This window comes from Mesorhizobium sp. B2-2-4 (assembly GCF_006442375.1).
In the GTDB taxonomy this organism is placed as follows: Bacteria; Pseudomonadota; Alphaproteobacteria; order Rhizobiales; family Rhizobiaceae; genus Mesorhizobium.
Window position 1 is genome coordinate 1 of sequence record NZ_VFWB01000014.1, and the last position, 112,557, is coordinate 112,557.

Genomic DNA, 112,557 nt, shown 5'->3' on the forward strand with positions numbered 1-112,557 from the left:
CCCAGCCTCCATCCGCTGGCGATAAAACCGGACAACTCACGTGCTACCTAATCCGGACAACTCATCTGCTTACGACACGGCTGCAGCGCAAGGCTGACAGCCCCTTCTATCCACGCTATATGCGCCGCAGCAAGCGAGGATGCGGCACAATGACGGGAACGAAACGATCAAGCGAGGGGCTCGACGCCCGCCGCCGCAAGCTCTTGTTTCGCTCCTGGCACCGCGGCATGCGCGAGATGGACCTTATCCTTGGCACCTTCGCCGATGCTGAGATCGGCGCCTTGACCGGCGATGAAATCGACCAATATGAAAAGCTCCTCGATATTCCCGACACCGAGTTCCTGCCCTTGATCACCGGCGAACGTCCTGTTCCCGCCGAAATTGATTGTGCGGTCCTGCAAAAAATCATGGCTTCACGCCGGACAATGACCTTTTGAAGAACGCTTCCATGAGCCTCATTCCCACCATCGGCTTGCCGAAAGGCCGTGCCGGCCAGTTCATCGTCGACGGCGTCGCCGACGGCTATGAAGCCTTCGCGCTGGTGCAGGCGGCGCGCGAGATCGCGCCCGACAAGCCGGTGCTGTTCGTGGCGCGCGACGGGCAGCGCCTGCCGGCAATCACAGAGGCGCTGGCCTTTGCCGCTCCCGGCCTGCCCGTGCTGGAACTGCCCGCCTGGGACTGCCTGCCTTATGACCGCGTCTCGCCCGGCTCGGATGCCGCCGCCCGGCGGCTCGACGCGCTCGCCGCCATGATCGCGCTGGCGAGGAAGCCGCATCGCGCCGTCATTCTCACCACCGCCAATGCGCTGCTCCAGCGCATTCCGCCCGCGGATCTCATCGAGGCGCAGACCTTTCACGCCAAACCTGGCAACCAGATCGATATGAACGCGCTGGTGTCGCGGCTGGAGACATCGGGCTTCGAGCGGGTGCCGACGGTGCGCGGCATCGGCGAGTTCGCCGTGCGCGGCGGCATCCTTGACCTGTTCGCGCCTGGCTGGACCGAGGCGCTGAGGCTGGATTTTTTCGGCGATACGCTGGAATCGATCCGCGTCTTCGACGTGGCCACGCAGCGCACCACCGGGCAGCGCAAGTCCATGGCGCTGCAGGCGATGAGCGAGGTGGCGCTGACGCCCGAGACGATCAGCCGCTTCCGCCGCGCCTATATCGAAGCCTTCGGCGCGCCGTCGCGCGACGATGGACTTTACGCCGCGGTCAGCGAAGGCCGGCGCTTCGCGGGCATGGAACATTGGCTGCCGTTCTTCTACGAGCGGCTGGAGACCGTGTTCGACTACCTGCCGGACACGCCTGTCGTTTTCGACCATCTTGCGCATGAGGCGCTTGCCGAACGCCACACTCTGATCCTCGATCATTACGAAGCGCGCAAGAAGCAGGCCGAAGGTGCGCTGAAGGACGCGGTGCCCTACAAGCCGGTGGCGCCGGACCTGCTTTACCTCTCGCCGGAAAATCTCGTCGCTTCTCTCGGACCGCGCGAAGCGATCGACTTCACCGCCTTCGACGCACCGGATGCGGGAGCAAGAAAGGTCTTCCACGCCGGCTCGCGCCATGGCCGCAGCTTCGCGGAAGAGCGCGCCGACCCCAACGTCAATGTCTTCGACGTCGTGGTGAAGCACATTGCCGACGAACGCGCGGCACGCCGCCGTGTCATCGTCGCCGGCTGGACGGAGGGCTCGCTCGACCGGCTCGGCCAGATTCTCACTGAACATCGTCTGGGCAATCTTGCGCCGGTGGCGACCTTGGCGGAGGCGGAGAAACTCGAGCCGGGGCAAGCGGCGTTGGCGGTGCTGCCGCTGGAATCCGGTTTCGAGACCGAAAGACTGGTCGTCGTCGCCGAGCAGGACATTTTGGGCGACCGGCTGATCCGGCGCTCCAAGCGCAAGAAGCGCGCGTCCGACTTCATTGCCGAAGCCTCGGCCCTGTCGGCTGGCGACATCGTCGTCCATGCCGACCACGGCATCGGCCGCTTCATCGGCCTGCGCACAATCGAAGCCGTCGGGGCGCCGCATGATTGCCTGGAAATCCACTATGCCGGCGACGACCGACTGTTCCTGCCGGTGGAAAACATCGAGCTCCTGTCGCGCTACGGCTCTGACACGGCCGAGGCGACGCTCGACAAACTCGGCGGCGGCGCCTGGCAATCGCGCAAGGCGCGGCTGAAGAAACGCCTGCTGGACATGGCCGGGCAGTTGATCCGCATCGCCGCCGAACGGCAGATGCGCGCTGCACCTCCGCTGGTGCCGGCGGAAGGCCTCTACGGCGAGTTCGCAGCGCGCTTCCCCTATGAGGAGACCGATGACCAGCAGACGGCGATCGATTCCGTCAGGGACGATCTGGCGGCCGGCAAGCCGATGGACCGGCTGATCTGCGGCGATGTCGGCTTCGGCAAGACGGAAGTGGCGCTGCGCGCCGCCTTCATCGCGGCGATGGAAGGTTTTCAGGTGGCAGTCGTCGTGCCGACGACCCTGTTGTCGCGCCAGCACTTCAAGACCTTCTCGCAGCGCTTTTCCGGCCTGCCGATCCGCGTCGGCCAGGCCTCACGGCTGGTCGGCGCAAAGGACCTGGCAGAGACCAAGAAGGGCATTGCCGAAGGGACGGTGGATATCGTGGTCGGCACCCACGCGCTGCTCGGCAGCGCGATCTCGTTCAAGAATCTCGGCCTGCTGATCATCGATGAAGAGCAGCATTTTGGCGTCAAGCACAAGGAACGGCTGAAGGACCTGAAGACCGACGTCCACGTGCTGACGCTGTCGGCGACGCCGATCCCGCGCACGCTGCAACTGGCGCTGACCGGCGTGCGCGAACTGTCGCTGATCGCCACGCCGCCGGTCGACCGCATGGCGGTGCGCACCTTCATCTCGCCCTTCGATCCGCTGGTCATTCGCGAGACGTTGTTGCGCGAGCGTTATCGCGGCGGCCATTCCTTCTATGTCGTGCCGCGCATCAGCGATCTGGCGGAAATCCATGATTTCCTGAACCAATCCGTGCCTGAACTGAAGGTGGCGGTGGCCCATGGCCAGATGCCGCCAGGCGAACTCGACGACATCATGAACGCCTTCTACGACGGCCAGTACGACGTTCTCTTGTCGACCACCATCGTCGAATCCGGCCTCGACATCCCGACCGCCAACACGCTGATCGTCCATCGCGCCGACATGTTCGGCCTGTCGCAGCTCTATCAGTTGCGCGGCCGTGTCGGGCGCTCGAAGGTGCGCGCCTACGCACTGTTCACACTGCCGGCCAACCGCAAGCTGACCGACACCGCCGAACGTCGACTGAAAGTGCTGCAGTCGCTCGACACGCTGGGCGCCGGCTTCCAGCTCGCCAGCCACGATCTCGATATCAGAGGCGCAGGCAATCTGCTCGGCGAAGAGCAGTCCGGCCACATCAAGGAAGTCGGCTTCGAGCTCTACCAGCAGATGCTGGAGGAGGCGGTCGCGGAGGTGAAGGATTCCGGCGAGGTGCTGGATGGCGGCTGGTCGCCGCAGATCGCCGTCGGCACGGCGGTGATGATCCCGGAGAGCTATGTGCCGGACCTGCAGCTCAGGCTGGCGCTCTATCGGCGCCTCGGCGACCTCGAGAGCACCGAGGAAATCGATGCTTTCGGCGCCGAGCTGATCGACCGTTTCGGCCCGCTGCCGGAGGAGGTGAAGCATCTGCTCAAGATCGTCTTCATCAAAGCCCTCTGCCGCAAGGCCAATGTCGAGAAGCTCGATGCCGGGCCGAAGGGCGTGGTCATCCATTTCCGCAAGCGCGAGTTTTCCAACCCGGTCGGACTGGTCAAATTTATCGGCGAGCAAGGCTCGCTGGCAAAGATCCGGCCGGACCAAAGCGTCGTCTTCACCCGCGACTGGCCAACGGCGGAAAAGCGTTTGGCGGGCTCGGCTGTCGTCATGACGCAACTGGCGCGGCTGGTAGAGAAGGCGGCGTAGCCAGCCCGGCCCATTCGCCAGCGCTGAAATTCCGGTCTAGAATAGGAAATCGGCTTCGTGTATGGAGCCGCCACCCCACATGGGGGCTGGAAATGGCGGGCGAGGTGCTTGCCGGAAAGAGCGTTGGGTGCAGCGATGACGAAATGGTCGCCGAATTCGTGGAGGGCAAAGCCGATCAAGCAGGTCCCTGCTTATCCGGACCTTGCCGCGCTGAAGAACACGGAGGCCCAGCTCGCCACCTTTCCGCCGCTGGTTTTTGCCGGCGAGGCGCGCAAGCTGAAGAAGCAACTGGCCAGCGTCGCTGCCGGCGAGGCGTTCCTGCTCCAGGGCGGCGACTGCGCCGAGAGCTTTGCCGAACATGGCGCGGACAACATCCGCGACTTCTTCCGCGTCTTCCTGCAAATGTCGGTGGTGCTGACCTTCGCCGGTGCGCAGCCGGTGGTGAAGATCGGCCGCGTTGCGGGCCAGTTCGCCAAGCCACGCTCGTCCGACAACGAGACCAAGGGCGAGGTGACGCTGCCGAGCTATCGCGGCGACATCATCAATGGCATCGAATTCGACCTCAAGTCGCGCATTCCCGATCCTGCCCGCCAGGAAATGGCGTACCGTCAGTCGGCGGCAACGCTCAATCTTTTGCGCGCCTTCGCGCAGGGCGGCTACGCCAGCCTGGAGAATGTGCATCGCTGGATGCTCGGCTTCGTCTCCGACAGCCCGCAGGCCGAAAAATACGAGTCGCTTGCCAACCGCATCACCGAGACGATGGATTTCATGCGCGCGGTCGGCATCACCTCCGAAACCAATTTCGCGCTGCGCGAGACTGATTTCTATACCAGCCACGAGGCGCTGCTGCTCGGCTATGAGGAAGCGCTGACGCGTGTCGATTCGACCTCCGGCGACTGGTACGCGACGTCTGGCCACATGATCTGGATCGGTGACCGCACCCGCCAGCCCGACCATGCGCATGTCGAATATTGCCGCGGCATCAAGAACCCGCTCGGCCTGAAATGCGGCCCGTCGCTGACGCCGGACGGCTTGCTGGAACTGATCGACCTGCTCAACCCCGAGAACGAGCCAGGCAGGCTGACGCTGATCGCGCGCTTCGGTTCCGACAAGGTCGCCGAGCATCTGCCGAAGCTGGTGCGGGCGGTGCAGAAGGAAGGCCGTAGCGTCGTCTGGTCGTCAGACCCGATGCATGGCAATACGATCGAAGCGGCCGGCTACAAGACGCGGCCGTTCGACCGCATCCTGAAGGAGGTGCAGACGTTCTTCGAGGTGCACCGCGCCGAAGGCACGCATCCGGGCGGCATCCATGTCGAGATGACCGGCAAGAACGTGACTGAATGCACCGGCGGCGCCCGCGCCATCACCGCCGAGGAATTGCAGGACCGCTATCACACCCATTGCGACCCGCGCCTCAATGCCGACCAGGCCATCGAACTGGCGTTCCTGGTGTCGGACCTGCTCAAGAAAAGCCACCCGGTGCAACACAAGCAGGTCGCCAACGGCTGACCCGTCCAAAGCAGCTCACAGGAAAAGCGCTTCCTGCCGAAAAATCAGTCTTGCTTGTAGAGCAGCCAGCTCTTGCCGGCGCGGCCCGCCATTGCCGAATGCCTGGTCACGCGGTTACGGCCGCTGACCTTTGAGCGGTAAAGCGCCCGGTCTGCCTTGCTGTAGAGGTCTTCAGGGCCCTCGGCTTCGGATGCCATGCAGATGCCCATCGAGACGGTGACGGTGCCGTAATTCATGCCGGTCTGGCTGCTGGTGAAAGGCGACTGCTCGATCAGCGCGCGAATGCGTTCGGCGATTTCGTAGGTGGCGTCCTCGCTTGCGCCCTCGACGATCAGCGCGAATTCCTCGCCGCCGGTGCGGGCGACGAACATGTCGGCGCGAATGCTGGTCTGGAATATATCGGCGATGATCTGGAGGATCTTGTCGCCGACGGGATGGCCGTACCTGTCGTTGATGTCCTTGAACCGATCGATATCGGCGAGGATCAATGCGTTGAACAGGATGCCTTTGTTGCTGTTGTAGATCCTGGTGATTTCCTTGTCGAAGGCGCGACGGTTCCAGATTTGCGTGAGGGGGTCGGTGTCGGCCAGGCGCTTGTATTCCTCGAGCTTCGACTTGACGCTTTCCAGTTCCGCGGTCTTGTCGCTGAGCGTCGAGGCAACCTGCCGGCCATGATCGATCGTCGAATTGGTGGCGACCGCCATGGCGTTGACGATCTTTTGCAGAACATCCGGCGACAGCAGGCTGTTTCTGCCGAGTCCGCTCGACGTTTCGTTGAGGATCCTGCCGTATTTCTCGATGTGGCTGCGCTCGCTCCTCAGCAGCGAAGCGATGTCCTCGAGTTCGTTGGCGATGACTTCCCTGGCATGCTCGACGATGCCGGAGCCATGGTTCTGGGCAAAGAAGGCGCGTCCGATCTGGTCGATGTCGTCCTGTGTCGGTCGGCCGCTCAGCGACACGACGGCAAGGCTGAGCTCGCGATTGGATCCGCTCAAGGCCTCGTAGAAGATCTCGTAGTTGCGTGGCAGGCCGAGCACGCCGAGCTGGCGCATTGTGGCGAGGACAGTGCTCGCAATATCGGTGCTTCGTTCGCTCTGGGCGGCTGCCGGCTGCATGTTCTGTTCACTCTTCCCCGGGAACACGCTGCGACATTCGCAGGCATCCAATGTCGCCGACCTGGGGAACGCTGGCCATTCCAGTCCATCTTGCGAAGAAGGCGCGTCCCCACTCACGACTTTCGCTTGCGAGGATCATAGATGCAGCAGCGCTAAAGTTTCCTTAATCCGCTGAATCCGGCCTGTTTTTCGCTGATTCCGGCTGGACAGGCCTTTCATCTGTGAACAAACAATTCCCGAGCGTGCCAAATGCATGTCGCATTTTCTTGCGCGCAGCCATCGAAAAGCTGGGATCCTCTCAGCAGCGATTTCTTTTGGGATGGTGCGATGAGTGAAAATCATACGGGATCGTGTCTATGCGGAGCGGTTCGCTTCAGGACACGAGGGCCGTTGCGCGGCGTCATCTATTGCCATTGCTCGCAATGTCGCAAGCAGAGTGGACATTTCTACGCCGCAACCAATGTCCCGGACGCCAATATCGATATCGACGGCGCCGACAACATCACCTGGTATGAGGCGTCCGCCTTCGCCGGGCGCGGTTTTTGCAAGACATGCGGATCGCTGCTTTTCTGGAAACCGCGGGACAACGCCTATGTTTCGGTTCTGGCGGGATCGTTCGATGAACCGACAGGCCTCGAGGGCCAATGCCACATTTTCGTGGGTGACAAGGGCGATTATTATTCGATCGACGACGCGCTGCCTCAATTCGAGAAGTCGACCCCATCGGTGAAGGTCGCCGACGAATGAATTTTGGGCGAGCCAGCTTATTCCATTGATCGGGCCATTGCTTTATCCCGTGCCGGTGATTCGCAAAGGGGTTTGGCATGCAGCGGCTGATCGACGCTTATTTCAACTCGCTGCGGGCGTTCCGCAAGCTGGCCGTAACTGAAAAAGCTTTCCAGCAGGAGCTGGCGCTGCTCGCCCTTGCCCTTCCGATCGGCTGGTTCGTTTCGGTGTCGTGGCGCGGCTACGCGCTGCTGATCGGCGCGGTGCTGCTCCTGATCATGGTCGAGGTGCTGAACACGGGCATCGAAGCGGCCTGCGATGCCTTTAGCCGCGAATTCAATGTCGACATCCAGCTGGCCAAAGACTGCGGTTCGCTGGCGGTACTGATCTCCGTGGCGCTCGTTGCCGGCGTCTGGGGCATCGCGATCATCGAGCGTATCGTCGGGCTGCCGATCTGAGCTTTCGACCGCCGGCCGACCATCAGTTTTCCCTGGCGCGTTCCTTTCGGGCGAAATGGCGGGCGATGAGCCAGGCGAGTACGGCCACGGCCAAGCCGATAGCCAGGCCCACCAATATCCGCTCATGGCGAAGCAGCGCCTGGCCGATGAAATGCTCGGCGCCCAACCCGAAGACATAGCCGATGGTGCTGAACAGCACCGCCCAGACTGCCGAGGAAATGGCGTTCAAGACGATGAAGCGGGGTGCGGCGATGTTCGACAGGCCGGCCGCGATGCCACCGACCAGGCGCATGCCATAGACGTAGCGGTTCGACAGCACGAAGATGTTGGGATGGGTGTTGAGCAGACGATAGGCGCGGCGGAAGCCGGGCCGCTTGCGCAACCCGACGACATAGCGATGGTCCGCGAAACTTCTCCCCAGGATGAAGAAGCAGGTGTCGCCGGCGAAGGCCCCAAGCGCTGCCACGACGACAGTCTGCCAGAGGACGAAGATATGCTGGTGGGCGAAGAAGCCGCCGAGTATGGCGGCACTCTCGCCCTCGGCGACACAGCCCAGAAAAACGGCGATCAGCCCGTATTGTTCGATGAAATGATGGATCGCGTCGCTCATGACGTCGATTGCTGCGACAGCCTGTCGTCGATCCGCTTGACCAGTGCGGCCAACCGCATGATCTCGTCGCGCATGCCGATGATCTGGCCGTGGCGCATTTCGTCCAGCTTTTCATGCAGCGCCATGATCTCGATCTCGGCCTTCAGATTGACCTCGTAGTCGTGGGCGGCATCGATGCGGTCGCGCTCGGTCTGGCGGTTCTGCGCCATCATGATCACCGGCGCCTGCAGCGCCGCGACCATGGACAGGACGAGATTGAGGAAGATGAACGGGTAGGGGTCGAAGGCGTCGCGCGCCAGAAGCCAGGCATTGGCTGATGTCCAGACGATCAGGAAGGCAATGAAGCCAAGGATGAACGACCAGGAACCGCCGATGCGGGCGATGCTATCGGCAAGGCGGTCGCCAAAGGTCTGGTGGAAGGCGACGGCCTTGTTGGTGTCCCTGGAGATCGTTGTGCGCTCGAGCGTCGACTGCAGCACCCGGTTCTCCAGGGCACTGAGACCGTCCGGCTTTCGTCTCAGCCAGCGGTTCGCCAGATCGTCGATTGTCTTGTTCATGGCCGTCTCCAAGGGCTTGGCTGGCGATAGAGGTAGAGGCTGCCGGGCCGCGCGGGAAGTGCTAGATTTGATGGGAACCGGAGGGACTTATGGTCGACTTCAAGAAAATTCGCGCTCGCGCCGCAAAGCGCAAGGGCGGCGAGGAGGAACTGGTCTCGCTGCTCGGGCCGATTCCCGACAACGCCGCCGTGGCCGACATCGGCGATGACCGTATCCTGTCGACGATGGCCGAGCGCGTCTTCGCCGCTGGTTTCGTCTGGCGCGTCATCGAGCAGAAATGGCCCGGATTCGAAGAGGCGTTCCTGCGCTTCGAGCCGAAGCGGTTGCTGTTCCAGCCTGACGATTTCTGGCATGAACTGGCATCCGACCAGCGCATCGTGCGCAATCCGCAGAAGATCAAATCCGTTCGCGACAACGCCGCCTTCGTCGAGCGCGTGTCAAAAGAGCATGGCGGCTTCGGCACATTCCTCGCCGAGTGGCCCGCCGACGACCAGGTCGGGCTGATGGCCTATCTCGGCAAGCATGGGAGCCGGCTCGGCGGCAATACCGGCCAGTATTTCCTGCGCTGGCTGGGTTGGGACGCCTTCGTCATTTCGGCCGACATGGCGGCCGCCCTTCGCGATGCCGGGCTTGATATCGCCGAAAGCCCGACGTCGAAGAAGGATCTCGACAAGATCCAGGCCCAGGTCAACCGTTGGGTTGCGGATACCGGCCTGCCGCGCCGGCACATTTCGCGCATCCTGGCGATGTCGATCGGGGAGAACCATTCGCCGCAGGCGCTGCGCGACTATATGGGCAACGACTGATGTCGAAATTGGCCCAAGCAAACGCCATTGCGGGGCGAATTTTGCCGCGCTAAGTCAGCAGCATGACCAAGAAGCCCGACATACTGCGCATCGCCGTTGCCCAGCTCAATCCGACAGTCGGCGACGTCGCCGGCAATCTCGCCAAGGCCCGCGAGGCGAGGGCGGATGCCGCGCGTCAAGGCGCCGATCTCGTGCTCTACACCGAGCTTTTCCTCGCCGGCTATCCGCCTGAGGATCTGGTGCTGAAGCCCGCCTTCCTGAAGGCCTGCGAGCGGGCCGCGCAGGAGATCGCCGCCGACACCGGCGATGGCGGTCCCGGCGTCATCATCGGCACGCCGCTGAAGCGCAAGACCGGCACCCACAACTCGATCGTCTTCGCCGATGGCGGCAAGATCATCACCGAGCGCTATAAGGTCGATCTGCCGAATTATGGCGAGTTCGACGAGAAGCGCGTCTTCCAGGCCGGACCGGAGATCCAGGGGCCCGTCAATTTCCGCGGCGTGCGTCTGGGAATCCCGATCTGCGAGGACATCTGGGGCGACATCGGCGTCTGCGAGACGCTGGCCGAGAGCGGCGCGGAAATCCTGCTGGTGCCGAACGGCTCGCCCTATTACCGCGCCAAGATCGATGTGCGCCACCAGGTCGTCATCCGCCAGGTTATCGAATGCGGGCTGCCGATGATCTATGCAAACCAGCTCGGCGGCCAGGACGAGCTGATCTTCGACGGCGCGTCGTTTGCCATAGGTGCCGACAAGCGGCTTGCTTTCCAGATGAGCCAGTTCGAGGAGGCGGTCGACATCACCACCTGGAGGAGACAAGGCGAAAACTGGGTCTGTTCGGAAGGACCGATGTCGAAGATCCCCGAACGGGAGGAGGCCGACTACCGCGCCTGCATGCTGGGCTTGCGCGACTACGTCAACAAGAACGGTTTCAAGAACGTCGTGCTCGGCCTGTCGGGCGGCATCGATTCGGCCATCTGCGCGGCCCTTGCCGTCGATGCGCTGGGCGAGGAGCGGCTGCGCGCGGTGATGATGCCTTACCGCTATACGTCGAAGGATTCGCTTAAGGATGCTGAAGACTGTGCCCGCGCACTCGGCTGCCGCTATGACATCGTGCCGATCTTCGAGCCGGTCGAAGGTTTCCTTCATGCGCTGACGCAGCTTTTCGAAGGCACCAAGGAAGGCATCACCGAGGAGAACTTGCAGAGCCGCGCGCGCGGCACCATCCTGATGGCGATTTCCAACAAATTCGGCTCGATGGTGGTTACGACAGGCAATAAGAGCGAGATGTCGGTCGGCTATGCCACGCTCTATGGCGACATGAATGGGGGCTTCAATCCGATCAAGGACCTGTACAAGATGCAGGTCTATGCACTGTCGCGCTGGCGCAACAGCCACGTGCCGCCGGGCGCGCTCGGACCGTCGGGCGAGGTGATCCCGAAGAACATCATCGACAAGGCGCCGTCGGCGGAACTGCGCGAGAACCAGACCGATCAGGATTCGCTGCCGCCCTATCCGGTGCTGGACGACATCCTCGAATGCCTGGTCGAGAACGAGATGGGCGTCGACGACATCGTCGCGCGCGGCCATGACCGGGCGACGGTGACGCGCATCGAGCACCTGCTCTACGTCGCCGAATACAAGCGCCGGCAGGCGGCGCCCGGCGTGAAGATCACCAGGAAGAATTTCGGCCGCGACCGTCGCTATCCCATCACCAACCGGTTCAGGGATCGCGGCTAGACACCGTACCGACCGAAAATTCGCGTCATGCCGCAGGCGAGGGGTAGCGATGCCCGAGTGTGAAATCAGCTTCGACCTGTCACGGATCGACTTCAGGGCGACATCCGACCTGTTGATGGCAAGCTATTGGGGCGGCGGGCGCAGTGACGAGACCCACCGCCGCGCCTTCGCGAATTCGCTCTGCGTCGGCGCTTATGTCGAAGGCAAACAGGTCGGCTTCGGCCGGGCGATCACCGACCGCACGGTGTTCGCCTATCTGGCCGATATCATCGTCTGGCCGCAGCATCGCGGGCAGGGCATCGGCTCGCGGCTGGTGCAGGCACTGATCGATCACCCCGAGCTCCGCACCGTTTCGCACTGGAGCCTATCGACCAGCGACGCGCATGGGGTTTATGAAAGACTGGGATTCAAGGCATCGACCGATGGCCGGTACATGCGCCTCGATCGTAAGCCGATCCGCTGACCAAGCGCCTTTGCCGTTGTTGCAAATTTATCCCAGTGCTTGGACCAGATGCCGTTTTTGGTGACCGCCAGCCTTGGCGATGCGATGAGGCATCTCTATAAGGGCCTCTCCGCGATTCCCTTTAGGGAGGACCGAATGCTAGGATTTGACATCGTTATGCGAGGCCGCGAAGCCTAGGTCCCGACCGGCGCGCCGCAGGGTTTTCACCCTCGGAACGGAGCCGGATCGAGAACAGGCCTTTGCCGATGCCGGTCGCCGCCTTCGGGCAAGTGGCCATTCATAACCGAACCTCCGCATTCCCGGGCATTGAGCCCCTTGCGCGGTTTTTTCAATTTTCGACCTTACCGGGATCGGGCTTTTTGCGCCCGAATGACATCATGGCTCGTTTTCGAATCGATTTGCGCGCAAGCGCCTTTCGCAGCGTTCTTGGCTTTACTTTCACCCACTGGCGGCGCCAGCCCTGGCGGCTTTCGCTGATCATGGCTGGTTTCTTGCTGTCGACGCTGGCCGATGTGCTGACGCCGCTCTATTCCGGCCGGCTGGTCGATGCCGTCGCCAGCAGCGCCGGCGCCGACGAGATCGCCTGGAATGCCGCGATGACCGCGTTTTCCATGCTGATGGCGTTGGCGCTGGCGGGTGTCGTCCTGCGCAATTTGGCCTTCATGGGGATCGTCGAACTGACGCTGAAGATGATGGCCGACATCGCCGCCGCCGCCTTCCACCGTGTCCAGCGCTTTTCCACCGACTGGCACGCCAACAGCTTCGCCGGATCGACCGTGCGCAAGGTGACGCGCGGCATGTGGGCGTTGGACCTGCTCAACGACACGATCCTGATCGCGCTGCTGCCGTCGATCGTCATGCTCGTCGGCTCGACGCTGCTGCTGGGCTGGTTCTGGCCGCTGATGGGAGCGGTTGTCGCCGCCGGCTCGGTGCTGTTCATCGCTGTCACGGCGATGCTGTCGCTTGGTTATGTCGCGCCGGCGGCCAGGCTCGCCAACACCTGGGACACGCGCCTTGGCGGCTCGCTGGCCGACGCGGTGAGCTGCAACGCCGTGGTCAAGGGGTTTGGCGCCGAGGAGCGCGAGGAGAACCGGCTTGCGAAGGTCGTCGCCAAATGGCGCGCCCGCACGCGGCGCACCTGGGTGCGCGGCACCATCAACGGTACCACGCAAGGGGTGCTGCTGCTGGTGATGAGAGCGGCGGTCATCGGCCTGGCGCTGATGCTGTGGTCGTGGGGGCAGGCAACGGCCGGCGACGTCGCCTTCGTGCTGACTTCTTTCTTCGTCCTGCAAGGCTATCTCAGGGATATCGGAACGCATATCCGCAACCTGCAGCGCTCGATCAACGACATGGAGGAACTGGTCGATTTCCAGTCCGAACCGCTCGGCATCGAGGATCGGCCCGGCGCCGGACCGATCCGCATCACGCAAGGGGGCATCGCCTTCGACGACGTCACCTTCCATTATGGCAGTCACCGTTCGCCGCTCTATCGCGATTTCTCGGTCGATATCGCGCCGGGCGAGCGGGTCGGGCTGGTCGGCCATTCCGGGTCGGGCAAGACGACTTTCGTCAAGCTGATCCAGAGGCTCTATGACGTGAACGCCGGCCGGATCCTGATCGACGGCCAGGACATTTCGGAGGTGACGCAGGCGTCGCTGCGCGCGCAGATCGCCATCGTGCAGCAGGAGCCGATCCTGTTCCACCGCTCGCTGGCCGAAAACATCGCCTATGCCCGGCCTGGCGCCACGCAGGCCGAGATCGAGCACGCCGCGAAGCTGGCGAGCGCGCACGACTTCATCGCCAACCTGCCGAAGGGCTACGGCACGCTCGTCGGCGAGCGCGGCGTGAAGCTGTCGGGCGGCGAGCGCCAGCGCGTGGCGATCGCGCGCGCGTTCCTCGCCGATGCGCGCATCCTGATCCTGGACGAGGCGACGTCGAGCCTCGATTCAGAATCGGAGGTGCTGATCCAGCAGGCGATGGAGCGGCTGATGGTCGGCCGCACCACGCTGGTCATCGCGCACCGGCTTTCGACGGTGCGGGCGCTCGACAGGCTGTTGGTCTTCGATCGCGGCAAGATCGCCGAGGAAGGCTCGCATGACGCGCTGATCCGGCTGCCGGGCGGCATCTACCGCCGCCTGTTCGAGCGCCAGGCGCTCGAATTGACCAAGGGACTTGTCACCTGATCGGGGATGGCCTCCGGCTCTGGCCCGGAGGCCATCCCATCAGGCGCCGGCGGCCTGACGGGCGGGCGGCGCGGGACATGCGATTGCTGGCGGAGCCGCGTTCGCCAAGTCTTTTCATTGCTTGCGCCATGTTCTATGTCTGCGACACGGCACGGGGGCGCGTCTTGTCAATCACAAAAGCATCCGGTACGCCCCGCTCATGACAGTTACCGTTCGTTTCGCCCCTTCGCCGACAGGCCGCATCCATATCGGCAATGCGCGCACCGCCCTGTTCAACTGGCTATTCGCCATGAACCATAAGGGGCGCTTCATCCAGCGCTTCGACGACACCGATGTCGCGCGCTCGAAGCAGGAATTTTCCGACGCCATCCTTTACGACCTGCATTGGCTTGGCATCTTTCCCGACACCACCGAATACCAGTCGCGTCGCTTCGAGATCTATGACGCGGCGGTCGAGCGGCTGAAGGCGGCGGGTGTTCTCTATGCCTGCTATGAAACGCCGGAGGAGCTCGACCTCAGGCGCAAGGTGCGCCGTACGCGCGGCTTGCCGCCGGTCTATGGCCGCGAGGCGCTGACGCTGACGTCGGAACAGATCGCCGAATATCAGGCCGATGGCCGCCGGCCGCACTGGCGCTTCCTGCTGCCCAATTTCACCGGCGATCCGCAGCAGCCGGAGCGCACCGAAATCCATTGGAACGACCTGGTGCGCGGGCAGGAAACCGTCGATCTCGCCTCGCTGTCGGACCCGGTGCTGGTGCGCGAGGACGGCACCTATCTCTATACGCTGCCATCCGTCGTCGACGATATCGAGATGGGCGTCAGCCATGTCATCCGCGGCGACGACCACGTCACCAACACCGGCGTGCAGATCGCGCTGTTCCGGGCGCTGGGTGCCGAGCCGCCGGAATTCGGCCACCACAATCTGCTGACCACCGTTTCGGGCGAGGGGCTGTCGAAGCGCACCGGCGCACTCTCCATCGAAAGCCTGCGCGAGGACGGCATCGAGCCGATGGCGGTCGCATCGCTGGCCGTGCTCGTCGGCACGTCGGAGAATGTCGCCGCCGCGCACGACCTGACCGAACTCGCCAGCCGTTTCGACCCGGCGGCGACCTCGAAGTCGGCGGCAAAGTTCGACCCGGACGAGCTTTTCGTGCTCAACCGGACGCTGCTGCACCAAATGCCGTTCTCCGAAGCGCAGAATCGGCTGGTGGTGCTCGGCATATCGGGCGAGCAGGCGGAACCGTTCTGGCTGGCTGTGCGCGGCAATCTCGACAGGCTGGCCGATGCTGTCGGCTGGTGGCGCATCCTGCGCGAAGGGCCGCAGGAGAAGCCGGAATTTTCCGACGCCGATCGAGATTTTCTTCACCAGGCCATCGATCTGCTGCCCGAGGAGCCTTGGAACGGGACCGTCTGGAAGGACTGGACGGCCAAGATCAGGGAAGCGACCGGCCGCAAGGGCAAGGCGCTGTTCATGCCGCTGAGGCTCGCCCTTACCGGACTGACTTCGGGACCGGAGCTTGCAGATCTATTGCCGCTGATGGGTCGGGAAGGAACGTTGGCCCGACGACCCTGACCTTCCGCTGTTCCGGCGGCAGCGTCGAGACCGGCGATGTGACCGGTTTGACCGCAAGCCGCTTGATGGCGTCGCGGTCCAGCCCGCCTGCGGCGTTTGCCAGCGTCTCGGGATCGGCACCTGGATCGGGTTTGGAGGCAGGCACCGGAATGAACGGGGCGCCCTCCGTTTGCGGCCGCGACTGTTGCTGGCTTGGCGGATTGCCGCCGATGATCTGGAAGTTCTGCGCGGCGTTGCAGCCGCAGGCCGGCGGCCGCGACAGGTTGGGCTGCTTGTAAAGATAGGCCGTCGGCAGTTCGCTGTAGGGTCGGCCGGTGACCGACGATGTCATGTCGGCTGAATCGTCGCCCATGCCGCGCGAATAGAAGACCTGGATCTCGGTGCCGGGACAGCTCGATTCGCAGTTCTTCTGGTCGCGCTCGAAATCGCCGACCGAGGCGGCATTCGACATCGGAAAGAAGTAGCCGTCGCAGGTGCGCACGCAGGTGGTACGGAACTCGCCGCCGACGCCCGGAAAATCCGGTATGCCGGACCGGCCCGGCACGCGGCGGATATTGCGCTCCTCGTCGGGATCGTCAGACTGGTCGAGCGTATCGAGCCGGCGTGTGTCGCCGCCGAACAGCTGGTCGAACAGATTGCCGTTGCCTTGTTCCCGTTTCGCTTCGCGCAAGAGTTCGCGGCGGGGCGCCACCGCGTCCTCGCGGCAGCCATTGGTGTCGAGCGCGGCCAGGATGCGTGCGCGATCGCGCCGCGAACCGCCGCCGGCGAGGCGGGCGCGCTTGGCCTGCAAGCTATCGAGATTGGCGTTCATGCGCTCGATGGTGGCGTTGAACCCAGCGCATTGGCTGACATTGCGGCTGAATAGAGAGAAGCCGCAGCCGGCGCTGCTGGACTGGCCGCGCGCCTTTGAAATCTGCTCGCGTTGCCGGTCGATCGCGGCGTCATATTTCCGGATCAGGGCCGGACCGCCACTGCCGCGCGAGGTCGCGGCAAGATCGGTCTCGAGCTGGCGGCAGACACGCGAGGCGGCCTGCGGCTCGGAGACGGCGGCGCCCGAAAGCAGCAGGCCAAGCAGCACGGCGAGATGCGCCTGCTTCCACCCTTTGCCCATCATCCGCCGAAACCCTGCTTGGTTGTTCGCCGCACGCTACGTGCTCGTGGTTAAACCGCAGTTTACCCCCGAATTGGTGTTCAGCCCAGATCGACGACAGCTTGCGCCTTGTGGGCGGCCTCGACCACCGCCAGCGCTGTCATGTTGACGACGCCGCGCGAAGTCACCGAGGGCGTCAGGATATGCGCCGGCTTGTCGGTGCCGAGCAGGATCGGGCCGACATGCAGGGCATCCATCATGGTCCTGAGCGCTGTCAGCGTGATGTTGGCGGAATCGAGGTTGGGGAACACCAGGAGATTGGCTTCGCCCTTCAGACGCGAATGCGGATAGACGCGCTGGCGCAGATGTTCCGACAGCGCGGAATCGGCATGCATCTCGCCGTCGCATTGCAGCTCGGGCGCGATGCGCGCCAGGATCGCCGCCGCCTGCCGCATCTTGAGCGCACTCGGCGAATCGCGCGAGCCGAAATCCGAATGCGACAGCAGCGCCGCCTTGGGCTCGATGCCGAAGCGCTGGATCTCCTCGGCCGCCAGCACGGTCATTTCGGCGATCTCGTCGGCGGTGGGGTCGACAGAAACATGGGTGTCGGTCAGGAAGATGATGCCGCGTTGCGAGATCAGCATGGACAGCGTCGACAGATCCCGGTCCTTGATGCCGGTTCGTGGCCCGATGATCAGCGTGACGTTGCGCAGGTGCCGCTCGAAACGCCCTTCGAGGCCGCAGACCATGGCGTCGGCGTCGCCGCGCTTCAATGCGAGGGCCGCGATCACCGTGTTGTCGGTGCGCACCATGGTGCGCGCGGCCTCCGTCGTCACGCCGCGCCGGCCGGCCAGCTCGATCAGGAGGTCGACGTAATGGCGGTAGCGCGGATCGTCCTCCGGGTTGATCAGGCCGAAGTCGACGCCGGGCTTGATGCGCAGTCCGTAGCGCTTCAATCGCACCTCGATGACGTGCGGACGGCCGATCAGGATCGGCTCGGCGATGCCTTCCTCCAAAACCACCTGCGCGGCGCGCAGCACGCGCTCGTCCTCGCCGTCGGCATAGATGACGCGCTTGGCGCTCGACGCCTTGGCCGACGAGAACACCGGCTTCATCACCAGGCCGGAGCGGAAGACGAAGCGGTTGAGCTTGTCGATATAGGCGGAGAAGTCGCTGATCGGCCTTGTCGCGACACCGGTGTCGCAGGCCGCCTTGGCGACGGCCGGGGCGATGCGCAGGATGAGCCGCGGATCGAAGGGCGAGGGGATCAGGAATTCGGGTCCGAACACCGGCGTCTCGCCGGAATAGGCGCGCGCGGCGACATCCGAAGGTTCTTCGCGGGCAAGGGCGGCGATGGCCCGCACCGCGGCCATCTTCATCTCCTCATTGATGGCGCTGGCGCCACAGTCCAGCGCGCCGCGGAAGATGTAAGGAAAACACAGTACGTTGTTGACCTGATTTGGAAAATCGGACCGGCCCGTGCAGATCATCGCGTCGGGGCGCGCCGCCCGCGCCACTTCCGGCATGATTTCCGGATTGGGATTGGCCAGCGCCAGGATCAATGGCTTCGGCGCCATGTGCTGGAGCAATTCCGGCTTCAGCACGCCGGCGGCCGAAAGCCCGAGGAACACGTCTGCGCCCGATATGACGTCGGCCAGCGTGCGCGCCTCCGTGTCCTTCACATAAGGGTCTTTCCAGCGGTCCATCTCATCCGTGCGCCCCTTATAGGCGACGCCGAAACGGTCGGTGACCCAGATGTTCTCGACCTTGGCGCCGAGCGAGACCAGCAGGTTGAGGCAGGCCAATGCCGCCGCACCCGCGCCCGAAGTGACGATCTTGATGTCGGCAATGGTTTTGCCGGCGAATTCCAGGCCGTTGAGCACTGCGGCGGCGACGATGATGGCGGTGCCGTGCTGGTCGTCATGGAAAACCGGTATGCCCATCCGGGCCTTCAGTCGCTCTTCGACCTCGAAGCATTCCGGCGCCTTGATGTCCTCGAGGTTGATGCCGCCGAATGTCGGTTCCAGCGCCGCCACCGTTTCGACCATGCGCTCGATCTCGGGCGCGTCGATCTCGATGTCGAAGACGTCGATGCCGGCGAATTTCTTGAACAGGACCGCCTTGCCTTCCATGACCGGCTTGGAAGCGAGCGGGCCGATATTGCCCAGGCCGAGCACGGCCGAGCCGTTGGAAACGACGCCGACCAGATTGGCGCGCGCCGTGTAGTCGGCCGCGGTCGCCGGATCGTCGCGGATTTCGAGGCAAGGGGCCGCCACGCCGGGCGAATAGGCGAGCGCCAGGTCGCGCTGGTTGCCAAGCGGCTTGGTGGCCTGGATTTCGAGCTTGCCCGGCGTCGGGTGCTTGTGGAAGTAGAGCGCGGCTTCGTCGAGGTCCGAACGTGCCGTTTTCTTGCTCTCGCCGTTCATTCCGGGCCTCCCTGCGATCCTGCGTGCCGCCTTCTTAGCATGCGGCCGAGATTTTTCGCGACGCCAAATGACGCAATCGCCATTCACATCGACGAAGCCGGGATAAGCGATCTATTTCAACGGTTTGAGCGGAATTTCTTCGGCGCCGGCGCTACCGGGTCTCAGAAGGCGCTGACATAGAGGCCGCCGTCCACCGGTATGTTCTGGCCGGTCAGGTAGCCGGCATGGACCGAGCACAGGAAGGCACAGATCTGGCCGAACTCCTCCGGCGTGCCGAGCCGCTTGGCCGGCACGTCGGCACTGATGCGCGCCTTGCGGGCGGCTGCCGCGGTCGGGTCTTCAACGCTGCCGGCCTCGTGCGGACCGCGCAGCCGGTCGGTATCCAGCTTGCCGGGCAGCAGGCTGTTGATGGTCACGTTGCGGTCGATCACCGTGCGCGCCACGCCGGCAAGAAAGGAGGTCAGGCCGGCGCGCGCGCCGGACGACAGATCAAGGCCGGGGATGGGGACATAGACCGATAGCGAAGTGATGTTGACGATGCGGCCAAAACCGCGCACGGCCATGCCGTCGATCACCGCCTGCACCAGCTCGATCGGCGTCACCATGTTCTGGGTCACGCCTTCGAGCATCTTGGCACGATCGAGCTCGCGGAAATCGCGCAGCGGCGGGCCGCCATTATTGTTGACCAGTATGTCGGGTTCGGGGCAAGCGGCGAGAAGCGCCTTCTGCACCTCGGGCTTCGATACATCGCCGACGACTTCCGTGACGGTCACGCCGTAACGCTCGCGCAGCTCCGCAGCGGTTTTGGCCACCAGCTCGGCGTTGCGCCCGTTGACGACGACGTCGCAACCAGCCTCGGCCAGCGCCATGGCGCAGCCTTTTCCGAGCCCCTTGCTCGAAGCGCAGACGATGGCCTTCTTTCCGCGGATGCCGAGATCCATGACGATTTCTCCTGTGATTCGCCGGCAGGCTAGCTCTTGGGCTGGACCAATCGCAACCGTCATACGGTTGTTGCATGAATCGGGGCATAGGCTCGCGAAAGCAACGGTGAATTCGCGATGTCCGGCCAAGAGCCCCGCACGTTCCGCAGCATGTTCATCTCCGACGTCCATCTCGGGTCGAAGGCGGCAAAGGCCGATTTCCTGATCGATTTCCTTAGACATCACGATGCCGACATCATTTATCTCGTCGGCGATATCGTCGATGGGTGGCGCCTGAGACGCAGCTGGCACTGGCCGCAGAGCCACAATGACGTCGTGCAGAAATTGCTGCGCAAGGCGCGCAAGGGCGCCACCATCACCTACATCGCCGGCAACCACGACGAATTCGCCCGCCAGTTCCAGGGCGTGCATTTCGGCGGCATCGTCGTCGCCGACCGCGCCATTCACGAAACCGCCGACGGCAGGCGGCTGCTCGTTATTCATGGCGACCAGTTCGACACGGTCGTGCACAATCAGCGCTGGCTCGCCTATCTCGGCGACCACGCCTACGACGCCGCCATGCAGGTCAACCGTGTGATCACCCGGCTGCGCCAGCTGCTCGGCCTGCCTTACTGGTCGTTTTCGTCCTGGGCCAAGGTCAAGGTCAAGAAGGCGGTGAACTTCATCGGCTCGTTCCAGATGGTGCTCAGCGACGAGGCGCGGCGCTCGCATGTCGACGGCGTCATATGCGGCCATATCCATCATGCCGCGATCGAAAGCTATGGCGACGTCCAGTACATCAACACCGGCGACTGGGTGGAAAGCTGCACGGCGGTGGTCGAACATTTCGACGGCCGGATGGAAATCCTGACCTGGGCGCATGTCTTGCCCGACGCGCCGGACGAACCCTTCATCCCGATGCTGATCGAGGACCGGGTGGTGCAGGCCGCCTGACTGCGGGTGCCAGGCACAGATTCCGGTGTTAATCGATTAGGCCAATCGGTTTCGTCCGGTTTTTCCTCATGTTAAGGGTCAATCCACACTGCTCGCCGTTCGTGGACGGCGGCGTTATTGGATCGATTCATGCCGCTGCCGCCGCTTTCACCCGAACAGCTCGTCAAGCCTCGCCATTTCGAACTGCGCATGAGCCTGATCTTCGCGACATTGTTCGTGTCGCAGGGCACGCATCTGCCTTACTTCCCGCTGTGGCTGCAGGCGAAAGGTTTTCACGCCGAGCAGATCGCCGTCATCCTGGCGGCTCCGATGTTCCTGCGCGTCGTGACGACGCCGCTGCTCACCGCGCTCGCGGACCGGGCGAGGGACCGCGCCGACGTCTATATCGCGCTCGTCGCGGCATCGATGATCATTTCCGCCGGCTATTTTCTGCCGGCCTCCTACGCCTTCGTGCTTGCGGTGTCGCTGGCGCTGACGATCGTATGGACGCCGCATTCGCCGATGGCCGATTCGCTCGCGCTTTCGGGCGTGCGCCGCTTCGGCTCCAACTACACCAGCATGCGTAAGTGGGGTTCGATCTCGTATCTCTGCGCCAACGTGGCCGGTGGTTTCATCCTGACCGCGGCAGGGGCGCAAGCCGTCCCGGCGATCATTTTCGCGGCACTGGGTGCCGCGCTCTTTGCCGCGCTGCTTGCGCCGCGTCTTGGCCGGCCGCGCCTTGCCTCACCGCTTTCGGCCGCGGAGATCCAGCACTCGGCACCAAGTCTCTTCAATGCCTATTTCGTCTATTTCACCCTGGGTGTCGGCATCCTCACCGCCAGCCACGCCTTCCTTTACGGCTTCGTGTCGATCTACTGGAAGTCGATCGGCATCGGCGACACCGTCGTCGGGCTTCTGTGGGCGTGGGGCGTGGTGGCCGAAGTCTGCATGTTCGTGTTTTTCAACCGCATATTCGCCTCCGTGTCGGTCGTCAGGGTGATGGTGATTGCCGGCATCGGCGCGGTCGTGCGCTGGATCGCCTTTCCGCTGATCTGGCCGCTTGGCCTCGGCGTCGCCGGGTTTTTCGGCGTCCAGACCCTGCATTCGGTGTCGGTGGCCATGGTGCTGATCGGCCTGCAGAAAATGATCGGCGAAACGGTCTCGGAAGAGCGCACCGGTGCCGCACAGGGCATCGCCTATTTCTTCAACGGCTTCTTCATGGCCGCCGTGACGCTCGCCTCCGGCCCGCTCTACGACCGTTTCGGGGTCGACGGCTTCCTGGCCATGATCCCGATCGCGATCATCGGCCTGGTGCTGGTCGGACTCGCGGCGCGCTCAGCCCCAAAGCGCCGGATCGGGCGGTGAAACCAAGGATCCCTCATAGGCGAGGCCGGGCACACGATCCCGCGCAAGCAGCAGCGGTCCGTCGAGGTCGACGAAATCGGCGTCCTGGGCGAGCAGCACCGCCGGCGCCATCGCCAGCGACGTGCCGACCATGCAGCCGACCATGACGCCGAAACCCAGTTCGCGGGCGCGGTCGCGCAGCACGAGCGCCGCCGTCAGCCCGCCCGACTTGTCGAGCTTGATGTTGACGGTATCGTAGAGACCGGCGAGCGCGGCCAGATCCCCCGCCTCATGGACGCTCTCGTCCGCGCAGATCGGCACCGGATGCGCGATGTGGCGCAGGATGCCGTCATGGCCCGCCGGCAGCGGCTGTTCGATAAGCGCGATGCCTTGCTCGGCGGCAAAGGCGAGGTTCGCGGCGATGGTGTCGTCGTTCCAGCCCTCGTTGGCGTCGAGGATGATGCGGCTGTCGGGCGCGGCCTGCCGGACGGCGCGGATGCGCGCAATGTCGTTGTCGCCGCCGATCTTGACCTTGAGCAGCGGGCGCGCCGCGTTGGCACGGGCCTGCGCCGCCATCGCCTCGGGTTCGCCCAGCGACAGCGTGTAGGCCGTCTCGAGCTGATGCAAAGGAGCCGGCCAGACCGCGTCAGCCACCGCCTTGCCGCTGATCTTGGCTTCCAGGTCCCACAAGGCGCAATCGATGGCGTTGCGCGCCGCGCCCGCCGGCATGGCGCCGAGCAGGGCTGTCCGGTCCATGCCAGCGGAGATTTGCCCGCGCATGGCCTCTATCGCGGCGCGAACCCCATCCATGGTCTCGCCATAGCGTTTGTACGGCACGCATTCGCCACGGCCCGTGTAATCGCCTTCGCTGATCGTGCAGGTGATCACTTCGGCTTCGGTCTTCGAACCACGCGAAATGGTGAAGGTGCCGGCGATTGGAAAACGCTCGGCCTCGACCGAAATGACACGCGCCATAATTTTCTGCTCCGGCTGTGCGAGAAGGGTCGTCGGCAAATCGACAAGGCCGGACCCGTCAGGCTAAACAGGACGCCATGTTGACCATCGGCAAGCGCGACGCAAGCGGCAAGACCGCCTCGGAGGCTGACCACGAACCGCGCGTGTCGGTCGGTGAGGAAGCAGGCGTTCTCGGCTGCGCCTTCTCGGGAATCTGGACGACGCGCACCGTGGCCGCGATCGACGCAGAGATGCGCAAAATCGAGAAACGGAGCGGTTTCAAGACCTTGGCGCTCGATCTTTCGCATATCGAGAAGATCGACACCGCCGGCGCGTGGCTGATCGACCGCCTGGTCAGCGCTTTCGAGAAGAAAGGTGTCGAGGTCAGGCTGCAGGGCCAGAGCGACGTCGCCTCGATCCTGCTCGGCGCGGTCGGCGATGCGGTGCGGCGCGAGCCCGAATCGGGGCCGGTCGGGCCGCCCAACATCGTCATTCGCGCGCTGGAGGCGGTTGGCCGCCGCGTCTACGAAATGCGCGACGATTTTCTCGCCTCGATGAACATACTGGGCGCCACGATCCGTGGCGCGCAGATGAAGCTCGGCCGCGGCCATGCCGTCAATCCGGCGGCGATCTTCAACCAGATCGACCGCATGGGCGTCGGAGCCATTCCGGTGGTGGTGCTGATGTCGGCGATCGTCGGCGCCATCGTTGCCCAGCAGGGCGCCTACCAGCTCAGCTATTTCGGCGCCGACATCTTCGTCGTCGACCTCGTCGGCGTGTTGATCCTGCGCGAACTCGGCGTGCTGATGACGGCAATCATGATCGCCGGCCGCTCGGGCAGCGCCATCACCGCCGAAATCGGCTCGATGAAGATGCGCGAGGAAGTGGATGCGCTGAAGGTCATCGGGCTTAACCCCATCGGCGTGCTGGTCTTTCCGCGCCTGGTGGCGCTGGTGATCGCCCTGCCTTGCCTGACCATCATCGCCAATTTTGCCGCACTCGGCGGCGGTATCCTCGCGGCTTGGCTCTATTCCGACATCGCACCCGCCGCCTTCATCGATCGGCTGCGCGTTGCCATCGACCTCAGCACCATTTTCGCCGGCCTGATCAAGGCGCCGTTCATGGCCATGATCATCGGCACCATCGCCTCGGTCGAGGGCATGAAGGTCGGCGGTAGCGCCGAATCGCTTGGTCAGCACGTGACCGCCTCGGTGGTGAAATCGATCTTCGTCGTCATCATCCTCGACGGGCTTTTCGCCATGTTCTATGCAGCGATCGAGTTCTGAAATGGCGATGGGAAACGGCATCGAGACCAGGGCCAAGGAGGGCGCGGATGACAGCGAGGTCGTGCTTTCGGCGCATGACATCACCGTTTCCTTCGGCGACAACCTGATCCTCGACAAACTGTCGCTCGATATCTGGCGCGGCGAGATCCTCGGTTTCGTCGGCGCTTCGGGCGCCGGCAAATCAGTTCTGCTGCGCACCATCCTTGGTTTGACGCGCAAGCAGTCCGGCACGATCAAGCTGTTCGGCGTGGATATCGAAAAGGCCGACGATGCCGAACGGCTGCGCATCGACATGCGCCTTGGGGTGCTGTTCCAGCACGGCGCGCTGTTCTCGGCGTTGACGGTGCTGGAAAACGTCCAGGTGCCGATGCGCGAATATCTCGACCTGCCGCGCAAGCTGATGGACGAACTGGCGATGCTCAAGGTCGAACTGGTCGGGCTGCCGCCGGACGCGGCGCAGAAATTCCCGTCCGAGCTGTCGGGCGGCATGATCAAGCGCGCGGCACTGGCTCGCGCGCTGGCGCTCGATCCCGACATCGTCTTCCTCGACGAGCCGACCTCGGGCCTCGATCCGATCAGCGCGGCGGAATTCGACGAGCTGGTGGTCAAGCTGCGCGATACGATGGACCTGACCGTCTACATGGTGACCCACGATCTCGACACGCTTTTCACCGCCTGCGACCGCGTCGCCGTGCTCGGCAAGAAGAAAGTGCTGGTCGAAGGCACCATAGACGACATGCTGAAGAGTGAAGAACCGTGGGTAAAATCGTATTTCCGCGGAAAACGAGCCCGGCAACTTGATCTTGCCGCGCGCGCATAGCCATAAGTGAAGCAATGGAAACCAGAGCCAACTACGTTATTGTCGGCATCTTCACGCTGGTGGCGATCCTGGCGGCGTTCGGCTTCGTCTATTGGACGGCGGCGATCGGCGACAAAGGCGAGACCACATTGTTGCGCGTGCGCATCCCTGGCTCGGCTTCCGGACTTGGCCGCGGCAGCTTCGTGCTGTTCAACGGCGTCAAGGTCGGCGACGTCAGGCGCGTCTATATCGATGTCGACAATCCGACGGTCGCAATCGCCGACACCGAGATCGACCGCATGACGCCGATCACCAAATCGACGCAGGCCGATATCGGCCTGGCCGGACTGACCGGACAGGCCAATATCGAACTCAAAGGGGCCGACCCCAAGGAAGTAAAACTTCTCGACCAGGCCGAAAAGGAAGGCAAGGTCGCCGAGATCGTGGCCAACCCGTCGGCGGTGACCAATCTTTTGCAGACGGCGCAGAACATCTTCACGCGCGCCGACACGGTGCTGACGCAGCTGGAGGGGTTCACCAAGGATGTGCGCGGGCCGCTGACGCAGACCGTGCAGAATGTGCAGACGTTCTCCGACGCGCTGGCCAGGAATTCCGACGGCGTCGACAAGTTCCTGTCCGCGGTCAGCGCGCTGTCCGATGAGCTGAAGGGCGTCTCGGGCAAGCTCGACGGCACGCTGAAGGCGGCCGAAGGGCTGCTCAATGCGGTCGACAAGGACAAGATCAAGAGCATCGTCGCCAATGTCGATACGGTGACCGGCAACCTCAAGGAAACGTCCAAACAGCTCGATGGCGTGATCAGGAATGTCGATACGGCCGTGGGATCGGTCAATGATTTCGCCAAGCAGACGCAAGGTACGCTGGCCAAGGTCGACGGCGTGCTCGACGGCATCGATCCGGCGCAAGTGCGCACGGCTCTGGCCAACATCCAGAAGGCAAGCGAAAGCGCCGACAAGGCGGCCTCGGACATCGCCAAGGTGACCGGCAAATTCGCGAACAGGGCGGACGACATAGACGAGACGATCAAGGATGCGAGGCAGCTCGCGCAGCGGCTCAACGACGCCTCGGTGCGCGTCGACGGCATCCTGGCCAAGGTCGACAAGCTGCTCGGCTCGGGCCAGGCGGACGGCGTGATGGCGGACGCCAGGGACACGCTGAGGTCGTTCAAGCAGGTTGCCGATACGCTGAATTCGCGGCTTGGCGTCATCACAGACAATATAGCCCGGTTTTCCGGCCAGGGCCTTTCGAATGTCGAGGCGCTGGTTCAGGACAGCCGCCGTTCGATCAGCCGCATCGAGGAGGCGGTTACCGACCTCAGCCGCAATCCGCAGCGCATCCTGTCGGGCGGCGAGGGCGAGGTTCGGCAGTATGATGGCAGGGCGCGGCGTTGACTTCGGTCTCGGCTCGCCCCAGAAACAGTGTCTGCATCCGCGGGTTGTTTTTACAATCCAGGGATAGTGAGGCCGGGGACAGCAGGGATCGCGCGTGAAGTCGACGATTGTGTTCAGATCGGGCGTGGCCTTGCTTACCTTGACCCTTGCCGGTTGTGCCGCGCTGCCGGGCGGCGGGCCTGCGCCGCTTGACACGTTCGAACTGTCGGCGCCGTCGGTCGAGGCGCATGGCCACAGCCGTCGCCAGATCCTGATCGCCCAGCCGTCCGCGCTCAAGGCGCTGGACAGCCAGAACATCGTCATAAAGCCGTCCCCACGCTCGATCCAGTACCTCAAGGGCGCGCAATGGGCGGACCGGCTGCCGCTGATCGTGCAGGCACGCCTGGCCGAGACGTTCCAGCGCTCGGGCAGCTTCGCCGGCGTGGGCAAGCCGGGCGAGGGGCTGGCGATCGACTACCAGGTCATCGTCGAGATCCGTTCGTTCGAAGTCCGTGTCGACGGCGGCGATCATGCCGAGGTCGACCTGTTCGTGCGCATCCTCAACGACCGCAACGGCGAGGTGCGTGCGTCCAAGAGCTTTACGGCGACCGCGCCCGTCTCGGGCAGCGGCAACCAAGGCTATGTCGGCGCGCTCGATGCTGCCTTCGGCGACGCGGCCAAACAGATCGTGCGCTGGACCGATTCGGCGATCTAAGCGGCGAGCCCGGGCGGGCGCCAGCCACCAGGCTACAAGCGGTCGAAGGCGTCCGGCCGCAGCTTTCCAGTCTTCATCAGGTGCTGCAGGGTGTAGGTTACGGACAGCGCGTCATCGAGCGCATCGTGTCCCTGCAATGGCGGGTGTTGAACGCCATAATAGTCGGCAAGCTTGTTGCTCGGCGTCCTTGCCAGGTCCTCGATCGGCATCCCGGCCGAGATCAGCAGCTTTACGGCATTGTCAAAACGGGCGGCCGGGATGGAAGCGGGGATGCCTGCGATATAGCAGCTGATGGCTATCATGTTCAGTTCGTCCTTGCCCCAGGACCAAAATCGCGCCCCATTGGAGAAACGATCGACGTCAACAAGGGCTTCTCCTAGCGCGACCCCCTCGATCTCCAGCTTTTCTTCTGTGATTCCAGTCAGTTTGGTGAAGAAAGGGTCGAGCGCGTATCTCCTGCCAAACCGGTCGATCGGTCTGACATAGGCCTTGTGAGTGCCCAGGACGGGAAAGGCGTCTTCGAGCCCAAGCCTGACCGCGCCGATCTGCGCGATGACCGGATCCGGATCGTGGGCCGCGCACCAGAATCTGCGTTGCGAGCCCTCAAGGCAAAGAAACTCGCAGTCGAATATGATCGCCGACTTCACAAGTCAGAGATCCAGTTCCGGATGCGACGTCCACCCTTCCAAGCCAAAAGGCGGGAGACAAGTCCCCCGCCTTTTTTTATTGGCTGTCTGCCGCTGCCTAGTGCAGGCGGCCGCTGGCGTGGGCCAGCATGGTGTAGACCTTGCCTGTATCCGAGGTCAGGTAGGTCTGCGCCATGATGTTGTCGCGGTCGTTGCGCGACACGTCCTTCAGCAGCTTCTCGAAATCATCGCAATAGCGGTCGACGGCGGCGCGGAACTCTGCCTCCGTCTGGTACTTGCGACGGATCTCGTCGAACGTCTGCTGCCCCTTCAGCGTATAGAGCCGCCGCGTGAACACGTCACGCTCGCCGCGCCGGTACCGATTCCACAGTTCGATCGACGCATCGTGATCGATGGCCCGTGCGATGTCGACGGACAGCGAGTTCAGTGATTCCACGACGTGAAGCGGCGAACGCTGGGCAGGGGCGGCGCGCGGTGCGTCGGCGGGTGTTGCCGGCTTGGCTTCGTCCTCGCGCGACGCCCCGCTCAGGAGATCGCGCACCCAGCCGCCCTGTTGCGTGCGGGCGCCGGCGTCGGGACGCTGGCGCGGCGCCGTGTCGGCGGGGCGCTCCAGGTCAAGCGTGCCGCGTAGCGCCGTGCCGCCCGACGGCGCCTGCGGCGCGCGAAGTTCCGGCTGTGGCACGGGAGCGCGGCGCGGCGGCTCTGCCGCGCGGGGCGCTGCCGGGGCTTGCGGCGCCGGGCGCAGATTGCGCGATTCCGAGGGCTCTCCACCACTGCGGCCGGACTTCGCAACGATGTCCGAAAGCTCCTTCAGGGCGTTGATCTGCTCGGAAACCGCGCGGCGGATGGCCGATGTCGATTCCTTGGCCTCTTCCGGCATCTCGATGACGCCTTTCTTGAGCTCGGCGCGGGTGAGGTCGAGCTCGCTCTTGATGGCGCCGGCGGTGCGGCGCATCTCCTCGGTCGCGTCGGAGAAGCGCTTGGTTGCCGAATCGACGACGTCGGTGATGGCGTTGCGGATCTTGTCGGCCGATTCCAGCGTCCTGCCTTCCGCATTTTGCAGCGTCTGGCCGACCAGATTCTCGAACGAGCGCATGACCCTTTCGAGATCCTCCGACTTCTTGACCAGGCCGACAGCGAGATCCTCGAGTGAAGACTGCCTTTCTAGCGTGTGTTCGAGGTTGCTCTGGGCCGAGCTCAGGAGGTCCGAAGCACCGGCGAGCAGGCGGCTGTGTTCATCGAACTTGGTGGCGATCGACGCGACCTCGCGCAAGGTCGACGACGACAGTTCCGTCAGCCTTGTCGTGTTCGAATCGACCAGCCTTGCCGAGCTGGCGAAGGTCTGCGCCGCTTTCTCGGTGGTTGCCGCGAAGCTTTGCGTGCTGCCGGTCAGGCGTTCGTCGACCTGACCGAGATTGGCCGCGGCCTGTTCGATCAGCTGACCGAGCTGCGCGCTCGACGTGGTCATTCGGCCGATCAGGTCGGCGACACTGTCGGATAGCGACGAGCGGGCACCTTCGACCGCCGAAAGGGTCTCGGCGGTGCGGCTGGCGAGCGCGTTGACGAGGGCTGCGTTTTCGCTGCGCAGCTTCTCGGCGGCACGTTCGGTGACCTCTTCCATGCTCTTTTGCAGTTCCGAGCCGCCCTGGGCGAAACGCTCGACCAGCGGCCGCGCGGTCTCGTCGAGGATCTTCGACATCTCCGCCGACCGTGCCGCGAGCATGGTGTTGAGCTCGCGGGTGTTGGCGCCGATCGTCTTGGCGGCGTCGTTGGTGCTCTGGCCGATATGCTGGCCGACCGCGGTGAAGGTCTCCGCGATGACATTGGCGCGCGACACGAGTTGCGCTTCGGCGCTCGACACCTGCTCGTTGAGCTTCTGGCCCATCGTCTCGGCGGTATGGGCTAGCCGGTTCTCGACGCTGGCGATCTGCTCTTCGACGCGGGCAGCAGCCGTTGCCGCGGTCGATGCGAGCCGCTCGTCGGCGCCGGCGAGCGCCTGCTCGATTTCACGGGCATGCGCGGCCAGTTCCTGGCCGGTCTGGCGCGCACGGTCGGCGACCCTCTGCTCCGTGCTGGTGAAGGCGCCAACGATGCTCTGCGCATGTTCGCCGATGGTCGAGGTGCTGGCGGCGATGCGGGAAACCAGTCGGTTGTCCGCATCATCGAAGATGCGGGCGATTTCGGAGGCGCGGCCTGACAGCGCTTCCGAACCTTCGGCGATGCGCGAGACCAGGTGCTGGTCGGCGGCGTCGAAGATGCGGCCGAGATCCGCTGCACGCGCGGCAAGAGCTTCGGCCGATTCGCCGATGCGCATGCCGAGCCGCTGATCGGCGCCTTCGAAATTGCGCAGGATATCGCCGGCGCGCGCGGCCAGCGACTGTGCCGTTTCGACGGCCCGGGCAACCAGCTTCTGGTCGGCCGCGTCGAAGGTGCCGGCAATCTCGCTCACCCGAGCCGCCAACTGGTCGGCGGTCTCCTGGGCGCGGGCGGCCAGCTTCTGGTCGGCCGCGTCGAACGTGCCGGCGATTTCGCTTGCACGGGCGGCAAGCTGATCGGCGGTTTCATGGGCTCGCGCCAGCAAGGAACTGGACGCATCGTCCGCGCGGGCAAGCAAGGCGCTCGACGTGTCTTCCGCACGGGCGTGGAGACGGCGATCCGCCTCCTCGAAGGTGCGGGCGATGTCTTCGGCCCGAGCCAGCAGGGCGGCCGAGGTCTGCTCGGCGCGCTCGGCGATCTTGCGATCCGCATCGGAGAAGGCCTGGCCCGCCTGCTCATGCAGGACGCTGGTGACTTCCAGGACCTTCTCGCGCAAGGCGCCGGCCACGAAGACGGCGCTCTTCTCGAGCACGTTGCGCACATTGTCGACGCCTGTCGACAGCGCACGCTCCATGGTGCCCGCACGCTCCTCGATGATGCCGGTCTGGCGACTGAACGCCTGCTCTATCTTGTCCACGTCGGCGGCGATCGCAGCGGAGATGTCGGTGCTCCTGGCCGCGATCTGGTCGATGTGACCCGACAGTGAACGATCGATATCCTTGCGGGTCTCGGCGAGCCTGCCGAGATCGTCTTCCAGCGCGCGGCTCAGCACGTCGCGGCCTTCGGCCAGCTTGCCGACATGTCCGGCGATGATGCCGTCGAGATCGCCACGGCTCTCCGACAGCCTCTGCAAATCGGCCTCCAGCGCGCGCTTGAGGATGTCGCGGCCTTCGGCCAGCTTCTCGACCTGGCCGGCGACAAGGCCGTCGATGCTCGAGCGGCTTTCGGCCAGCTTGGCGAGATCGTCCTCGAGTGCCTTCGACAGCACCGAACGCTCCTGGACAAGCCGCTCGGAGTGGCTATTGACCAGTCCGTTGACGTTTTCCAGATCGTCTTCGAGTGCCTTCGACAGCGCCGAACGATCCTGGACAAGCCTTTCGGAGTGGCTGTTGACGAGACTGTTGACGTTTTCGAGGTCGGCTTCGAGCGCCCGGGCGAATTGTCCCCGATCTTCGACCAGTTTCTGGGACTGATCGGCGACGGTGCTCTTGATCGTGTTGAGATCGGCTTCCAGCGCACGGCGCAGGATGTCGCGGCCTTCGGCCAGCTTCTCGACCTGGCCGGCCACCAGCCCGTCGATACTCGAACGGCTTTCGGCCAGCTTGGCGAGATCCTCCTCAAGCGCTTTCGACAAGGTCGAACGGTCCTGGACCAGCTTGTTCATGTGGTCGGCAATGACGCTGTTCACGTTCTGCAAGTCCGCCTCGAGAACCCGCGACAGCTGCCCGCGGTCCTCGGCCAGCCTCTCGGACTGGCTCGATATGACGCCCTTGATCGCGTTGAGGTCGGATTCCAGCGCCCGCCTGAGAATATCGCGGCCTTCGGCCAGTTTCTCGACCTGACCGGCGACCAGGCCGTCGATGCTCGAGCGGCTCTCGGCGAGCTTGGCAAGGTCGGCTTCAAGGGTCTGCGACAGCAGGCTGCGATCTTCGGCCAGGCGGCCCGAATGGTCTTCGATCAGCCCGCGTATGCTGGACAGATCGTCCTCCAGCGAACGGCCGAGCTGCGAGCGGTCTTCCGCCAGTTTGGCCGAATGCGCCTCGATGAGGTCCTTGATGCCGGCGATGTCGTTCTCCAGCGCCTTGGCGAGTATCGCGCGGCCCTCGGCGATCTTCTCGACCTGACCGGCGACAAGGCCATCAATGTCGGCGCGCGTGTCCACAAGCTTGCCGAGGTCGGTTTCGAGCGCGCGCGAGAGAATGTTGCGGCCCTCGGCCAGCTTGCCAACATGTCCAGCAACCATTTCGTCAATGATTGTACGGGCTTGAACAAGCTTTCCGGAGTCTTCGTTGAGAGCCTGGGAGAGCCGGTTGCGGCCTTCTTCCAGCCTTTCGAGGTGGCTGCCGAGCGAAGCGTCGATGGCAGCGCGCGATTCGTTGACCTTGCGCAGATCTTCTTCGAGAGCGCGCGCGATCAGGCTGCGGCCTTCGGCCAGCTTCTGCACCTGGTCGGTTACCGCAGCATCGATGCCGGCACGGCTCTCGGCGAACTTGGCCAGATCGGCCTGCATCGCGGCCGCCATGCGCTCGCGGCTCTCGGAAAGGCTGCGGCTGTGATTTTCGACCGCTTCCTCTATGCCCACGCGGGCATCGGCAAGCCGCTGGATATCGGCATCGAACGAGCGCGAGACGACGTGGCGCGCCGCTTCCATGCGCCCGGCGAAATCGCTGGCGCGCGCTTCGAGCATGGACGAGGTCGACGTGACGATATCGGCCATGTCGGCGCCGATCTGGGTCTTGCCCTGGTCGATCATCGCCGTCAGCGTGTCCTTGCTCTCGGCGAAGGTGTGGGCGATTTCGCGCGCGCGTTCGACCAGCGTTTCGTTGATCTGCCGGGCGCGGGCTTCGAGTGCTGCGTTGAGCTTCTGCGTGCCGGTATCGAGGGCCTCGGCGCGGGTCTGGAACTCGCTGATCAGCGCCTGGCCGCGCTCGGCGAGCGTGCGCTCGATGCCGTTGAGGCTGGCCTCGAATTCCGAATTGAGTGTGCGCGCGGCGCCACCAAGCAGCGACACCATGCCGTTGGTGCGATCGTCGAGCAGGTCGGTCAACGACCGGGTCAGGCCGTCTGTCGTGTCCGTCAGCTTGGCGATGCGCGTGTCGAGCAGGCTGGCGAAAGCCTCGCCGGAAGTCGAAAGCTTGTCGGTTATGGTGTCGAGCCGTCCTTCCACCGAATCGAAGATCGACAGCGAACTTTCGTTGATGCGGTCGATAAGCGTGTCGCCGGAATTGGTGATGGTCATCGACAGTTTGGTCGATGCATTGAGAATGCTGTCGCGGATGAGGTCGCTGGCAGCGCCGATTTCGTCCTTGAGGGTGTCGTGCGCGCCGGCGATCGAAGCGCGAACCCGCTCCGCATGGCTGACGACCGCCTCGCGCTCGCTGCCGAGCCCGTCGACGAGCGAGCGGATGCGGGTTTCGTTTTCCGAATAGGAGCGCTCGATCTGGTTGACCTCGCTGTGGACCAGCGTTTCCAGTTCGACGGCGCGGGCCAGCGTGCGTTCGATGCCTTCGCCCATGGCGGCCACCTCGCGGCGGACGGCCTGGCCGATCATCATGACGCGATCCTGGGCCATGTTTTCCGGCTCGGTAAGGCGGAAGGCCACTTCCGTCATCGACTGGGCGGCGATGCGCATGTCCTGCGCGCGGCGAATCATGGCGGCGAAGGCCCAGAACAGGATGACCGGCACGATGGCCGCGACAGCAAGGCCGATCAGTTCGGGACGGGCGAAGAACTGGTCGAGCGTGCGGATCCTCCAGATGCTCGGCCCGAAGAGGAGGTTGGCCAATCCGCCCGCGCCGGCGATCCAGGCCAGCGAAACGAAGGCGATAACCCAGTAGATCGTGTTCGAGGCGCGCCGGTTGAGGCTGTGCAGAAGCGTCTTGTAATCCTTCTGACGATCGTCATTGGCCGGCGAGAAGCCGGCGGGCTGACCGCCATTGCGTGTTTCGACGGGGCGCAGTTCGGCGGGTCTGGTCTTTGGCGCGGGATTCGCGGCCTGGGCTTGGTTGACGACGGGTGCCTGCGTCTGATTGCGTCCCTCGCGCGCCAATTCGTCGGCGGCCTGGGATATCTGCGCTTCCAGATCTTCCATCGAGGCCGCTATATCGAGGTCGCCGCTGCCGGTGTCGCCGCTGAGGTCGAGATCGAGTGCCTTCTCGAGTTCCCTGGCCACATCGTTGTCCAGAGATCTGGTCGTCGTTGTTTTCTTCGCCATGCCTTCGCTACCCTGTACTAGCTGCCGCGGGCTTATGATTTTGGTTGTCGCACCCACGCGCAGGAGGCTGAAAATGGACCCCTCGTATCGTAATGACACAGGGGGGTAAAGAAAACATGCATTCCGCGGGATACGTAAAACTTTAAATATAAGGTTAACGGAAGCGTGATTCCGGCGCCGCTTTCGCAACATTTTTTCCGGCCATCCATTAACCCGTTGTCCATTGGATTCGCCTAGTTTTTCAGGCGGCCGAAGAAGCGGAGTTCGAGTTCATGCGTGGCGAAAGCGGCATTGCCTTCTCAATGCCCGGGGGCGATGTATCGGGAACGAGGCGGTCCCGACCGATCGATTTGGCACACCTTGCGCGGCAGACGATGGGCGACCGCGGCCTCGAACAGGAGGTGCTGGCGCTCTTTGTACAACAGGCGCTGTCGGTGCGCGACAGGATAGTCGATGCGGACATCAAGGACCGGCTGCTCCTGGCGCACGGCCTGAAGGGTTCGGCGCGTGGTGTCGGGGCCTTTGCCATTGCCGATTGCGCCACCGAGATAGAACGGCAGCCGGAAGACAGCCAGACGCTTACGCGGCTCGGCAAACTGATCGACGAAGTGCGCGATTTCATCGCCGCCATCAACCGCTAGACCCGTTTGCGGAAAAACGTCACCGAGCGGCGCTTTCTCGCCGCAGTTGACTTGTGTGCCCGAGTGATTATCTCGGCGGAAACTCCCTCAGGTGACAAATGACCAAACTGACCTTCATTGCCCATGACGGCACACATTTCGACGTGGATGCCGAGAACGGCTCGACGGTCATGGAAAACGCCATCCGCAATGCCGTGCCGGGTATCGAAGCGGAGTGCGGCGGCGCCTGCGCCTGTGCAACCTGCCACGTCTATGTCGACGAGGCCTGGACGGCGGAAGTCGGCGAGCCGGAGGCAATGGAAGAGGACATGCTGGACTTCGCCTACGACGTCCAGCCGAATTCACGGCTATCGTGCCAGATCAAGGTGCGCGACGCGCTCGACGGACTGGTGGTTCGGGTGCCCGAGCGCCAAGGCTAAACGCCGATTTTGCCCGAGGCAATGAATCCGGGCAGGGGGTTTCCTTAGGGCCGGCTGTTGATAGCGCCTTAATGGAAATCCGCCTGTGCGGCGGGCCTCTGGCGCAACTCAGCACCATAGCTAAATATCTACCATAGTTGCGGGCACCCAGTCAAGAAAAAATTCCTATCGTGAGAAGCTGCCCTGCCATGAAAAGGTGGCGGGGCAGCCGGACTGGCAGTCGTCCATCCCTTGCAACCCGAGTTCGCAGCTCTGATTTTTGCGGCTGCCGCTTGGCAGCAAGCCGGAGGTCATGCAGTCTCACGCCAATCCAGCAGCGAGGCGCGCACCATGACCGGCATCACCAGGACAGACGTACTCATTGTCGGGGCAGGGCCGGTCGGCCTGTTCGCCGTGTTCGAGCTCGGCCTGTTTGACATGAAGTGCCACCTGATCGACATCCTCGACCGGCCCGGCGGCCAATGCGCGGAACTCTATCCGGAAAAGCCGATCTATGACATTCCCGGCTGGCCGTCGATCTCGGCGCAAGGGCTGGTCGACAAGCTGCTCGAGCAGATCGCGCCGTTCAAGCCTGATTTCACCTACAATCGCATGGTCTCCAGCCTGGAGAGGTTGGAGGACGGCGGCTTTCGCGTCACCACCGACGAGAACGAGGTGTTCGAGGCCAAGGTGGTGGTGATCGCCGCCGGCGGCGGCTCCTTCCAGCCGAAACGCCCGCCCATCCCGGGCATCGAACCCTATGAGGGCAAGAGCGTCTTCTATTCGGTGCGCCGGATGGAAGACTTTCGCGGCCACGACCTCGTTATCGTTGGCGGCGGCGATTCGGCGCTGGACTGGACGCTCAATTTGCAGCCGGTGGCAAAAAGCGTGACCCTGGTCCACCGGCGCCCGGAGTTCCGCGCCGCGCCCGACAGCGTCAACAAGATGTACGCCATGCAGGAGATGAAGCAGCTGGATTTCCAGGTCGGGCAAGTGACCGGCTTGACCGGCGCCGCCGGCCAACTGTCGTCCGCCCTGATCAAGGGGCCGGAGGGCGACATCGAAATTCCTTGCACGCGGATGCTGCCCTTCTTCGGTCTGACCATGAAGCTCGGACCGATCGCGGAATGGGGGATCAACCTTCACGAGAACCTGATTCCGGTCGACACCGAGAAGTTCCAGACGTCGGTCCCGGGCATCTTCGCGGTCGGCGACATCAATTGGTATCCCGGCAAGCTGAAGCTCATCCTGTCGGGCTTTCACGAGGTCGCGCTGATGGCCCAGGCCGCCAAGCGCATCGTGAGCCCGGGCGAACGCATCGTCTTCCAATACACGACCTCCTCCTCCAGCCTGCAGAAGAAGCTCGGTGTGGTGGATGCCTCCTGACGCGTATCGCTTCAGTCCGCCAGCACGGGGGCCTCGGGATGGCCGCGCAGCGGTTTTTCGGGCATCAGGCTGAGCGTCAGCAGCGCCATGACCAACATCACCACGGCGGCGATGAAGATCAGCCCGAAGGCGGCAGCTTCGGCACCGGCGCCGGTCGCCTGCGCGCCTTCGCCCGCCAGCGGCAGCCCGTTGCCCAGGGCGACCGCACCGAGGATAGCAACGCCGAGCGCGCTGCCCAGCGAGCGCAGGAACGTCAGAACGCCGGTGGCGACGCCAAGGTGCCTGGGGTCGACGGCGTTCTGGACAGACACCGTGGCCACCGGAAAGGTGGTTCCGCTGCCGAGCCCGACGCACGTCGTCAGGATCTCGACAACCAGCAGCGAAGCGTGCCCCGCCACCAGGCTGAGGACGCCGAGGCATAGAACGGCGAAGCCCAATCCGACCATGGCGATCCGCTTGTAATGGACGAAACGCGGAATGGTGCGCCCGCTGAATGTCGCGCCGGCCACCGTGCCAAGCATCAGCCCCAGGAGGGCGGTGCCGGATTCGCTCGCCGACAGGCCGATGACCGACTGGAGATAGACCGGCAGGTAGACAGACAGGCCGATATTGGCCGCCTGCAGAAGGAACATGGAGAGCGTGCCGGCAAGGACGATCGGGTTGCTCAGTACCTCGAGCGAAATCAGCGGCTCGGTTGCGCGCAGCAGCCGCAGCGCAAAGGCGCCCCACAGGACCAGGGAACTGGCGATCAGCCCGAGGATCTCCGTCGACAGCCAGGGGTATTCGCTGCCGCCCCAGTTCAACGCCAGAAGCAGCAGGGCCGTGGCGGCGACGAGAAGCAGCGCGCCGAGCCCGTCTATGCGGTGCCGTCTTGCCGCGACCGGCAGCTTGCGCAGCGGCTTGTTGATGATGGCCATGGCCAGGATGCCGAGCGGAATGTTGATCCAGAAGATCAGCGACCAATGGAGATGTTCAGCGAACGTGCCGCCGAGCAACGGCCCGGCGATGCTGGCGACTGCCCATGTGCCCGAGATCCAGGCCGCATAGCGTGCCCGCTCGCGTGGCGGCACAAGGTCGCCGATGACGGTCTGCGCCAGGGCAAAAAGCCCGCCGCCGCCGGCGCCCTGGATCGCGCGGCCGATCACCAGCACGAACATGTTGGGCGCCATCGCACTGACCAGCGAGCCGGCGAGGAAGATGAGGATCGCGCCATAGACGGTCGGCCGGCGGCCGTAGACGTCGGAGATCTTGCCGTAGAGCGGCGCCATGGCGGTTGCGGTCAGGAGATATCCGGTCACTATCCAGGGCAGGTACTCGGCGTGGCCGAGCGCTCGCGCGATGGTCGGCATGGCCGGTGCCACAATGGTCTGGTCAAGTGCTGCCAGCAGCATCGACAGGAGAACGCCGCCGATAATGGCGTTCTTTTCGCTTTCCGTCAGCGGCGCGCTCGCGGCCGCCACGGCCTGCTTGTCGACAGCCTGGTCCATAGTCTTTCGTCCATATGCTTGCGCGCGCCGTCCGATGCGTCGGCTGGGCTAGCCGGGTTGCATCCGCGGCGCGATCGGTCGTGATGCTCGTGTTTGAAAGGTCGTGCCCTTGCCAACCCCTGATATGTCGTCCCGTATAGGCCGATTTCGACCGTTGCCCGAAAATTTTTCGAAGCTGGCACTACGCTTCGGCCCGGTTGGCTCGCACCGCCGCCCCTTTAGGCGACATGCATCAGGACATTCATGTCGGCGGCAACCGGCCGTTGCCGATGCGCTCGACGCGATAGCGCAGGAGCCGCAGGATGCGGCTTTCGAAATTGACGCTTTCGACACGATCGAACTGCACCTGGGCACGGTCGTGTCTGGCGAGAATGGCGGCGGTGATCTGGGCGGCCTTGGCCTTCGCCGCATCGCAGTCCTTCTGCGGGTAAGCGGCTTTCAGCGCGTCTTCCAGTTCGCGGGCGTGATTCTTGGCGATCTCGACATGGCGTTCCTCATGGCGCTTGATGTCGGCCGACAGCGTGTCCCAGAACAGCCGCACATCCGCGTCGGCCTTGCGTGGACGGCGCCATTCGGGAAGGATAACCTTGACCTTGACGGTCACCGCGGCATCGGCGATCCGGCAGGAGCCGGACTGCCCAGCATAGCTGATGCGCGTGGTGAAGGCCATCTGTGTGGCGCCGGGATGCCGCGAGCCCGTGCTCTTCACCTGCGGACCACGTTTGGAAAGCTGTGCCTCGATGTCTTCTAGCGTCCTGCCGCCGACGGCGAAGTAGCTATATGTCTTGACGAGATTGGCCGCGCCCGCCGGAACGGCGGTGGCGGCAAGCAGCAATGCGCAAAGCAGGGTTCGTTTCATCAGGTTGCCTCTCGCCCTACCTTGCTTTACGGCCACTGCCGGCGCAACGGAATTGATCTGGTGCGGATCACACATGGTTGATGAGCCCCATGGTTGATGAGCAATGACGGCGAGGCGATGGCAGTTGGCGCACGGACGCCATCTCGACCTTGGCGACAAGGCCGTGGTGGTCGGCATTCTCAATGTCACGCCCGACAGTTTTTCCGACGGCGGTCTGTTCGATGCCGCCGAGACCGCGCTGGTCCAGGCGCGCCGCATGCTGGGCGAAGGCGCCCTGGTCGTCGATGTCGGCGGTGAATCGACCAGGCCGGGCGCGTCAGCGATCACGGCCGGCGAGGAGCAGGCGCGCATCCTGCCGGTGATCGAGGCGCTGGCGGGTTCCGGCGAGGTGCTGATTTCGGTCGACACCTATCGCGCCGAGACCGCGCGGCTTGCCGTCGCGGCCGGGGCGCATATCGTCAACGACGTCTGGGGCTTGCAGCGCGAGCCGGACATTGCGCGTATCGCAGCCGAAACCGGCGCGGGGCTCATCATCATGCATACCGGGCGGGATCGCCGGAAACTGCCCGACGTCATCGCCGACCAGTTCGCGTTCCTCGAAAAATCACTGGAAATCGCCCGCCGACACGGCATCGCCGACGATCATATCGTTCTCGATGCCGGCTTCGGCTTCGCCAAGGAGACGGCCGAGGATAACCTCGACCTGATGGCGCGGTTTTCCGAGCTCAACGCCCTCGGATTTCCGCTGATGGCCGGAACCTCGCGAAAACGCTTCATCGGCACCGTCACCGGCCGCGATGCCGCCGAAAGAGGGGCTGGGACTGCGGCGACGAGCGTCATACTGAGATTGAAGGGCGCCGACCTGTTTCGCGTCCACGATGTCGCAATCAACGTGGACGCGCTGGCCGTGGCGGATGCTATGCTGGCGCGCGAAACCGCCGCTTCGGAACGCTGAACCATGTATGTCATCCGCCTGAAGAACTGCGCCTTCTTTGCCCGGCACGGCGTGCTGGACGAGGAGGAGGCGCTCGGCCAGCGCTTCTATGTCGACGCCTCGCTCACCGTGGAGCCCGGGCGCGCGCTGGTCGACGATGCCATCGGGGAAACCGTCAATTACGGTGTTGCCTTCACGGTGATCGAGGAGATCATCACCGGACACAGGCGCTTCCTGATCGAGGCGCTGGCCCTGGAAGTCGCAAAAGCCCTGACGGAACGCTTCCCGCAGATCAGGAAAGCCGAAATCACGGTCCGCAAGCCGAATGCGCCGGTGCCCGGCGTGCTCGATTACGTCGAGGTGACCGTTGTCTGGCCGCAGTAACACCGTCTATCTCAGCCTTGGCGGCAATCTCGGCGATCCGGCGAGTTCGATGGCGGCGGCGCTGCGCCTGCTCGACGCCGATGCCGCCACTCGCGTGGCCGCGGTGTCCTCGCTCTACCGCACGCCGCCCTGGGGCAAGCTCGACCAGCCCGACTTCCTGAACGCCGCCGCGGAACTCTCGACACGGCTCTCGCCGCGGGCATTGCTCGACCTGTGCCTCGATGCAGAGCGCAAGCTGAAGCGCGTGCGCGAGGAGCGCTGGGGGCCGCGCCTGATCGATATCGACATCCTGGTTTTCGGCGACCGCGTCATCCACGAAACCGGCTTGGAAGTGCCGCATCCGCGCATGCTTGAACGTGCCTTCGTGCTGGCGCCGCTGGCCGAGATCGCGCCCGATCTTGCGGTAAGCGGGCGAAGCGTCTCGGAGCGGCTGGCCGCCGTCGATGCGGCCGGTATCGAACGCCTGCCGTCGGGCCGCGACTGGTGGCTGGATAGACCAGCGTCAGCCTGAGAACCCGCCATCGTCCAGAAAGGTTTTTTCCTCCGGCGTGGTTTCGCGGCCGAGCATCTTGTTGCGGTGCGGAAAACGGCCGAAGCGCCGGATGATGTCGAGGTGTTCTTCGGCGTATTTGAGGTAGTCCGGCGCGTTGGCCGCGGTGAGCTCGACCGACCGTTCCTGGTCGGCGAGCAATTCCGAATGTTCGAACGGCAGATACAGGAACACCCGCAATTCCGGTTCGAGCACCAGATCCTGGCCTGCCGTCACAGCTTTTTGGGCAAAATGCTTCGCCAGCGGGTCGGTGGCGTACATGTGGCCGGTGCCGCGAAAGCAGTTGCGCGGAAACTGGTCGAGCAGGATCATCAGCGCCAGCGAGCCTTCGGCATGCTCCGACCAGCCGTCGCATTCGCGCCGTGCGGCCGCGTAGTGCAGCTCAAGAAAGCGGTTGCGGAAATCGCCGTCGAAAACATCGCTTTTCTCGAACCATGCGTCCGCTCCGGCATCACGCCAGAATGTGGTGACCGACAGGGCTCTGCTGTCCAAATCCATGCTTTTCTCCTATCAATCCGCCGCCTCGGACTTGTGCAGAACGCCGGCCGTTTCCTCGTTGAGCGCCTGGCCGGGGCGGCGCGGCGTGGAGAGCGGCGTCGGGATCGGCGTGCCGATATTGCCCTTCAGGAAGCGCTGTCCGGAGCGGATGCCTTCGGCGAGTTGCGTCTCGAAGCGGGCGGTGTCGCGGCGGCGGACGTCTTCGACCACCTCGGCGACGTCTTCCGGGTCTACGCCCAGGGCCTCCAGCGTCGAACCGCCAAAAACCAGCGCCGATTCGAATGTTTCACGCAGCTGATAGTCGACGCCTGTGCGGATGAGCTGTAGCGCGGTGCCTCGGTCGAAGGCGCGCGCCAGCACGGTGAGCAAGGGAAACTCGGCTTTGACGAGCTCGGCGATGCGTACGGCGGCATCGGGTTTGTCGACGCAGATGAGCACGGCGCGTGCGCGCCCGGCACCGGCAGCGTGCAGGATGTCCAGCCGCGTGCCGTCGCCGTAGTAGACCTTGAAGCCGAAATCGGCCGCCGCCTGGATCATCTCGACATCGTTGTCGATGATCGACACGTCGATGCCGCGCAGCAGCAATGGCTGGCTGGCGATCTGGCCGAAGCGGCCGAATCCGATGATCAGCACGCTGCCGGTCAGCCCTTCGGCGACGTCGACGCCATCCAGCGACAGCTCGTCGCGCGGCGTCAGATACCGCAACGCGACGATCGCCAGCGGCGTCAGCACCATGGAGATGATGACGATGGCCGTCAGCGTCGCGTTGGCCTGGCCGTCGATGATGCCGACGGAAGCGGCGGCCGAATAGAGGACGAAGGCGAATTCGCCGCCTTGCGCCATGAAGACGGCGCGTTCCAGCGCCTCGCGATGGCCCGACTTCAGGATGCGGGCGACGATGTAGATGCCGAGCGCCTTCATGACCATGTAGGCAACGACATAGACGGCGATCAGCCGCCAGTTCTGAACCACCACATGCAGGTCGAGCGACATGCCCACGGCGAGAAAGAACAGGCCGAGCAGGATGCCGCGAAACGGTTCGATATCGGCTTCGAGCTGGTGGCGGAAGGTCGATTCGGACAGCAGCACGCCGGCCAGGAACGCGCCCATCGCCATCGACAGGCCGCTGAGCTGCATGGCAAGGGCGGATCCGAGAACGACCAGAAGGGCGGCCGCCGTCATCACCTCGCGAGCGCGGGCATCCGCCAGGATACGGAAGAAAGGGTTGAGCAGAAAACGTCCGGCCAGCACCAGGCCGATGATCGCGGCAAGGCCGATGCCGACCTCGGCCAGCCGCTCCGACAGGCTGGTGTCGGTGCCGCCTGGCGCCAGGAACGCGATCAGGGCCAGCAGCGGCACGATCGCCAGATCCTCCAGCAGCAGGATGGAGACGATGCGCTGGCCCTTGGGCGAGGCGATTTCGCCGCGCTCTTCCAGAAGCTGCATGACGATCGCCGTCGAGGTCAGCACGAAGCCGGCTCCGGCGACGAAGGATTGCGCGATGGAAAAGCCTCCGGCTATTCCCACACCGGTCAGCAAGACCGCGCAGACCCCGACCTGAAGCGCGCCCAGGCCGAAGATCTCGCGGCGCAAGCCCCAGAGCCGCGACGGCTGCATCTCCAGCCCGATAATGAACAGGAACATGACGACGCCGAGCTCGGCGACGTGGAGGATGGCTCCCGATTCGGAAAACACACCGATGCCGAACGGGCCGATCACCACGCCCGCGGCCAGATAGCCGAGAATCGAACCCAGGCCCATACGTTTGAAGATCGGAACGGCGACAACACCCGCGGCGAGCAGCGCCACCACCTGAACAAGCTCGCTGCCCGCTGCCTCTGCCGCCATTCCCGCCATTCCGCTCGTTTGAGGACCGCAGCCTGTGCGATCGGGTCAAGACGCCTCGGATCAGGCGCCAGCGCCCCAAGGATAGGGGCTTCGGCGGGCATGTAACAGCCCGAATCCTGCGGCGGGCAATGTTGCAGGCATGTTACACAAGTTGAGCGCGAGGCCGCGTTGCGTCTGGCTGCAATCGGAGGTTAAGCACGCTCGGCTTCGGCCAGTGGAGGGTGTGGCGATCAAGTCGCGCCCTTTTTGAGGAGATGACTGACATGAAGAAGTTTTTGCTCGTTGCCGTCGGCCTGGCGGTGCTCGCCGGCTCGGCTTGCTCCAAGGTGCCTGAGTGCACGGCCGAGGTCGCCACCAAGAAGGCGCAGGACATGGCCGCCGCGCTGCAGGAGGCGATTACCAAGGATCCGTCCAAGGCGGCCGATCTGACGGCCAAGGTGCAAGAGGTGACGACCAAATATCAGGGCACCACGACCCTGGCCGACGCCTGCAAGGCCTATGATGAGGTGACGGCGGCGATCAAGGGCTGATCGTTCCTATCGACGTCTTCAAAAGGAGGCGGTGGCGATGGGCCGCCGTCTCTTTTTGTGTTTGGTTACAGGCGGTTGATACGCGCTCAGTTCGGCGCGATGGAGCCGACTTCGATCGCGTCGACCCGCTTCAGGCTCATGCCGATCACCGGCACCAGCTGGTCCGCGACGCGCACGGCAACCGTCACCGTCATCGAATTGTCGTCGGGGATGCGTGCCTGCATGACGCCGCGCAGCTGGTTGCGGTTGATGGTGAACACCACCTTGCGGGCATCGACCACATTGCCGCCGATGATATCGAGGCCGGCACCGGCCGCGCCGCCCATGAAGGAGCCCTTGTAATCGCGCCCCTTGCGCTCGATCTTGGCCGACATCGGCTGGGTGAACATGCCCACACGGCAGCCGCCGTCGAGCGTCATGCCCATCTTGCCGTCGGGCGTCGAGCCGGTGAAGCTGCAATTGAACTTCGTGCCCTTGTATTTGCCGGCAACGATCTCGCCCGGGCCCACCCACTTGCCTTCGGCGGACCGGAAGAACTGCTTGTCCGGCTCCGCCGCGGACGCCTGTGCGGCAATGCCGGCGACAGTGGTGATCGCAACCGCCAGGGGCAACAGGCTGGACAGAATTACGCTTTTCATCGACGACACCCGGCAACAAAGAGGCTGTTTTGGAACCAGTGCGACCATGAACAAGATTGGTTAATGCTTCGTCACTGCCAAGGTCGTCGTTCACTTGCCAGGCGGGGTGTTCTCGCTTTCCTTCCTGCTTGCGAACGATGTCAGCGCGGAGAGGAAATCACCCAGTCCCGGCCGTTTTGCCGCACTGAACGGCAGGGGGCGCGCCGTCTCCATCGCGGCGATGCCGATGCGCGCCGTCATCATGCCGTTGACGACGCCTTCGCCGAGCTTGGCGGAGAGGCGCGCAGCCAGGCCGTGGCCGACGATCTGCTGGACGAAACTGTCGCCGACGGCGATCGAACCGGTGACCGCCAGATGCGCCAGCACGCTGCGCGCCAGGCGAAAGAAACCCAGTGTTCCCGGCCGCCCGCCATAGAGTTCCGAAAGGCGCCGGATGAGGCGCCCGGCCTCGAACACGACATAGGCTACGTCGACGAGCGCACGCGGACTGACGGCCGTCACCAGCGACACGCGTTTGGCGGCTTCCAGGATCATGATCTTGGCCCTGGCGTCGAGAGGGCCAAGGATCTCCGCCTCAGCCAGACGCATCAGATTGGCGCCATCGATGATCTCGTCGCGCAGATCGGCCAGCGCGCGCCTGCCCGCAGCCGTTTCGGGTTTGGCCGCGACGAAGGCCGACAGCTCGTCGACCACCAATCGCGCCGCCTTGGGATCGTCGCGTGCAATCGCATCGAGCGCACGTTTCTGCAGCTTTTCGACCTCGGCAAGCCGGGCGATCGCCAGGAACTCGCGAATCAGGATCACCACCAGCGCCAGCACGGCGACGGCAGCCATGCCGGCGGCCAGCCAACCCAACCACTCGGCGCGCGCGAACAGATCGCGAATGAGCTGATCGGTCCACAGGCCGATGGCCAGCGAAACCAGCACCCCGAACGCGCCGAAGAAGATGGAGCCAAGCAATGAACGTTTCCTGCGAGCGACTGCCGGCGGCGGTTCGGCAGCGACGATGTCCGGCTCGTCGAACACGTCGATCTCCGACGGGATGACCAGCGCGACATCGCTCTTCACCGCGCGGGGCTTGCGCTGTGTGTCGGTCTGGACACGGCGCGCCTCCGGCGCCCCGGCCTGGGCACGGCGCGCCTGCGCCGCGTCCTGCTGCGATGTGGCCTCCGGTTCGATGCGGAATGCCGCCGGCTTGCGGGGCGCGGTCATGCCAGATGGTCTCCGATCAGGAACTGCAAGGCACGGTCGAGCCGGATATGCGGCAGTGACAGCATGACGCCCTCGGCCGTGCGCTCGAGTTTTGGCGGGCGAAAGCGCACGAAGCGGATCGCCGGGTCGGTATTGTCCTGCCTGTGGTCTGTCCCGGAAGCTTCGAAGACAGCATCAATTTTCTCCGGTAAATCACCGGGAAATATGGCTGTTTCAGCTTTCCCGTCAAAGGTGTCGCCATTGATTGTCTCGCCCGCGAGCGGTGTGCCGATGATGACCGGCAATGTCTCGCGGCCCTGTTTGACGGTGCCTTCCCGTGTTGCGCGCACCGCCGCCATGGCGACGACGTCGACGCCGGCGCCGGTGAAATTCGCCCGCGCCACGGCGCGGTCTGCCAGCCGCCGCACGATCGCCTGCAAGCGGTCATGGCTGTCGTGATGCAGGTGGTCGGCCTTGGTAGCGGCGATCAGGATACGATCGATGCGCCGCGAGAAAAGATCGGTGAGGAAGCTGCCGCGTCCAGGACGGAAACAGGCGAGGATCTCGGTCACCGCGCGCTCCAGGTCGGCCATGGCTCCGGGGCCGGCGTTCAGCGCCTGCATGGCGTCGATCAGCACGATCTGGCGGTCGAGCCGGGTGATGTGTTCGCGGAAGAAGGGTTTGACGACATGGGTCTTGTAGGCCTCGTAGCGCCTTTCCATCATCGCATGCAGCGAGCCGCTGCGCGGGCGCTTGTCGCCCAGGCTGTTTAGAGGCGCGAAGGTCAATGCGGGCGAGCCTTCGAGATCGCCAGGCATCAGGAAACGGCCCGGCGGCAAGGTCGAAAGCGCCCGCTCGTCGAGCTTGCAGGCTTTGAGATAGGCGGCGAAATCCTCGGCCAGGCGGCGCGCCGTCATCTCCTCGGCATCGGCGTTCGGATCGATCTCGGCCGATAGCGCCCGCCAGGCCCGCGACAGGTCCTCGCGCACCGGCAACGCAGCCATTTCAAGGGCTTCGCGCGAAAAATCGGCGAAGGACTTGCCGAGCAGCGGCAGGTCGAGCAGCCATTCGCCGGGATAGTCGACGATGTCGACCGACAGTTTTCCGGAGGAAAACATCCTGTTCCAGCCGGAGGCCGATTCATATTCGATGGTCAGCCGCAATTCGGAGATGGCGCGTGTCGAATCGGGCCAGACGCGGTCGTTCACCAAGGCGGCGATATGGTCCTCGTACTGGAATCGCGGCACCGCGTCGTCGGGCTGCTCTTCGAGGAAAGCGCGCGCGATGCGCCCGGATTTCTGCGCCTCGAACAGCGGCAGGCGCCCGCCATGAATAAGATTGTGGACCAGGGCCGAGATGAAAACCGTCTTGCCCGCCCTGGAAAGGCCCGTGACGCCCAGCCGCAGCGACGGCGAAAAAAGCCCGCTGGCGCGGCCCGAAAGCGTGTCGAGGGCAATTCTCGCCTCGTCGGTGAAAGTGGTCAGCGATGATGCCAAAATTGTCTCTCGAGGCTGCGACAGGTCCGATATAGGCGTTGCCGTTCTGGTTTGAAATGGCGTCAGAGGTCAGCCGGCGTCAGGAATGCCTCGAGATACCCGGCACCCTGGGCGGCCCCGGCAAGATCGCCGCTGAAGCGCACGACCGCCAGGCCCGAGGTCGGGAAACCATGATTGAGCATGGCGCGGGCGCTTTCCTCGCCATCGCCGGACACCGCCATGGCGAGATCCTCCGTCATCGGATTGTGGCCGACGAGCAGCATCGAACCCACCCCACCATTGTCCCGGATGAGGCTGAGGTACGCGGCCGCGTCCTCGCTGTAGAGCGCGTCGACGAACAGAACCCGGCCGGTGTCGGCCCGACCGGCCACGCCTTCCAGCGTCTCCTTCGCGCGCCGGGCTGTGGAGCAAAGCGTCAGATCGGGCACATAGGAGCGCGACCGCATGGCGATGCCCATCGCCTCCGCATCAGCGTGGCCGGACGCATCGAGCGGGCGATCGAAATCACGCATGCCGGGCAGCGCCCATCCGGCTTTGGCGTGCCTCAACAGATAAAGCCTGCTCACCCAACCTCCACCGTGCCAACAGCCCGAACCGTGCCGTGATTAGCCACAAGAACGGCGTGGCGCACAATGGCAGTCGTTTTTCGGACATGACGAATCATCAGCCGGCGGCCGCCAGTTCGAAGGATCCGGTACCTAAGACCAGCCCGAATCACCTCAATCGCGCTCATCGAGGCAGATTAACAATTGCGTGAATCGGTAATCGATTGCGCTTGTGCAGGCGTTTGACCGCGAATATATAGGCGCCAAATTTGGGGCTGTTTGGGTGAGTCGAATGAACGATGCCGTTACCGCCGATTACGTACCCTCCGAAGACGAGCCGTTCATGAACGAGCGGCAGAAATCCTACTTCCGCTCAAAGCTCGTCACCTGGAAGAATGACATATTGCGCGAAGCGCGCGAAACCCTCGAAATCCTACAGCAGGAAAACGCCAATCATCCCGATCTAGCCGACCGCGCCTCTTCGGAAACCGACCGCGCCATCGAACTCAGGGCGCGCGACCGCCAGCGGAAACTCATCGCAAAGATCGATTCGGCCTTGCAGCGCATCGAGGAAGGCACTTACGGCTATTGCGAGGAGACCGGCGAACCGATCGCGCTGAAGCGGCTGGATGCCCGCCCGATCGCAACCTTGTCGATCGAAGCGCAAGAGCGCCACGAGCGCCGCGAGAAGGTCTATCGCGACGATTAGCCTGCGGTCTGCATTCAAGAAGATTTCAGCGATATCGCTCTCGAAATGGCCGGTTTTCCGGCCGTTTCTTTTTTCAGAACCCGGGTGATGCGCATAACCCCGATCGGTTTTTCGGACCGGGCGCAAGCGCTGCTCACCTTTTCTGGCTGGAGAGTTCGCCCAGAAGCCTGGTCATCTCATCGTCGAGCGACGGCGGTGTTTTTGCCACCGGCTTGGTCGCCGGACTGCTCGAGCGGGGCTGGTCGAGCGAAACCTCGAGTTCCTTCATCAGCGTTTCATCGATGCTTTCCTGCCCCGGCGGTGGTGAAGCCGGCGGCGGGGCATGCCGGACGGCATTGACGTTTGCGGAGCCGTAGGAAGGCAGCGGCGTGACATTGGTCGGCTGATAACCCTGCGCCGCCGGCTTCGGCACCGGCTCCGGAGCGCGCTGGCGGGCGGGCGCTGCGCTCACCGGCTGCGGAGCAGGTGCCTGTCTCGCCGGCGCCGGGGTGGGCTGAGGCGGACGCGGCTTTGCCACCGCGACAGGCTGCTGCGAACCGCCATCTCCGGTCAGCGCGGGACGGCGTGGCGCAGAAAGGCGGATGTCACGCTCGACGACGACATCGGTCGGGCCGCCGATCAAAAGCAGATGCTCGATGTCGTCGCGGCGCACCAGCACCAGGCGGCGATGGCTGTCGACGGCGGTGGCGTCCATGACCGCAAGCCGCGTCTTGCGGTTCCGGCCGCCCGCGACAAAGGTGCCGAAGGTCAGGTTGCGAACGAGTTTGACGATGATGAGGACGATAACCAGCAGGACCAGCGCCGCGAAGGTCCACAGCAGTGCCGCTACATAGCCGGGGCCCGCTACGCTATCCAGCCATTGCAGCATTGGTTCCCCCTGATCGGTTTGGAAGTGACGCGACACTAGACCGTTGCGGCGGGCTACCGCAAGTTGCCTTTCACGCTTCATGAACAGCTTGAAACACTGGAGGGCCGGCCGACATCATTTTTATCTGACATTTGCCGCCCGGGCCTTTTCGGGACCGGGAGAATATGATTCAACCCGACAGGGGCGGGCGTCGGCACACATTGCGGCGAGTATCGGAACACCGGACTTCAAGAGCAGGGGGCACATGGCCAAGGAAACGCGCGGCGATTTCTATCCGGTACCGATCGTCGATCAGAACACGCGGCCGGGCGCCGTTACCCGGCTCGTCATCTTCATTGCCGTCCTGACGGGGGCCGCGATCGTTTTCGGCCTGTTTCGCGAGCGGCTCGGCGACCCTTTCCTGCTGGGCATGCTCGGCGTGCTGGCGATGATCGGCGTCGGCTTCCTGTTCGCCACGGCGATCGGCTTCGTGCAGATCACTCCACGCTCGACGGGCGACGAACTGTCGAAGGCATTCGTCGATTCGATGTCGCAGGGTCTTCTGGTCACGGACACCAAGGGCCGCGTGGTCTATGCCAACCGCGCCTATGCCGACATGACCGGAGCCTCTTCCGCGGCCGACCTGAAGACGGTCGAAGGGCTGCTTTCGGATGTTCCGGAAGCTTCGGTCACCATCTACCGACTGGCCTCCGGCCTGCGTGACGGCCAGCCGGGCGACGGCGAGTTCCGGCTCGCGCAGTCGATCAAGCCTGGCGCTGAGCCAGGCGCGCGCTGGTATCGCGCCCGCGCCCGCGCTTTCAGCGTGCCGGGCCAGCGGCCGCCGATGCTCGCCTGGCAACTTGCCGACATTTCGCAGGAACGCGCCGAGCAGGAGCGTTTCTTCCTGGACCTGCAGAAGGCGATCGATCATCTCGACCACGCGCCCGCCGGCTTCTTTTCCGCCGACCAGGAAGGCCGCGTCACCTATATCAACGCCACGCTCGCCGAATGGCTGGGCATCGACCTTGCCAGCTTCACGCCCGGCGCCGTCTCCCTGCCGGAGATCGTCGCCGGCGACGGCATGGCGCTGGTGCGCTCGGTCAAGGCCGACCCCGGTACGACGCGCAACGCGGTCATCGATCTCGACCTCACGACAATGACGGGCGAGGCGCTGCCGGTGCGCTTCATGCATCGCGTTTCAGCCAGCCGCGAAGGCCTCAACGGTCCGACGCGCACGATCGTGCTCAACCGCACGCAAGGCGAGGACGCCTCGGCGGACCTGCGCGCTTCGGAAGTGCGGTTCACCCGCTTCTTCAACTCGACGCCGATGGCGATCGCCGGCGTCGACGCCAGCGGGCGCATCCTGCGCACCAATGCGCCGTTCCTTTCGCTGTTTTCGTCGGTCGTAGACCGGGACGCCGTCGACCGCCGCATGCGGCTCGACACGGTCATCCACGAACGTGACCGCCCGGCCTTTGCCGCGGCCTTCGAAAAGGCACGGCAGCGGCAGGCCGATATCGAGCCGATCGATACGCTCCTGCCCGGCAATGAGGAGCGCCACATCCGTTTTTACGTCAATGCGGTCGCCGACGGCACAGGCGGCGAGGGGGCCGAGGAGTCGGCCATCGTCTACGCCGTCGAGACGACGGAGCAGAAGGCGCTCGAAGGGCAGATGGCGCAAAGCCAGAAGATGCAGGCCGTCGGCCAGCTTGCCGGCGGCATCGCACACGACTTCAACAATGTGCTGACCGCCATCATCATGGCGTCGGACCTGCTTCTGACCAATCATCGGCCGTCGGACCCATCCTTCCCCGACATCATGAACATCAAGCAGAATGCCAACCGGGCAGCCTCGCTGGTGCGGCAGTTGCTGGCCTTTTCGCGCAAGCAGACGCTGCGGCCGGAAGTGCTGAACCTTACCGACGTGCTCGCCGATCTCAGGATGTTGCTCGCCCGTCTGGTCGGCAACGACATCAAGCTGAAGATCGACCACGGTCGCGATCTCTGGCCGGTCAAGGTCGATATCGGCCAGTTCGAGCAGGTGGTGGTCAACCTGGCGGTCAACGCGCGCGATGCAATGCCGGCGGGCGGCGACCTCACGGTGCGCACCCGCAATGTGACCGCCGAGGAGTGCAAGACCTTTCCCTACCGGGAACTCACTCCGGCGGACTATGTGGTGGCCGAGGTCGAGGACACCGGCAGCGGCATCGCGCCCGACGTGCTGAAGAAGATATTCGAACCGTTCTTCACCACCAAGGAGGTCGGCAAGGGCACCGGCCTTGGCCTGTCCATGGTCTACGGCATCATCAAACAGACCGGCGGCTTTATCTTCTGCGATTCCGAGGTCGGCAAGGGTTCGGTCTTCCGCATCTTCCTGCCGCGCCACATCGCCGAGGCAAAGAAGGCAGGCGAACCCGGGGAAGCACCGGCAGCGGTGCCTGCCAAGTCGGCAGAGACAGGCAAGGATTTGTCCGGGTCGGCCACGGTGCTGCTGGTCGAGGACGAGGATGCGGTGCGCATGGGCGGCATGCGGGCACTGACCTCGCGCGGCTATACCGTGCACGAGGCGTCCTCCGGAGTCGAGGCGCTGGAAGTGTTCGAAGCGCTCGGCGGCAAGGTCGACATCGTGGTTTCGGATGTGGTGATGCCGGAGATGGACGGGCCGACGCTGCTCGGCGAACTGCGCAAGCGCCAGCCGGACATCAAGTTCGTCTTCGTGTCCGGCTATGCCGAGGATGCATTCGCCAGGAACCTGCCGGCGGACGCGCATTTCGGATTCCTGCCGAAACCGTTTTCGCTCAAGCAGTTGGCAACGATCGTCAAGGACATGCTGGAGTCTTAGGCCGTGAACCCGTAACTCGGGAAATGGCCGAGATTGGCGGTTCCCGAACGGCAGCTTAGGAGGCGGAATCGCCGAATAGCGGCCGTTCAGCAAATCCGAGCAGCAAGGTTTTTGCGATTTCTCGCGCCTTCCAGGCAAGCGCCTCATCCGGCAGTTCGCCGGCGGTCCAGAATGACAGGACCCCACGAAAGGCAAATGCGAGCTGTTCCGGCAGACTGCGCAGCGCCTCCTGCCTGCTGGCTGCGATCAAGCCTTCGCCCGCTCCAAGGGCCAGCGACCACAAGGTTGTGGAGTGCGCCAGGACCTTTCCGGGGGACGGGCCGGCCGTGCCGATCCATCCCATCACGGCCCGGTTAATCCCCGGCTCCTCCAGCATCACCTCGACCGCCGTATCGATGGCCAACAGCACGCGGCCGGCGGCATCGGCAGGCGGTGACATCCCGGCAAAGCGCTGGACCATCGTATCGATCCGCCGCCCCGAAAGGGCATGCATGATCGCGGCCTTGCTCCCGAACTGATTGAACGGCGTCGCGAAACTGACCCCAGCTTCGGTGGCGAGGTCGCGCATCGAGAAATCGGCCTTACCCTGTCGGAGCAACCGCTCCGCCGCATCGATCACACGCTGGCGAAGCGGCTCACCCCGCGTAGCGGTCGGAGCAACCTTGGTCTTGTTTGGCGTCATGCTGTTATCTATATCATGATATAGTTTCAATCATAGCCCGGAGTGAACCATGACTTCCACCCCTAAGACATTCCTCATCACCGGTGTCAGCTCCGGGCTGGGGCGCGCATTTGCAAGAGGCGCGCTTGAAGCGGGCCATCGGGTGATCGGCACCGTGCGGCGGGAAGCCGACGCCGAGATCTTCGCCGCGCTCGCGCCCGATCGCGCCCACCCGCTCTTGCTGGACGTGACCGATTTCGAGACGGTCCCGGCGGCTGTCACCGCGGCCGAACGGCAGGCGGGTCCAATCGACGTGCTGGTGAACAACGCCGGTTACGGCCATGAGGGCGTGCTGGAGGAGTCCTCCATGGACGATCTCCAGCGCCAGTTCGCCGCCAACGTCTTCGGGCCCGTCGCGATGATCAAGGCGGTGCTGCCGGGCATGCGCGAGCGGCGTCGCGGCCATATCATCAACGTCACGTCCATGGGCGGCTTCATCACCATGCCCGGGATCACCTTCTATTGCGGAAGCAAATTCGCGCTCGAAGGCATTTCCGAAGCGCTCGGCAAGGAAGTGGCAGGCTTTGGAATTCGGGTGACGGCGCTCGCTCCCGGCCAATTCCGCACGGATTGGGCCGGACGCTCGATGGATCGCACGCCGCGCAGCATTGCCGACTATGACGCGGTCATGGACCCGATCCGCGCCGCGCGACAGGCCAAGAGCGGCAACCAACCGGGCGATCCGGCCAAGGCCGCGCAGGCGTTGCTCGTGCTGGTCGATGCCGCGAACCCGCCGGTACGGCTGTTCCTGGGCGACGACGCGCTGGGGCTGGTCGACCAGAAGCTCGACGCGATGCGGGGCGAAATCAGCGCGTGGGAGGAGCTTTCGCGCTCAACCAGCTTCGCATCATGAGCGCTTGGAGCGCGTCGGCTGATGAAGACGCGCCGCGCGTCTTCATCAGCCTGCAATTGGGGCGGCTCGGCCTGTGACCGCCGGCCGAACATCCCGCCGAAGAGCAACCAAGTGAAGCCTTGCTTCAGCGAGCGGCTCTATCGCGAGCGCAACCTGATCGAGCGGTTCTTCTCTGAGCTGAAGCACTTCCGGCCTGTCGCCACCCGCTACGACAAGCTCGCCACCAACTTCCTCGCCATGGTCCAGCTCGCCTCGATGCGGCTGTGGCTCCGCGCTTACGAGTCTAGAACAGTTCAGCTTTGATAGAGTCGCCGACCGGTTTAACTCTTTGTTTTCGTGATATTGTCGTCCTGAAACGAAGTTTCCGTGTATTAGCGTTCCCGAATGCCTCTTGCGCAATACCGCGACAAGGCCATGATTGTGGCTGAAACGGCAGGGACGAGCTGTTGACGCCACACATCGAAGCCAGCGAGGGTGACTACGCCGACATTGTGCTGTTGCCGGGCGACCCCCAGCGCGCCGAATGGATGGCCATGACATTCCTGGAGGCCCCACGCTGCATCAACCGCCGGCGCGGTGCCCTTGGCTTCACTGGCCTGTTTCGTGGTCAGCCGGTCAGCATCCAGGCGACCGGCATCGGCGTATCCTCCTTTCTGATCTATGCGCATGAGCTGCTGGACGGCTACGGTGTGCGGACTTTGATCCGTACCGGCACCTGCGGCGGGCTGACCGCTGAGGTAAAACTACGCAGCCTCGTCATCTCGCAATCGGTGCGGCCCGAAAGCGCCCGAAGCGGTCAGGTTTTCGGCCTCTATGACGCTGCAGCCGGGCCGGACCCGGCGCTGTTTGCTCGCGCATTGGCGAAGGCGGCCGAACTCGGCATCGACCATCGTGCCGGGCTGACGGCATGCAGCGACGTCTTCCACCATCCGCAGGGACGCGCCCGTTTTGCCGATGCGCAGGCAGCCGGCGCGCTGGCCGTGGACATGGAGACCAGTGCGCTCTATCGCATTTCCAGGCATTTCGGGGCCCGTGCGCTATCGATCTGCACGGTGGTCGACGATATCGACAGCGGCGAACAGACCCAATATGCAGAGCGCCAGGATCTTTTTACCGACATGACGCGGCTGGCGCTGGAAATCGCCGCCGCCGATCGGCCCGGTGCGTGATAGGCCCGCCGAGCCGCCCCAGTTCCTGATGCATTCCGAACACAAAGCCGGGGGGCACTTTTCTGGATTCTTCAGGCGGCTTCCCATTTCGGCGGCATCTGGTCTTCCATACCCGGCCGGTGGCTGCGCAGATAGAGCGCGCAGGTGGTGCGCAGCATGGAGGCGAAGTTGGGAATCTCGCCATTGATCTCGATGGCCTCGTCATAGAGTTTCGAGATGAATTTCGGCGTCGTCAGGTCCTGGCTTTCGGCGATTTCGTCGAGCAGTGCCCAAAACGTCGCCTCAAGCTGGATGCTGGTCGAATATCCGTCGATGCGGATCGACCGGTTGATCTGACGATAACCTTCGGGGTCCTGGGCCGCAAATACCCTGCACATCCGACAACCTCCCACGTTCGTTGATTTTTGGCGTTGATTTTGGGTGGACAGATGCTTTTGCCGCCAGAGGCGACGCGGCCTTTGTCCCCGACAGCATTCTCCGGCAAAATCGGCTGAACAGCAATCGGACTTTCGTCCTTGCGATTGTCAGGCGAGTCGATCTTCGGAGCGTGGTAACCGGCTGCCACCATCTTTTGCCGTCGCCGCGCATAATCATCTTCGAAGCATCGAGTGGCGAGGACTGATTTGGCGAAGGCAATCCACACCATGATCCGGGTTCTCGACGAGACCCGCTCCGTCGATTTCTACAGAAATGCCTTCGGCCTCGATGTCGCCGAAAGGCTGGATTTCGACACGTTCACGCTCATCTACCTCAGCAATGCCGAGACGCAATTCGAAGTCGAACTGACCGTGAACAAGGGTCGGCAGGAGCCTTATGCGCTTGGCGATGGCTACGGCCATCTCGCGGTTTCGGTCGTCGATCTCGACGGCGAGCACGACCGGCTCGGCGCGCTCGGCCTCAACCCGAAGAAGATCGTCGAATTCAACCGTGACGGTTCGCTGATCGCACGCTTCTTCTTCATCGAGGATCCGGACGGCTACAGGATCGAGGTTCTGCAACGAGGAGGCAGGTTCCAGTAGAGATCGCGGCCGCGTGTGCGCGGCGCCAGCCAAGGCATCCCATGGATGCAACCAGCAAGCAGGGAGGAAAATATGGTCACGATCTATGAAAGCAGGCCCGGGCTTTCGCGGCGCGAGCTTCTGAAGCGCGGCGGCGTCGGAGCCTTGCTCGTCATTTCCGGCAGCGCGGTCATCAGCCCGGAACATGCCTGGGGCCTCGAAACGTCGGCGCTGAAGCCGGAGACGATGGCGACGCTGATCCAAATGGGGCGGGACGTCTACCCGCACGATCAGCTTCCCGACAAATATTACGCCATCGCGGTCAAGAGCCATGACGATCAGGCCGGCAAGGATGCCGCACATAGGGATCTCATCGAGAACGGCATCGCCGATCTCGACAAGAGGTCCGGCAAGGGCGGCTACCGGAACCTTGGTTGGGAGGATCAGCGTGTCGCAGTGCTGAAGCAGGTCGAAGCCACGCCTTTCTTCCAGGCGGTGCGCGGGGGCCTCGTCGTCAGCCTCTACAACCAGAAGGAGGTCTGGCCGGTCTTTGGCTATGAGGGCGAATCCTATTCCAAGGGCGGCTATATCGCGCGCGGCTTCGACGACATCGAGTGGCTCTGAGCCGGCTCCTCTCGCCACCCAGCAAAATCGAAATCATGGGAGGAAACCATGGCAGCAGCATTTGATCTGAAAAACGACAATTTGGTCGTCATCATCGGCTCGGGGGCCGGCGGCGGCACACTCGGCAATGAACTCGCCCAGAAGGGCATCGACGTCGTCATCCTGGAGGCCGGCGCACGCCACGAATTCGACGACTTCATCAATGACGAGTGGGACTCCTTTGCCCAGCTCGCCTGGAAGGACAAGCGCACAACCTCCGGCGACTGGCGCGTGGCCAGGGATTTTCCGAACCTGCCGGCCTGGATCGTGAAATCGGTCGGCGGCTCGACCACGCACTGGGCCGGCGCTTCGCTGCGCTTCCAGGAGCATGAGTTCAAGACCGCCTCGACCTACGGCAAGGTGGAGGGCGCGAACCTGCTCGATTGGCCGGTGACACTGGCCGAGATGGAGCCCTATTACGCCAAGGCCGAAGCCAAGATGGGCGTCACCGGCACCAATGACTGGCCGAGGCTGCCGGGCAACAATAATTTCAAGCTGTTGAAGGCTGGCGCCGACAAGCTCGGCTACAAGGAATGCCACACCGGCAACATGGCGATCAATTCGGTCGAGCGTGACGACCGGATGTCCTGCCAGCAGACCGGCTTCTGCTTCCAGGGCTGCAAATGGGGCGCCAAATGGTCGACGCTCTACACCGAGATCCCGAAAGGCGAAGCGACAGGCCATCTCGAGGTGAGGCCGAACGCCATGGCCGTCAAGATCAACCATGACGCCTCGGGAAAGGTGACCGGCGTCGTCTATGCCGACAAGGACGGCAAGCTGCAGGAGCAGAAGGCCCGCATCGTCGCCGTCGCCGGCAATTCGATTGAAAGCCCGCGCCTGCTGCTCAATTCGGCTTCGAGCAAGTTCCCTGACGGCCTCGCCAATTCATCGGGGCAGGTGGGCAAGAACTACATGCGCCACACCACCGGCTCGGTTTATGCCATCTTCGACAAACCGGTGCACATGTATCGCGGCACCACGATGGCCGGCATCATCCGCGACGAGGCGCGGCATGATCCATCGCGCGGTTTCGTCGGCGGCTACGAATTCGAGACGCTTTCGCTCGGCCTGCCGTTTATGGCGGCCTTCCTCGATCCCGGCGCTTGGGGCCGCTCCTTCACCACCGCACTCGACCACTACGACCACATGGCAGGGCTGTGGATCGTCGGCGAGGACATGCCGCGCGAAGAAAACCGCATCACGCTGCATGCCGACGAAAAGGACGAGCACGGCATGCCGATCGCCGATGTGCATTTCGACGATCATCCCAACGATACGGCGATGCGCGATCATGCCTACAAACAGGCCACGGCGCTCTACGATGTGGTTGGAGCGACGCGTACTTTCCCGACGCCGCCTTATCCTTCCACCCATAATCTCGGCACAAACCGGATGAGCGAGAAGGCGGCCGAAGGCGTCGTCAACAAGCACGGCCAGACGCACGACATCAAGAACCTGTTCGTTTCCGACGGCAGCCAGTTCACGACAGGCGCGGCCGAGAACCCGACGCTGACGATCGTCTCGCTGGCGATCCGGCAGGCCGATTACATCGCCAGCCAAATGTCAGCGAGAAGCATCTAGTTCCACCTCCCGACTGCCTGCTGGCGCGGAGCCCCGACCGGGGTTCCGCGCCATTTTTCTCGACTTTCAGCCCTTGGTGCAGGTCGAGGCGGTGAAGGCGCCGTCGGGCTGTCTCATGATGATGTCGAACGAGGGCGGGCCCTGACCATCCAGAGTTGCCTGAGTGAGGGACAACGAGTTGCCGCCGGCGGTGTAGCCGCCGAGCGGTCCCAGCCAGGAGATCACCCCATTTGCGTCCATCTGGTAATTGTAGCCCTGCTGGGCGGTCCCGAAGGTGACTGGGCCGGTATAGACGTTTCCCTTGATGGTGATGTCGCCGAGGTTGAGGAACATGCCGAGCAGGTAGACCTCGCAATGATAAATGCCGTCGGGCATCTTGCCGTCGCTGAAGTCGGCTCGCGCCGCCCCGGTCGCCGCCGCCAGAAACAATAGGCCGGTAGAGATGCGTGAAATTCCGGATGCCATGACGTCGCTCGGTTGAGGGGCGAACTTGCCCCATTTGTGTGCCATACCGCAATATTTGTCGCGTGCGGCCCGCGTCCGGAGATCAAAATCTAGGCATTTGGAGAAATTGGACGAAAATTAGGCAAAAACCGTGTGCGCTGCGCAAATTTCCCTCAACCAATTTTTAACCGGCCCTCACGCTTTCTCTAAGCACGATATGTCAATCCACTGATAATATTGAGCATTAACTCCTTCCACGAAACCGCCTCGGCGATTGGCATGGGGGTTGCTTCGTAGTGTTGCGTTGCAATCAATCAGCTTGGGAGTGTCAGGCATGAGGGGTAATTTCTCGACAATAACAAAAATGTTTTCGGCGGGCGTGGTCGCTGCCGGCCTGTCGATGTCGGCGCCCGCGAAGGCGGCCGACGACACGATCAAGGTCGGCATCCTCCATTCGCTGTCCGGCACGATGGCGATTTCGGAGACGACGCTGAAGGATGCCATGCTGATGCTCATCGACGAGCAGAATGCCAAGGGCGGCCTGCTCGGCAAGAAGCTCGAAGCGGTCGTCGTCGATCCGGCGTCCAACTGGCCGCTCTTCGCCGAGAAAGCGCGCGAGCTGATCTCCAAGGACAAGGTCGCGGCGGTGTTCGGCTGCTGGACCTCGGTGTCGCGCAAATCGGTGCTGCCGGTGTTCTCGGAACTCGACAACATCCTGTTCTATCCAGTCCAGTATGAGGGCGAGGAGAGCGAGCGCAACGTGTTCTATACGGGCGCGGCGCCGAACCAGCAGGCCATTCCGGCCGTCGACTATCTGATGAGCGAGGATGGCGGCTCGGTGAAGCGATGGGTGCTGGAAGGCACCGACTATGTCTATCCCCGCACCACCAACAAGATCCTCGAGGCCTATCTGAAGGCCAAGGGCGTCGCGGCGGAAGACATCATGGTCAACTACACGCCGTTCGGTTTCTCGGACTGGCAGACCGAAGTCTCGGCAATCAAGAAGTTCGGTTCGGCCGGCAAGAAGACCGCCGTCGTCTCCACCGTCAACGGCGACGCCAACGTGCCGTTCTACAAGGAACTGGGCAACCAGGGCATCAAGGCCGAGGACATCCCGGTCATGGCCTTCTCGGTCGGCGAGGAGGAGCTTGCCGGTCTCGACACGGCGCCGCTGGTCGGCCATCTCGCCGCATGGAACTACTTCGAGAGCGTCGACACGCCCGAGAACAAGAAGTTCATCGCCGACTGGCACAAGTTCATCAAGAACGACAAGCGCACCACCAACGACCCGATGGAGGCCCACTATATCGGCTTCAACATGTGGGTGAAGGCGGTCGAGAAGGCCGGCACCACCGATCCGGACAAGGTGATTGACGCCATGGTCGGCGTCTCGGTGCCGAACCTGACCGGCGGCTATTCGACGATGATGCCGAACCATCACATCACCAAGCCGGTGCTGATCGGTGAAATCCAGGCCGACGGCCAGTTCGAGACGGTCTCGCGCACGCCGGGGCTGGTGATGGGCGACGAGTGGTCGGATTACCTGCCCGACTCCAAGGACTTGATCTCCGATTGGCGGGCGCCTCTGTCCTGCGGCAACTTCAATGTCGCCACCGGCAAATGCGGCGGCAAGGGCACAAACTGATCCTCCCGGGCTGGACCTTCAGGTCCATGCCCATGACCGCGAGCGTCCGGACGGTTCCTTCGCCGTCCGGACGTCCAACTCAACCCTGAAGAGTCGCCTGACGCCGATGAACCTTTTCCGCGCACTTGGCCTGACACTGCTGTTCTTGCTGGCGACGCTGTCGTCATCGGGCGCCGGCGAAGCCGATCTGCGTGGCATCATCGCCAAGTTCGCCGCCGCCAAGGGTTTTTCGGAGACGGGAGCTGTCGTTCACGACTTGGCGGCGACCGGCGATCCGGCAGTGGAGCGGCCTCTTGCGGCACTCGCCGATGGCAATCTTTACATCCGCAAGATCGATTCCCTGGTCTTCGTCGGCAAGGAAGGCGGCGAACGGGTCCAGCTTTTCGACCCGCTGAGCGGTGAGCCATCCGGTGAAGCAGCCAAGGACGACATCACCAAGATCAAGGTCAACAACACGCTGCGCCGCACCATCCGCGATGCGCTGGGCACGCTGACGCTTGGCGCCAAGGATCCGGCCGTGCGGCTCGCCGCCGCCGACACCATGTTCAAGACGCCCGATGCCGCAAACATCGAGCCGCTCGACGCTGCGATCGCCAATGAGACGGTCGCCAGTGTCAAGACCTTGCTGCAACAGGCTCGTGCCGCGTCGATTCTGAGCTCGGATCGGCCTGATGCCGACAAGCTCGCGGCAATCGCCCTGATCGGCGCGCGCGGCGACCGCGATGCGGTATCGCTGCTCACCTCGGCAGGGGCCAATGCCTTGGGCGCAGTGAAGGAAGCGGCGACGGCGGCTATCGCCAACATCAATTCGACGCTGGCCCTGTGGGACGCCGGACAGAACATCTGGTACGGCATTTCGCTGGGCTCGGTGCTGCTGCTGGCAGCGATCGGGCTTGCCATCACCTTCGGCGTCATGGGCGTCATCAACATGGCGCATGGCGAGATGGTGATGCTCGGCGCCTACACGACCTTCGTCGTCCAGCAGGTGATCCGCACGTCGTTTCCCGGCCTGTTCGACTGGTCGCTGGTCATCGCGCTGCCACTTGCCTTCCTGGTCTCGGGGCTTGTCGGCCTCGCCATCGAGCGCGGCATTATCCGCTTCCTCTACGGCCGGCCGCTGGAGACGCTGCTGGCGACATGGGGCGTTTCGCTGATCCTGCAGCAGGCAGTGCGTTCGATCTTCGGGCCGACCAACCAGGAGGTCGGCAATCCCTCCTGGATGTCGGGTTCGTTCGATGTCGGCCAGCTTGCCATCACCTGGAACCGGCTCTGGATCCTGGTCTTCGCGCTTAGCGTCTTTGCCGTGCTGCTCTATGTGATGAAGCGCACCCCCTGGGGCCTACAGATGCGCGCCGTCACCGCCAACCGCCGCATGGCCGCCTCTATGGGCATCAGGACGCCATGGGTCGACGCGCTGACCTTCGCGCTCGGCTCCGGCATTGCCGGCATTGCCGGCGTGGCGCTCAGCCAGATCGACAATGTCTCGCCCAATCTCGGCCGCGGCTACATCATCGACAGTTTCATGGTCGTCGTCTTCGGCGGCGTCGGCAATCTGTGGGGCACGCTGGTCGGCGCCTTTTCGCTGGGCATCGTCAACAAGTTCCTCGAACCCTATGCCGGCGCCGTGCTCGGCAAGATCGTCGTGCTGGTGCTGATCATCCTGTTCATCCAGAAGCGCCCGCGCGGCCTGTTCGCGCTCAAGGGCAGGGCGGTGGAAGCATGATGTCGGGACGCTTCTTCGCCGCGGGCGCGGACCGCCGCATCGCCATCACCATCCTCATTCTGCTGGCGGCGGCCATCATCGTGCCGCTGCTCAACCTTGCGGTATTACCGACGAGCGCCTTCTACATTCCGCCCTATATCGTGGCGCTGACCGGCAAATATCTCTGCTACGCGCTGCTGGCACTCGCGCTTGATCTTGTCTGGGGCTATTGCGGCATCCTTTCGCTCGGCCACGGCGCCTTCTTCGCGCTCGGCGGCTACGCGATGGGCATGTATCTGATGCGCCAGATCGGCTCGCGCGGCGTCTATGGCAACCCGGTCCTGCCTGATTTCATGGTGTTCCTGAACTACAAGGAACTGCCCTGGTTCTGGACCGGCTTCGACCATTTCTGGTTCGCCGGCCTCATGGTGCTTGCGGTACCCGGCCTGCTTGCCTTCGTCTTCGGCTGGTTCGCCTTCCGCAGCCGCGTCACAGGCGTCTATCTCTCCATCATCACACAGGCGATGACCTATGCGCTGCTGCTCGCCTTCTTCCGCAACGACATGGGCTTCGGCGGCAACAACGGCTTGACCGATTTCAAGGACATTCTGGGCTTCAACGTCCAGGCCGACGTGACCCGCTCGGCGCTGTTCGCGGCCAGCGCGGTGATGCTTGCGCTCGGCGTCTTCGTCACCTGGGCGATCGTCGGCTCCAAATACGGCAAGCTGCTGATGGCGGTGCGCGATGCCCAAAGCCGCACCCGCTTCCTCGGCTGGCGGGCTGAGAATGTGAAGTTGTTCGCCTTCACGGTTTCAGCTGTCACGGCCGGCGTCGCGGGCGCGCTTTACGTGCCGCAGGTCGGCATCATCAATCCGGGCGAATTCGAACCCTCCAATTCGATCGAGGTGGTGATCTGGGCCGCGGTCGGCGGGCGCGGCACCATCATCGGGCCGATCATCGGTGCGCTGCTGGTCAACGCCGGAAAATCCTGGTTCACCGGCGTGCTGCCTGAACTGTGGCTGTTCGCACTCGGCGGCGTGTTCGTCGCCGTGACGCTGCTCTTGCCGAAAGGCATCATCGGCATGTGGGATAGCTGGCGCGGCAACGCCAAGGCGCTGCGCGCGGCATCGTTGGCCGAGGAGGCCGGCGCCGATGGTGAAATCGCGCCGTCCAAAGTCGTGCAGGCGGCGGCCAGAACACCCGGCGAATGGTCCTCGTCCAGCCTCGAACCACAGCCGGCGGAGTAACGAGCGATGTCGAAGTCGAACACCATTCTCTATCTCGACGGCGTCTCGGTTTCCTTCGACGGCTTTCGCGCCATCAACAATCTGTCGCTGGTGCTCGACAAGGGCGAGATGCGCGCCATCATCGGCCCCAACGGCGCCGGCAAGACCACGATGATGGACATCGTCACCGGCAAGACACGGCCCGACGAGGGCGAGGTGTTCTTCGACGGCCAGGTCGATCTCACCCGCCATGACGAGGCCGAGATCGCCATGATGGGCATTGGCCGCAAATTCCAGAAGCCGACGGTTTTCGAAAGCCACACCATCGAGGAAAATTTGATGCTGGCGCTGAAGGGGCCGCGCTCGATCTTCCCGGCGCTGTTCCATCGACGCTCGCCCGCCGAGACGCGGCGGATCGATGACATCCTCGGGACCATCCGGCTCGGCGACAAACGCGACGAGCTCGCCGCCTATCTCAGCCATGGGCAGAAGCAGTGGCTGGAGATCGGCATGCTCCTGGCGCAGGACCCGAAGCTGCTGCTGGTCGACGAGCCGGTCGCCGGCATGACCGACGCCGAAACCGAGGAAACCGCGCGCCTGCTCAAGGAGATCGCCCGCGACCATTCAGTGATCGTCGTCGAGCATGACATGCATTTCGTGCGCGAGCTCGGCGTCAAGGTCACCTGCCTGCATGAGGGCTCGGTGCTTTCAGAAGGCACGCTCGATTTCGTATCTGCCGATGAACGCATCGTCGAAGTCTATCTGGGGAGATGAGCATGGTTTGGCGGGTGCAATTCCATCGCTTCGATCTTGCCTTCCTTCGGTTCTGGAGAAGGCGCTGACATGCTCGAAGTTTCCGATGCCACGCTCCACTACGGCGCCGCCCAGGCGCTGCGCGGCGTGTCGCTCAAGGCGGGCGCCGGCAAGATCACTTGCGTGCTCGGCCGCAATGGCGTCGGCAAGACCAGTTTGATGAGATCGATCGTCGGCCACCACAGGCTGACGAGCGGAAGCGTTGCCTTCGAGGGGAAGGCGCTCGACCGGAGCGCGGCGTATGACCGCGCCCGGTCGGGCATCGCATTCGTGCCGCAGGGCAGGGAGATCTTTCCGCTGCTCAGCGTGCGGGAAAACCTCGAATCGGGATTCTCGCCCCTGAAACGGGCCGACCGCAACGTGCCGGCGCATGTCTTCGAATTGTTTCCGGTGCTCAAGCAGATGCTTGGCCGCCGCGGCGGCGATCTCTCCGGCGGCCAGCAGCAGCAGCTCGCCATCGGCAGGGCGCTGGTGATGCGGCCCAAGCTTCTGGTGCTCGATGAGCCGACGGAAGGTATCCAGCCGTCCGTTATCAAGGACATCGGCCGCGCCATCCGCTATTTGCGCGACCAGGCCGGCATTGCGGTTCTTCTCGTGGAGCAATATCTCGACTTCTGCCGCGAACTCGCCGACGAGGTCAACATCATGGACCGCGGCCAGATCGTCCATACTGGTCCTGCCGAAGATCTCGACCGGGCGGATGTCAGGAAGTTCCTGACGGTGTAAATCCATCTCCTGATGAAAGATTGCTCAATCTTTCTTCAACACCCGCTGGCACGCTCAATACTACATGCTAGTCTTCTGATGGCTTTGTGAGTCGGCCGTTTCCGTATCAGTCTGGTTTGTCGCAGATCGAGGTGGGCGACGGGCAAGTTCCGCGCAAGCATGCGTTCCTAGCATCCTCCCTGCGATCTCGGTCGTTCAACGCGTTTGGGCATACAGGCCAAGGGGCAGCTATGGAACGTTACGTCGAGGACTACCAGAAGCGGCGGCTCACAGAGCCCGTCGACATCATCACAGCCATCAACATTCTGAAGTCCCAGGGCTATGACCACGACGAGCTGATCGAGGAGATCACCAAGGTCTTCTATGTCGACCTCGATGCCTTCAATGAAATTGTCATGGCGGCGTAAAAGCCGCATTCGGCCATTCAACAATGATGGGCACGGCATTGATGCGCTTGGTCAGCTAGCGCGCCGGAATGGAGAGGCGGTGACGCGGTTGCGGCCGCCGCGCTTGGCGGCATAGAGCGCCTTGTCGGCGGCGCTGAGCACCTTGTCGAAGCTCAGGCCCTCTTTGGTGCCGAAAGCAAAGCCGGCGCTGACGGTGCACGTCAGGGGACCGTTCTCGGTGTCGATGCGGCGCGCGGCGAACGAGGTTCGTATCGCCTCGGCCGTGTTTTCCACTGTTTCGGGCAAAGTCCGCTTCAGCACCACCGCGAACTCCTCGCCCCCCATGCGCGCGGCGACATCGGTCGGGCGAAGGTTGCCGGCAAGCTCCTTGGCGAACACTTTCAGCACCTCATCGCCCGTCGCGTGGCCGAACTGGTCGTTGATGGCCTTGAAGCTATCGAGGTCGAACACGACCACGGCGGTAAAGGCGCCGACGGGAGAATCGCCAAAGAGGTCGAACAGCGCGCGGCGGTTGAGCAGGCCGGTCAGCTGATCCGTCAGCGCGTTGCGGCGATGATGCCCCGCTAGACGCCCCTGGTTGAGGGCCAGCGACAAGGCGCCGATGCCGGTCATGCTGGCGATGACGACGATGAGGCTGAGATCCTCGGCCCAGTTCCTTGGCGCATGGCTCAGGATCAGCTTGCCGTCCCATGCCAAAACCGTCGCGCAGAGCAGGAAGGACATGGCGGTCGCTGAATAGAGTGCGGCGGCGCCGATGGTAAGCGCTGGGGCCTCGGCGCGGCCCTTCCAGTATTCGGCGGCGGTTGCGAACAGGAGCAGGGCCGCGAACAGATTCTCGAACATGAAGCCGAGCCCGTCATAGCCGAGAGCCATGGGCGGCAGCGCCACTGCCAGCGAAATGCCGCTGCCGATCAAAACTCTGGGGATCGGCGAGCCGCCGCTTCTGAATTGGTATGCGGCGCCCAGCATCATGGAGAAGCCGACCAGCAGCAAGGTGAAGGTGGCGATGCCGAGGCCGCGCCTGGGCGCGTCGATATAGGCGTCATAGGTGAAGACCTCGCCCACCACCAGCATGGCGCTGAGCGCCCAGGTGAGCAGGAACTTGTCGGTGCGGGCGGTGAGCCATGTGCCGAACAACGTCAGGCTCAGGCAGGCAGCGGAGAAACCGACCGCCAGCAGAAGTGAGTTGTAGTCGAGCGACATGCCCTCGTTCCTTGCCCGCGACGACCCTGCAGCCTGACGTTGCTGGAGTCATGACGCAAGGAAGTGTCGATAAGGTTACGATCGCGGCGAAAAAGCCAAGCTTGCACGGCGTTAGAGGACTACCGCCGACAGGAGCAGAACGGCACCGACCGCCATCATCAGCAGACCCGGCCAATTCTGTGACACGCCTAGGAAACCGAGGCCGCGCCGGCGTGGCTCAAGCGTCGGGGCCTGCGTTGCGAGATCTGGCATCCGTCGATCCGAAGCTGCAGGTGCCGGATCGCTGAGCCGTCCACGCCTGAGAGCTGCGCCCGCCGTATACACAACGCCGGCGACGATGAGAAACGCACCGATAAGGATGACAGCCATCCTTCCTCGCTTTTCTGCTGGTTTTCCCGCGCGGGAACCCGCCACCAAGGCAAAACGACGATGACGCCTTGAGGTTCCGACAGAGGCTATTGACGCCGGCAATTCATGCAAATGGAGATAGCCGCAGAGGCTTGCCGCTTAGCTGGTTTCTGTCACTCGCTTCATCAGCGCCATGGCGCCGAAGGGCGCGCGCACCTTGCCCTCGGTGATGAAGTAGACGAACACGTCGCGCGGTTGCACCGGTGCGTCGGTGGCAGGGTCGGCGCGCCGCAAACCGGTTGGCCGCTTGCCTTCCGCCCAGACCTTGGCCCGCGCCGCCCATTCATCGAGGCCTTTTGGCGTGTAGCAGTCGGGATTGTCATCCGAGCCGGTCTGCAGCCGCGCATAGATGAAATCGCCGGTGATATCGGCGATATCAGGATATTTTGCGTGATCGGCATAGACGATGGCCGCCTTGTATTTGCGCGCGAGCGCCGGGAATTCCGGCACGATGAAACTGTCGTTGCGAACTTCGAGCGCGTGGCGCAACGCGATACCGTCTTGGCTTTCCGGCAACAACTTCAGAAACGCCTCGAAATCGTCGGGATCGAATTTCTTGGTCGGCGCGAACTGCCAAAGGATCGGTCCAAGCTTGTCGCCCAGCGCGGCGACGCCGGAGCCAAGGAAACGCATCATCGATTCACCTGCTTCGCCCAGCACGCGGCGGTTGGTGACGAAGCGGTTGCCCTTCAGCGAATAGACGAAACCGTCGGGTGCCTCATTGGCCCATTTGACGAAGGTCGGTTCCTTGAAGCTGGAATAGTAGGTGCCGTTGACCTCGATGCTCGGTACCTGCCGGCTGGCGTATTGCAACTGCTTGGCCTTGGGGAGTTTTTCCGGGTAGAAGGACGTGTCCCATGGCTCGAAGGTCCAGCCGCCCATGCCGGCGCGGATTGTTCCCGATTTGCTCATTGTCGTCCTCCCGTTTCAGAAATCTGGCCGCGTTCAGAAAATCAGGCCGCCGTGACCTCGTCGACCGGCTTGGCCATGTCGACGAGCACCCATCCTGGCCGGTAGGGATTGGGCCGGCGACCCGTTTCGCGATAGCCGTAGGCCAAATAGAGCGCGATGTTGCGCTCCATTTTCGCATTGGTGTAGAGCCGCACCTCCGGCACGCCCCACAGGCGCGCCTGCTGATCCGCATGTTTCAACAATGCGATGCCGAAGCCCTTGCCCTGAAATCCTGGCGCCACCGCGACGGAGAAGATCATCGCGTGGTCTTCGTGCCCCTCCAGGACGATCAGCCCGGCCAGGTCGCCGCCGCTCTCCAGCAGCCAGGCCTCGCCGCGTTCGATGCGTGGCGCATAGTCTTCGGTGACCGGGATCGGCGGCGCGCCCAACAGCGCGGTGTAGGGCGCGTAGGCATCCGTGGTCAGAGTCATGACGGCGGTGACATCCGGGGCGAGGGCTTTCCTGATCTTCATTTCGAGGATTCCCAACGCCAGCCCGCTCTCACTCCGCCGCTTCGCGCTTGCCTCCGGGGCGTCGCTCCAGCAATTCCTTGAGGAATTGGCCGGTGTAGCTGCGTTTTTCGCGCACGATCGCTTCCGGCGTGCCGGAGGCGACCAGTTCGCCGCCGCCATCGCCACCCTCGGGGCCGAGGTCGAGCACCCAGTCGGCGGTCTTGATCACTTCGAGATTGTGCTCGATGACCACCACCGTGTTTCCCTGGTCGACCAGTTCGTGCAGCACTTCCAGCAGCTTGGCGACATCGTGGAAGTGCAGGCCGGTTGTCGGCTCGTCGAGAATGTAGAGCGTCTTGCCGGTCGCCTTGCGCGACAGCTCCTTGGCGAGTTTTATCCGCTGCGCCTCGCCGCCCGACAACGTGGTTGCCTGCTGGCCGATATGGATGTAGCCGAGGCCGACCTGCTTCAGCGTGTCGAGCTTGTCGCGCACACCGGGCACGGCGGCGAAAAAATCGACGCCTTCCTCGACCGTCATGTCGAGCACGTCGGCGATCGACTTGCCCTTGAACAGCACGTCGAGCGTCTCTCTGTTATAACGCTTGCCGTGGCAGACGTCGCAGGTGACGTAGACGTCGGGGAGGAAGTGCATCTCGATCTTGATAACGCCGTCGCCCTGGCAGGCCTCGCAGCGGCCGCCCTTGACGTTGAAGGAGAAGCGGCCCGGCTGGTAGCCGCGCGCCTTGGCTTCCGGCAGGCCCGCGAACCAATCGCGGATCGGCGTGAAGGCGCCGGTATAGGTGGCGGGGTTGGAGCGCGGGGTCCGTCCGATCGGCGACTGATCGATGTCGATGACCTTGTCGAGGAACTCCAAGCCCTCGATGCGGTCGTACTCGGCCGGATGCTCGCGCGAGCCCATGATGCGGCGCGAGGCCGCCTTGAAAAGCGTTTCGATCAGGAAGGTCGATTTGCCGCCGCCCGATACGCCTGTGACGGCGGTGAAGGTGCCGAGCGGAATTTCGGCGGTGACGTTCTTCAGATTGTTGCCGCGCGCGCCGACGACTTTCAGGCGGCGGTTCTTCTTCGCCTCGCGGCGAACCGCTGGTGTCGCCACTTCGAGCTCGCCCGAAAGGTATTTGCCGGTGATCGAATTCGGGTTGGCCATCACCTGCTGAGGCGTGCCCTGGGCAATGATTTCGCCGCCATGGATGCCGGCGGCCGGGCCGATGTCGACGACGTAGTCGGCATGCAGGATGGCATCCTCGTCATGCTCGACCACGATGACCGTGTTGCCGATGTCGCGCAGGTGCTTCAGCGTGTCGAGCAGGCGCGCATTGTCGCGCTGGTGCAGGCCGATCGACGGTTCGTCCAGCACGTAGAGCACGCCGGTGAGGCCGGAGCCGATCTGCGATGCCAGCCGGATGCGCTGGCTCTCGCCGCCCGACAGCGTGCCGGAATTGCGCGACAGGGTGAGATAGTCGAGGCCGACGTCGTTGAGGAAGCGCAGCCGCTCGCGGATTTCCTTGAGCACGCGCACGGCGATCTCGTTCTGCTTGTCGTTGAGCTGCGCCGGCAGGTCGGTGAACCACTGGTCGGCCTTGCGGATCGACTGTTCGGTCACTTCGCCGATGTGCTTGCCGGCGATCTTCACCGCCAGCGCTTCCGGCTTCAGCCTGTAGCCACGACAGGCCGGGCAGGGGGTGGCCGACATGAAGCGCTCGATTTCCTCGCGCATCCAGGCGGATTCGGTCTCTTTCCAGCGCCGCTCGAGGTTGGGGATGACGCCCTCGAAGGTCTTGGTCGTTTTGTAGGAGCGCAGGCCGTCATCATACTGGAAGGTGATCTCGCGCTCGCCGGTGCCGCGCAGGATGGCTTCCTGGGCTTCCCTGCTCAAATCCTTGAACTTGTCGCCGAGCTTGAAGCCGTAAGCCTTGCCGAGCGCCTCCAGCGTCTGCACGTAGTAGGGCGAAGTCGATTTCGCCCATGGGCTGACGGCGCCATCGCGCAGCGAGACGTTCTCGTCGGGAACGACCAGATTGGGATCGATGGCGCGCTGGCTGCCCAGCCCGTCGCAGGTCGGGCAGGCGCCGAACGGGTTGTTGAACGAGAACAGCCTGGGCTCGATCTCGGGAATGGTGAAACCGGAGACCGGACAGGCGAATTTTTCCGAGAACAGGATGCGCTCATGCGTCTCGTTCTTCGACTTGTTGACCGAATCCTCGCCCGTCTGACTGGCATCGAGCGGCTTATCGGCGAACTCCGCCACCGCCAGCCCCTCCGCGAGCTTCAGCGCGGTCTCCATGGAATCGGCAAGGCGCGTTGCGAGGTCGCCACGCACGACGATGCGGTCCACGACCACGTCGATGTCGTGCTTGTATTTCTTGTCGAGTGGCGGCACATCAGCGATCTCATAGAAGACGCCGTCGACCTTGACGCGCTGAAATCCCTTTTTCTGCAGCTCGAGCAATTCCTTGCGGTACTCGCCTTTGCGGCCGCGCACGATCGGCGCCAGGATGAACAGGCGCGTGCCTTCCTCGACCGCCAGCACGCGATCGACCATCTGCGACACCGTCTGGCTCTCGATCGGCAGTCCGGTGGCGGGCGAATAGGGTACGCCGACACGCGCGAACAGAAGCCGCATGTAGTCGTATATCTCGGTGACGGTGCCGACCGTCGAGCGCGGGTTCTTCGAAGTGGTCTTCTGCTCGATGGAGATGGCCGGCGAAAGGCCGTCGATCTGGTCGACATCCGGCTTCTGCATCATTTCGAGGAATTGCCGCGCATAGGCCGACAGGCTCTCGACATAGCGGCGCTGGCCTTCGGCATAGATGGTGTCGAAGGCAAGCGACGATTTGCCGGAGCCCGACAGGCCCGTCATGACGATCAGGCTGTCACGCGGCAGGTCGAGATCGACATTCTTCAGATTGTGTTCGCGCGCCCCGCGAATGGAAAGATATTTATGGTCGGCCATTGCCGGTCGCCGCCTCAGATCTGGAATTTGTGGGATCGGCGGGTTTTCCCCGGCCGTCCCCTATGTAGGTATTTTTGCCGCCGCGTCGAGAGACGCCACAATTCTCGACCAAGTCGTTTAACCGTCTTTCGCACGAACGGGCAAGCGGAAAGAACAAAGACCGAACACGCTCCTGACAAAAGCGGTGGAGCAGGCGGCGTGGTTCCCATCAGGGGATATCTCGCTCGATCACATTTTTTCCGATCGGACATCGAGCGGTTGACGTCCCTGGCTGAGGGGAGCAGACTCCACACGTCAATGAAGCCGGCTGTCTTTCGATGGCCTCGCCGCCCAAAGGCGGTCTGCGAGACGCCGCGGGCTATTGCGATCAGTGCTTCTGACGACGATTGTCGCAATGGACACAGGAGTGGAGCATGACGCCACCGGACAGTCCCTTGAGGCTCCAGCAGTGACTGGAGCCGCGGCAGGCATGAATGCCAGGGAGACGCGAGCGCCTTCCGACGTGACCCTGCCGGATGCACCAAAATCAGAGACTACTGGTCGGATCGTCGGCTGAACGCCGCGAAGCATCCGAAATCGAAAGCCGGTAAAACATTCCCGGCGAAAGATTGGATTATAGATCCAGAAAAGCCCCGTCCGTTTGCTAAAAGCACGGCGGGGCTGCTCTTTTGGGGGAACGCGCAGGTACTGACGGCCCCGACATGTCAGCTACCGCGGCGGTTTGATCCCGCCGGCGCCGACATCGACCGTGATGCTGCCGGAAATCCTGACATCGGTATCGCCGATCTTGAACCGGCCGTTGCCGTTGGCGGGGAAGGCGTCATCGGGTTCGGGCTGCGGGGCCGGCTTGGCGATGCGATAATCGCCGGCCACACCGGGCAGGCTGCCTTTCTGGCTGTCGTTGGCAAAGGCGCCGCCGGCCAGCATGAGCGCACCGGCGAAAATAGTGACGGCAAGACGCCAAGGTTGGAATAAGCGGCTGTCGATCATCGGCCGGTTATAGCGCCGCCCCGCCGAGGTGGCCAGACCGGCGGTCATCAAATCGCCGGACGGCGGGGCCGTCGCAATTCATCGTGCTTGTGCCGGTCACGCCGCCTTTTTGCGGGTATCGTAGACATGATCGACGAGACCCCATGCCTTCGCTTCCTCGGCGGTCATGAAATAGTCCCGGTCGAGCGTGCGCTCGACCTCTTCATAGGTGCGGCCGCAATGGCGCGCATAGAGCTCGGTCATCTGCCGCTTGGTGCGCAGAATGCCTTCGGCGTGACGCTGGATGTCCGATGCCTGACCCTGGAAGCCGCCAAGCGGCTGGTGCAGGACGAGGCTGGCGTTGGGCAGCGCGATGCGCCGTCCCGGCGTGCCAGCCATCAGCAGGAACGAAGCCATCGAGGCGGCAAAGCCCATGCACACCGTCGACACCGGACAGCTGACATATTGCATCGTGTCGTAGATGGCGAAGCCGCTGGTCACCACGCCGCCAGGCGAGTTGATGTAAAGCGAGATCTCCTTGTCGGGATTATCCGATTCCAGCGACAGAAGCTGGGCGCAGACCAGCGCCGACATGCCGTCGTTGATCTCGCCGTTGATAAAGACGATGCGCTCGCGCAGCAGCCGCGAGAAAATGTCGAAGGCGCGCTCGCCGCGGCTCGATTGCTCGATCACCATCGGCACCAGATTGGCAAAACCGGTCATCGTCTCTCTCCGTTTCTCATGTGTCGGCCACTCAAGCGGCGCGCTGCAGAAGGCAAAATGAATTGGCGGCGGCCGTACGGCCGGAGGCGCTCGCAGCGAATGAAAGCCGGCAGCCGACACCTGCCATGGTCACCATGGGCCTGGCGGCGGATGTCGCCACACGGGCAAAGCCTTCATGGATAATATGCAGATGCGTGCCGCCCGAAACGGTGCGGGCGAGCGTGAAGGTGACGATGCTGTCGAGCGGGTTCCGTTCCTCGTCGGGCCGCGGCTGTTCCCGCCAGGAATAGCGAAGCCTTTTTCCGGGCTCGGCATCGAGGATCTCGCATTCGATCGGCGCATCCGGCCCGGCAAAGGCGAAATTGCTGCCGATCTCAGGATTGATGTCGTTGGGCATCATCCAGGCCGCAAGCAATTCGGGCACGGTCAGCGCCCGCCATACCTTTTCCGGCGGCTCGGGGAGATCGCACTCGAACTCGATCGCGTCGGGGGCGGTCCGCGCATGGCTTTCGCCGGTCACTGGTGCGTGCGTCATTGGTCCATGTCCTTGAGAACCGTCTTCAGTTTTTCGATGCGCTCGGGCCAGAAGGTCCGGTAGCGTTCGATCCAGCCGAGCAGCGGGTCGAGCCCTTGCGGATCGGCGCGGTAATAGGCATTGCGGCCCGCCCGCCGTTCGACCACCAAGCCTGCGCCGCGCAGCACAGCCAGGTGCTGCGACACAGCCGGCTGCGACACCGTCATGCCGGTGCGCAGTTGCGACACCGTCATCTCGCTGGTGGCGAGGCGTTCATAGACGGCGCGTCGGGTGGGGTCGGCCAGCGCCCGGAAAATTTCCGCTTCGATCATGGTGAAAGCATAAGTCGATACTTATTGGTTTGGCAAGCGGTCTTTTGCGGCCCATATAAAAGGAAGCTGGCGGCTCGGGCATTGCTGCCAATCCTTGACAATGAGCGGCGATGCATATAGGAACGAAAAGAGAACAAAAACCTTGTGGGAAAAGGCAGCCACAGCAGGCAACGGGTGTGCGCAACCTGTAAGGTGCTGCGACAAAAATTTGTTTCGGACGAGCGCGGAGAAGTATCATGGCGGGTAGCGTCAATAAGGTCATTCTGGTCGGCAATCTCGGAGCGGACCCGGAGATCCGCCGCCTGAATTCTGGCGAGCCGGTCGTCAACATCCGCATCGCAACATCGGAAAGCTGGCGCGACAAGAATTCCGGCGAGCGCAAGGAAAAGACCGAGTGGCACAATGTCGTCATCTTCAATGAGGGCATCGCCAAGGTTGCCGAGCAGTATCTGAAGAAGGGCATGAAGGTTTATGTCGAGGGCCAGTTGCAGACACGCAAATGGCAAGACCAGACCGGTGCCGACAAATACACGACGGAAGTCGTGCTGCAGAGGTTCCGCGGCGAGCTGCAGATGCTCGACGCGCGCGGCCAGGGCGAGGGCGGCCAGGTCGGCGGTTATTCCGGCGGCGGCAGCCGTGGTTCCGATTTTGGCCAGTCCGGCCCGAACGAAGGCTTCAATCGTGGCGGCGGTGCTCCCAAGGGCGGCGGCGGTTCGTCGCGCGAGCTGGACGACGAAATTCCGTTCTGAGCATCGACACGGCGTGACGGGCATTTGAGGAGAGGGCGCGATGTCGCTCGGACCGCTCCTATCGGCACGTCCTCCGATCCCATGGCATGCGCTCGCGGCCTTTGCCGCGCTGGCGATAGGCGGCGTGCAGCTGGCGCTGCCGAAAGGCACGCTGCGCCACCGCGCGATGGGCTATCTCTGGGCGGCGCTGATGCTGGCCGTCGCCATCTCGAGTTTCTGGATCCAGCAGATACGGCTCATTGGCCCTTTCAGCCCGATCCATCTCTTGTCGATCCTGGTGCTGGTCACGGTGCCGCTGGCGGTCTGGCATGCACGCAATCACCGCGTCGCCAAGCACCGCAAGGCGATGATTGCGTTGTATATCTTTGCACTGGTGGGTGCCGGTGTCTTTACGCTGGTGCCCGGCAGAATCATGCACGACGTGGTCTTCGGCGTCGCGCAAGCCAGACCGTGATCCCGAGTGGAAGGAATATCAGTTGAAAGCACGCATCAAATGGGTCGAGGAACGCACCTTCGTCGGCGAGTCCGGCACGGGGCACAAGGTCGTGCTGGGGACCGCGTTCGGCCCTGAAGGGAGAACGCCGGGGCCGAGCCCGATGGAACTGGTGCTGATCGGCACCGGCGGCTGCTCCGCCTACGATGTCGTCCATATCCTCGAAAAGGGGCGCGAAGCGGTCGAAGATTGTATTGTTGAACTCGACGCCGACCGGGCCGAGACGGACCCCCGGGTATTCACCCGCATCCATATGCACTTCGTGGTCAAGGGCAGGGCGCTGTCGTCCGACAAGGTGAAGCGGGCGATCGATCTCTCGATCGAAAAATACTGTTCGGCTTCGGCCATGATGGCCAAGACTGCCACCATCACCCACGATTTCGAAATTATCGACACGACGGCAAAATAAGCGGCCTACGAGGCCATCAGCGCCTTGATGCCGTCCGCCACGAACTGCACGGCAAGTGCCGCCAGGATGACGCCGAGCAGGCGAGTCAGGATCGAGCGGCCGGTCTGGCCGAGGATGCGGTCGATGCGCTCCGACAGCACGAATACCAGATAGGTGATGGCGAGGCAGACGAAGATGATGCCGACCAGTGCCGCCTGGGCGCCAAAACCCTGAAACGAGCCGGAGAGCAACACAGTCGCCGAAATCGCGCCGGGGCCGGCGATCAGCGGGATCGCCAGCGGGAAAGCGGCGATGTTGTGGATCATGTCCTTGGTGATGGCGACGTCGCCGATCTTCTCCTTGCGGTCTTGCCGGCGCTCGAACACCATTTCGAAAGCGATGAAGAACAGAAGGAACCCGCCGGCGACGCGGAATGCCGGCAGCGTGATGCCGAACACCGACAGGATCGACGCGCCGGCAACCGCGAACAGCGCCATCACAAGGAAGCCAATGACCGAGGCGCGGACCGAGACCTGCTGGCGCTCCTCGCGGTTCATGCCGCGCGTTATCGCCAGAAACAGCGGCGCAAGCCCGGGCGGGTCGATGGTCACCAGAATGGTGACGAAGGCGTTGAACAGGCTGTCGAAACTCGGCATCTCTCACCCCTCCCGCCGGGCCGAGCCCGCATCCCGACATTGGTAGAGCAAAGCAGGGACGGAGGAAACCGGCTGGGGAGAGGCGGCTCGCGAACTCTGCGAAAGCCGGCTGGGCCGAGGGAGACGCGAAAGAACGCAGGGAATGCCTGAGTTTGCGTCGCGGGCTTGCTTGATCAGGTACGGCCAGAGCGCCGCGCCAGGAACTCCACTTCGAGCCGCCATGTCGCGCCATTGTCGTGCGAGCGCTCGCCGAGCCAGCGGAAGGAATTTTCGGTTATTCGTGAAAAGCTCCAACGTACGGAGGAACCGGTGCCGTCGGCGCCCACTTGGACAATCGTGTCGCCTTCGGCGCGACCGAGTTGGCGGCTGTAATACTGGTTGCGCGGATCGCTCCAGAAAATATGCCAGGCATTTGCGCCGGGATCGTAGACGCGCAAGGTCGTGCCATAAAAGGTCCATTTGCCGAGAGAAGGCGAGGGGCCGGCATCGCGCGCGGGCAGGATCCAGACGTCCTGAATCGCGCGGCCTTCCAGCACCCAGCCGAAATGCACCTCGCCGCGTCCGGTCAGCACGGTGCCGTCCTCGAGATGACGGCTGGCATCGAAAGTCCAGGCGCCGACGAAGCGGCCGTAGAGATCCAAATTCTCGGCAAAGCCGGGGGCTGGCCCGTCGCTGTGCAGGGCTTCGGTAAAAGTGGGCTGGTTGGTCATGGCTGGTGCCTTCATGCTGTCAGGAGGCCGCAAGCGATAGGCCGGGGCAGGGTTCTGCGCTTGGGAAAAATTGCTATCTTTCAGGCTATGACGACGAGCCACAGGATCATTGCCTCGGGGCCAGGCTGGCAGGTGTCGGACGTGGTGTGCACGGCCGGCGCCGGCGACCGGCCGTTCGAGGAGGAGCACCGGACATTCTGCGTCGCCGCGGTGACCAGCGGCACCTTCCGCTATCGCGCCAGCCAGGGTACCGCGATGCTCGCGCCAGGCGCGGTGCTGCTCGGTAATCCCGGCACATGCTACGAATGCGGCCACGAGCACGGCGCCGGTGACCGCTGCCTCTCCTTCCATTTTGCTCCGGCCTATATGGAACGGATCGTGGAGGACGTACCGGGCGCCAGAATGCTGGCCTTCAAGACGCCGCGCTTGCCGCCCCTGCCGGCGCTGATGCCGCTGCTGGCCGAAGCGGAGGCCGCGCGCGATGTGGGCGAAACCGCTGCTTTCGAGGAACTCGGCTTGCGCATTGCCAGCGCAGCAGTCGCCGCAAGCTCAGGGCGCACCAAGATGGCGCGGACACCCAGCGGCCGCGACCAAAAACGGGTCGCGGAGGCGGTTCGGCGTATCGAGATCGATGCCGATCAGCCGCTTTCGCTGGCCGTGCTGGCCCGGGAGACGGCGACCAGTCCGTATCATTTCCTGCGCACATTCCGGCAGATTGCCGGAATGACCCCCTACCGGTTTCTGCTGAGGACCAGGCTGCACCGGGCAGCAGTGCGGCTCCACGCTTCGGACAAGGCGATCTCGACGATCGCCTTCGAGGCGGGCTTCAACGACCTGTCAACTTTCAATCGCCGCTTCCGGCGCGAAATGGGCGAGACGCCCGGCAGCTATCGCGCCCGCCGCGCGGGCCGCCGCTAACACGAGATGGCGGGCCTTTGCGTCGACGGCTCCGAAAAGCACATCGGCCATATCGTCGCAATCACCGGTATCCTTTTGAAATCACCGCCAAAATCGACACTGGAAAAGTGCCGTCGACATTGGAGTTTCGGCCCGGCTTCCTATATATACGGCAAGTGATTCCTGTTTAGATTGTGATCCGATTTGACCGACCAAAAAACACCGCGCGGCGCCGACGGCGGCCCCACCGGCATCGAGCCGATTTCGATCATCGAGGAGATGCAGCGATCCTATCTCGATTACGCCATGAGCGTGATCGTCAGCCGCGCGCTGCCCGACGTGCGCGACGGCCTGAAGCCGGTGCATCGCCGCATTCTCTTCGCCGCGCATGAGAGCGGCTATCACTGGAACCGCAAATATGTGAAGTCGGCGCGCCCGGTCGCCGACGTGATGGGTAAATACCATCCGCATGGCGACGCCTCTATCTATGACGCCCTGGTGCGCATGGCGCAGGACTGGTCGCTGCGCGTGCCGCTCATCGACGGGCAAGGCAATTTCGGCTCGATCGACGGCGATCCGCCGGCGGCCATGCGCTACACCGAGTCGCGGCTGACCAAGGTCGCGCATGAACTGCTGGAGGATATCGACAAGGATACGGTCGATTTCCAGGACACTTACGATGCTTCCGGCAGCGAGCCGAAGGTCCTGCCGGCGCGCTTTCCCAATCTGCTGGTCAATGGCTCGGGCGGCATCGCCGTCGGCATGGCCACCAACATCCCGCCGCACAATCTGGGCGAAGTCTGCAACGCCGCGATCGCGATCATCGACAATCCGGCCATCGACCTGCCGGCGCTGATGGAAATCATTCCGGGGCCGGATTTCCCGACCGGCGGCATCGTGCTCGGCCGCTCCGGCATCTACAGCGCCTATTCGACCGGCCGCGGCTCCATCGTCATGCGCGGTAAGGTCAACATCGAGGCCCGCGGCAATGACCGCGAATCGATCATCATCACCGAAGTTCCCTACCAGGTGAACAAGTCGTCGATGATCGAGAAGATGGCCGAACTGGTGCGCGACAAGCGCATCGAGGGCATTTCCGACATTCGCGACGAGAGCGACCGCCAGGGCTATAGAGTCGTCGTCGAGCTGAAGCGCGACGCCGTGGCCGACGTCATCCTCAACCAGCTCTATCGCTTCACGCCGCTGCAAACCTCTTTCGGCGCCAACATGGTGGCGCTCAATGGCGGCAAGCCCGAACTGCTGACGCTGACCGACATGCTGAGAGCATTCGTGTCCTTCCGCGAGGAGGTGGTCACCCGACGCACGAAGTTCCTGCTGCGCAAGGCGCGCGACCGGGCCCACGTGCTGGTCGGCCTCGCAATCGCAGTCGCCAACATCGATGAAGTGATAAAACTGATCCGCACCGCGCCGGACCCGCAGACCGCGCGCGAGCAGTTGATGGAGCGGCGCTGGCCGTCCGGCGACGTCGAATCGCTGATCCTCCTGATCGACGACCCGCGCCACCGCATCAACGAGGACGGCACCTACAATCTGTCCGAGGAACAGGCGCGCGCGATCCTGGAGTTGCGCCTGCAGCGCCTGACGGCACTCGGCCGCGACGAAATCGCCGATGAGTTGAACACGATCGGCGCCGAGATCGTCGATTATCTCGATATCCTGTCGTCCCGCGCCCGCGTCCAGCAGATCGTCAAGGACGAGCTCGCGGCCGTGCGTGACGAATTCGGCACGCCGCGCCGCACCGAGCTGAGCGAAGGCGGCGCGGACATGGAAGACGAGGACCTGATCCAGCGCGAAGACATGGTCGTGACGGTGAGCCATTCCGGCTACATCAAGCGCGTGCCGTTGTCGCTCTACCGGGCGCAACGCCGCGGCGGCAAGGGTCGCTCGGGCATGTCGACCAAGGAAGAGGATTTCGTCACCCGCCTGTTCGTGGCCAATACGCACACGCCGGTGCTGTTCTTCTCCTCGCGCGGCATCGTCTACAAGGAGAAGGTCTGGCGCCTGCCGATCGGCAATCCGCAGTCACGCGGCAAGGCGCTGATCAACATGCTGCCGCTGGAGCAGGGCGAGCGCATCACCACAATCATGCCGTTGCCGGAAGATGAGACGAGCTGGGGCGAGCTCGACGTGATGTTCGCCACCACGCGCGGCACGGTGCGCCGCAACAAGCTCTCTGACTTCGTCCAAGTCAACCGTAATGGCAAGATCGCCATGAAGCTGGAGGAGGAGGGCGACGAGATCCTCGGCGTCGAGACCTGCACCGACAATGACGACGTGCTTCTGACCGCCAGCTCCGGCCAGTGCATCCGCTTTTCCGTCGGCGATGTGCGCGTCTTCCAGAGCCGCAACTCGGTCGGCGTGCGCGGCATCGCCATGGCCGAAACCGATCGCGTCATTTCGATGGCTGTCATCGAGCATGTCGATGCGCCGCCGGCCGAACGCGCCGCCTATCTGAAGCGCGTGGTGGCCGAACGGCGCCTGGCCGCCGGCATCCCGGCAGGTGAGGAGGAAGAGATCGCGTTGACCAACGAAGAGGTCGGCGAGGAGGCGGAGCTGTCGGACGAGCGCTATGAGTTCCTCAAGGCGCATGAGCAGTTCGTGCTGACGGTGACGGAATACGGCTACGGCAAGCGCTCATCGTCCTATGATTTCCGTCTGACCGGACGCGGCGGCAAGGGCATTCGGGCCACCGACGTGTCGAAGACGGCCGAGATCGGCAGGCTGGTGGCAACCTTCCCGGTCGGCAATGACGACCAGATCATGCTGGTGTCCGACGGCGGTACCGTTATCCGGGTGCCGGTCAATGGCATCCGCTTCGCCAGCCGCGCCACCAAGGGCGTGACCATTTTCAACACGGCGGAAGGCGAGAAGGTGGTTTCGGTCGAGCGGATTTCCGAGCCGCAATCGGACGAGGAAGAAATCGTCGAGGTTGGTGCCGAGATCGATCCGGCGGCCGATGCCGGCCTGGATGATGCGCAATAAGTCTGGCTTGGACAGACATGGCAACGCCGGCCAATCGGCCGGCGCGTCGCAACAAATTCAGGCTAACTCAATAGTGACGGTGAGGCTTGCGGGGCCCGAACCCTTCGAAGCGTTTGGCGTTGGTCTTGATGCGGACGCGCTGGGCCTCCTGATGCAGCCCGAATACAGTGGCGATCAGCATGGCGACGGTCATTGCAGTGGCGAGCATGTAGATCAGCATGTGCGTGTTCTCCTGCGCTCTACAACGCTTACATGGGACTTTGGTTTCATCTTCTTAAAGGGGCAAGGTAGTGAACGCTGCGTGAAGCGTTCGTGATCGGCGCATTCATCTGTCGTTCATCCCTGCAAAAAGGTTCAAGGGGATCGCATCAATGAGATTTGCCTTCCGTCCGCGCGCCCGTTAGAAGCACCGGCATGACCGAGCGCATCGCCCTTTATGCCGGCTCCTTCGACCCGTTGACCAACGGCCATCTCGACGTGCTGAAGGCGTCGCTGGCCGTGGCGGACATCGTCTATGCGGCGATCGGTATCCATCCCGGCAAGAAGCCGCTGTTTTCCTTCGAGGAGCGGGTCGAACTCATCGAGGCCGCGACCAAGGCCGAATTCGGCCGCGACGGCACACGCATCAAGGTGGTCGCCTTCGACGGGCTGGTCATCGATGCGGCCAGGAAACAGGGAGCCTCGATCATGATCCGCGGCCTGCGCGACGGCACCGATCTCGACTACGAGATGCAGATGGCCGGCATGAACGAAACGATGGCGCCTGAGCTGCAAACGGTTTTTCTGCCCGCCAGCCCCTCGGTTAGAACCATTACCGCCACACTTGTCCGCCAGATTGCCTCGATGGGCGGCGACATCCGCCCCTTCGTGCCGGCCGCGGTCGCCGGTGCGCTCACCGCTAAATTCGCAAAATAGGTTTCTCGGAGAAGACCATGCAGCTGAAAAAGCTCGCCTCGTTCCTCGTCGTGCTTGCCGGTCTCGTGACCGCATCGGTCTCAGCCTATGCCGCCGACCCGGAAAACACCATGATCATAACGTTGAAGGACGGCGACGTGACCATTGCACTGCGTCCCGATCTCGCGCCCAAGCATGTCGCGCAGATCAAGAAGCTGGTGCGCGAGCATGCCTATGACAACGTCGCCTTCCACCGCGTCATCGACGGCTTCATGGCGCAGACAGGCGACGTCAAATTCGGCAACATGAACAAGGGCTTCAACGCCCAGGCTGTCGGTACCGGCGGCTCCGACCTGCCGGACCTGCCGGCGGAATTCTCGCAGACCGAGCACTACAAGCGCGGCGTGGTCGGCATGGCACGCTCGCAGGATCCGAACTCGGCAAACTCGCAGTTCTTTATCATGTTCGCGCCGGCGCCGCCGCTCGACGGCCAGTACACCATCGTGGGCAATGTCGTCAGCGGCATGGAACTCGTGGACCACATCAAGAAGGGCGACGAGGCCGACAACGGCACGGTCACCGATCCCGACCGGATGATCAAGGTGCGCATCGCCGCCGACAAATAGTTCTGTTTTTTGAAAAGGATATCAGACATGGCCGACATCAAGGATCGCGAAAACGCGCTCATCATGGAAACGACCAAGGGCAAGGTCGTCATCGAAATGCTTCCCGACCTGGCGCCCGGCCATGTCGCCCGCATCAAGGAACTGGCCCGCGAAGGCGCCTATGACGGCGTGGTCTTCCACCGCGTCATCGAGGGCTTCATGGCGCAGACCGGCGACGTCAAGTTCGGCAATTCGAGCAAGCCCTCTTTCGCGCCTTCCCGCGCTGGCATGGGCGGTTCCGACAAGCCGGATCTCAAGGCCGAATTCTCCAATGCCAACCACAGCCGCGGCACCTGCTCGATGGCGCGCTCGCAGAATCCGAACTCGGCCAATTCGCAGTTCTTCATCTGCTTCGACGATGCAGCCTTCCTCAATCGCCAGTACACGGTCTGGGGCCAGGTCATCGAAGGCATGGACAATGTCGACAAGATCAAGCGCGGCGAGCCGGTGCAGGATCCCGACAAGATCGTGTCGCTGAAGGTCGCGGCCGACGTCAAGTAAGGCGGCAGGACAATGATGGGCGTCGTCTGGTCGCTTCTCGGCATCTTGTCCGGCGCCTTCATTGCCATTCAGGCGCCGATCAATTCGCAGTTGGCGCGCGGCCTGGGGCTCCCGGTCGCGGCTGCCGCGTTTTCGTTCCTGTCGGGCGCCATCGTGCTCGGCATCATTGCCGTCGCGGTGGTGAGGCTGCAAGGCATCTCGCTCGACTGGAAGGCGCCCGCGCCGTGGCTGTTCATCGCCGGCGGCATGCTGGGCGGCTTCTACGTCACACTGTCCACCATCCTGACGCCACGCATCGGCGCCGCCGCGCTGATGGCGTTCCTGGTGGCGGGCCAGTTGCTGGCGGGCATGCTGATCGACCGCGTCGGATTCCTCGGCGTCGCGGTTCGCGAAATCTCGCTCGGCCGCGTGGCCGGCGCGGTGCTGCTTCTGGCCGGGGCGCTGCTTATCAGGCTCTTCTGATGCGTGTCGATCTGTTCGATTTCGACCTGCCGGAAGAGCGTATCGCGCTTCGCCCGGCAGAGCCGCGCGACAGCGCAAAGATGCTGGTGGTCAGGCCCGGCGAGGGGGTTTCGAACCGGGCGGTCAGCGACCTGCCTTCCCTGCTCCAGGCCGGCGACGTGCTGGTCTTCAACGACACCAAGGTTATCCCGGCGCAACTCAAAGGTATCAGGCGGCGCGGCGAGGCGGCGGCGCAGGTCGAAGCCACATTGCACATGCGGATGGCGCCGGACCGTTGGCTGGCCTTCATGCGGCCGGGCAAGCGCGTTGCCGTCGGCGACCGCATCCATTTCGGCCATGACGGCAATTCCTGCTTCCTCGGCCAGCTTGACGCCACGGTGATCGAAAAGGGCGAGGCGGGCGAGGCGCTGCTCGGCTTCGACCTGTCGGGCCCTTTCCTCGATGAGGCGCTGCATGCGGTCGGCCACATCCCACTGCCGCCCTACATCGCCTCGAAGCGGGATGACGACGAGCGCGATCGGGCCGATTATCAGACCATCTATGCCCGGGAGGAAGGTGCCGTAGCGGCGCCGACGGCCGGTCTGCATTTCACGCCGGAGCTGTTTGCCGCACTCGACGCAAAGGGGATCGAACGCCGCTTCGTCACGCTCCACGTCGGCGCCGGCACGTTCCTGCCAGTGAAGGTGGACGACACCGCCGACCACAAGATGCATGCGGAGATCGGCTCAGTCAGCGAGGCAACAGCCGACGCGTTGAATGCGGCAAAGGCGAGGGGCGGGCGCGTCATTGCCGTCGGTACGACCTCGCTGCGCCTGCTGGAAAGCGCCGCGCGAGAGGATGGCGTGCTGGCTGCATGGTCCGGCCCGACCGACATCTTTATCACGCCCGGCTACCGTTTTCGCACCGCCGACATGCTGATGACCAATTTCCATCTGCCGCGTTCGACGCTGTTCATGCTGGTTTCGGCCTTCAGCGGCCTCGATACGATGCGCGCCGCCTATGCACACGCCATTGAGCACGATTACAGATTTTACTCCTACGGAGATGCAAGCCTGCTGTATCGAGCGGAGATGAGCGATGGACGATGACCTCGACAGGCTGGACCGGAGCAGTTTGATCGCCGAAGTCAAAAAATTGCGCGCCGGCATTCGCCAGCATCGCGATGCATCGGGGCACGATCTTTGCTGGCATCATCCCGATTTGTGGGACCTGCTGCCCGAGAAGATCGATCCGGCAATCGCCGTGCCGCCCTGGCCAAAATTCATGCGCGGCTGCATCCATTATCGCCAGTCGCTGGACGAACAGGCTCCGGGCGCACCGGCACACGACAAGGAATTCAATGGCTGAGACGTTCACCTTCAAGGTGCTGGCGACCGAAGGTAAGGCGCGGCGCGGTTTGATCAGCATGCCGCGCGGCGAAATCCGCACGCCGGCCTTCATGCCGGTCGGCACCGGCGGCACGGTCAAGACGATGTACATGGATCAGGTGCGCGGCGTCGGCGCCGATATCATCCTGGGCAATACCTACCATTTGATGCTGCGGCCCGGCGCCGAACGCGTGGCGAAGCTTGGCGGCCTGCACGAATTCGCCCGCTGGCCGCATCCGATCCTGACCGACAGCGGTGGCTTCCAGGTGATGTCGCTGTCAAAGCTTCGGAAATTGACCGAGAAGGGCGTCACATTTCGCTCCCATATCGATGGCGCTGCATACGAAATGTCGCCGGAACGTTCGATCGAGATCCAGGGCCTGCTCGATTCAGACATCCAGATGCAACTCGACGAATGCACGGCGCTACCGGCCGCGCTCAAGGAGATCGAGCGCGCCATGGAATTGTCGCTGCGCTGGGCTGAGCGCTGCAAGACGGCGTTCGGCGACCAGCCCGGCAAGGCGATGTTCGGCATCGTGCAAGGCGGCGACAATGCGGATTTGCGCGTGCGTTCGGCGCAGGCGCTGAGCGCGATGGATCTGAAAGGCTATGCGGTTGGCGGTCTTGCCGTCGGTGAACCGCAGGCGGTCATGCTCGACATGCTCGACATCACCTGCCCGGAACTGCCCGATGACAAACCCCGCTATCTCATGGGGGTCGGCACGCCGGACGACATCTTGAAATCGGTGGCGCGCGGCATCGACATGTTCGACTGCGTGATGCCGACGCGGGCCGGCCGGCATGGGCTTGCCTATACAAGGCGCGGCAAGGTCAATCTGCGCAACGCCCGCCATGCCGACGATCCGCGCCCCCTCGACGAGGAAAGCGACTGCCCGGCGGCACGCGATTATTCCCGCGCCTATCTGCACCATCTCGTGCGCTCGCAAGAGGCGCTCGGTGCGATGCTTCTGACCTGGAACAATCTGTCCTATTATCAGAAGCTGATGCAGGACATACGCGCCGCGATAGAGACCGGCACTTTCGAGGCACGCGCTGCCGAAATTACCGAGGGCTGGGCGAGGGGCGATATCCCAGCGCTGTAACGGTTCAGGTGCTCAGCGAATTCGACGCGCGCAGGCTGCAGCCGGTGATTTGGAACTTGCCGTCGGGCTGTCGCTCCAACGTGTAGACAGCTTCGTAGTCCTTGCCGTCAGGGCCGACGATCAGCACCTGCTGGATGATCGAGGTCGGACCCGTCTCCTCGACCTTGCCGAACGAGTAGCTCCGTGGGTTGCGCACCGGCGCGTAGCCGTTGGTCACCATGTTCATGAAGGTGTCGACGGTCGGGAAGATCCGCTTCACGTTCGGTGCGGCGAAGCTGTAGGCCGTGACGCCGTCATCGGCCAGGAACGCTCTCAGCTGGCCGTCAATGGCCGCTTGCGCCGCCTTGATCTCGGCCTCGCCGGCAAACGCCGACAAGGGCAGGAGGAGAGGAAGGAATGCGAATGCGAAAAGCGTGCGGCGCATAGCCTGTTTCCCTTGTCTTTCGAGAACTTGCCTTTCGAAAAATCCTGCCCGTGCAGGCATCCTAACATACGTTTGGTGGCGCTTCAGGGTTTCACCGGCGGCGAATATTCAGTGTTGTCGCGCGACGAAGTCCAGGCAGCCTTGGCGGAATTGCGGGAGGCGTGGCCAACGCTCGAACCGGCTAAGTACCGTTCCAGCGCTTGAAAGCCCGCCTCCAGTCTGCCAGAAGGGCCGCTTGGATTGGACGTTTAGCAGGGCGGAGCCATGAAGGCGTTTTTCGTGCAGATCAAATGCGAACTGGGCAAGTCGTATGAGGTTGCCAGCGCGCTCGCCGACGCCGAGATCGCCTCGGAAATCTACTCCACTGCCGGCAATTACGATCTGCTCGCCAAGTTCTATGTCGACGACGAGGAGGATGTCGGCCACTTCGTCAACGAGAAGGTGCAGATTCTCCCCGGCATCAAGGACACGTTCACCGTCGTCACCTTTCGCGCCTTCTAGCGTCGGAGCCCATTGCCCGAGCATGAGGCAAAGCGTGACCAAGCTCATATTTCCGCTGCCTCAATTTTAGGCAGGGGCGACATACTGATCGCCCGCATCCCTCAAATCACCGATTGCGCTTGATTTTCTCCGGCGGCGCCAGTGAAATGGCGTCACAGGGGAGTATGCGATTGGCAGCGTTCGATGAAATGCTTCCGGAGGTCTCCGGACTTAGAAGACCGTATTCGGCTTACGATCGCTGGCTGAAAGAGCAGGACCCGGCCAGGCTTACCGAGAAAATGCAGGATGCCGAACGCGTCTTCCGCAAGACCGGCATCACCTTCGCCGTCTATGGCGAGCAGGAAGCCTCCGAGCGGCTTATCCCCTTCGACATCGTTCCGCGCATCATTTCTGGCAATGAGTGGCGCCGCCTCACGCAAGGCATCGAGCAGCGCGTGCAGGCGCTGAACGCCTTTCTCGACGATATCTATCACCGCCAGGAAATCCTGCGGGCCGGACGCGTTCCCCGTGACCTGATCGCCAGGAACGAAGCCTTCCTGCCCGAGATGATCGGGGTCAGGCCGCCCGCCGGCGTCTACACCCACATCATCGGCGTCGACATCGTGCGCATCAGCGAAAACGAGTTCTACGTGCTGGAGGACAATGCGCGCACCCCATCGGGCGTTTCCTACATGCTGGAAAACCGCGAGACGATGATGCAGCTCTTCCCCGAGTTGTTCCAACAAATCAAGGTGCGGCCGGTGGAGAACTATCCGCAGCTTTTGCGCCAGTCGCTGGCGGCGGTGCGGCCGCAGAACGCCAAGGGCACGCCGACCATCGCCGTGCTGACGCCCGGCAGCTACAACTCCGCCTATTTCGAACATGCCTTCCTGGCCGATCAGATGGGGGTGCAATTGGTCGAGGGGCAGGATTTGCGCGTGGTGGATGGTCATGTCGCGATGCGCACGACCGAAGGCTACAAGCAGATCGACGTGCTCTATCGCCGGGTGGACGATGCCTTCCTCGATCCGCTGACTTTCCGGCCGGACTCCGCGCTCGGCGTGCCTGGCATCATGGATGTCTACCGGGCCGGCAACATTACGATCGCCAATGCGCCGGGAACCGGTATCGCCGACGACAAGGCGATCTATTCCTACATGCCCGAGATCGTCGAATTCTACACCGGCCGCAAGGCGATCCTCGGCAATATTCCGACCTGGCGCTGTTCGGAGCCGGACAGCCTGAAATATGTACTCGAACACATCGATGAGCTGGTGATCAAGGAAGTGCACGGTTCAGGCGGCTATGGCATGCTGGTCGGACCGGCGGCGACCAAGAACGAATGCCAGGATTTCGCCAAGAAGCTGCAGGCCAAGCCGTCCAATTACATCGCCCAGCCGACGTTGGCGCTCTCGACCTGTCCGATCCTGACCGAAAAGGGCCTGTCGCCGCGCCATGTCGATCTGAGACCCTATGTGCTGGTCTCCGACCGCATCCAGATCGTGCCGGGCGGGCTCACGCGTGTCGCGCTTAAGGAGGGCTCTCTGGTGGTCAATTCCTCGCAAGGCGGCGGCACGAAGGATACCTGGGTGCTGGATGATTGAGATGAGTAGTCAGTAGGCAGTAGGCAGTAGTTGGTATCAGAGGGGACAGAACGATGCCGTATCCAATCGAAATTCGAACATTCCCTACTCGCTACTCACTATTCCCTGCTCACTAGCCCGAAGGGCCACTCCATGCTTCTCGGCCGCACCGCCAACGGGCTCTACTGGATGAACCGCTATATCGAGCGGGCGGAAAACATGGCGCGTCTGGTCGATGCGGGCCTGCGCATGGCGCTGACGCGCACGCAGAGCGCGTCGGAAGAGTGGAATTCGGTGCTGCTCAGCGCCGGCTCCGACGTCGCCTACACGCAGAAGTATCAGGACTATACGGCGGCCGATGTAGCCGACTTCTTGTTGCGCGACACGTCGAACCCGTCGAGCACGATGTCGTCGATCGAGACGGCACGCAACAATGCCCGCATGGTGCGTACCGCGCTGACGCGGGAGACCTGGGAAAGCATCAACGAGGCCTGGATGGCGCTGAAGCGCATGCTGGCAAGGCCGATCGACGAGCGTGACCTGCCAAACGTGCTCGATGCGATCAAGCGCGAAACGGCGCTGATCCGCGGCTCGTTCTACGGCACCATGCTGCGCAACGAGATCTTCGATTTTTCGCAGCTCGGCACCTATGTCGAGCGCGCCGACAATACGGCGCGCATTCTCGACGTGAAGTACTACGTGCTCTTGCCGTCGATCTCCTGGGTCGGCTCGACGCTCGACAATTACCAGTGGGAATCGATCCTGCGCTCGGTATCGGCGCACCGCTCCTACCGCTGGGTCTACGACGCCGACTACAAGCCGACCAACATCGCCGACTATCTGATCCTCAATGTGCGCATGCCGCGATCGCTGACCTTCTGCTATCGCTTCCTGGCCGAGCACCTGAAGTTCCTCGGCGACGACTATGGCGGGCGCCATCCCTGCCATGCGACGGCGGAAAAGACCCAGGCCATGCTGCAGGCAGGCTCGATCAAGGATATTTTCGACGCCGGCCTGCATGAATTCCTTGCCGGCTTCATTCGCGACAACACCAGGCTCGGCGACGAGATCGCGCAGGATTACAGGTTCTATTGAGGAGGCCATGCGGCTCAAGATCACCCATCGGACCGAATACCGTTACGACGCACCGGTGCAGTACCTGCTGCAGCGGCTGCGGCTGCTTCCGGTGAGCGGGCGCACGCAGACCGTGCTGTCCTGGGCCCTGAAGGTAGAAGGCGCGCGCGAGGAAGTGCGATTTGCCGACCACTACGGCAATGACACCCGATTGTTGAGCGTCGAGGGTGACCATGATTTCATTACGGTCGAGGCGTCAGGCGAGGTGGTGACGCGCGATACATCGGGGGTTTGTGGGCCGCATCAGGGATTCGCGCCGCTCTGGCTGTTCGCACAGGAGACGCCTTTGACCATGATCGGCGATGGCATTCGCGCACTCGCCGAGGCAGCCGGCAAGGGCACCGATATCGAAAGACTGCACCGTCTGATGGCTATCATCTCCGAGCGGGTCGCCTATGCGCCGGGCACCACCAATGCGACGACCCCGGCTGAAGAGGCTCTCGCGCTGAAAACCGGGGTCTGCCAGGATCATAGCCATATCTTTGCCGCCACCGCCCGCGCCATGGGTTTCCCGGCACGCTATGTCAGCGGCTATCTGATGATGGACGCGGCCATCGAGCAGGCGGCAAGCCATGCCTGGGCCGAAGCGCATGTTCAGGGCCTCGGCTGGGTTGCCTTCGACCCCTCCAACGGTATCTCTCCTGATGAGCGCTATGTGAGAGTGGCGACGGGGCGCGACTATCGCGATGCGTCGCCGGTTTCGGGGATTCTGCTGGGAGAGGCGCAAGAGCGGCTTGCCGTCACCGTCACGGTGGAGCAGTAGTCACCCGATGCAGGTCGTCCAACGCCACCTTGGTTTGGGTGACGACATGCATGAAAACAAGGACCTGAGCGCGCCGCATGGATCCGTTCCGACGCGACGCGGTTTTTACGGTTCGCTGCCGGAAGAGTAAACCATGACCTATTGCGTCGGCCTCAAGATCGATCGCGGGCTCGTGTTCATGTCGGACACGCGCACCAATGCCGGCATGGACTCGATCTCCACCTTCAAGAAGATGCATGTCTGGGAAGATCCCGGTGAGCGCGTCATCGTGCTGATGTCGGCCGGCAATCTGGCGACGACGCAAGCCGTGATCAGCGTGCTCGACGAGCGCACCAAGGCGGTTGGCGACCGGCACGCGGCAGTGCTCGAAACGCCGTCCATGTACCAGACGGTGCGGCTGGTCGGCGAAACCGTCAAGGACGTCATCGCCCATTCCTCGCCCGCCGGCGACAAGGCCGATTCCTACTTCAACGCCTCCTTCATCCTGGGCGGCCAGATAAAGGGCAGCGCACCGCGCCTGTTCATGATCTATCCCGAGGGCAATTTCATCGAATCGACCGATGACACGCCCTTTTTCCAGATCGGCGAGACCAAATACGGCAAGCCGATCATCATTCGCGCTTATGACCGGTCGATGAGTCTCGCGGAGACCGTGAAGCTGCTTCTGGTATCGTTCGATTCCACGCTGAAGTCGAACCTGTCGGTCGGGCTGCCGCTGGATCTGCTTTTCCTGGAAAAGGATGCCTTCCAGGTCGGGTTGAAGAAACGGATCGGTCATGACGACCCGTACTACCGCACGATCTCCGAGGGATGGTCGAGCGCCTTGAAGACGGCGTTTGCCAGTCTGCCGGATTTTCCGGGATAAGGACGCGCCGGATTTCTCCGGTGGTTGCAAATGTTTAACAGTGGTTTTTGACAACCGGGGCGAAGGGCGCCGGTGAAGCGATCATGTCGGGAGGACAGGATGAACAGTGACGATTTCCGGCAATGGTCGCGGCGGGTCGCCGACTGGGGCGCCGACTACCGTGAAACGCTGCGCCAGCGCCCGGTGCGGCCGCGGATCGAGTCCGGCGACATATTCAGGAGCATAGAAGCGTCGCCGCCCGAAGACGCGGAGCCGATGGACAGGATCTTCGCCGACTTCGAGGAGAAGATCGTGCCGGGCATGACGCATTGGCAGCATCCTCGCTTCTTCGCCTATTTTCCGGCCAACGCGGCACCAGTTTCTGTGGTGGCTGAGTATCTGGTCTCGGCAATGGCCGCGCAGTGCATGCTGTGGCAGACCTCGCCGGCGGCGACAGAACTCGAAACTCGGACTGTCGATTGGATGCGCCAGGCGCTCGGCCTGCCGGAAGGTTTTTCCGGCGTCATCCAGGATTCTGCCTCCTCGGCGACGCTGGCGGCGGTGCTGACGATGCGCGAACGCGCGCTCGACTGGCAAGGCAACAAAAAGGGCCTGGCGGGGCAGGCGCGGTTGCGCATCTATTCGTCGGATCAGGTGCATACCTCGATCGACCGGGCGATCTGGGTGGCCGGCATCGGCGAGGACAATCTCGTGCGCATTCCAGTCGCCGGTCGCTTTCGCGCCATGGACATAGCGGCCCTCGAGGCGGCGATCGTCGCCGACAAGAAGGCAGGCCTGCTGCCCGCGGGTATCATCGCCTGCGTCGGCGGCACCAGCACCGGTGGCACTGACGATATCGCCAGCGTCGCCGCGATCGCCAAACGCCACGGGGTCTATCTTCACGTGGATGCCGCCTGGGCGGGATCGGCGATGATCTGCCCGGAATACCGGCATTTCTGGGCCGGTGTGGAGCAGGCGGATTCTATCGTCTTCAACCCGCACAAATGGCTGGGCGCGCAGTTCGACTGCTCGATCCAGTTCCTGCGCGACCCCGAAAGCCATGTCAGAACGCTCGCCATCAAGCCGGATTATCTGAAGACGCACGGTCATGACGGCATCGTCAACTATTCCGAATGGTCGGTGCCGCTCGGCCGCCGCTTCCGCGCGCTGAAACTGTGGTTCCTGCTGCGTGCCTATGGACTGGAAGGCCTGCGCACGATGATCCGCAACCACGTCGCCTGGAGCGAAGGCCTGGCAGCGCGCCTGGCCGACGAGCCGGACTTCGAGATCGTCACCGAGCCGATGCTGTCGCTGTTTTCGTTCCGGCACAAGGCGGAGGGAGCCGATGCCGACGAGCACAATCTCCGGCTGGTCAATGCGATCAATGATGACGGACGCATCTACCTGACACAGACCAGGGTGAACGGGCGCGTCGCCATCCGCTTCCAGGTCGGCCAGTTCGAGGCGACCGCGGCGGATGTCGATTCGGCTTTTGCCGCCATCACCGAAATCGCGCGCGGATTAACCTGAGGCTGCTGAGTCGGAACTGCGTCCAAGTTTGCCTTTGCTATCATGCGGTTTCCATTAGCCGGCTTACGCCTTTTCATTGCTTTCGTTTTCGTCTATGATCAAGAAAAACGAAAGCAAAAGGTCTTCAGATGTATCTGTCGCCGCGCCATGCCGAAATCGTCCAAATGGCCAAGGATCACGGCCGCGTTCTGGTCGACGATCTGGCCACCCACTTCAACGTCACGCCGCAGACCATCCGCAAGGACCTCAACGATCTTTGCGACCAGCGGTTGCTGTCGCGCATCCATGGCGGCGCCTTGTTTCCTTCCGGCATCGAGAACATGGAATACGAAGCCAGGCGCAAGATCGCCGCCGAGGAGAAGGAGGCGATCGGCAGCGCGGCCGCCAGGCTGATTCCGGACAACGCCTCGTTGTTCATCAATATCGGCACCACGACGGAGTCGGTCAGCAAGGCGCTGCTGGATCACAGCGGCCTCATGGTCATCACCAATAACATCAATGTTGCCAACAGGATGCGCATCTATCCTTCGATCGAGGTGGTGATCGCGGGCGGGGTGGTTCGCGGCTCGGATGGCGGCGTCGTCGGCGAGGCGGCGGTGGATTTCATCAGGCAGTTCAAAGTCGACTACGCCGTCATCGGCGCCTCGGCGATCGACCATGACGGCGCCTTGCTCGATTTCGATTTCCGCGAGGTCAAGGTCGCGCAAGCCATTATCGCCAATGCCAGGCACGTCATCCTGGTCTCCGACCGGACCAAATTCGAGCGCACGGCGCCGGTTCGCATCGGCCATCTGTCGCAGGTCAACACCTTCATCACCGACCGCTGCGATATCCCCTCGGTGCGCAAGATCTGCCAGGAGGCCGAGGTTCAACTGATCGAAACCTCGCTCGATTGAGGACGTTGCAGCGCTTTCACGAGCTTGTGATATTTCGTTTGACATTCGTTATGAGTTCGAAATAATTCCGCCACGGTTTCGCAAAAGAGCCAAATGGTGCAATGCGAAATCGCTGGAGGAATTGGTGGACGCATCTTCGATCCGTGACATTTTCGTCATAGGCGGTGGCATCAATGGCTGCGGCATTGCCCGTGATGCCGCCGGCCGCGGGTTTTCGGTATTTCTGGCCGAGATGGACGATCTCGCCAGCGGAACCTCCTCAGGCTCGACCAAGCTGATCCATGGTGGCCTGCGTTATCTCGAATTCTACGAATTCCGCCTGGTGCGCGAAGCGCTGATGGAACGGGAGGTACTGTGGAAGAACGCGCCGCACATCATCTGGCCGATGCGCTTCGTGCTGCCCTATGCCAAGGGCCTGCGTCCGGCCTGGCTGATCAGGCTCGGCCTTTTCCTTTACGATCATATTGGCGGGCGCAAATTGCTGCCGGCGACCAGGACCCTGGACATGGCCACCGACCCTGCCGGCAAGCCATTGAAACCATTGTTCAAGAAGGCCTTCGAATATTCCGACGGCTGGGTCAACGATGCGCGGCTGGTGACGCTGAACGCGCGTGACGCCGCCGACCGGGGCGCGACCATCCGCACCCGCACCAAGGTGGTCGGGGCGCGCCGCGAAGGCGGGCTGTGGACGATCAGGATCGAAAATCTGCGGACCGGCGAGACCGAAGAGGTCAAGGCGCGGCTGCTGGTCAATGCCGCCGGCCCCTGGGTCGATCATGTGCTTTCCGGCGTCGTCGGCCTCAACGATGTGCACAATGTCCGTCTCGTGCAGGGCAGTCACATCGTCATCGCGAAGAAATTCGACGATCCACGCGCCTATTTCTTCCAGAACAAGGATGGCCGCATCATCTTCGCCATTCCTTACGAGGACGAGTTCACGCTGATCGGCACCACCGACCAGGACTACCCCGGCGATCCGCACGACGTGAAGATCAGCGACACCGAGATCGACTATCTCTGCGCGGCGGCAAGCGAGTATTTCGCCCAACCCGTCAAGCGCTCGGATATCGTCTGGACCTATTCGGCCGTGCGTCCGCTCTATGACGATGGCGCTTCCAAGGCGCAGGAGGCGACACGCGACTATGTGCTGAAGGCCGATGGCGGCGAGGGCACAGCCCCGATCGTCAACACGTTCGGCGGCAAGATCACCACTTATCGCCGGCTGTCGGAATCTATGCTGGAGAAGATCGAAGGCTTTCTCGGCAGGCGCGGCAAGCCGTGGACGGCAAATGCGCCGCTGCCGGGCGGCGATTTCGCGGCGACCGGTTTTGATGCGCAAGTGGCGAGGCTGAAGAGCGCCTATCCCTTTCTCGACCAGCGTTTGGCACGTCGGCTCACGCGGCTCTACGGCACGCGCGCGCAGATGTTGCTTGGCCTTGCCAAATCGAATGCCGATCTCGGCCGCAATTTCGGCGCCGACCTTTACGAGGCCGAGGTGCGCTACCTCGTCGAGAACGAATGGGCCGTCACATCGCAAGATGTGCTGTGGCGCCGGACCAAGCGCGGCCTGCATTTCAGCCGCGAGCAGACGGCGGCGTTGGATGAATTCATGCGCGGCATAAGCCGCCGCCACGTCGCGGCCGCGGAATGAAGGGCTGCTGATGCACACGGCCTGGGAGGAGGCATCATGCTGGAACTGAGGAACGTCACCAAGACGGTCGGCGCGGTGGAGCATATCCGCGACGTGTCGCTGACGCTCCAGCATGGCTCGCTGAACGTGCTGCTCGGGCCGACGCTGTCCGGCAAGACCAGCCTGATGCGGCTGATGGCCGGCCTCGACGCGCCGACTTCCGGCTCGGTCTGGTTCGACGGCAAGGACGTCACCGGACAGCCTGTTCAAAAGCGCAAGATCGCCATGGTCTACCAGCAGTTCATCAACTACCCCGCGATGAGCGTCTACGAAAACATCGCTTCGCCCCTGCGGGTGGCGGGAGTCGAGAAGGCCAAGATCGACAGCCAGGTACGTGAAGCCGCTGCCCTGCTCAAGCTGACGCCCTATCTCGACCGCACGCCGCTCAGCCTGTCCGGCGGCCAGCAACAGCGCACCGCACTGGCGCGCGCCATCGTCAAGAACGCAAGCCTGGTGCTGCTCGACGAGCCGCTCGCCAATCTCGACTACAAGCTGCGCGAGGAACTGCGCGCCGAACTGCCGAGGATTTTCGCCGCCGCCGGCACCATCTTCGTCTATGCCACGACCGAACCGCACGAGGCGCTGCTGCTCGGTGGCAATACGGCGACGCTGTCGCAAGGCCGCATCACCCAGTTCGGCCCGACCATCGAGGTGTTCCGCAAACCGGTCGACCTGGTGACGGCCAGGACCTTCGCCGATCCGCCGCTCAACACGATCGTGCTGGCCAAGAACGGGCCCGATTTCCTGCTGGAGGGCGGCGTCAAGCTGCCGGTGCCGCCGGAACTTGTCGGCATTGCCGACGGCAATTACACGATCGGCTTCCAGCCGCACCATCTGTCGCTCGAGCGTCCGAATGCGAGTGCCGTGCCGGTGCGGGCAAAGGTCACCATCACCGAGATCACCGGCTCGGAAAGCTTCATCCATCTTGATTTCGCCGACGCGCGCTGGGTGATGCTGACCCATGGCATCCGCGATTTCGAGACCGACGAAGTGGTCGAAGTGTTCATCGACCCGCGTCACATCATGGTTTTCGACCAACACGGCGTCGCCGTGGCCGCGGCAAAGCTGGCGGCCTGAGGAGAAAACGATGGCGCGCATCGACGTCAACCATGTCAGGCACTCATATCTGCCGAACCCGCGCACCGATGCGGATTTCGCGCTGCGGGAGGTGCACCACACTTTCGAGGACGGTGGCGCCTATGCGCTGCTAGGCCCATCCGGCTGCGGCAAGACCACGCTGCTCAACATCATTTCCGGCCTGCTCCACCCCTCGCACGGCCAATTGCTGTTCAACGGCAGGGATTTCACGAGACTGTCGACGCAGGAGCGCAACATCGCGCAGGTGTTCCAGTTCCCGGTCATCTACGACACGATGACCGTCTACGACAACCTGGCTTTCCCGCTGCGCAACCGCGGCGTTCCGGAGGCCGACGTCGACCGCAAGGTGCGCGAGACGCTCGACATGATCGACCTGGCAGACTGGGCCAGGAAGAAGGCGAGGGGCCTGACCGCCGACCAGAAGCAGAAGATCTCGCTCGGCCGCGGACTGGTGCGCTCGGATGTCAATGCGATCCTGTTCGACGAGCCGCTGACCGTCATCGACCCGCACATGAAGTGGGTGCTGCGCTCGCAATTGAAGCAGCTTCACCGCCGCTTCGGCTACACCATGGTCTATGTCACGCATGACCAGACAGAGGCGCTGACCTTCGCCGACCAGGTGGTCGTCATGTATGATGGCGGCATCGTGCAGATCGGCACGCCGGCCGAGCTGTTCGAGCGGCCGCGCCACACCTTCGTCGGCTACTTCATCGGCTCGCCCGGCATGAACGTCATGCCAGTAGCGATCGATGGCAAGACAGCGACGCTTGGTTCCCAGCGCATCCAATTGCCAGGCGCGCCGAAGGCCGGAAGCGGCGTCGTCGAACTCGGCATCCGTCCTGAATATGTCAGGCTCGGCCGCGATGGCATGGCCGTCCACGTCAGCAAGGTCGAGGATGTGGGCCGCCACAAGGTCGTGCGCGCCAGTCTGGAAGGCCGCGAGATCGCGGCCGTCATCGGCGAGGACGAAACCGTTCCCGCCGATCCAAAAGTGCGGTTCGACCCAGCCGGCATCAACATCTATGCCGATTCCTGGCGTGTCGAGATGGGGGCGTAAATGGAAAAGCCCTGGAACAACAAGGCCTGGTTCCTCGTGCTGCCGATGCTCGTGCTGGTGGCGTTCTCGGCCGTTATCCCGCTGATGACCGTCGTCAACTACTCGGTACAGGACACGTTCGGCAATAACGTCTTCTTCTGGGCGGGGACCGAATGGTTCGAAGAGTTGCTGCATTCCGATCGCTTCTGGGAAGCCATGGTGCGCAACCTGATCTTCTCCTTCATCATCCTGGCGATCGAAGTGCCGCTCGGCATCTTCATTGCCCTCAACATGCCCAAAAAGGGCTGGGGCGTGCCGGTCTGCCTGGTGCTGATGGCGCTGCCGCTCTTGATCCCGTGGAATGTCGTCGGCACGATCTGGCAGGTGTTCGGCCGCAACGATATCGGCCTGCTCGGCTACTACGTCAACGCGCTCGGCATCGACTACAATTACGTGCAGGATCCGTTCGACGCCTGGGTCACCGTCATCATCATGGACGTCTGGCACTGGACCAGCCTCGTCGTGCTGCTCTGCTATGCCGGCCTGGTCTCGATCCCCGACGCCTTCTACCAGGCGGCCAAGATCGATGGCGCCTCGCGCTGGGCGGTGTTCCGCTACATCCAGTTGCCGAAGATGAAGCGCGTGCTTCTGATCGCGGTGCTGCTGCGTTTCATGGACAGTTTCATGATCTACACCGAGCCCTTCGTCGTCACCGGCGGCGGTCCGGGCAATTCGACGACCTTCCTGTCGATCGACCTCGTCAAGACCGCGCTCGGACAGTTCGACCTCGGTCCGGCGGCGGCGATGTCGCTGGTCTACTTCCTGATCATCCTGTTGTTGTCGTGGGTGTTCTACACCGTGATGACCAACTACGACGCGGAACGCTGATATGGCCGGCGCCAACGAACGTACCGAGCGCAACCTGGTGAACGGGACCGCCGCTTCGGAAAGACTCGCCAGTTCGCTGTCGCAGAGCGAGCTGGACAGGCGCATGCGCCGCCGTGGCGAGGAATCGCGCTGGTGGTGGATCGTGCCGACGCTCTACATCATCGTCCTGCTGCTGCCGATCTACTGGCTCATCAATATGAGCTTCAAGACCAATGCGGAGATCGTCAATTCGCTGACGCTCTATCCGCATGCGCCGACGCTGCGCAACTACACCATCATCTTCACCGATGCGTCGTGGTATTCGGGCTACATCAATTCGATCACATATGTGGTGATGAACATGGTGATCTCGGTCGCCGTGGCGCTGCCGGCGGCTTACGCCTTCTCACGCTACCGCTTCCTCGGGGACAAGCATCTGTTCTTCTGGTTGTTGACCAACCGCATGGCACCGCCGGCGGTGTTCGCGCTGCCGTTCTTCCAGCTTTATTCGGCATTCGGCCTCATCGATACGCATATCGCGGTGGCGCTGGCGCACTGCCTGTTCAACGTGCCGCTGGCGGTGTGGATCCTTGAGGGCTTCATGTCCGGAGTGCCGAAGGAGATCGACGAAACGGCCTACATAGACGGCTATTCGTTTCCGCGTTTCTTCGTGAAGATATTCATGCCGCTGATCGCCAGCGGCATCGGCGTCGCCTGCTTCTTCTGCTTCATGTTCTCATGGGTGGAACTGCTCATCGCCCGCACGCTGACCACCACCGATGCCAAGCCGATCGCCGCTACCATGACCCGCACCGTGTCGGCGTCGGGAATGGACTGGGGGCTGCTGGCAGCCGCCGGGGTGCTGACGCTGATCCCCGGGGCGCTCGTCATCTGGTTCGTTCGCAACTACATCGCCAAGGGCTTCGCCCTGGGGAGGGTGTGACCATGAACCTCGACTTCTCCTGGATGGCGTGGACCTGGCCGACGGCCGCCTTCTTCGCCGTCATAGCGCTGCTGCTGGTCGGCATGGGTGTCTGGGAATATGCCTCGCCCGGCGGCGATCCGCGCATCGGCGTGCTGCGTTTCAAGACGACGCGCGGCGATCGTCTCTTCGTTTCGCTGCTTGGCAGCGCCTTCATCCATCTCGCTTGGCTGGGTCTTGTCGGACCCAGCCTGTGGTGGGCTCTCGCTCTCTCCGTGGTCTACGCCATCGGCGTCTTCCGCTACGTATAGAGGGGGAAACTGTTGGAGCGGCCGCTTGTTGGCGGCCTCTCCAGATCGCACTTGAAGTCTTTTCAAACGTGGAGGAAACACAATGCGACGGCAATTATTGACATCTACGACCGCCCTTGTCCTCTTGCTCGGCGTGGGCAACGCCTATGCCGGCATGGACGAGGCAAAAGCCTTTCTTGACAAGGAGATAGGCGATCTGTCGACGCTTTCGCGCGCCGATCAGGAAAAGGAAATGCAGTGGTTCGTCGACGCCGCCAAGCCGTTCGCCGGCATGGATATCAAGGTCGTGTCGGAAACGCTGACGACGCATCAATACGAGTCGCAGGTTCTGGCTCCGGCCTTCACCGCCATCACCGGCATCAAGGTCACGCACGACGTCATCCAGGAAGGCGACGTCGTTGAAAAGATCCAGACCCAGATGCAGACTGGCCAGAACCTCTATGACGGCTGGGTCAACGATTCCGACCTGATCGGCACCCACTGGCGTTACCAGCAGGTGCGCAACCTGACCGACTGGATGGCGGGCGAAGGCAAGGATGTCACCAATCCGAACCTCGATGTGAAGGATTTCATCGGCACCTCCTTCACCACCGCTCCGGACAAGAAGCTCTATCAGCTTCCCGACCAGCAGTTCGCCAACCTCTACTGGTTCCGCTACGACTGGTTCAACGACGAGAAGAACAAGGCCGACTTCAAGGCCAAGTACGGCTACGATCTCGGCGTTCCCGTCAATTGGTCGGCCTATGAGGACATTGCCGAGTTCTTCACCGGCCGCGACGTCGACGGCAAGAAGGTCTACGGCCATATGGACTATGGCAAGAAGGACCCGTCGCTCGGCTGGCGCTTTACCGATGCCTGGCTATCGATGGCCGGCAATGGCGACAAGGGTATCCCGAACGGCCTGCCGGTCGACGAATGGGGCATCAAGGTCAACGAGAAATCGCAGCCGGTCGGCTCCTGCACGGCGCGGGGCGGCGACACCAACGGCCCGGCCGCCGTCTACTCGATCCAGAAATATCTCGATTGGCTGAAGGCCTACGCACCACAGGAAGCGCAGGGCATGACCTTCTCGGAATCCGGTCCGGTTCCCGCGCAGGGCAATGTTGCCCAGCAGATCTTCTGGTACACGGCCTTCACCGCCGACATGGTCAAGCCCGGCCTGCCCGTCATGAACGACGACGGCACGCCGAAATGGCGCATGGCTCCGTCGCCGCACGGTGTCTACTGGAAGGACGGCATGAAGCTCGGCTACCAGGATGTCGGTTCGTGGACGCTGATGAAGTCGACCCCGACCGACCGTGCCAAGGCCGCCTGGCTCTACGCCCAGTTCGTCACCTCGAAGACGGTGGACGTGAAGAAGAGCCATGTCGGCCTCACCTTCATCCGCGACTCCACCATTCACGACAAGAGCTTCACGGAGCGCGCGCCGAAGCTCGGCGGCCTGATCGAGTTCTATCGCTCGCCGGCCCGCGTGCAATGGTCGCCGACCGGCACAAACGTGCCGGACTATCCGAAGCTGGCACAGCTGTGGTGGCAGGCGATCGGCGATGCCTCGTCGGGCGCAAAGAGTGCGCAGGAAGCGATGGATTCGCTTTGCGCCGAGCAGGAGAAGGTCATGGGCCGCATCGAGAGGTCCGGCGTCCAAGGCGATATCGGGCCGAAGCTCGCCGAGGAACATGATCTCGCCTACTGGAATGCCGACGCGGTCAAGGCCGGCAATCTCGCTCCCCAGCTCAAGATCGAGAACGAGAAGGAGAAGCCCCAGACCATCAACTATGACGAGCTGGTCAAGAGCTGGCAGAAGTAGGACTGACCTATGCGGGCGTTCGCGCCCGTGTAAAATTCAGGGAGGCGGCACGTTGCCGTCTCCCTTCTTTGTGTCGTGACGGAGGAAGTGCGAATGAATGGCTTTGTCCTGGCAATCGACCAAGGCACCACGTCGAGCCGGTCGATTCTGTTCGACGGCGACATGAAAGTCGTCGGCAGCAGCCAGCAAGAATTCACCCAGCACTATCCTGCTTCCGGCTGGGTCGAGCATGACCCGGAAGATATCTGGGCCAGCGTCGTGGCGACCGTGAAGGGCGCATTGAAGAATGCCGGGCGGGAGGCATCGGACGTCGCCGCGGTCGGCATAACCAACCAGCGCGAGACCGTCGTCATTTGGGACAGGGCGACCGGCAAGCCGATCCACAACGCCATCGTCTGGCAGGACCGGCGCACCGCGCCGCTATGCCGGAAGCTGAAGAAGCAGGGATTGGAAAAGACCTTCACCAGGAAGACCGGCCTGCTGCTCGATCCGTATTTCTCCGGCACGAAGATAGCCTGGATGCTGGACAAGGTGAAAGGCGCCAGGAGACGCGCCGAGAAAGGCGAATTGCTGGCCGGCACCATCGACAGTTTCCTGATCTGGCGCCTGACCGGCGGCAGGGTGCATGCCACCGACGCCACAAACGCCTCCCGCACGCTAGTCTACAACATCGAGAAGAATGCCTGGGACGACGAGCTGCTGGCCATCCTGAACATTCCGGCAAGGATGCTCCCCGAGGTGAAGGACTGCGCCGATGATTTTGGAATCACGCAGAAAAATCTCTTTGGCGCCGAGATAAGGATCCTCGGCGTTGCCGGCGATCAGCATGCCGCGACCATCGGCCAGGCCTGTTTCGAGCCCGGCATGATGAAATCGACCTACGGCACCGGCTGTTTCGCGCTGCTCAACACCGGCACCGACCTGGTGCGCTCGAAGAACCGGCTGTTGACCACGATTGCCTATCGGCTGAACGGCAAGACCACCTATGCGCTGGAAGGATCGATCTTCATCGCCGGCGCCGCCGTGCAATGGTTGCGCGACGGCATCAAGGTGATCGGCAAGGCCGAACAGAGCGGCAAGCTGGCGGCCGAGGCCGATCCGACCCAGGACGTGTATCTGGTGCCGGCCTTTGTCGGGCTCGGCGCGCCCCACTGGGATGCCGAGGCGCGGGGCGCGATCTTTGGCCTGACCCGCAATTCGGGGCCGGCGGAGTTTGCCCGCGCCGCGCTCGAATCCGTGGCCTACCAGACGCGCGACCTGCTCGATGCCATGCGCAAGGATTGGAAAGGTACGGCGGCCAAGACGGTGCTTCGGGTCGACGGCGGCATGGTGGCGTCCGACTGGACCATGCAACGGCTGGCCGACATTCTCGACGCCCCGGTCGACCGTCCGACCATTCTTGAGACGACCGCGCTTGGTGCCGCCTGGCTCGCCGGCTCGAAGGCGGGCGTGTGGCCTAAGGCGCGGGAGTTCGCCAAGACATGGGCGCTCGACCGCCGCTTCAGACCAGACATGGAGCCTGCGGCGCGCTCGGCCAAGCTGGCGGGGTGGCGCGATGCTGTTCGCAGGACGCTGAGCGTATCATAATCAACAGTCAGATTGGGCGAGGGGGAAATGAAGCCAAACTGGTACTCTGCTTGGCGCGCCGAGGCTATCAAACAACTGAAGGCCAAGAATAAGCGCTTGGAGGAAGAATTCCGCATCGGCCACTGGTCGCGCTATGACTTGAGCAACGGAAAGCTCTTGTTCTCCAAGGACGGAGCGATCAAGGTGATCACCGAAATCCAGATCGCCGGTTCCACGAATGCCAAGGCACAGAACTGGCTCTGGGCGTGGGCAAATTCAAATCTGCCCGATAGTCTTCTTAGAGATGCAAAGCTGGTTCGGTTCTTCGGCGAGAAGAACCGCATTGACGAACTGGCTCAGGCTTACGTGATAGATGCGGGCAATCAGCTGGAAGTGCTGGGTTGGGAATTGACCGCCGTCATGGTTCGAATTTGCGATGCCGTCGGAGCGTACCGATCACCCCGTGGTGAAGGTGGCGGGCTTTATTATATGGTCAAGACCATCAATTGGGCCAGCTGATCACAGTCTACCTGTTGACCGCTGTCGCACCACAGAAAGCCCGCGCCATTTCCGGCACGGGCTTTGACTTTCTATCCCTCTGACGAACACTGTCGCCCATCAGTAGGGTGAAATGCACTGCTGGCGCGGGCCGTTATACGGCTGGAACGTGTTGTCGGATGCGCGGTAGGAACGGTAACGGTCATAGCACCACTGCACATGCGAATTGCCTTCATAGACGCGGTTCCGGTTGTTGGCGATCGCGCCGGTTATCAGCGCGCCAGTGGCGAAAGCAGCAAGCGGGAACCAGAAATCGCCGTGACGGCGATAGCCCGGACGGTATTCACGGTAGCCGCGATGGCCGTTCCAGTAGGCTCCGCGGTTGTCGCGGTAGAAGTTGCGGTTGCCGCGAAACTCGCCGCGGAAGTTACGGCGCCGCTCCCAGGGCCTGTACTGCACGGTCTGGATATCGGACGAGATCGATGCAGGCTGCGGTACATAGGCCGGTGCGGCTTCGACCGGCATGGCAGCCGCCACTGCGAAGGAAGCTGACAGTGTGGTCGCCAGCAAACCCGACAGGACTTTGTTCATGATCTTCTCCTTGAGAGGTTGACGTCCCTTGTGGCGGAGGAAACGGGCACGCTCGCGAATTGTTCCTGGAAAAAAAGGCAAGTTGCTGATTTGTAATGTTTCTCCGGTTTGGGATCGATGGGGCCCACAGGGTCTTTCGCCTGTCTGGCAAAGGTTCGGCATGTCCTTGCGGAAACGGCCGGCCGGGAGAGCCGGCACGGCGGGAACGCATGGCTTGGTGGCCCGTTTTTTCCGGTTGACCCGTCGAGGCACTCTCCCTATGTTCCGCGCATTTCGAGGGCGCCGTTTCCAGCCCACGGGAGCGCGTAGCTCAGCCGGTAGAGCAACTGACTTTTAATCAGTAGGTCATGGGTTCGAATCCCATCGCGCTCACCACTCAGTCCCGTGACAAATGCACGTTCAGGACAGCGGCTTTTTTGGCGATCAGTCCTTCCAGATCCGCGTCCGATCGGGTGGTGCCGGTGCGTTCGCGCAGCAGGGAGATCATCGCGCGCATCGAAAGCGGGGCGGTTTTTTGCTGAACCAGGATCGCGTCCACCGCGCCGGCAACGTCGGGGCCTTCCGCTGGTGCTCTCATGGTCGGATCCTTTCTGTCCAGCTCCGCCTCGGTGCCGCCGACCGATCCTCTGATGCCGCGGTCAAAGACGACGGCCAACCCGTTCTTGACGGCGAGGGCCGCGACCATGTCGTCGAGTTCGTGGTCCGAAAAGCTGGGGTCGGAAGGCGTGGGTTTCAGGATTCTGTGAATCACCCTGGCGGCCTGGTCCGTCGAAACATAGCCGAAGCGCTGTTTTCTAGCTTCGACATATTGTTCGATGATCATGTCAAGCCGGCGGGCTGCAATGTCCTTTGATTGCTGCATCGGAACCTCCTCGGGTCGTCATGGCGCGCAGGAGCAGCACCTAAAGAGATAGGGCCGCCCGGAAGAACATCAAACATGAGAAATGACGCATCTGCCGATACCGGAGGAACGATCGCGCCGCTGATGCATTTTTGCCTTTGACCAGCTTATTGAGGGAACGCAGGCCAATGAAGATCGCCCATATCGCGCCGCTGTATGAATGCGTGCCGCCAAGGCTCTATGGAGGCACCGAACGCATCATCTCCTATCTCACCGAAGCTCTGGTCGGGCTCGGCCACGATGTAACGTTGTTTGCCAGCGGCGATACCAGGACCTCCGCCCGGCTGGTCGCGTGCCGGGAACGGGCGCTGCGCCTCGATCCCCGGCCGTTGAAGTCGGAGATCGCGGCGCATCTTTCGATGCTCGAGGAAGTCAGGAGACAGGCCGACGATTTCGACATTCTTCACTTCCATCTCAGCCACTTCCTGCATTTCCCGTTTTTCCGCCATATGCCGGAGCGCACGGTGACGACGCCGCATGGCAGGCTGGACTATGTGGATCTGGCACAGGCCTATGAGCGGTTCCCGCGTTTTCCGATGATTTCCATTTCACGCAGCCAGAGGACGAGGCTCGCGTCCGCCAACTGGTTGGCGACCATCCATCATGGGCTGCCGCTCGATCTCTATGGGCCGGATTTTGAAGCCGGCTCCGACGGCACATATCTGGCGTTCCTCGGCAGGATGTCGCGCGACAAGCGGCCGGACCGGGCGATCGAGATTGCCAGGCGCACGGGCCTGAGGCTCAAGCTCGCGGCCAAGGTGGGCGACGGCGACCGGGCCTATTTCGAGGAGGTCGTCCAGCCGCTGATCGATGGCGATCGCGTCGAATATGTCGGCGAGATCAGCGAGGACCAGAAGAGCAGGTTTCTCGGCAACGCCGCTGCCTTGCTGTTCCCCATCGACTGGCCCGAGCCTTTTGGTCTGGCGGTAATCGAGGCCATGGCCTGCGGAACCCCTGTCATGGCTTGGAGCTGCGGCGCCATGCCCGAGATCATCGATCACGGTGTGACCGGCTTCGTCGTCGAAACCCTCGAGGACGCCGTCGCCACCATGCCGGCCCTGCTCCAGCTCGACAGGCGCCGGATAAGGGCCGTTTTCGAAGGACGGTTCTCGGCCGACCGCATGGCGCGCGACTATGTCGCCACCTATTCACAGGCGATCGACACTCAACAAATCAGGGCTTCCTAGTACAGTGCCCCGTTCAGAAACAAGCACGGGACAGTCTTCTTGACCATCACCCAACTTGACGAGCGCAAGCTTGATCCCGCAATAGCCCTGGCCTCCCTGGACGAAACCGCGCCGAGGGAACCGCACCGGCTCTTCGCACTCAAGCATGGCGACTGCTTCGCCGTCGCCGATTCCTATGGCGACATACGCGGTGTGGGCGACGGCTTCTTCCGCGACGACACGCGCGTGCTTTCCGAATTCCGCCTCGCGGTGGGCGGTCGTTCGACGTCGCTGCTGGGCGCATCGCTGAGCCAGGACAATGTCCTGTTCACCTCCAACCTGACCAATCTGCCTATAGAGAGTGCCGGCGGCCGTCCCATCCCGCAAGGAGCGATCCACATCGAGCGTGTCAGGCTGCTGTGGGAGGACCGCCTGTATGAGCGCCTGACCCTTTCCAACTACAGCCAGGAACATTCGACCGTCCTGCTTTCGCTGCGCTTCGCCGCCGATTTCCGCGACATGTTCGAAGTTCGTGGCTCGACACGCGCCAAACGAGGCACCGCCCATACCGCCGAGATGGACCAGAACTCGGTTCTGCTTCGCTATGAAGGCCTGGACAAGGTGGTGCGTACGTCGACGATATCGTTTTCGCAGAAACCGGACGAATTGACCTCCGACCGGGCGGATTTCTTCATTGCAGTCACCAAACGCAGCCGCAAGACACTGTATGTCGAGGTCGGCAGCGAGATGGCCGATGTGCCCGACCGCGACCGGTTTCGCGCCGCGGCGGCGCGCGCGCGTTTCGGCATGCGCGCCAAGCGCCGCCATGGCGCGACGCTGCACAGTTCGGGCAGGGTGTTCAACGACTGGATGGAGCGCGCCCGTGCCGATGTGGCGCTGCTCACCACCGAACTTGCGACCGGCCCTTATCCCTATGCCGGCATTCCGTGGTTCTCGACGGCCTTCGGCAGAGACGGCGTGATCTCGGCGTTGCAGATGCTCTGGCTCAATCCCGGCTTGGCGCGCGGCGTGCTTGCCTTTCTCGCGCAACATCAGGCGACCGAAACCTCGCCCTTCAGCGACTCTCAGCCCGGCAAGATCATGCATGAAACGCGCAAGGGTGAAATGACGGCGCTGAGCGAGTTGCCGTTCGGCCGCTACTATGGCGGGGTCGACACCACCCCGCTCTACGTTCATCTCGCCTGCGCTTACGCGGACCGCACCGGCGACATGGTCTTTATCGACGGCCTGTGGCAGTCGCTATGTGCAGCCGCCGAATGGATCGAGGCGGCAAGCGCTTCGACCGGATTCGTCACCTACCGGCGTGCGGCGGAGTCAGGCCTCGCCAACCAGGGATGGAAGGACAGCTTTGATTCGGTCTTTCATGCAGACGGTCGTATCCCGAAGGGGCCGATCGCGCTGGTCGAGGTGCAGGGCTACGTCTTCGCGGCGTTCCAGGGGCTGGCGAGACTGGCTCGCCGGCGAGGCGAGACAGAAAAGGCGGAAGGCTGGGAAAGGCGGGCCGAAGAGATCCGCCGGCGGGTTGAAAGTCATTTCTGGATCGAAGAGCTGGGTTATTACGCGCTGGCGCTCGATGGCGACGGCCGGCCATGCGAGGTGCGCACATCCAATGCCGGACATCTGCTATATGTCGGACTTCCGAATCCTGATCGGGCGCGGATCGTCGCCGATCAGTTGCTGTCGGCTTCTTTTCACTCCGGCTGGGGATTGAGGACGCTCGCCGACGACGCAATATTCTTCAATCCCATGTCGTATCACAATGGCTCCATCTGGCCGCACGACACGGCGATATGCGCGGCAGGCCTTGCGCGGTACGGCATTCGCGACAATGTGGTGCGGCTGATGAGCGGGACGTTCGAATCCGCCGTCCATTTCAACATGCGCCTGCCCGAACTCTTCTGCGGCTTCACCCGCGCACCGGGCGAGGCGCCGATCGCGTATCCGGTCGCTTGCCTGCCGCAGGCCTGGTCGGCAGGTTCCGCCTTCATGCTGATGCAGGCCTGTCTGGGCCTCCATATCGACGGCTGGGCCGGCGAAATCCATGTCACAAGGCCGCGCCTGCCAATCGGCATCGACAGCCTGGTGATCCGCCATCTCGCGGTGGCGGGCACGGCAGTCGACCTGACGTTCCAGCGGGTAGGAGACCGTGTGGGCGCGTTCCTGGCCGACCGCCATGAAGGGTTGGCGCCTTTGATCGTGCGCAGCTAAAAACCGGAACCATCATCGGCGACGTGCGTTGCACCATCTCCCCCGCGGAGAGGCGCGACCTAGGCCGGAGCAATTCACATCGATGCCAGACAACAATTTTGACTTCCTCCACTCTGCCTCCGCTCTATGGTTCGTCATTCTTGCCAGCCTCTGCGTTTCCCTTGTTGCCTTGGTGATTTCCGCGCTGCGATCCCGCCGGACCCCGCCGGAACCGGCGAATGTCGAGCCTCCACCGGCTCGTGTCGTATTGCGGGAGTTCGAAAAGAATGGCCATTCCGCCGACGCGGCGCTCGTCAACTGGTCGCCCTCGACACTGCGCGAAATCCTGGCGAAGGAACTGCCGGATGCGCAAGTGATCGTCGTCTCCAACCGCGAGCCCTACATTCACAATCTCAGGGATGACAATGTCGACCTGGTTGTGCCGGCCAGTGGACTTGTCTCGGCGCTGGAGCCGATCACCCGTGCCTGCGCGGGAACCTGGATAGCCTATGGCGGCGGCTCGGCGGATCATCTCGTCGTCGACCAGAACGACCGCATCGAGGTCCCACCTGAGAACCCGTCCTACACGTTGCGCCGTGTCTGGCTGACCGAAGAGGAACAGCAAGGCTATTATCTGGGTTTTGCCAATGAGGGTCTCTGGCCGCTGTGCCACATAGCCTTTACACGGCCCGTCTTCCGCACGTCCGACTGGGAAACATACGAAGCCGTCAATCGCAAATTCGCCGATACCGTCGTTGCCGAAGCCCGGAACGAACGCCCGATCGTCCTCGTCCAGGATTATCATTTCGCGCTGCTGCCGCGAATGATCCGGGAACGCCTGCCCGATGCGATCGTCATCACATTCTGGCACATTCCGTGGCCGAATTCGGAAGTCTTCAGCATCTGCCCCTGGCGGGAAAAAATCCTGGACGGCCTGCTGGGGAGCTCCATCATCGGCTTTCATACGCAGTTCCACTGCAACAACTTCATCGAGAGCGTCGACCGCTTCCTGGAAAGCAGGATCGAGCGCGAGGATTCGGCGATCTCCTATGGCGGCCAGACCAGTCTGGTCCACGCCTATCCGATCTCGATAGAGTGGCCGCCGGCTCAACTCGGGAAATTGCCCGCCATCGCGCAGTGCCGCGCGCGAATTCGCGAAAAATTCGGGCTGGCGGACAATGTCAGCCTCTGTGTCGGCGTCGAGCGCCTCGATTATACGAAAGGCATTCTCGACCGGTTTCACGCATTGGACGAACTGTTCAAGCAACACCCGGAGTGGATCGGCAAGGTGGCCTTCCTGCAGATCGCGGCGCCAAGCCGTGGAACCTTGCCGGCCTACCAGCAACTGCACGAGGAATGCCTGCGTTGCGCGGCGGAGCTCAACGAGCGTTATGGCCGGGACGGCTACACGCCTGTCTTGATGGTGGCTGAACACCATTCCCAGGAGCAGGTCTACGAAATCTACCGGGCCGCCGATGTCTGCATGGTGACCAGCCTGCACGACGGAATGAACCTGGTCGCCAAGGAATTTGTCGCCGCGCGCGACGACGAGCAAGGCGTGCTGATGCTCAGCATGTTTGCCGGCGCTTCAAAGGAGCTTCTCGAGGCGCTGATCGTCAATCCTTACGACGCGACGATGATGGCCGAGGCGTTGCTGCAGGCATTGACCATGGTGCCCGCCGAGCAGCGCCAGCGCATGCAGCGCATGCGCGAGATCGTCCGCGACAACAATGTCTATCGCTGGGCGGGCAGCATGCTTCTCGACGCCGCCCGCTTGCGCAAGCGAATCGCGATCGACCCCGCCGGGCCGGGCTCCGTTGCCGCGGCCAATGTGATATCGCTGCTTGATCGCAAACGGGTCGCGGCGCTGTGATGTCGGGATCGGCAAATCTGTCCGTGCCGACCGTCCCGCAAGGCCGATGGGCACTCTTCCTGGACATTGACGGTACGCTTCTGGAACATGCCGCGCATCCCGACGCGGTGGTCGTCGGCGATGCGTTGCGAAGCATGCTGACAAGGCTGGACGGGCGTCTGGCTGGCGCTCTGGCTTTCATTACAGGAAGATCCGTTTCCGCCGTCGACCGGCTCTTCCAGCCGCTGCGCCTGCCGGCTGCGGGTCTATACGGCCTGGAGCACCGGCTTGTGCGTGACGGCCCTGTCAAGGCGGCCGACGAGCCCGCCGACATTGCCGCGCTTGCCGAGGAAATCGAGGCGGAACTGCACAATGTGGACGTCTATATCGAGCGCAAGGGCCCGATCCTGGCCATTCATACGCGTGCGGCGCCGCAGTTGCTGCAACGGGCGACGCAACTGGTCGAACAGGCCCTGGAGCGGCTTCCGCGAGGATATCGGGTTCTTGCCGGCAATGCCGGGGTGGAACTGATGCCGCTCGAGGCGGCCAAGGGAGCGGCAATCAGGCGTTTCTGCGAGTTGCCGGCTTTCCGGGGGCGGATTCCCGTATTCCTCGGAGACGACACGTCGGATGAGAACGGCTTCGAAGCCGTCAATGAAATGGATGGCATTTCGGTCCGCATCAAACCGCAAGGGAAAACCGTGGCGCGCCACGCGCTGGCCGATGTGGGCGAGACCCTGGCCTGGCTTGAATCCCTATGTCAGGACCAATCGGGCACTGGCCGGTTTGAGGAGGCGGTCCAGCCCACTGTCCGGCAGAGTTGAGGCCGCAAAACGCATTTTGCGCCTTTGAAGAACGGTTTTCAGGAGTTGATCAATGATCCAATTCACCAGCCTCATCCACGAGATCATGCCCGCGTGGCTCCGGCGGCGTTCGCGCCGGCGCATGCAGGACACGGAGACAACTTTCGATCCATCGCGTCCTGAAGACGCCGATGCCGTCTGGCGAAAGGCCGTCGAGAGGGACCTGTTCGGCGCAAACACGCCCGACTATACCGAGACCGAACAGAAGAAGCGCGATCACCACTGACGGAGGCTGTCAGCCTTCCGCGAAGACCAGCGAGACATTGCCGCCGGCATGCCGTTCGAGCCGGCCGGCGAGGTCGAGCTCCAGGAGCACCATGAACACCTGGGCCGGATGCAGGCCGGTGTGGCGGATGATCTCGTCGATCGCCACCGGCGTCGGGCCGAGCGCTTCGGTCACCCTGGCGCGGTCGTTTTCGCCGGGTGGCGGCGTGGCCGAGAAATCGAGGGGATCTTCAAAGGGCGGCAGTTCGGGGGCCCGCAAACCGGTCAGCGGCGCGATTGCCCTGTGAATGTCGGCGGCTTCGGTGACCAAGGTGGCACCGTCCTTGAGCAGGCCATTGGTGCCGGCGGCGCGTGGATCAAGCGGCGAGCCGGGTACGGCGAAGACCAGCCGGCCCATTTCGCCTGCGAGCCTGGCGCTGATCAGGGACCCGGAACGCTGCGCCGCCTCGACCACCACCAGACCGACTGCCGCGCCCGCGACGAGGCGGTTGCGGCGCGGAAAATCCTGCGCACGCGGCTGCCAGCCGAACGGCATCTCCGAAATGATGGCGCCGCCGCGCTCGACGATCTCGTCGCACAGGCCGGCATTCTCAGGCGGGTAGGGCAGATCGAGGCCTCCGGCCAGCACGCCGATCGTGCCGGTCGAGAGGCTGCCCTGATGTGCTGAAGTGTCGATGCCGCGCGCGAGGCCGGAGATGATGGCGTAACCGTCGCGGCCAAGGTCGGTCGCCAGCATGCGCGCCATCTTGATGCCCGCGAGCGAGGCGTTGCGGGCGCCGACGATAGCCACCGCGGGCAGCCGGAACACCGCGCCTTCGCCTTTCACCGCCAGCAGCGGCGGCGGATGGTCCATGTTTTTCAACAGGGCGGGATAGTCCGGCTCGCCGATACCGACAAAGCGGGCGCCTGCCCGCCTTGCGGCCTCCAGTTCCGCTTCGGCCTCGGCGATCGAGGGAATGCGGGCGACCCTGATGGCGCCGCCCGAAATCATCAGTTCCGGCAGCATTTCCAGCGCGACTTCGGCCGAACCGAAGCGGTTGATCAGGTCGCGAAAGGAGGCAGGACCTACATTCTGGGTGCGGATCAGCCGCAGCCAACTCAACCGCTGCCGGTCGCTGAGGCGCGGTCCGGCGAGCGGCTTGCTCACTCCTTCGCCCCGATTTTGCCCTCGGTGCCGGCAAGCAGGCGTGAAATGTTGGCCCGGTGCTTGATGAAGACGATCAGGCTCATCACGACGAACAATGCGGCAATCTGCGGTGTGCTCAGGAAATAGAGGGCGATCGGCACGGCGACCGCGGCCGTCAGCGCTGCAAGCGAGGAGTAGCGGAACAGGAATGCCATGGCCAGCCAGACGATGGCGAAGATCAGCGCCACCTGCCAGGCAAGGCCGATCAGCACGCCGAGATAGGTGGCCACGCCCTTGCCTCCCTTGAATCCGAGCCAGATCGGGAAGAGATGGCCGAGGAAGGCGCCAAGGCCGGCCCAAGCGCCGAGTTCGGGCGCGAAATGGCCCGCGATCAGCACCGCGGCCGTGCCCTTCAGCGCGTCGAGCAGCAGCGTGGCCGCGGCAAGGCCCTTGTTGCCGGTGCGTAGCACATTTGTCGCGCCGATATTGCCGGAGCCGATCTGGCGCACGTCGCCAAGCCCTGCCGCACGGGTCAGCAGAAGCCCGAACGGAATCGAGCCCAGGAAATAGCCGAGCACCAGCGCCGGGATCAGGTTG

Annotated in this window: 108 protein-coding genes, 1 tRNA gene and 1 pseudogene (1 of these 110 only partly in view); 71 read left to right on the forward strand and 39 right to left on the reverse strand. The window is 63.2% G+C overall.

The window, feature by feature from the left end; genetic code table 11:
• Window positions 1-149: 149 nt before the first annotated feature.
• From FJ959_RS27305 to FJ959_RS27315, 3 genes are all read left to right on the forward strand, one after another.
• The gene (locus FJ959_RS27305; RefSeq protein ID WP_140498959.1) at window positions 150-437 is read left to right on the forward strand and encodes a succinate dehydrogenase assembly factor 2; all 288 of its coding nucleotides are present in this window, start codon (window positions 150-152) and stop codon (window positions 435-437) included.
• Window positions 438-448: 11 nt separating this feature from the next.
• Window positions 449-3,946 carry a transcription-repair coupling factor gene (mfd, locus tag FJ959_RS27310; RefSeq protein ID WP_140633116.1) on the forward strand — a complete coding sequence of 1,166 codons (3,498 nt, stop codon included), beginning with the start codon at window positions 449-451 and terminating at the stop codon, window positions 3,944-3,946.
• A gap of 135 nt (window positions 3,947-4,081) precedes the next feature.
• On the forward strand, window positions 4,082-5,455 hold the full coding sequence (locus tag FJ959_RS27315) for a 3-deoxy-7-phosphoheptulonate synthase class II (protein ID WP_140515265.1): 1,374 nt from the start codon (window positions 4,082-4,084) through the stop codon (window positions 5,453-5,455).
• Between the two features lie 44 nt (window positions 5,456-5,499).
• On the opposite strand, the gene FJ959_RS27320 is transcribed toward FJ959_RS27315, so the two are convergent.
• A complete protein-coding gene (locus FJ959_RS27320) occupies window positions 5,500-6,570 on the reverse strand; it encodes a diguanylate cyclase (protein WP_140515266.1) in 1,071 nt (356 codons plus the stop codon).
• Between the two features lie 327 nt (window positions 6,571-6,897).
• On the opposite strand from FJ959_RS27320, the gene FJ959_RS27325 reads away from it, so the two are divergent.
• Both FJ959_RS27325 and FJ959_RS27330 read left to right on the forward strand, forming a co-directional pair.
• Entirely contained in the window at window positions 6,898-7,317 is a 420-nt protein-coding gene (locus FJ959_RS27325; RefSeq protein WP_140515267.1) for a GFA family protein, read from the forward strand.
• Between the two features lie 77 nt (window positions 7,318-7,394).
• A complete protein-coding gene (locus tag FJ959_RS27330) occupies window positions 7,395-7,754 on the forward strand; it encodes a diacylglycerol kinase (RefSeq protein WP_140525393.1) in 360 nt (119 codons plus the stop codon).
• A 22-nt stretch (window positions 7,755-7,776) separates the two neighbouring features.
• On the opposite strand, the gene FJ959_RS27335 is transcribed toward FJ959_RS27330, so the two are convergent.
• Together FJ959_RS27335 and FJ959_RS27340 are read right to left on the reverse strand one after the other, a co-directional pair.
• On the reverse strand, window positions 7,777-8,364 hold the full coding sequence (locus FJ959_RS27335) for a DedA family protein (RefSeq protein WP_140498949.1): 588 nt from the start codon (window positions 8,362-8,364) through the stop codon (window positions 7,777-7,779).
• The gene (locus FJ959_RS27340) at window positions 8,361-8,921 is read right to left on the reverse strand and encodes a DUF1003 domain-containing protein (RefSeq protein ID WP_140525392.1); all 561 of its coding nucleotides are present in this window, start codon (window positions 8,919-8,921) and stop codon (window positions 8,361-8,363) included. Before FJ959_RS27340 ends, FJ959_RS27335 begins: the two co-directional genes overlap by 4 nt.
• 89 nt (window positions 8,922-9,010) lie before the next feature.
• On the opposite strand from FJ959_RS27340, the gene FJ959_RS27345 reads away from it, so the two are divergent.
• From FJ959_RS27345 to FJ959_RS27355, 3 genes are all read left to right on the forward strand, one after another.
• A complete protein-coding gene (locus FJ959_RS27345) occupies window positions 9,011-9,727 on the forward strand; it encodes a DNA-3-methyladenine glycosylase I (RefSeq protein ID WP_140525391.1) in 717 nt (238 codons plus the stop codon).
• 62 nt (window positions 9,728-9,789) lie between these two features.
• Complete coding sequence (locus tag FJ959_RS27350) at window positions 9,790-11,466, forward strand: NAD+ synthase (RefSeq protein WP_140633119.1); 1,677 nt, start codon at window positions 9,790-9,792, stop codon at window positions 11,464-11,466.
• 49 nt (window positions 11,467-11,515) lie between these two features.
• Window positions 11,516-11,929 (forward strand): GNAT family N-acetyltransferase, encoded by a 414-nt coding sequence (locus FJ959_RS27355; RefSeq protein ID WP_140525389.1) that lies wholly within the window; start codon window positions 11,516-11,518, stop codon window positions 11,927-11,929.
• A 328-nt stretch (window positions 11,930-12,257) separates the two neighbouring features.
• Here FJ959_RS27355 and FJ959_RS32425 read toward each other — a convergent pair whose 3' ends face one another.
• Window positions 12,258-12,410 (reverse strand): hypothetical protein, encoded by a 153-nt coding sequence (locus FJ959_RS32425; RefSeq protein WP_224518946.1) that lies wholly within the window; start codon window positions 12,408-12,410, stop codon window positions 12,258-12,260.
• On the opposite strand from FJ959_RS32425, the gene FJ959_RS27360 reads away from it, so the two are divergent.
• Window positions 12,409-14,112, forward strand: coding sequence for an ABC transporter ATP-binding protein (locus tag FJ959_RS27360; protein WP_224518947.1), 1,704 nt, complete (start codon window positions 12,409-12,411; stop codon window positions 14,110-14,112). The two genes, FJ959_RS32425 and FJ959_RS27360, sit on opposite strands and share 2 nt — an antisense overlap.
• A gap of 199 nt (window positions 14,113-14,311) precedes the next feature.
• A complete protein-coding gene (gene gltX, locus FJ959_RS27365) occupies window positions 14,312-15,685 on the forward strand; it encodes a glutamate--tRNA ligase (protein ID WP_140584338.1) in 1,374 nt (457 codons plus the stop codon).
• Here the strand turns inward: gltX and FJ959_RS27370 are convergent.
• From FJ959_RS27370 to FJ959_RS27380, 3 genes are all read right to left on the reverse strand, one after another.
• Window positions 15,603-16,799, reverse strand: a complete 1,197-nt coding sequence (locus FJ959_RS27370; protein ID WP_140560906.1) for a DUF2865 domain-containing protein — start codon at window positions 16,797-16,799, stop codon at window positions 15,603-15,605. The two genes, gltX and FJ959_RS27370, sit on opposite strands and share 83 nt — an antisense overlap.
• A 77-nt stretch (window positions 16,800-16,876) precedes the next feature.
• Window positions 16,877-19,201 (reverse strand): NADP-dependent malic enzyme, encoded by a 2,325-nt coding sequence (locus FJ959_RS27375; RefSeq protein ID WP_140498933.1) that lies wholly within the window; start codon window positions 19,199-19,201, stop codon window positions 16,877-16,879.
• Window positions 19,202-19,362: 161 nt separating this feature from the next.
• Window positions 19,363-20,142, reverse strand: coding sequence for an SDR family oxidoreductase (locus tag FJ959_RS27380; RefSeq protein WP_140557802.1), 780 nt, complete (start codon window positions 20,140-20,142; stop codon window positions 19,363-19,365).
• A 117-nt stretch (window positions 20,143-20,259) separates the two neighbouring features.
• Here FJ959_RS27380 and FJ959_RS27385 point away from each other — a divergent pair, with 117 nt between their 5' ends.
• Entirely contained in the window at window positions 20,260-21,075 is an 816-nt protein-coding gene (locus FJ959_RS27385; protein WP_140515274.1) for a UDP-2,3-diacylglucosamine diphosphatase, read from the forward strand.
• Between the two features lie 129 nt (window positions 21,076-21,204).
• Window positions 21,205-22,419 (forward strand): MFS transporter, encoded by a 1,215-nt coding sequence (locus FJ959_RS27390; RefSeq protein ID WP_140633122.1) that lies wholly within the window; start codon window positions 21,205-21,207, stop codon window positions 22,417-22,419.
• On the opposite strand, the gene dgcA is transcribed toward FJ959_RS27390, so the two are convergent.
• Window positions 22,390-23,373: an N-acetyl-D-Glu racemase DgcA gene (dgcA, locus tag FJ959_RS27395; RefSeq protein WP_140633125.1), complete on the reverse strand. Its 984-nt coding sequence runs from the start codon at window positions 23,371-23,373 to the stop codon at window positions 22,390-22,392. The two genes, FJ959_RS27390 and dgcA, sit on opposite strands and share 30 nt — an antisense overlap.
• A gap of 77 nt (window positions 23,374-23,450) precedes the next feature.
• Between dgcA and FJ959_RS27400 the strand changes: the two genes are divergently transcribed.
• From FJ959_RS27400 to FJ959_RS27415, 4 genes are all read left to right on the forward strand, one after another.
• Window positions 23,451-24,638: an ABC transporter permease gene (locus FJ959_RS27400; RefSeq protein WP_140633128.1), complete on the forward strand. Its 1,188-nt coding sequence runs from the start codon at window positions 23,451-23,453 to the stop codon at window positions 24,636-24,638.
• A gap of 1 nt (window position 24,639) precedes the next feature.
• Window positions 24,640-25,458, forward strand: coding sequence for an ABC transporter ATP-binding protein (locus FJ959_RS27405; protein WP_140498922.1), 819 nt, complete (start codon window positions 24,640-24,642; stop codon window positions 25,456-25,458).
• 14 nt (window positions 25,459-25,472) lie between these two features.
• Complete coding sequence (locus FJ959_RS27410) at window positions 25,473-26,846, forward strand: MlaD family protein (protein ID WP_140498920.1); 1,374 nt, start codon at window positions 25,473-25,475, stop codon at window positions 26,844-26,846.
• 94 nt (window positions 26,847-26,940) lie between these two features.
• The gene (locus FJ959_RS27415; protein ID WP_246679017.1) at window positions 26,941-27,540 is read left to right on the forward strand and encodes an ABC-type transport auxiliary lipoprotein family protein; all 600 of its coding nucleotides are present in this window, start codon (window positions 26,941-26,943) and stop codon (window positions 27,538-27,540) included.
• A gap of 32 nt (window positions 27,541-27,572) precedes the next feature.
• Here the strand turns inward: FJ959_RS27415 and FJ959_RS27420 are convergent, their stop codons facing one another.
• Both FJ959_RS27420 and FJ959_RS27425 read right to left on the reverse strand, forming a co-directional pair.
• Window positions 27,573-28,187, reverse strand: coding sequence for a 3'-5' exonuclease (locus FJ959_RS27420; RefSeq protein WP_140633131.1), 615 nt, complete (start codon window positions 28,185-28,187; stop codon window positions 27,573-27,575).
• Window positions 28,188-28,284: 97 nt separating this feature from the next.
• A complete protein-coding gene (locus FJ959_RS27425) occupies window positions 28,285-34,437 on the reverse strand; it encodes a kinesin (RefSeq protein ID WP_140633134.1) in 6,153 nt (2,050 codons plus the stop codon).
• A 272-nt stretch (window positions 34,438-34,709) separates the two neighbouring features.
• Here FJ959_RS27425 and FJ959_RS27430 point away from each other — a divergent pair, with 272 nt between their 5' ends.
• The 3 genes from FJ959_RS27430 to FJ959_RS27440 all read left to right on the forward strand — a co-directional run bounded on the left by FJ959_RS27430 (window position 34,710) and on the right by FJ959_RS27440 (window position 36,862).
• Window positions 34,710-35,078 carry an Hpt domain-containing protein gene (locus FJ959_RS27430; RefSeq protein WP_140498914.1) on the forward strand — a complete coding sequence of 123 codons (369 nt, stop codon included), beginning with the start codon at window positions 34,710-34,712 and terminating at the stop codon, window positions 35,076-35,078.
• Window positions 35,079-35,176: 98 nt separating this feature from the next.
• Window positions 35,177-35,497, forward strand: coding sequence for a 2Fe-2S iron-sulfur cluster-binding protein (locus FJ959_RS27435; protein ID WP_137931040.1), 321 nt, complete (start codon window positions 35,177-35,179; stop codon window positions 35,495-35,497).
• 330 nt (window positions 35,498-35,827) lie between these two features.
• Window positions 35,828-36,862, forward strand: coding sequence for an NAD(P)/FAD-dependent oxidoreductase (locus FJ959_RS27440; RefSeq protein ID WP_140633137.1), 1,035 nt, complete (start codon window positions 35,828-35,830; stop codon window positions 36,860-36,862).
• Window positions 36,863-36,873: 11 nt separating this feature from the next.
• On the opposite strand, the gene FJ959_RS27445 is transcribed toward FJ959_RS27440, so the two are convergent.
• Together FJ959_RS27445 and FJ959_RS27450 are read right to left on the reverse strand one after the other, a co-directional pair.
• On the reverse strand, window positions 36,874-38,349 hold the full coding sequence (locus tag FJ959_RS27445) for an MDR family MFS transporter (RefSeq protein ID WP_140633140.1): 1,476 nt from the start codon (window positions 38,347-38,349) through the stop codon (window positions 36,874-36,876).
• A gap of 241 nt (window positions 38,350-38,590) precedes the next feature.
• Complete coding sequence (locus FJ959_RS27450) at window positions 38,591-39,208, reverse strand: DUF922 domain-containing protein (RefSeq protein WP_181168435.1); 618 nt, start codon at window positions 39,206-39,208, stop codon at window positions 38,591-38,593.
• Window positions 39,209-39,311: 103 nt separating this feature from the next.
• Between FJ959_RS27450 and folP the strand changes: the two genes are divergently transcribed.
• From folP to folK, 3 genes are read left to right on the forward strand one after another with little or no spacing between them, the layout of a single operon-like run.
• A complete protein-coding gene (gene folP / locus FJ959_RS27455; protein ID WP_140633143.1) occupies window positions 39,312-40,163 on the forward strand; it encodes a dihydropteroate synthase in 852 nt (283 codons plus the stop codon).
• A 3-nt stretch (window positions 40,164-40,166) separates the two neighbouring features.
• Window positions 40,167-40,526 carry a dihydroneopterin aldolase gene (folB, locus tag FJ959_RS27460; protein ID WP_140498905.1) on the forward strand — a complete coding sequence of 120 codons (360 nt, stop codon included), beginning with the start codon at window positions 40,167-40,169 and terminating at the stop codon, window positions 40,524-40,526.
• Window positions 40,510-41,037 (forward strand): 2-amino-4-hydroxy-6-hydroxymethyldihydropteridine diphosphokinase, encoded by a 528-nt coding sequence (gene folK / locus FJ959_RS27465; RefSeq protein WP_140498903.1) that lies wholly within the window; start codon window positions 40,510-40,512, stop codon window positions 41,035-41,037. Before folB ends, folK begins: the two co-directional genes overlap by 17 nt.
• Here the strand turns inward: folK and FJ959_RS27470 are convergent.
• Together FJ959_RS27470 and FJ959_RS27475 are read right to left on the reverse strand one after the other, a co-directional pair.
• Window positions 41,029-41,574 (reverse strand): DUF924 family protein, encoded by a 546-nt coding sequence (locus FJ959_RS27470; RefSeq protein WP_140498901.1) that lies wholly within the window; start codon window positions 41,572-41,574, stop codon window positions 41,029-41,031. The two genes, folK and FJ959_RS27470, sit on opposite strands and share 9 nt — an antisense overlap.
• Window positions 41,575-41,586: 12 nt before the next feature.
• Window positions 41,587-43,422, reverse strand: a complete 1,836-nt coding sequence (locus tag FJ959_RS27475) for a monovalent cation:proton antiporter-2 (CPA2) family protein (protein ID WP_140498900.1) — start codon at window positions 43,420-43,422, stop codon at window positions 41,587-41,589.
• Between the two features lie 263 nt (window positions 43,423-43,685).
• Between FJ959_RS27475 and FJ959_RS27480 the strand changes: the two genes are divergently transcribed.
• Window positions 43,686-43,952, forward strand: coding sequence for a hypothetical protein (locus tag FJ959_RS27480; protein ID WP_140633146.1), 267 nt, complete (start codon window positions 43,686-43,688; stop codon window positions 43,950-43,952).
• An 86-nt stretch (window positions 43,953-44,038) separates the two neighbouring features.
• Here the strand turns inward: FJ959_RS27480 and FJ959_RS27485 are convergent, their stop codons facing one another.
• From FJ959_RS27485 to FJ959_RS27500, 4 genes are all read right to left on the reverse strand, one after another.
• Window positions 44,039-44,590 (reverse strand): hypothetical protein, encoded by a 552-nt coding sequence (locus tag FJ959_RS27485; protein WP_140498896.1) that lies wholly within the window; start codon window positions 44,588-44,590, stop codon window positions 44,039-44,041.
• A gap of 90 nt (window positions 44,591-44,680) precedes the next feature.
• Window positions 44,681-45,802, reverse strand: a complete 1,122-nt coding sequence (locus tag FJ959_RS27490; protein WP_140633149.1) for a TIGR01620 family protein — start codon at window positions 45,800-45,802, stop codon at window positions 44,681-44,683.
• Window positions 45,799-47,277: a YcjX family protein gene (locus FJ959_RS27495; protein ID WP_140633152.1), complete on the reverse strand. Its 1,479-nt coding sequence runs from the start codon at window positions 47,275-47,277 to the stop codon at window positions 45,799-45,801. Before FJ959_RS27495 ends, FJ959_RS27490 begins: the two co-directional genes overlap by 4 nt.
• 62 nt (window positions 47,278-47,339) lie before the next feature.
• Complete coding sequence (locus FJ959_RS27500) at window positions 47,340-47,843, reverse strand: histidine phosphatase family protein (protein ID WP_140557784.1); 504 nt, start codon at window positions 47,841-47,843, stop codon at window positions 47,340-47,342.
• A 271-nt stretch (window positions 47,844-48,114) separates the two neighbouring features.
• Between FJ959_RS27500 and dksA the strand changes: the two genes are divergently transcribed.
• Entirely contained in the window at window positions 48,115-48,531 is a 417-nt protein-coding gene (gene dksA, locus FJ959_RS27505; RefSeq protein WP_140498888.1) for an RNA polymerase-binding protein DksA, read from the forward strand.
• A gap of 133 nt (window positions 48,532-48,664) precedes the next feature.
• On the opposite strand, the gene FJ959_RS27510 is transcribed toward dksA, so the two are convergent.
• Complete coding sequence (locus FJ959_RS27510) at window positions 48,665-49,399, reverse strand: flagellar biosynthetic protein FliO (RefSeq protein ID WP_181168436.1); 735 nt, start codon at window positions 49,397-49,399, stop codon at window positions 48,665-48,667.
• Between the two features lie 244 nt (window positions 49,400-49,643).
• Here FJ959_RS27510 and FJ959_RS27515 point away from each other — a divergent pair, with 244 nt between their 5' ends.
• The gene (locus FJ959_RS27515) at window positions 49,644-52,220 is read left to right on the forward strand and encodes a response regulator (protein ID WP_140515292.1); all 2,577 of its coding nucleotides are present in this window, start codon (window positions 49,644-49,646) and stop codon (window positions 52,218-52,220) included.
• A gap of 55 nt (window positions 52,221-52,275) precedes the next feature.
• Here FJ959_RS27515 and FJ959_RS27520 read toward each other — a convergent pair whose 3' ends face one another.
• On the reverse strand, window positions 52,276-52,902 hold the full coding sequence (locus FJ959_RS27520) for a TetR/AcrR family transcriptional regulator (protein ID WP_140633155.1): 627 nt from the start codon (window positions 52,900-52,902) through the stop codon (window positions 52,276-52,278).
• Between the two features lie 49 nt (window positions 52,903-52,951).
• Between FJ959_RS27520 and FJ959_RS27525 the strand changes: the two genes are divergently transcribed.
• From FJ959_RS27525 to FJ959_RS27535, 3 genes and pseudogenes are all read left to right on the forward strand, one after another.
• Window positions 52,952-53,794 (forward strand): oxidoreductase, encoded by an 843-nt coding sequence (locus FJ959_RS27525; protein ID WP_140560916.1) that lies wholly within the window; start codon window positions 52,952-52,954, stop codon window positions 53,792-53,794.
• 84 nt (window positions 53,795-53,878) lie between these two features.
• Window positions 53,879-54,097 (forward strand): annotated as a pseudogene (locus FJ959_RS27530) (transposase); the annotation flags it as partial.
• Window positions 54,098-54,240: 143 nt separating this feature from the next.
• Entirely contained in the window at window positions 54,241-54,963 is a 723-nt protein-coding gene (locus tag FJ959_RS27535; protein ID WP_140525366.1) for a DeoD-type purine-nucleoside phosphorylase, read from the forward strand.
• Between the two features lie 71 nt (window positions 54,964-55,034).
• Here FJ959_RS27535 and FJ959_RS27540 read toward each other — a convergent pair whose 3' ends face one another.
• On the reverse strand, window positions 55,035-55,340 hold the full coding sequence (locus tag FJ959_RS27540) for a ribbon-helix-helix domain-containing protein (protein WP_140498878.1): 306 nt from the start codon (window positions 55,338-55,340) through the stop codon (window positions 55,035-55,037).
• A 246-nt stretch (window positions 55,341-55,586) separates the two neighbouring features.
• Between FJ959_RS27540 and FJ959_RS27545 the strand changes: the two genes are divergently transcribed.
• The 3 genes from FJ959_RS27545 (at window position 55,587) to FJ959_RS27555 (ending at window position 58,205) form a co-directional block, all read left to right on the forward strand.
• Window positions 55,587-55,982, forward strand: a complete 396-nt coding sequence (locus FJ959_RS27545) for a VOC family protein (RefSeq protein WP_140498876.1) — start codon at window positions 55,587-55,589, stop codon at window positions 55,980-55,982.
• 72 nt (window positions 55,983-56,054) lie between these two features.
• Complete coding sequence (locus FJ959_RS27550) at window positions 56,055-56,585, forward strand: gluconate 2-dehydrogenase subunit 3 family protein (RefSeq protein WP_140515296.1); 531 nt, start codon at window positions 56,055-56,057, stop codon at window positions 56,583-56,585.
• 48 nt (window positions 56,586-56,633) lie between these two features.
• Entirely contained in the window at window positions 56,634-58,205 is a 1,572-nt protein-coding gene (locus tag FJ959_RS27555) for a GMC family oxidoreductase (RefSeq protein WP_140564484.1), read from the forward strand.
• A 66-nt stretch (window positions 58,206-58,271) separates the two neighbouring features.
• Here FJ959_RS27555 and FJ959_RS27560 read toward each other — a convergent pair whose 3' ends face one another.
• Window positions 58,272-58,670: a hypothetical protein gene (locus FJ959_RS27560; protein WP_140498872.1), complete on the reverse strand. Its 399-nt coding sequence runs from the start codon at window positions 58,668-58,670 to the stop codon at window positions 58,272-58,274.
• 313 nt (window positions 58,671-58,983) lie between these two features.
• Between FJ959_RS27560 and urtA the strand changes: the two genes are divergently transcribed.
• The 6 genes from urtA to FJ959_RS27590 all read left to right on the forward strand — a co-directional run bounded on the left by urtA (window position 58,984) and on the right by FJ959_RS27590 (window position 65,168).
• Complete coding sequence (urtA, locus tag FJ959_RS27565; protein ID WP_140498870.1) at window positions 58,984-60,294, forward strand: urea ABC transporter substrate-binding protein; 1,311 nt, start codon at window positions 58,984-58,986, stop codon at window positions 60,292-60,294.
• 106 nt (window positions 60,295-60,400) lie between these two features.
• Complete coding sequence (urtB, locus tag FJ959_RS27570) at window positions 60,401-62,017, forward strand: urea ABC transporter permease subunit UrtB (RefSeq protein WP_140633157.1); 1,617 nt, start codon at window positions 60,401-60,403, stop codon at window positions 62,015-62,017.
• Window positions 62,014-63,243, forward strand: coding sequence for an urea ABC transporter permease subunit UrtC (gene urtC, locus FJ959_RS27575; protein WP_140633160.1), 1,230 nt, complete (start codon window positions 62,014-62,016; stop codon window positions 63,241-63,243). Before urtB ends, urtC begins: the two co-directional genes overlap by 4 nt.
• A gap of 6 nt (window positions 63,244-63,249) precedes the next feature.
• Entirely contained in the window at window positions 63,250-63,996 is a 747-nt protein-coding gene (gene urtD / locus FJ959_RS27580) for an urea ABC transporter ATP-binding protein UrtD (protein ID WP_140625083.1), read from the forward strand.
• Window positions 63,997-64,065: 69 nt separating this feature from the next.
• On the forward strand, window positions 64,066-64,761 hold the full coding sequence (gene urtE / locus FJ959_RS27585; protein WP_140557767.1) for an urea ABC transporter ATP-binding subunit UrtE: 696 nt from the start codon (window positions 64,066-64,068) through the stop codon (window positions 64,759-64,761).
• A 230-nt stretch (window positions 64,762-64,991) separates the two neighbouring features.
• A complete protein-coding gene (locus FJ959_RS27590; RefSeq protein WP_140633163.1) occupies window positions 64,992-65,168 on the forward strand; it encodes a hypothetical protein in 177 nt (58 codons plus the stop codon).
• A gap of 51 nt (window positions 65,169-65,219) precedes the next feature.
• Here FJ959_RS27590 and FJ959_RS27595 read toward each other — a convergent pair whose 3' ends face one another.
• From FJ959_RS27595 to FJ959_RS27635, 9 genes are all read right to left on the reverse strand, one after another.
• Window positions 65,220-66,371, reverse strand: a complete 1,152-nt coding sequence (locus FJ959_RS27595; protein ID WP_140525359.1) for a GGDEF domain-containing protein — start codon at window positions 66,369-66,371, stop codon at window positions 65,220-65,222.
• Between the two features lie 111 nt (window positions 66,372-66,482).
• Window positions 66,483-66,740 carry a hypothetical protein gene (locus tag FJ959_RS32430; RefSeq protein WP_140633166.1) on the reverse strand — a complete coding sequence of 86 codons (258 nt, stop codon included), beginning with the start codon at window positions 66,738-66,740 and terminating at the stop codon, window positions 66,483-66,485.
• A gap of 138 nt (window positions 66,741-66,878) precedes the next feature.
• Entirely contained in the window at window positions 66,879-67,691 is an 813-nt protein-coding gene (locus tag FJ959_RS27605; RefSeq protein ID WP_140633169.1) for a DUF72 domain-containing protein, read from the reverse strand.
• Between the two features lie 41 nt (window positions 67,692-67,732).
• Window positions 67,733-68,203: a GNAT family N-acetyltransferase gene (locus FJ959_RS27610; RefSeq protein ID WP_140633171.1), complete on the reverse strand. Its 471-nt coding sequence runs from the start codon at window positions 68,201-68,203 to the stop codon at window positions 67,733-67,735.
• A gap of 28 nt (window positions 68,204-68,231) precedes the next feature.
• Window positions 68,232-71,153, reverse strand: a complete 2,922-nt coding sequence (gene uvrA / locus FJ959_RS27615; RefSeq protein WP_140633173.1) for an excinuclease ABC subunit UvrA — start codon at window positions 71,151-71,153, stop codon at window positions 68,232-68,234.
• A gap of 708 nt (window positions 71,154-71,861) precedes the next feature.
• Window positions 71,862-72,143, reverse strand: a complete 282-nt coding sequence (locus FJ959_RS27620; protein WP_140560963.1) for a hypothetical protein — start codon at window positions 72,141-72,143, stop codon at window positions 71,862-71,864.
• Window positions 72,144-72,239: 96 nt separating this feature from the next.
• A complete protein-coding gene (locus FJ959_RS27625; protein WP_140498846.1) occupies window positions 72,240-72,845 on the reverse strand; it encodes an ATP-dependent Clp protease proteolytic subunit in 606 nt (201 codons plus the stop codon).
• Between the two features lie 31 nt (window positions 72,846-72,876).
• Complete coding sequence (locus FJ959_RS27630) at window positions 72,877-73,380, reverse strand: SRPBCC domain-containing protein (protein ID WP_140584355.1); 504 nt, start codon at window positions 73,378-73,380, stop codon at window positions 72,877-72,879.
• Window positions 73,377-73,691, reverse strand: coding sequence for a metalloregulator ArsR/SmtB family transcription factor (locus FJ959_RS27635; RefSeq protein ID WP_140498842.1), 315 nt, complete (start codon window positions 73,689-73,691; stop codon window positions 73,377-73,379). The genes FJ959_RS27630 and FJ959_RS27635 overlap by 4 nt, the downstream gene beginning before the upstream one ends.
• A 236-nt stretch (window positions 73,692-73,927) precedes the next feature.
• Between FJ959_RS27635 and FJ959_RS27640 the strand changes: the two genes are divergently transcribed.
• Genes FJ959_RS27640 through FJ959_RS27650 form a run of 3 tightly spaced genes read left to right on the forward strand, consistent with a single transcriptional unit; the run spans window position 73,928 to window position 75,342 of the window.
• Window positions 73,928-74,440 (forward strand): single-stranded DNA-binding protein, encoded by a 513-nt coding sequence (locus FJ959_RS27640; protein WP_140498840.1) that lies wholly within the window; start codon window positions 73,928-73,930, stop codon window positions 74,438-74,440.
• A 40-nt stretch (window positions 74,441-74,480) separates the two neighbouring features.
• The gene (locus FJ959_RS27645) at window positions 74,481-74,894 is read left to right on the forward strand and encodes a DUF2306 domain-containing protein (RefSeq protein WP_140633176.1); all 414 of its coding nucleotides are present in this window, start codon (window positions 74,481-74,483) and stop codon (window positions 74,892-74,894) included.
• A gap of 22 nt (window positions 74,895-74,916) precedes the next feature.
• Window positions 74,917-75,342 carry an OsmC family protein gene (locus FJ959_RS27650; protein ID WP_140633179.1) on the forward strand — a complete coding sequence of 142 codons (426 nt, stop codon included), beginning with the start codon at window positions 74,917-74,919 and terminating at the stop codon, window positions 75,340-75,342.
• A 5-nt stretch (window positions 75,343-75,347) separates the two neighbouring features.
• Here FJ959_RS27650 and FJ959_RS27655 read toward each other — a convergent pair whose 3' ends face one another.
• Complete coding sequence (locus FJ959_RS27655) at window positions 75,348-75,977, reverse strand: MarC family protein (RefSeq protein ID WP_140498833.1); 630 nt, start codon at window positions 75,975-75,977, stop codon at window positions 75,348-75,350.
• A gap of 173 nt (window positions 75,978-76,150) precedes the next feature.
• Entirely contained in the window at window positions 76,151-76,687 is a 537-nt protein-coding gene (locus tag FJ959_RS27660; protein WP_140498831.1) for a hypothetical protein, read from the reverse strand.
• Between the two features lie 87 nt (window positions 76,688-76,774).
• Here FJ959_RS27660 and FJ959_RS27665 point away from each other — a divergent pair, with 87 nt between their 5' ends.
• Window positions 76,775-77,605 carry an AraC family transcriptional regulator gene (locus FJ959_RS27665; protein WP_140584367.1) on the forward strand — a complete coding sequence of 277 codons (831 nt, stop codon included), beginning with the start codon at window positions 76,775-76,777 and terminating at the stop codon, window positions 77,603-77,605.
• 183 nt (window positions 77,606-77,788) lie between these two features.
• Window positions 77,789-80,587 (forward strand): DNA gyrase subunit A, encoded by a 2,799-nt coding sequence (gyrA, locus tag FJ959_RS27670; protein WP_140557758.1) that lies wholly within the window; start codon window positions 77,789-77,791, stop codon window positions 80,585-80,587.
• 67 nt (window positions 80,588-80,654) lie between these two features.
• On the opposite strand, the gene FJ959_RS27675 is transcribed toward gyrA, so the two are convergent.
• On the reverse strand, window positions 80,655-80,807 hold the full coding sequence (locus FJ959_RS27675) for a hypothetical protein (RefSeq protein WP_140498827.1): 153 nt from the start codon (window positions 80,805-80,807) through the stop codon (window positions 80,655-80,657).
• Between the two features lie 194 nt (window positions 80,808-81,001).
• On the opposite strand from FJ959_RS27675, the gene coaD reads away from it, so the two are divergent.
• The 7 genes from coaD to tgt all read left to right on the forward strand — a co-directional run bounded on the left by coaD (window position 81,002) and on the right by tgt (window position 85,579).
• A complete protein-coding gene (gene coaD / locus FJ959_RS27680) occupies window positions 81,002-81,502 on the forward strand; it encodes a pantetheine-phosphate adenylyltransferase (RefSeq protein WP_140498825.1) in 501 nt (166 codons plus the stop codon).
• 110 nt (window positions 81,503-81,612) lie between these two features.
• Entirely contained in the window at window positions 81,613-82,107 is a 495-nt protein-coding gene (locus tag FJ959_RS27685) for a peptidylprolyl isomerase (RefSeq protein WP_224518951.1), read from the forward strand.
• Window positions 82,108-82,134: 27 nt separating this feature from the next.
• On the forward strand, window positions 82,135-82,647 hold the full coding sequence (locus FJ959_RS27690) for a peptidylprolyl isomerase (protein ID WP_140498821.1): 513 nt from the start codon (window positions 82,135-82,137) through the stop codon (window positions 82,645-82,647).
• Window positions 82,648-82,659: 12 nt separating this feature from the next.
• A complete protein-coding gene (locus tag FJ959_RS27695; RefSeq protein WP_140515312.1) occupies window positions 82,660-83,109 on the forward strand; it encodes a DMT family transporter in 450 nt (149 codons plus the stop codon).
• Window positions 83,109-84,197, forward strand: a complete 1,089-nt coding sequence (gene queA / locus FJ959_RS27700) for a tRNA preQ1(34) S-adenosylmethionine ribosyltransferase-isomerase QueA (protein ID WP_140498817.1) — start codon at window positions 83,109-83,111, stop codon at window positions 84,195-84,197. Before FJ959_RS27695 ends, queA begins: the two co-directional genes overlap by 1 nt.
• Window positions 84,187-84,456 (forward strand): hypothetical protein, encoded by a 270-nt coding sequence (locus tag FJ959_RS27705; protein WP_140498815.1) that lies wholly within the window; start codon window positions 84,187-84,189, stop codon window positions 84,454-84,456. The genes queA and FJ959_RS27705 overlap by 11 nt, the downstream gene beginning before the upstream one ends.
• On the forward strand, window positions 84,449-85,579 hold the full coding sequence (gene tgt / locus FJ959_RS27710) for a tRNA guanosine(34) transglycosylase Tgt (RefSeq protein WP_140584360.1): 1,131 nt from the start codon (window positions 84,449-84,451) through the stop codon (window positions 85,577-85,579). The genes FJ959_RS27705 and tgt overlap by 8 nt, the downstream gene beginning before the upstream one ends.
• Before the next feature lie 4 nt (window positions 85,580-85,583).
• On the opposite strand, the gene FJ959_RS27715 is transcribed toward tgt, so the two are convergent.
• Window positions 85,584-86,003 carry a DUF4864 domain-containing protein gene (locus FJ959_RS27715; protein WP_140515316.1) on the reverse strand — a complete coding sequence of 140 codons (420 nt, stop codon included), beginning with the start codon at window positions 86,001-86,003 and terminating at the stop codon, window positions 85,584-85,586.
• Window positions 86,004-86,267: 264 nt separating this feature from the next.
• Here FJ959_RS27715 and FJ959_RS27720 point away from each other — a divergent pair, with 264 nt between their 5' ends.
• The 16 genes from FJ959_RS27720 to FJ959_RS27795 all read left to right on the forward strand — a co-directional run bounded on the left by FJ959_RS27720 (window position 86,268) and on the right by FJ959_RS27795 (window position 103,049).
• Entirely contained in the window at window positions 86,268-86,504 is a 237-nt protein-coding gene (locus tag FJ959_RS27720; protein WP_010909609.1) for an Lrp/AsnC family transcriptional regulator, read from the forward strand.
• A gap of 170 nt (window positions 86,505-86,674) precedes the next feature.
• Window positions 86,675-88,087 (forward strand): circularly permuted type 2 ATP-grasp protein, encoded by a 1,413-nt coding sequence (locus FJ959_RS27725; RefSeq protein ID WP_181165357.1) that lies wholly within the window; start codon window positions 86,675-86,677, stop codon window positions 88,085-88,087.
• A 132-nt stretch (window positions 88,088-88,219) separates the two neighbouring features.
• On the forward strand, window positions 88,220-89,161 hold the full coding sequence (locus tag FJ959_RS27730) for an alpha-E domain-containing protein (RefSeq protein ID WP_140498807.1): 942 nt from the start codon (window positions 88,220-88,222) through the stop codon (window positions 89,159-89,161).
• Between the two features lie 7 nt (window positions 89,162-89,168).
• Window positions 89,169-89,963, forward strand: a complete 795-nt coding sequence (locus FJ959_RS27735; protein ID WP_140498806.1) for a transglutaminase family protein — start codon at window positions 89,169-89,171, stop codon at window positions 89,961-89,963.
• A 133-nt stretch (window positions 89,964-90,096) separates the two neighbouring features.
• Window positions 90,097-90,828: a peptidase gene (locus tag FJ959_RS27740; protein WP_140498804.1), complete on the forward strand. Its 732-nt coding sequence runs from the start codon at window positions 90,097-90,099 to the stop codon at window positions 90,826-90,828.
• Between the two features lie 99 nt (window positions 90,829-90,927).
• Window positions 90,928-92,337, forward strand: coding sequence for an aspartate aminotransferase family protein (locus FJ959_RS27745; RefSeq protein WP_140584361.1), 1,410 nt, complete (start codon window positions 90,928-90,930; stop codon window positions 92,335-92,337).
• Window positions 92,338-92,465: 128 nt separating this feature from the next.
• Window positions 92,466-93,233: a DeoR/GlpR family DNA-binding transcription regulator gene (locus tag FJ959_RS27750; RefSeq protein ID WP_140515319.1), complete on the forward strand. Its 768-nt coding sequence runs from the start codon at window positions 92,466-92,468 to the stop codon at window positions 93,231-93,233.
• Window positions 93,234-93,357: 124 nt separating this feature from the next.
• Complete coding sequence (gene glpD, locus FJ959_RS27755; RefSeq protein WP_140498798.1) at window positions 93,358-94,884, forward strand: glycerol-3-phosphate dehydrogenase; 1,527 nt, start codon at window positions 93,358-93,360, stop codon at window positions 94,882-94,884.
• 36 nt (window positions 94,885-94,920) lie between these two features.
• Window positions 94,921-96,000, forward strand: a complete 1,080-nt coding sequence (locus FJ959_RS27760; RefSeq protein ID WP_140633182.1) for an ABC transporter ATP-binding protein — start codon at window positions 94,921-94,923, stop codon at window positions 95,998-96,000.
• A gap of 10 nt (window positions 96,001-96,010) precedes the next feature.
• Window positions 96,011-97,078, forward strand: a complete 1,068-nt coding sequence (locus FJ959_RS27765) for an ABC transporter ATP-binding protein (RefSeq protein ID WP_140633185.1) — start codon at window positions 96,011-96,013, stop codon at window positions 97,076-97,078.
• On the forward strand, window positions 97,079-97,945 hold the full coding sequence (locus FJ959_RS27770) for a sugar ABC transporter permease (protein ID WP_140498792.1): 867 nt from the start codon (window positions 97,079-97,081) through the stop codon (window positions 97,943-97,945).
• Window position 97,946: 1 nt separating this feature from the next.
• Window positions 97,947-98,867, forward strand: coding sequence for a carbohydrate ABC transporter permease (locus FJ959_RS27775; RefSeq protein WP_140498790.1), 921 nt, complete (start codon window positions 97,947-97,949; stop codon window positions 98,865-98,867).
• A 2-nt stretch (window positions 98,868-98,869) separates the two neighbouring features.
• Window positions 98,870-99,157 carry a DUF2160 domain-containing protein gene (locus tag FJ959_RS27780; RefSeq protein ID WP_140498788.1) on the forward strand — a complete coding sequence of 96 codons (288 nt, stop codon included), beginning with the start codon at window positions 98,870-98,872 and terminating at the stop codon, window positions 99,155-99,157.
• An 82-nt stretch (window positions 99,158-99,239) separates the two neighbouring features.
• Window positions 99,240-100,964, forward strand: coding sequence for an ABC transporter substrate-binding protein (locus tag FJ959_RS27785; protein ID WP_140498786.1), 1,725 nt, complete (start codon window positions 99,240-99,242; stop codon window positions 100,962-100,964).
• 93 nt (window positions 100,965-101,057) lie between these two features.
• The gene (gene glpK / locus FJ959_RS27790; RefSeq protein WP_140633188.1) at window positions 101,058-102,551 is read left to right on the forward strand and encodes a glycerol kinase GlpK; all 1,494 of its coding nucleotides are present in this window, start codon (window positions 101,058-101,060) and stop codon (window positions 102,549-102,551) included.
• A gap of 27 nt (window positions 102,552-102,578) precedes the next feature.
• Entirely contained in the window at window positions 102,579-103,049 is a 471-nt protein-coding gene (locus FJ959_RS27795) for a DUF6882 domain-containing protein (protein ID WP_140633191.1), read from the forward strand.
• 99 nt (window positions 103,050-103,148) lie between these two features.
• Here FJ959_RS27795 and FJ959_RS27800 read toward each other — a convergent pair whose 3' ends face one another.
• Window positions 103,149-103,619, reverse strand: a complete 471-nt coding sequence (locus FJ959_RS27800) for a BA14K family protein (RefSeq protein ID WP_140633194.1) — start codon at window positions 103,617-103,619, stop codon at window positions 103,149-103,151.
• Between the two features lie 299 nt (window positions 103,620-103,918).
• Here FJ959_RS27800 and FJ959_RS27805 point away from each other — a divergent pair.
• Window positions 103,919-103,994: transfer RNA gene (locus FJ959_RS27805), tRNA-Lys, on the forward strand.
• Between the two features lies 1 nt (window position 103,995).
• Here FJ959_RS27805 and FJ959_RS27810 read toward each other — a convergent pair.
• Window positions 103,996-104,481 carry a hypothetical protein gene (locus FJ959_RS27810; protein ID WP_140557739.1) on the reverse strand — a complete coding sequence of 162 codons (486 nt, stop codon included), beginning with the start codon at window positions 104,479-104,481 and terminating at the stop codon, window positions 103,996-103,998.
• Window positions 104,482-104,648: 167 nt separating this feature from the next.
• Here FJ959_RS27810 and FJ959_RS27815 point away from each other — a divergent pair, with 167 nt between their 5' ends.
• The 5 genes from FJ959_RS27815 to FJ959_RS27835 all read left to right on the forward strand — a co-directional run bounded on the left by FJ959_RS27815 (window position 104,649) and on the right by FJ959_RS27835 (window position 110,835).
• Window positions 104,649-105,707 carry a glycosyltransferase family 4 protein gene (locus FJ959_RS27815; protein WP_140633197.1) on the forward strand — a complete coding sequence of 353 codons (1,059 nt, stop codon included), beginning with the start codon at window positions 104,649-104,651 and terminating at the stop codon, window positions 105,705-105,707.
• Window positions 105,708-105,752: 45 nt separating this feature from the next.
• A complete protein-coding gene (locus FJ959_RS27820; RefSeq protein ID WP_140584627.1) occupies window positions 105,753-107,915 on the forward strand; it encodes an amylo-alpha-1,6-glucosidase in 2,163 nt (720 codons plus the stop codon).
• An 82-nt stretch (window positions 107,916-107,997) separates the two neighbouring features.
• Window positions 107,998-109,767, forward strand: a complete 1,770-nt coding sequence (locus FJ959_RS27825) for a trehalose-6-phosphate synthase (RefSeq protein WP_140515328.1) — start codon at window positions 107,998-108,000, stop codon at window positions 109,765-109,767.
• Window positions 109,767-110,570: a trehalose-phosphatase gene (otsB, locus tag FJ959_RS27830; RefSeq protein WP_140515329.1), complete on the forward strand. Its 804-nt coding sequence runs from the start codon at window positions 109,767-109,769 to the stop codon at window positions 110,568-110,570. The genes FJ959_RS27825 and otsB overlap by 1 nt, the downstream gene beginning before the upstream one ends.
• A 52-nt stretch (window positions 110,571-110,622) precedes the next feature.
• The gene (locus tag FJ959_RS27835) at window positions 110,623-110,835 is read left to right on the forward strand and encodes a hypothetical protein (protein ID WP_140498769.1); all 213 of its coding nucleotides are present in this window, start codon (window positions 110,623-110,625) and stop codon (window positions 110,833-110,835) included.
• A 9-nt stretch (window positions 110,836-110,844) separates the two neighbouring features.
• Here FJ959_RS27835 and dprA read toward each other — a convergent pair whose 3' ends face one another.
• Together dprA and plsY are read right to left on the reverse strand one after the other, a co-directional pair.
• A complete protein-coding gene (gene dprA / locus FJ959_RS27840; RefSeq protein ID WP_140633200.1) occupies window positions 110,845-111,981 on the reverse strand; it encodes a DNA-processing protein DprA in 1,137 nt (378 codons plus the stop codon).
• On the reverse strand, window positions 111,978-112,557 hold the 3' portion of the coding sequence (gene plsY, locus FJ959_RS27845) for a glycerol-3-phosphate 1-O-acyltransferase PlsY (RefSeq protein WP_140515331.1). It continues 8 nt past the right edge of the window; the window shows 580 of its 588 coding nt (coding positions 9-588); its start codon lies beyond the right edge, outside the window; the stop codon is at window positions 111,978-111,980. Before plsY ends, dprA begins: the two co-directional genes overlap by 4 nt.

Excerpts from the sequence above, each read along its gene's own strand:
- FJ959_RS27780 (WP_140498788.1), top strand. The coding sequence starts at position 98,870 with ATGAACCTCGACTTCTCCTGGATGGCGTGGACCTGGCCGACGGCCGCC.
- FJ959_RS27620 (WP_140560963.1), bottom strand. The coding sequence starts at position 72,143 with ATGATCGACAGCCGCTTATTCCAACCTTGGCGTCTTGCCGTCACTATT.
- FJ959_RS27795 (WP_140633191.1), top strand. The coding sequence starts at position 102,579 with ATGAAGCCAAACTGGTACTCTGCTTGGCGCGCCGAGGCTATCAAACAA.
- tgt (WP_140584360.1), top strand. The coding sequence starts at position 84,449 with ATGGCTGAGACGTTCACCTTCAAGGTGCTGGCGACCGAAGGTAAGGCG.
- FJ959_RS27360 (WP_224518947.1), top strand. The coding sequence starts at position 12,409 with ATGGCTGGTTTCTTGCTGTCGACGCTGGCCGATGTGCTGACGCCGCTC.
- queA (WP_140498817.1), top strand. The coding sequence starts at position 83,109 with ATGCGTGTCGATCTGTTCGATTTCGACCTGCCGGAAGAGCGTATCGCG.
- FJ959_RS27485 (WP_140498896.1), bottom strand. The coding sequence starts at position 44,590 with ATGAAAAGCGTAATTCTGTCCAGCCTGTTGCCCCTGGCGGTTGCGATC.
- dgcA (WP_140633125.1), bottom strand. The coding sequence starts at position 23,373 with ATGGCGCGTGTCATTTCGGTCGAGGCCGAGCGTTTTCCAATCGCCGGC.
- FJ959_RS27330 (WP_140525393.1), top strand. The coding sequence starts at position 7,395 with ATGCAGCGGCTGATCGACGCTTATTTCAACTCGCTGCGGGCGTTCCGC.
- FJ959_RS27305 (WP_140498959.1), top strand. The coding sequence starts at position 150 with ATGACGGGAACGAAACGATCAAGCGAGGGGCTCGACGCCCGCCGCCGC.
- FJ959_RS27640 (WP_140498840.1), top strand. The coding sequence starts at position 73,928 with ATGGCGGGTAGCGTCAATAAGGTCATTCTGGTCGGCAATCTCGGAGCG.
- folB (WP_140498905.1), top strand. The coding sequence starts at position 40,167 with ATGTATGTCATCCGCCTGAAGAACTGCGCCTTCTTTGCCCGGCACGGC.
- FJ959_RS27370 (WP_140560906.1), bottom strand. The coding sequence starts at position 16,799 with ATGATGGGCAAAGGGTGGAAGCAGGCGCATCTCGCCGTGCTGCTTGGC.
- FJ959_RS27355 (WP_140525389.1), top strand. The coding sequence starts at position 11,516 with ATGCCCGAGTGTGAAATCAGCTTCGACCTGTCACGGATCGACTTCAGG.
- FJ959_RS27655 (WP_140498833.1), bottom strand. The coding sequence starts at position 75,977 with ATGCCGAGTTTCGACAGCCTGTTCAACGCCTTCGTCACCATTCTGGTG.
- FJ959_RS27675 (WP_140498827.1), bottom strand. The coding sequence starts at position 80,807 with ATGCTGATCTACATGCTCGCCACTGCAATGACCGTCGCCATGCTGATC.
- FJ959_RS27510 (WP_181168436.1), bottom strand. The coding sequence starts at position 49,399 with ATGCTGCAATGGCTGGATAGCGTAGCGGGCCCCGGCTATGTAGCGGCA.
- FJ959_RS27430 (WP_140498914.1), top strand. The coding sequence starts at position 34,710 with ATGCGTGGCGAAAGCGGCATTGCCTTCTCAATGCCCGGGGGCGATGTA.
- FJ959_RS27345 (WP_140525391.1), top strand. The coding sequence starts at position 9,011 with ATGGTCGACTTCAAGAAAATTCGCGCTCGCGCCGCAAAGCGCAAGGGC.
- FJ959_RS27405 (WP_140498922.1), top strand. The coding sequence starts at position 24,640 with ATGGCGATGGGAAACGGCATCGAGACCAGGGCCAAGGAGGGCGCGGAT.
- FJ959_RS27400 (WP_140633128.1), top strand. The coding sequence starts at position 23,451 with ATGTTGACCATCGGCAAGCGCGACGCAAGCGGCAAGACCGCCTCGGAG.
- FJ959_RS27520 (WP_140633155.1), bottom strand. The coding sequence starts at position 52,902 with ATGACGCCAAACAAGACCAAGGTTGCTCCGACCGCTACGCGGGGTGAG.
- urtD (WP_140625083.1), top strand. The coding sequence starts at position 63,250 with ATGTCGAAGTCGAACACCATTCTCTATCTCGACGGCGTCTCGGTTTCC.
- FJ959_RS27690 (WP_140498821.1), top strand. The coding sequence starts at position 82,135 with ATGGCCGACATCAAGGATCGCGAAAACGCGCTCATCATGGAAACGACC.
- FJ959_RS27480 (WP_140633146.1), top strand. The coding sequence starts at position 43,686 with ATGAAGAAGTTTTTGCTCGTTGCCGTCGGCCTGGCGGTGCTCGCCGGC.
- FJ959_RS27740 (WP_140498804.1), top strand. The coding sequence starts at position 90,097 with ATGACCTATTGCGTCGGCCTCAAGATCGATCGCGGGCTCGTGTTCATG.
- FJ959_RS27315 (WP_140515265.1), top strand. The coding sequence starts at position 4,082 with ATGACGAAATGGTCGCCGAATTCGTGGAGGGCAAAGCCGATCAAGCAG.
- FJ959_RS27440 (WP_140633137.1), top strand. The coding sequence starts at position 35,828 with ATGACCGGCATCACCAGGACAGACGTACTCATTGTCGGGGCAGGGCCG.
- FJ959_RS27445 (WP_140633140.1), bottom strand. The coding sequence starts at position 38,349 with ATGGACCAGGCTGTCGACAAGCAGGCCGTGGCGGCCGCGAGCGCGCCG.
- FJ959_RS27770 (WP_140498792.1), top strand. The coding sequence starts at position 97,079 with ATGGAAAAGCCCTGGAACAACAAGGCCTGGTTCCTCGTGCTGCCGATG.
- FJ959_RS27605 (WP_140633169.1), bottom strand. The coding sequence starts at position 67,691 with ATGAGCAAATCGGGAACAATCCGCGCCGGCATGGGCGGCTGGACCTTC.
- FJ959_RS27800 (WP_140633194.1), bottom strand. The coding sequence starts at position 103,619 with ATGAACAAAGTCCTGTCGGGTTTGCTGGCGACCACACTGTCAGCTTCC.
- urtE (WP_140557767.1), top strand. The coding sequence starts at position 64,066 with ATGCTCGAAGTTTCCGATGCCACGCTCCACTACGGCGCCGCCCAGGCG.
- FJ959_RS27350 (WP_140633119.1), top strand. The coding sequence starts at position 9,790 with ATGACCAAGAAGCCCGACATACTGCGCATCGCCGTTGCCCAGCTCAAT.
- FJ959_RS27450 (WP_181168435.1), bottom strand. The coding sequence starts at position 39,208 with ATGAAACGAACCCTGCTTTGCGCATTGCTGCTTGCCGCCACCGCCGTT.
- FJ959_RS27325 (WP_140515267.1), top strand. The coding sequence starts at position 6,898 with ATGAGTGAAAATCATACGGGATCGTGTCTATGCGGAGCGGTTCGCTTC.
- otsB (WP_140515329.1), top strand. The coding sequence starts at position 109,767 with ATGTCGGGATCGGCAAATCTGTCCGTGCCGACCGTCCCGCAAGGCCGA.
- urtB (WP_140633157.1), top strand. The coding sequence starts at position 60,401 with ATGAACCTTTTCCGCGCACTTGGCCTGACACTGCTGTTCTTGCTGGCG.
- FJ959_RS27695 (WP_140515312.1), top strand. The coding sequence starts at position 82,660 with ATGATGGGCGTCGTCTGGTCGCTTCTCGGCATCTTGTCCGGCGCCTTC.
- FJ959_RS27730 (WP_140498807.1), top strand. The coding sequence starts at position 88,220 with ATGCTTCTCGGCCGCACCGCCAACGGGCTCTACTGGATGAACCGCTAT.
- FJ959_RS27660 (WP_140498831.1), bottom strand. The coding sequence starts at position 76,687 with ATGACCAACCAGCCCACTTTTACCGAAGCCCTGCACAGCGACGGGCCA.
- gltX (WP_140584338.1), top strand. The coding sequence starts at position 14,312 with ATGACAGTTACCGTTCGTTTCGCCCCTTCGCCGACAGGCCGCATCCAT.
- urtC (WP_140633160.1), top strand. The coding sequence starts at position 62,014 with ATGATGTCGGGACGCTTCTTCGCCGCGGGCGCGGACCGCCGCATCGCC.
- FJ959_RS27340 (WP_140525392.1), bottom strand. The coding sequence starts at position 8,921 with ATGAACAAGACAATCGACGATCTGGCGAACCGCTGGCTGAGACGAAAG.
- FJ959_RS27810 (WP_140557739.1), bottom strand. The coding sequence starts at position 104,481 with ATGCAGCAATCAAAGGACATTGCAGCCCGCCGGCTTGACATGATCATC.
- FJ959_RS27560 (WP_140498872.1), bottom strand. The coding sequence starts at position 58,670 with ATGGCATCCGGAATTTCACGCATCTCTACCGGCCTATTGTTTCTGGCG.
- FJ959_RS27590 (WP_140633163.1), top strand. The coding sequence starts at position 64,992 with ATGGAACGTTACGTCGAGGACTACCAGAAGCGGCGGCTCACAGAGCCC.
- FJ959_RS27385 (WP_140515274.1), top strand. The coding sequence starts at position 20,260 with ATGTCCGGCCAAGAGCCCCGCACGTTCCGCAGCATGTTCATCTCCGAC.
- FJ959_RS27735 (WP_140498806.1), top strand. The coding sequence starts at position 89,169 with ATGCGGCTCAAGATCACCCATCGGACCGAATACCGTTACGACGCACCG.
- FJ959_RS27645 (WP_140633176.1), top strand. The coding sequence starts at position 74,481 with ATGTCGCTCGGACCGCTCCTATCGGCACGTCCTCCGATCCCATGGCAT.
- FJ959_RS27490 (WP_140633149.1), bottom strand. The coding sequence starts at position 45,802 with ATGACCGCGCCCCGCAAGCCGGCGGCATTCCGCATCGAACCGGAGGCC.
- folP (WP_140633143.1), top strand. The coding sequence starts at position 39,312 with ATGACGGCGAGGCGATGGCAGTTGGCGCACGGACGCCATCTCGACCTT.
- FJ959_RS27665 (WP_140584367.1), top strand. The coding sequence starts at position 76,775 with ATGACGACGAGCCACAGGATCATTGCCTCGGGGCCAGGCTGGCAGGTG.
- FJ959_RS27625 (WP_140498846.1), bottom strand. The coding sequence starts at position 72,845 with ATGACCGGTTTTGCCAATCTGGTGCCGATGGTGATCGAGCAATCGAGC.
- FJ959_RS27555 (WP_140564484.1), top strand. The coding sequence starts at position 56,634 with ATGGCAGCAGCATTTGATCTGAAAAACGACAATTTGGTCGTCATCATC.
- FJ959_RS27720 (WP_010909609.1), top strand. The coding sequence starts at position 86,268 with ATGAAGGCGTTTTTCGTGCAGATCAAATGCGAACTGGGCAAGTCGTAT.
- FJ959_RS27470 (WP_140498901.1), bottom strand. The coding sequence starts at position 41,574 with ATGGATTTGGACAGCAGAGCCCTGTCGGTCACCACATTCTGGCGTGAT.
- FJ959_RS27515 (WP_140515292.1), top strand. The coding sequence starts at position 49,644 with ATGGCCAAGGAAACGCGCGGCGATTTCTATCCGGTACCGATCGTCGAT.
- FJ959_RS27610 (WP_140633171.1), bottom strand. The coding sequence starts at position 68,203 with ATGAAGATCAGGAAAGCCCTCGCCCCGGATGTCACCGCCGTCATGACT.
- FJ959_RS32430 (WP_140633166.1), bottom strand. The coding sequence starts at position 66,740 with ATGGCTGTCATCCTTATCGGTGCGTTTCTCATCGTCGCCGGCGTTGTG.
- FJ959_RS27705 (WP_140498815.1), top strand. The coding sequence starts at position 84,187 with ATGGACGATGACCTCGACAGGCTGGACCGGAGCAGTTTGATCGCCGAA.
- FJ959_RS27785 (WP_140498786.1), top strand. The coding sequence starts at position 99,240 with ATGCGACGGCAATTATTGACATCTACGACCGCCCTTGTCCTCTTGCTC.
- FJ959_RS27425 (WP_140633134.1), bottom strand. The coding sequence starts at position 34,437 with ATGGCGAAGAAAACAACGACGACCAGATCTCTGGACAACGATGTGGCC.
- FJ959_RS27550 (WP_140515296.1), top strand. The coding sequence starts at position 56,055 with ATGGTCACGATCTATGAAAGCAGGCCCGGGCTTTCGCGGCGCGAGCTT.
- FJ959_RS27390 (WP_140633122.1), top strand. The coding sequence starts at position 21,205 with ATGCCGCTGCCGCCGCTTTCACCCGAACAGCTCGTCAAGCCTCGCCAT.
- FJ959_RS27715 (WP_140515316.1), bottom strand. The coding sequence starts at position 86,003 with ATGCGCCGCACGCTTTTCGCATTCGCATTCCTTCCTCTCCTCCTGCCC.
- FJ959_RS27335 (WP_140498949.1), bottom strand. The coding sequence starts at position 8,364 with ATGAGCGACGCGATCCATCATTTCATCGAACAATACGGGCTGATCGCC.
- FJ959_RS27775 (WP_140498790.1), top strand. The coding sequence starts at position 97,947 with ATGGCCGGCGCCAACGAACGTACCGAGCGCAACCTGGTGAACGGGACC.
- FJ959_RS27375 (WP_140498933.1), bottom strand. The coding sequence starts at position 19,201 with ATGAACGGCGAGAGCAAGAAAACGGCACGTTCGGACCTCGACGAAGCC.
- FJ959_RS27765 (WP_140633185.1), top strand. The coding sequence starts at position 96,011 with ATGGCGCGCATCGACGTCAACCATGTCAGGCACTCATATCTGCCGAAC.
- FJ959_RS27760 (WP_140633182.1), top strand. The coding sequence starts at position 94,921 with ATGCTGGAACTGAGGAACGTCACCAAGACGGTCGGCGCGGTGGAGCAT.
- FJ959_RS27410 (WP_140498920.1), top strand. The coding sequence starts at position 25,473 with ATGGAAACCAGAGCCAACTACGTTATTGTCGGCATCTTCACGCTGGTG.
- dksA (WP_140498888.1), top strand. The coding sequence starts at position 48,115 with ATGAACGATGCCGTTACCGCCGATTACGTACCCTCCGAAGACGAGCCG.
- FJ959_RS27595 (WP_140525359.1), bottom strand. The coding sequence starts at position 66,371 with ATGTCGCTCGACTACAACTCACTTCTGCTGGCGGTCGGTTTCTCCGCT.
- uvrA (WP_140633173.1), bottom strand. The coding sequence starts at position 71,153 with ATGGCCGACCATAAATATCTTTCCATTCGCGGGGCGCGCGAACACAAT.
- FJ959_RS27475 (WP_140498900.1), bottom strand. The coding sequence starts at position 43,422 with ATGGCGGCAGAGGCAGCGGGCAGCGAGCTTGTTCAGGTGGTGGCGCTG.
- FJ959_RS27825 (WP_140515328.1), top strand. The coding sequence starts at position 107,998 with ATGCCAGACAACAATTTTGACTTCCTCCACTCTGCCTCCGCTCTATGG.
- FJ959_RS27630 (WP_140584355.1), bottom strand. The coding sequence starts at position 73,380 with ATGACGCACGCACCAGTGACCGGCGAAAGCCATGCGCGGACCGCCCCC.
- coaD (WP_140498825.1), top strand. The coding sequence starts at position 81,002 with ATGACCGAGCGCATCGCCCTTTATGCCGGCTCCTTCGACCCGTTGACC.
- FJ959_RS27380 (WP_140557802.1), bottom strand. The coding sequence starts at position 20,142 with ATGGATCTCGGCATCCGCGGAAAGAAGGCCATCGTCTGCGCTTCGAGC.
- FJ959_RS27750 (WP_140515319.1), top strand. The coding sequence starts at position 92,466 with ATGTATCTGTCGCCGCGCCATGCCGAAATCGTCCAAATGGCCAAGGAT.
- glpK (WP_140633188.1), top strand. The coding sequence starts at position 101,058 with ATGAATGGCTTTGTCCTGGCAATCGACCAAGGCACCACGTCGAGCCGG.
- FJ959_RS27745 (WP_140584361.1), top strand. The coding sequence starts at position 90,928 with ATGAACAGTGACGATTTCCGGCAATGGTCGCGGCGGGTCGCCGACTGG.
- mfd (WP_140633116.1), top strand. The coding sequence starts at position 449 with ATGAGCCTCATTCCCACCATCGGCTTGCCGAAAGGCCGTGCCGGCCAG.
- FJ959_RS32425 (WP_224518946.1), bottom strand. The coding sequence starts at position 12,410 with ATGATCAGCGAAAGCCGCCAGGGCTGGCGCCGCCAGTGGGTGAAAGTA.
- urtA (WP_140498870.1), top strand. The coding sequence starts at position 58,984 with ATGAGGGGTAATTTCTCGACAATAACAAAAATGTTTTCGGCGGGCGTG.
- FJ959_RS27525 (WP_140560916.1), top strand. The coding sequence starts at position 52,952 with ATGACTTCCACCCCTAAGACATTCCTCATCACCGGTGTCAGCTCCGGG.
- FJ959_RS27435 (WP_137931040.1), top strand. The coding sequence starts at position 35,177 with ATGACCAAACTGACCTTCATTGCCCATGACGGCACACATTTCGACGTG.
- FJ959_RS27835 (WP_140498769.1), top strand. The coding sequence starts at position 110,623 with ATGATCCAATTCACCAGCCTCATCCACGAGATCATGCCCGCGTGGCTC.
- FJ959_RS27320 (WP_140515266.1), bottom strand. The coding sequence starts at position 6,570 with ATGCAGCCGGCAGCCGCCCAGAGCGAACGAAGCACCGATATTGCGAGC.
- FJ959_RS27815 (WP_140633197.1), top strand. The coding sequence starts at position 104,649 with ATGAAGATCGCCCATATCGCGCCGCTGTATGAATGCGTGCCGCCAAGG.
- FJ959_RS27540 (WP_140498878.1), bottom strand. The coding sequence starts at position 55,340 with ATGTGCAGGGTATTTGCGGCCCAGGACCCCGAAGGTTATCGTCAGATC.
- FJ959_RS27635 (WP_140498842.1), bottom strand. The coding sequence starts at position 73,691 with ATGATCGAAGCGGAAATTTTCCGGGCGCTGGCCGACCCCACCCGACGC.
- FJ959_RS27685 (WP_224518951.1), top strand. The coding sequence starts at position 81,613 with ATGATCATAACGTTGAAGGACGGCGACGTGACCATTGCACTGCGTCCC.